Source organism: Streptomyces pimonensis (genome assembly GCF_041380215.1).
GTDB classification, from domain to species: Bacteria; Actinomycetota; Actinomycetes; order Streptomycetales; family Streptomycetaceae; genus Streptomyces; species Streptomyces pimonensis.
The window spans coordinates 173,015-254,776 of sequence record NZ_JAHWZY010000005.1 but is presented as its reverse complement, the minus strand read 5'-3'; the positions used below and the strand labels follow the sequence as shown (position 1 = coordinate 254,776).

Genomic DNA, 81,762 nt, shown 5'->3' with positions numbered 1-81,762 from the left:
CGGGCTGTACACGCCCGAGCGGGGGCGGATCCTGTGGGACGGCGTGGACGCCGCGGCCGCGGACCGGCGTCTGCTGGCCGAGCGCGTCGCGATGGTGGCGCAGGACTTCAAGCGGTGGCCGTTCACGGCCCGCGTGAACGTCCTCCTGGGGCGGCCGTCGGCACCGGTGAGCGACGAGCGGCTGGCCGCGTCGATCGCCGAGGCCGGGGCCGAGACGGTGATCGCGGACCTGCCGCGCGGCCTGGACACCCTGCTGGCCCGGCACTTCAGTGGAGGCCATGAGCTGTCCGGGGGCCAGTGGCAGCGGCTGGGGATCGCGCGGGCCTCGTACCGGCGCGGTCGCATCCTGATCGTGGACGAACCGACGGCCGCCCTGGACGCCCGGGCCGAGCTGGAGGTCTTCGACCGGATCCGGGCCCTGGCGGACAGCGGCCAGACGGTGGTGCTGATCACGCACCGGCTGGCGTCCGTGCGCCATGCGGACCTGGTGCACGTGCTCGACCAGGGCAAGCTGGTGGAGTCCGGATCACCGGACGAGCTGCTGGCCGCGGGCGGCCTCTACGCGGAGCTGTACGCGCTCCAGGCGCAGCAGTTCACCGCGTCGCCCTCACCGCCCCCGGCCGGAAGGACACCCTCCACGAGGACGGGCTGAGCCGCCGGGGCGGCGCCCGCTCACGCCGTGACGTCACCCCCGCCGACGTCCCCCCGGACGATCACCAGGAACATGTCGGTCGCGAGGTCCATGACAACCTCGGCGGACAGGCCCTCCAGGCGACGTGCGTGGGCGAACTCCTCCGCCGGCCAGGAGCCGCGCGGTCCACCTGCGGGAAAGCGTTCGAGCACCGTTCGCCCGTTCACCCTGCCACCTCCATGCTGCGTTGTACTCGTAGGAGTCAAACGCCAACCATGGGGCGAACGCCTCGCTCGGTGACGGTACTGAGACGTAGTCGACACCCGTTCACCGCCAAGTGTGACCGGACTCTCGGCCGATCACACCAACCGGCCACGCTCCGTGCCGTTCTCCGCACCGCTCGTGCCGGGTCTCGTGCCGTCGGCTCCCGTGGTGCGTCGCAATCCGGCCGTGAGCCGGACCGCGACGTCCCCCCGCGCCCGTACGCGGTCCGCGAGCTCGGTCAGCCGCCGGACGTGCCGGGGGTCGAGGCGGCCGGTGTCGTCGAGGTGGACGGCGCAGGCGGTGACGGTGTCGACGAGCAGTTCGAGGGCGGCGGCGGTCTCGTCGGCGCCGTCGGCGTGCCGGGCGAGCGGGGGGAGTTCGGCGGAGGCGAGGGCGATGGCGGCGCGGGCCTCGGCGAGGGTGCGGTAGGCCTCGCGGCGCAGCGCCCAGCGGCCGGCGCGGTCGTCGGACCCGCCGAGCACGTGGTCGAGGTACGTCTGGGCGGCGCCCGCCGCTTCGGCGAGCCGGGCCCTGATGGCGGCGCCGCCGCGCTGTCCCGGCATCGGGAGGTGCCCCACGACGAGGACGACGGCGCAGGCCAGCAGGGTCTCGCCGATGCGGGCGAGGGAGGCCTGGGGTTCGCCGCCGGCCATCACCAGGGCGAGGACGAGCACGGTGACGACGGCGGTCTGCGCGGCGAAGTGACGGGCGGCGACGGGGATCAGCGCCCCGCTGACCGCGACCAGCGCGACGAGTCCCCCCGGGCGGGGCAGTACGGCGGCGAACCCGGCGAACAGCAGCGCCCCGAGGACGGTCCCGGCGGCCCGGGACAGCACGCGGGAGGCGAGCGGTCCGAGGTCGGGTTTGACGAGGAAGACCGCGGTGGCGGGCAGCCAGTACCAGTGGTCGTGCTGCCCGTACCAGCGGGCGTGGTACAGGGCCTGGGCGAGGGCGGCGCTCGCCCCGAAGCAGAGGGCGACCCGCAGCCCGTACTCCCGGCCCCGGGCGCCGAGGACGGTCCGCATCCTCACGGCCCGGGAGCGCCTGCGTCCGTGCAGGTCACCGCCGTCGCCCCGGTCGAAGGCCTCGGCGGCGCGCAGGAGGGCGTCGTCGAGGGCGCGCAGCGCGGGGACGGCCCGGGAGGGGGCGGGCAGCGGGCCGGTGGGGGCGCTGCCGCGCACGGCGGCGGCGAGGCGCCGGGGCCCTTCGGCGGCACGGGCCGGTACGGGCTCCCCGGCCCAGGCGAGCGCGGTGGCGGCTTCGGCGAGCGGGAGGGCGGCGGCGTACTGGGCGTGCAGCCGGCGTTCGGCGGCGGAGGAGGCGTACCGTCGCAGCCGGGGCCCCGCGAGGGCGTCCTGCGCGTGGTCGAGCGCGGCGGTGAGTGCGGCCCGCCGTGCGGTGGCGGTGTCCGACCCGGTGGCGTCGAGCAGGCCGGCGACGGCGTCGTACACCCCGGCCACGGCGTTCCGCTCCCCGTCGAACCGGAAGCCCCCGGCGAGCGAGCCGGACGTGGGCAGCGCGAGCCGCAGCAGGAGCAGCCATCCCGCTCCGGCGAGGAAGGCGAGCGCCCGCTGCCAGCCCGGTTCGGGCAGCGGCATCCCGGCGCCGACGGCGGCGCCGACCAGCAGTTGCGTCCCGACGGAGGACCCGACCGGCCCGAGCGCGCTGACCGCGCCGGCGGCCAGGCCGAGCCCGGTCAGCAGCAGGGTGAGCAGGACGGCGGAGACGTGGTCCCCGGCGTACGTGCCGACGGCCAGCCCGGCCGCCCCGGCGAGCGCGGGCCCGCCGATGCGGCCGACGGAGGCGCGACGGCTGCCCGGCCGGTCGTTGATCCCGGCGAACATCGCGCCGATGGCGGCGACGACCCCGAGCGTGGGCCGTCCGGCGAGGACGGCCGCGAGCAGCAGGGGCCCGCCGCCCAGCGCGCCGCGCGCGACGGCGCTCCACGGAACCGGTCCACGCTGGGCGCGCAGCGCGTGGGCCAGCCACGGGGGTACGGCACGGGTCACGGGGCTCCAGTCGGTCGCATCGGAAACGGAACAAACTCACGGGCGACGGTGACCGGGCAGGCGGAAGCGTTCCCTCCACGGTAGTCGGCGTTCTCGGAGAGAGGCGAACGCTCGTGTTTCCGGAAGGTGACGATGCGGACGGAAGGCGCGTGCCGCATGAACGGCGAGCGCGGCCGCCGGTTCGCCGGACCGGCGGCCGCGCCGGGGCGGTCACGCGGTCATGCGGTCATGCGGTCAGCGCCGCCAGTTCCGCGTCGGCGCGCTCGGTGACCAGGGCGAGGACGCGGCCCGCGGCGGCCAGGTCCTCGGCGGGTATCCCGCCCCAGATGCGGGCGGTGACGGGGGCGCTCTCCGCGCCGACGGCGGCGGTCAGCTCGCGCCCCGCCTCCGTGGGGCGCAGGTGCGCGCCGTCCACGACGAGCAGGCGCCGCTCCAGCAGTGCGCCGAGGGCGGCGCGGACGTCGGCCGGGTCGGCCTTGAGGTCGTCACGGACCCGGGCGACCAGGTCGTCCGGCGTCCACGGGGTGTCGGCGGCGACGGCGGCGCGCAGGGTGATCTGCTGCTGGAACGTGAGGCCGTGCCGGGCGAGGAAGTGCTCCAGGACGCCGCGGGCGGCGTAGTGGGCCAGGCCGAGGGCGCGGGTGTCGGCGACGGGCGCGGTGGCGGTCATGGTGGTGTCCCCTTGGTTCTCTCGTCGTTCGGTACGGAGGAAGCGAGAGGTGCGTCGAGCAGGGTCGTCAGCTCGTCGGTGAACGCGCGGGTCCGCGGGGCGTCGAGGCCGCCGAGCGGCTCCAGCAACTGCTGGAGCAGGTCCTGGACCACCTCGATGGCCTGCCGCGTGACGGCCCGTCCCCGCTCGGTGAGGGCGAGCTGCACGGCGCGCGGGTCGCGGGGGTCGCGGGTGCGCTCGATCAGGCCGGCCGCCTCCAGGGCGCGCGCCAGCTTCGAGACGTACAGCGCCTCCAGACCGGTGTGATCGGCGAGCCGGCGCTGACTGGGCCGCTCGCCGGCGCGCTGCATGCCGTACAGCGACGCGACCAGTGAGTACTGCGCGTGGGTGAGGCCGAGCGGCGCGACCGCGCGGTCGACCGCGACGCGCCACTTGTTGGCGAGCCGCCACACCAGGAAGCCGGGCGTGGGACCCGGTGGACCCTTGCTCATATCGGATAGCGTACATAGCGATTATGTACATGGCTACTATCTTCCGGCATCCCCCCCCCCGGGGCCGGCCTCTTGAGCACGCCGGTGCCCCGTGACCGCATCAGCGGTCACGGGGCACCGGGGCCCTCCTCGTTCTACACGGTGTGCCGGGCGGCGAACCCGACGAAGTCCGCCCACACCCCCGGCGCGAGGCCGACCACAGGGCCGACCTTGTCCTTCGAGTCACGCACATACAAGGTGTCGTTCCCGGCGGCCACCTCCACGCACTGGCCACCGTCGCCAGCGCTGTAGCTGCTCTTGAACCACGCCAACCTGGCCTTGTCCCCGCTCATCTCTCTCCCAGCAGTTTCTCGATCAACGCGAGCGAGTCTGTCGGAGTGAGGGCCTGCGCACGCAGGATCCCGTACGTGCGCTCAAGACCTCGTACCTTCTGACGCTCTGTATGGACACGGCTGTCACCTTGCACTTCCGTGTAGGCGATCCTCCGCTCATCCCGGGTCTCCATCAAGGTGAACGGGCCGGCCAGCCCCGCGTGTTCCTGATGAGCGAGCGGCATCACCTGAATCACGACGTTACGCTTCTCCGCGATCAGCATGAGGTGCTCCAACTGCCCCCGCCAGACCCCCTTGCCGCCAATCGGACGGACCAGGACACTCTCCTCGATCACGAAGCCGAGATGAGGTGCGGGGCGCCTGGTAAAAATTTCCTGCCGTGCCAGTCGCGCGGTAACACGCTCCTCAATGATCGCCTCGTCCAAAAGCGGCTGCCACATGGCGAACACCGCTCGCGCGTACTCCTCCGTCTGCAACAAGCCGTTGACCAGGTGGGTGTCGTACAGGTGGATCTCGACCGCTTCCCCCTCCAACCGCGCCGCATCCCGGAAGAACGCCGGATACTGCGCCCGGGCCACCTCCTCCTTCCCCGCCTTCAACAACCCGCCCGCACCCAGCAGTTCATCCGCGCTGTCGATGAACTTGGGCGGCGGGATCCGCCTCCCCTGCTCGAACGAGGCGATCGTCGACGCGGAGTACCCCACCCTGCTCCCCAACTCCGCCCGGTCCAGCCCCGCCCGCTCCCTGCACAGCTTCAACTGCCGTCCGAAGACGTGCAGGATGCCCGCGCTCGCCTCCTGCTCCTGGCCGTCCACCTGCTGCCGCTGTTCCTCCACGCCCGGCACCTCCCGTACGCACCCACCGCCGAACACCCCGCTCAGCCGTCGCATACGCGGCCAACCCGCCTCGCCGGGGCCCCGTCACGGCTCACCCCGTGTACAAGCCTCGCGCCGTCGGCGTACAGCCACCGCCGGTCAGCGCGTCACGCCTGTTCAACGCTACGCACGGTTCGCGACCGTTGACGCCATGAAGTCACCGACTTCCCCGCAAAGGCGTACGCCCCGACCGGCCCGCACGTTCGCGATGCGGTTCACCTCGCCCCCGCGCGGCGCCCGCCTCGCTCGCCGGCCGGTCTCGCACCGCCTGCACGCGCGGGGCCGCCCGTACGCCTCACCGGCGAACGAGACGGCCACGCTGATCGCCGCCGAGCTCACCGCGAACGCGGTCCGGCACGGACACGTACCGGGCCTCGACTTCCGCCTCCGCCTCACCGAGACCGAGGACGGCACCCTGCGCGTCGAGGTGACGGACACCCGCACGGAGAACCGGCCGGTCGCCGGAGCACCCGCCCCGGACGGCGAGTCGGGCCGGGGCCCGCTCCTGGTGAAGGCCCTCGCCGACGACCGGGGCGTCCTGCCCCGCCCCGCCGGCCCCGGCAGGACCGTATGGGCGGAGCTCCTGCCGGCGCCCCGCCGTTGCAAGCCCGGCAACCTTTCCGGCGGCGGTGACGACCACCAGGTCGGAAACGTGTGTTCTCTCCCGCACCACGTAAGGACTCATCCGTGGCATCCCCCTCCCACCGCCGTCCGCGCGGCAAGCGGCGCGGCCTGTCGGCCCCGGCCGTCGCCGTGGCCGCCGTCGGCCTCCTCGTCTCGCTGGTCGTCGCGCTCACCCGCGACGGCGGATCCGACACAGTGCGGACCACGGCCACGGCCACGACCAAGGTCACGTCCGCCGCCGGTGCCGACGCCGCCCGGCCGAACGCCTCGCCCACCGCGACCGGGGGGACACCGGAGGCGCAGTCGTCCACCGCGTCCCCGGCCGCCCCGAAGCCCTCCACGACGACGCCGGTCCGGCCTCCCAGCAGCGCCACCCCCACGACCGTCCCGCGCCCGGCCTCCGGCGGGGCACCCCTGGCGGGGCGCATCGCACCCGGGATCACCTACAGCGGAGTCGCCACCCACTACGACGCCGGGGACGGCGACGGCGCCTGCCTGTACGGTCCGAGCGCCGACCGCATGACCGCGGCGATGAACACCACCGACTACGAGACGTCCAAGGCCTGCGGGGCGTACGTCCTGGTCCGCGCGGCCGGTGGCGCCTCCGTGACGGTCCGGATCACCAACGAGTGCCCCGCGCCCTGCGCCCCCGGACAGCTCGACCTGAGCAGGGAGGCCTTCGCCGAACTCGCCGGTCTCTCCGCCGGGAGGATCGCGGTCACGTGGAGCCTGCTCAGCCCCGGCACGTCCGAGACCCTCTCGATCCGCTACAAGACCGGCTCCAGCAGCCACTGGTGCGGCATCCAGGCGATGGGCCACCGCAACCCGCTCGCCCGGCTCGAGGTCGCCACCGGCTCCGGGTGGCAGCGGCTGACCCGCACCGAGTACAACTACTTCCTCTCCCCCGACGGCACCGGCTGCGGCGGCGCGTTGAGGCTCACCGACATCTACGGCCAGCAACTGACCGTCGACGGCATCGCCGTACGCCCGGACGCCGTCCAGTCGACCCGGGTCCAGTTCGCCCGGCGCTGACACGGCGCCGCGTCAGCGCACCGACTCCGCGAACAGGGTCTCCGCGTCGGCGACGGCGGCGACGATGTCGTCCACACCCCGGAGTCCCGCGCGGTGGAGCAGCCCCTTCTCGTTGGTGACCCACTCCCCGCGCGCCGCCACCACCGCGTGCGCGGTGTGGATCGCGGCGACGGCGATCGCCCCCGCGACCTGGGTGACGGCCCCCTTCGGCACGTGACCGGCCTTCGCGTGGGCGAGGGTGGCGGTGGCCGTGCCGTACCAGCGGGGCGGGGCGGACTCGCGCAGGGCCCGCGGATAGGCGGCGGGGCGGGGCAGTTCGCCGCGCAGCACCTTGTTGACCGCGAGTTCGGCTGCCAGCAGGTACGTCGGGATGCCGGCCAGGTGGAACATCAGCGGCTCGACGCGGAAGCGGCCTTCCTGCGCCTCCGCCAGTTCGTGCTCGACGACATCGAGGTCACGGTAGTGGACGTCGACCCGGCGCCCCTCGACGGTCAGCCAGGCACCGCCGTCGAAGACGCCGCCGCCCCAGCCGCCGATCTCGGAGACCTCGCCCTCCCAGCCGACCGCGCGCAGGTCCGCCGGGTCGAAGGGACCCCGGTAGTAGACCGCCGTGTCCCAGTCGCTGTCGGGCCGCTGGGTGCCCTGGGCACGCGATCCGCCGAGGGCGACGGCGCGGACGCCGGGGAGTGCGGCGAGCCGGTCGGCGACGCGGTCGAGGAACGCCTGGCCGGAAAGGGCGGACGGCACGGGCGCGGCTCCTGGCGATCAGAGGGGTGCGGAGGCCGTCGGACAGGCTACGGGACCGGCCGAGGGGCGGGCGAACGAAATACGGGTGCGGTGGGTCGCCGCCTCGCGGCAGGATCGGGGAGTCGTTCGCCCCCCCCTCAGATCGGAGTGCACGTGATCCGCCGCGTCACCGTCCCCACGCTCTTCCCGCCGCCCGCCTACTCGCACGCCTCCGTCGTCGAGGCGGGTACCCGCCTGGCCTTCCTCGCCGGGTCGGTCCCGCTGGACGCCGACGGCGGGCTCGTGGGCGAAGGGGATCCGGTGCGTCAGGCCCGGCAGGTGATCGTCAACCTGGAGGAGCAGTTGCGGGCGGTGGGCTCCGGCCCGGGCCACGTCGTCGCGACGGATGTATACGTGGTGAGCGGTGAGCCCGCGGTGCTCTCCGCCGTGTGGGACGTGGTCGAGGCGTCCGGACTGAGCGCGGGCCCGCACTCGTCGACCCTCGTCGGCGTGGCGTGTCTCGGCTACCCCGGGCAGCTCGTGGAGATCACCGCGACGGCGGCCGTGCCGGACGGTGCCGGCTCATGACGGCCGGCGACCGGACGGTGCGCCTGCGCCGGGCGCTGCCCTCCGACGCCGAGGCCGCGGCCGGTGTCTGGCTGCGGTCCTTCGCCGCCGCGCTGCCCGGCGTGGTCCGGCCGCGGTCCGACGACGAGGTGCGGGGCCACTTCCGGCATGTGCTCGTACCGGCGCGGGAGACGTGGGTCGCCCGGGCGGCGGACGGGGACGTGGTCGGCGTGATGGTGCTGGAGGGCGAGGAGCTGGACCAGCTGTACCTCGCCCCCGAGTGGCGCGGGCGCGGGATCGGTGACCGGTTCGTCGCGCTGGCCAAGGAACGCGTCCCCGAAGGGCTCTCCCTGTGGACCTTCCAGGTCAACGCGCCCGCGCACCGCTTCTACGAGCGGCACGGCTTCACGGCCGTGGAGCGGACGGACGGTTCCGGCAACGAGGAGCGGGAGCCGGACGTGCGGTACGTGTGGCGGCCGTAGACGGCCGGGCCACGGGTGCAGTACGACTTGGTGCAGCCCTCGATTCGCTTGTCGGACTTGTCGTAGGCCGACGCCGCCTGTCCAGGGGGAGTTCGTGGGAGACCACGAAGCCGGGCTTCGCCCTGCCCTCGGTGATCATGTCGCGCAGCCGCCGGTTGCAGCGCTTCGCGTTGCACTGCCCCGTCCCCACCCGCAGGCCCTTCTCGAAGAGCTCGCCGATCGCGACGGGGAGCATGCCCTGCTGGGCCTGCTCGTCCGTCGGCGCCTTCGTCAACGGTGACTGGCTCGCGTTGTCGTGGTGGAAGTTCTCCGACGGCCTCCGCGAGGACATCGCCGACCGCTGACGTACGGGCACGGGGCGCGCCTCAGATGATCCTGGCCCAGTCCAGGGTGCGTTCCACGGCGCGCTTCCAGTCCCGGTAGCCGCTTTGGCGCCGTTCCTCGCTCCACTGCGGGTCCCAGCGTTTCGACTCCTGCCAGTGGGAGCGCAGCTCGTCGGTGTCGCGCCAGAAGCCGACGGCGAGCCCGGCGGCGTAGGCGGCGCCCAGCGCGGTGGTCTCGGCGACCACGGGACGGCTCACCGGGACGCCCAGGACGTCGGCCTGGATCTGCATGCACAGGTCGTTCGCGGTGACGCCGCCGTCGACCTTGAGCACGTCCAGGTGGACGCCCGAGTCCTGCTCCATGGCCTCGACCACGTCACGGCTCTGGTAGCAGATGGCCTCCAGCGTGGCCCGCGCGATGTGCGCGCCGGTGTTGTAGCGGGCCAGTCCGACCATGGCTCCCCGGGCGTCGGAGCGCCAGTACGGGGCGAAGAGGCCGGAGAAGGCCGGGACGAAGAACATCCCGCCGTTGTCCTCCACCTGGCGGGCCAGCTGCTCGCTCTCCGGGGCGCTCCTGATGATCTTCAGCTGGTCGCGCAGCCACTGCACGGCGGCGCCGGTGACGGCGATGGAACCCTCCAGCGCGTACACCGCGGGGCTGCCCGCGAACTGGTACGCCACCGTCGTGAGCAGCCCGTGCTCCGAGCGCACCGGTTCGGTGCCGGTGTTGAGGACCAGGAAGTTGCCGGTGCCGTAGGTGTTCTTGGCCTCGCCGGGCGAGAAGCAGACCTGGCCGACGGTCGCCGCGTGCTGGTCGCCGAGTACGCCGGTGATCGGGACGGCGGCGCCCAGCGGCCGGGAGGTGCGGGCCGTGCCGTACGCCTCGCGGTCGGACGAGGGGTGGACGGCCGGCAGCATCGCACGGGGGATGCCGAAGACGTCCAGGAGCTCGTCGTCCCAGTCGAGGGTCTCCAGGTTCATCAGCATGGTGCGGCTGGCGTTGGTCACGTCGGTGGCGTGCACCCCGCCGTTCGGGCCTCCGGTGAGGTTCCACAGCACCCAGGCGTCGGTGTTGCCGAACAGGGCGTGGCCCGCCTCGGCGGCCTCGCGCAGTCCGTCCACGTTCTCCAGCAACCACTTGATCTTGCCGCCGGAGAAGTAGGTGGCCGGCGGCAGACCGGCCCTGCGGCGGATGACGTCGCCGTGGCCGTCGCGTTCCAGGGCGGCGGCCACGCTGTCGGTGCGGGTGTCCTGCCAGACGATGGCGTTGTAGTAGGGGCGGCCGGTGCGCGGGTCCCAGACCACGGTCGTCTCGCGCTGGTTGGTGATGCCGATGGCCGCCAGGTCGCCGGCCGACAGCCCTCCGTCACGGAGGCAGTTCTGGATCACCGTGTTGGTGCGCTCCCAGATCTCGACCGGGTCGTGCTCGACCCATCCCGACCGCGGGAGGATCTGCTGGTGTTCGAGCTGGTGCTTGGCCACCTCGTTGCCGGAGTGGTCGAAGACCATGAAACGGGTGCTGGTGGTCCCCTGGTCCACGGCGCCGACGAATTCGGGCATCGCTGCCACCTCCTGGTCCGCCTAGGGTTCTTCGGTGGCCGGGCCTTCTTCGGCCTTCTCCGTCCTCGCCCTGAGTACCGGGCCGATGAACAGGTCGTACACGAGCATCCCGAGGACGCCGCCGATGAGCGGGCCGACGACGGGAATCCACCAGTAGCCGCTGAACCATTCGAACGACCCGGGCAGCGCGATCGCCCCCCAGCCCTCGAAGAAGGTGAACAGCCGGGGGCCGAAGTCGCGCGCGGGATTGATCGCGTATCCGGCGTTGGTGCCGAAGGCCATACCGATGACGACGACCACCAGACCGATGACGAACGGGTGGAGGTTCGCCGCCGGAGCCGTGTTGCGGGTGTCGATGAGCGCGCAGATCAGCAGCAGCAGGATCCCGGTGCCGACGATCTGGTCGAGCAGGGGGCCCCACCAGGAGTCCCCGAAGTATTCGGCGGGGAACGTGGCGAAGATGGAGTAGGTGCCCAGCGATTCCTCCCGGGCGATCCCCTCCCGGGCGTTGGCCGCGTCGATCGCCCACCGGTAGCAGGCGTAGACGAGCGCGGCGGCGACGAAGGCCCCCAGGACCTGCGCCAACCAGTAGGGCAGGACCTTCCGCCAGGGGAAGTCCCGTCGCACGGCGAAGGCCAGGGTCACCGCGGGATTGAGGTGGGCGCCGCTGACACCGCCGGCCACATAGACGCCGAACGCCACGGCGAACCCCCACGCCCAGGTGATGACGAGCCAGTTGGCGGGTCCGAAATCCACCGCCTGCCGGCCCGAGCCGGGCAGCCCCACGACGGCCACCGCCACGGACCCGACACCCAGCAGGATCAGGACGAAGGTGCCCAGGAATTCGGCGAGCATCTCACCGAGAACGCCTTCTCGATAGCCTCGTCGTTTCGCGATGCGTTCGGCCACCGGACCTCCTCGGCTGGAATTCCGCGGTCCCCTCCCTCCGTCGGAAGCGTATGTCCACCGTGCGGATCATGCCTGTGGAGAGCCGGATTTCCCTCCTCCGGAGCAAGGGTGGCGGCGTTCGCGCGCCGCGGCGCGCGTACCGCCGCTCCGTCGGCCAGCACCACCGCGGGCCTGCCCCGCGGGTCGCCGCCGGTCTCCCGGTGAACGCGGTCGCCGTCACCGACGTCGAGCACGCCGCGGTCGTACGGTTCGATCTCCGGACATCCGGCCGTCGGGACACGGTGGTGCCGTCGGCGGGGCGGCTCGTCTCATTTCCGCACGGGCAGGCCCGCCGCCCCGGCGGCCGTGCGCAGCACGTCGCGGAGCATCTCGGGGGTGAGCCGGCCGGTGAAGGTGTTGCGCTGGCTGACGTGGAAGCAGCCGAGGAGGTGGAGGGCGGGCCCGTCGGGGGCGTCCAGGGTGACGCGGGCACCGTGCGCGAAGGCGGGCCGGGGCCGGGGCACGGTCCAGCCGGCCTCGGCGAACGCGGGCAGCGCGGCCTGCCAGCCGAAGGCCCCGAGGACGAGCGCGGCCCGTACCGTCGGCCGCAGCAGGCGCAGTTCCCGCACCAGCCAGGGCCGGCAGGTGTCCCGCTCCTCGGGGGTGGGCTTGTTGGCGGGCGGGGCGCAGTGCACGGGCGAGGTGACGCGCACGCCGTACAGCGCCAGACCGTCCCCGGCGTGCGTGGAGCCCGGCTGCGAGGCGAGCCCCACGTCGTACAGCGCCCGGTACAGCACGTCCCCGGAACGGTCCCCGGTGAACATGCGGCCGGTGCGGTTGCCGCCGTGGGCGGCGGGCGCCAGGCCGACGACCAGCAGCCGGGCGTCCGCCGGCCCGAATCCGGGCACCGGCCTGCCCCAGTACGTCCAGTCCGCGAACGCGGCCCTTCTGGTACGGGCGACCTCCTCACGCCAGTCGACCAGCCGGGGGCAGGCGCGGCAGCCGGCGATGCGCCGGTCGAGCCGGTCGAGGGCATGGGGGTCCATGGCTCCACGGTAGGTGTTCGGGGCGGGCAAAAACCCCGCACCGCCGGCCGGGCCCGGGCGTTAAGGTCGGAACCATGGCTTCTGAGAGTGCCGAGGACCCCGGGGTCGCCGCCGCCGTGGCCGCCGCCGAGGCGGCCGGTCCGGGCAGCGGCGAGTCCGTACGGATCGACAGCTGGATCTGGTCGGTGCGGCTGGTCAAGACGCGCTCGCTCGGCTCCGCCGCCTGCAAGGGCGGGCACGTCCGGGTGAACGGCGAGCGCGTGAAGCCCTCGCACTCCCTCCGTGTCGGCGACGAGGTGCGGCTGCGGGCGGAGACCCGGGAGCGGGTCGTCGTCGTCAAGCGGCTGATCCGCAAGCGGGTCGGCGCTCCGGTGGCGGTCCAGTGCTACATCGACAACTCCCCGCCTCCCCCGCCCCGTGAGGCGGTCGCCCCGGCCGGCATCCGCGACCGCGGCACGGGCCGCCCGACCAAGCGCGACCGGCGGGAGATGGAACGGCTGCGGGGGCTGGGCGGGCCCGGCCCGTTCGGTGGGCACGCGGGACCGGGCGGGCCCGGCCCGTTCGGTGGGCACGCGGGACCGGGCGGGCCGGGCGGCGGCGACCCGGGCGCGGCGTCCGGTGGAGCCGGCCGGCGCGGCGCGCCCGCCGGACGCGGAACAGCCGGTGGTGGACGCAGGGGCCGGGACAAGGGGGCCGGGGGTGCGGCCCGGCCGTGAGCGCGGGCCGTCACTCGTCGAAGCGGGCCGCCTTCAGGTACTCCGGGTTCGGGTCCAGCGCCGCCGCCAGCCGGAAGTGGCGCTTGGCCGGGTGCGGGCGGCCCTGCCGCTGGTAGGTGCGGGCCAGGGCGAAGTGGGCGAAGGCGTTGTCCGGCTCGCGCTCCAGGACGAGGGAGAACTCCAGCTCGGCGGGGCGCAGCTGGGCCGCCGCGAAGAAGGCGCGGGCGCGCAGCAGCCGCGCGGCGGTGTTCTCCGGGTGGACGTCTATGACACCGTCGAGCAGCTTCACCGCACCCCTCGGGTCCCGGGAGGCGAGCAGGTGCTCGGCGGCACGGAAGTCGATGACATGCGTTTCCGGCGTACGTCCGGTCGAACCGCTGGTCTCGGGCACGGCGGAATCCTTCCCTCGCTGAACGGGTTCAACGCCCCGCCCGGCACCCGCTATTCCGCGCGGGTGGACCGCGCCCGGTGGACGAGCTCGGACCACACGTCCCGGACGCGCTGCTCCAGCTCGTCCAGGGGGACGTCGTTGTCGATGACGATGTCGGCGATCTCCCGGCGCTGCCGGCGGGTCGCCTGGGCGGCCATCCGCGCGCGTGCGTCCTGCTCCGTCATGCCGCGTCGGCCCACGAGCCGGTCGAGCTGGGTCCCGGCACTCGCGTCGACGACGATCACGAGGTCGTAGAGGGGGGCCAGGCCGTTCTCCGTGAGGAGGGGGACGTCGTGGATCACGACGGCGTCCTCGTCGGCGGCCTCCTCCAGCTCACGGGAGCGGGCGCCCACCAAGGGGTGGACGATCGAGTTGAGGACGGCCAGTCTCTCCGGGTCGGCGAAGACGATGGACCCCAGCCTGGGCCGGTCGAGCCTGCCGTCCGCGGTGAGGATCTCCGCGCCGAACGCGTCCACGACCGCCGCCAGGCCGGGCGTTCCCGGTTCCACGACCTCGCGCGCGATGCGGTCCGCGTCGATCAGCACGGCCCCGCACTCGACGAGCAGCCGCGACACCTCGCTCTTGCCGGCGCCGATCCCGCCGGTCAGGCCCACTTTCAGCATGAGGGGCAGCCTAGGGGGTGGCGGGGGGCCGTCAGTTGTCACCCTCCCGCTCCGCCAGGAAGCGTTCGAACTCGAGGCCGATCTCGTCCGCCGACGGGATCTCCACCGGCTCGGCGAGCATGTTGCCCCGGGTCTCCGCGCCCGCGGCGGCGTCGTACTGGTGCTCCAGGCCCTGGACGAGGGCGGTCAGTTCCTCGTCGCCCTCCCGGATCTGGCGGTCGATCTCGGTCTGGGTGCGGTGGGCGTCGGTGCGCAGCGCGTGCGCGACGCCGGGCAGCACCAGTCCCGTGGCGGCCGTGATGGTCTCCAGGGCGGTCAGTGCCGCGTCCGGGTACGGGGAGCGGGCGATGTAGTGCGGCACGTGCGCGGCGACGCCCAGGACGTCGTGCCCGGCCTGCATGAGCCGGTACTCGACGAGCGCCTCGGCGCTGCCGGGCACCTGCGCCTCGTCGAAGACGCTGCCGGCCGCGGGGACGAGGTCGGCGCGGTTGCCGTGCGGGGTGACGCCGACGGGCCGGGTGTGCGGGACGCCCATGGGGATGCCGTGGAAGTTCACCGACAGGCGTACGCCGAGCCGCTCCACGATCTGCTGGACGGCGGCGGCGAAGCGCTCCCACTCCACGTCCGGCTCGGGCCCGGAGAGCAGCAGGAAGGGCGCTCCCGTGGCGTCCTGGACGAGGCGCACCTCCAGGGCGGGCACCTCGTAGTCGCTCCACCGGTCGCGGGTGAAGGTCAGCAGCGGGCGCCTGGCGCGGTAGTCGACGAGCCGGTCGTGGTCGAACCGGGCGACGACCTGGTGGGGCAGCGAGTCGAGCAGCCGGTCGACGATCTGGTCCCCGGTCTCCCCCGCGTCGATGTATCCGTCGAAGTGGTAGAGCATGACAAGTCCGGCCGACTCCTGGGCCAGCGCCATGTCGACGACGCCGAGCCCCTTCGGCTCCCATGCGTACAAACCCTGCGGATCAAGCACAGTGACCGCTCCTCCTCGTGTTCGTACTGCACAACGTGGCACGCGCCACTGACATTCCCCGGTGGGGACGGCTCCGGGGCGCAGGACGGTACCGGCATGCGGCTGCGCCGCGTGGGCGCGAAACCCCCGGCCGCCCGTGCCTCCCTCCGGAACGCAGCACTGAGGGGCCGTACCTCGAAAGGTACGGCCCCTCAGTCAACGGCTAGGCGTCAGCGGAGAGCGTTCAGCTCTGCCCGCCCGCCAGCTTCTCCCGCAGCGCGGCCAGCGCCTCGTCCGAAGCCAGCGCACCGGACTGGTCGCCGCCCTCGGAGGAGTACGAACCGCCGCCGGACGCGGCCGGAGCGACGTCCTCGCCACCCTCGGCAGCGGCCTTCTCGTCCGCCTCGCGGGACTTGATGACCTGCGCCTGGTGCTGCTCGAAGCGCTGCTGCGCCTCGGCGTACTGGGTCTCCCACGCCTCGCGCTGGGCCTCGTAACCCTCGAGCCAGTCGTTGGTCTCGGGGTCGAAGCCCTCCGGGTAGATGTAGTTGCCCTGGTCGTCGTAGGACGCGGCCATGCCGTACAGGGTCGGGTCGAACTCGACCGCCGACGGGTCGGCGCCGAAGGCCTCGTTGGCCTGCTTCAGCGAGAGGCTGATGCGACGGCGCTCGAGGTCGATGTCGATGACCTTGACGAAGATCTCGTCGTTGACCTGGACGACCTGCTCCGGGATCTCCACGTGGCGCTCGGCCAGCTCGGAGATGTGGACCAGACCCTCGATGCCCTCGTCCACGCGGACGAACGCACCGAACGGAACCAGCTTCGTGACCTTGCCGGGCACGACCTGGCCGATCTGGTGGGTGCGGGCGAACTGCTGCCACGGGTCTTCCTGCGTCGCCTTCAGCGACAGGGAGACGCGCTCGCGGTCCATGTCGACGTCGAGGACCTCGACGGTGACCTCCTGGCCGACCTCGACGACCTCGGAGGGGTGGTCGATGTGCTTCCAGGACAGCTCGGAGACGTGGACCAGACCGTCGACGCCACCCAGGTCCACGAAGGCGCCGAAGTTGACGATCGAGGAGACGACGCCGGAACGGACCTGACCCTTCTGGAGGGTGGTGAGGAACGTCTGGCGGACCTCGGACTGGGTCTGCTCCAGCCAGGCACGGCGGGACAGGACCACGTTGTTGCGGTTCTTGTCCAGCTCGATGATCTTGGCCTCGAGCTCCTTGCCCACGTAGGGCTGGAGGTCGCGGACGCGGCGCATCTCGACCAGGGAGGCCGGGAGGAAGCCACGGAGGCCGATGTCGAGGATGAGACCACCCTTGACGACCTCGATGACGGTACCGGTGACGATCCCGTCCTCTTCCTTGATCTTCTCGATGGTGCCCCAGGCACGCTCGTACTGGGCGCGCTTCTTCGAGAGGATCAGGCGGCCTTCCTTGTCCTCCTTCTGGAGAACGAGGGCTTCGATCTCGTCACCGACGGCGACGACCTCGTTGGGGTCGACGTCGTGCTTGATCGAGAGCTCGCGGCTCGGGATGACGCCTTCGGTCTTGTAACCGATGTCGAGCAGGACCTCGTCCCGGTCGACCTTCACGATGACGCCGTCGACGATGTCGCCGTCGTTGAAGTACTTGATCGTCTCGTCGATCGCGGCGAGGAAGGCTTCCTCGTTACCGATGTCGTTGACCGCTACCTGCGGGGTGGTGGCGGTGGTCTCGGTGCTGCTCGTCATGTGGGAAAGGGCTCCGGTACGGACATTGAAGTCGTAGGTACTGCTACGCCGGAGCCCGTTTCGCTCTGCAGAAGCCGGACAGCCAAGGAAGCACCCCACCGTCTGCCGACGGCGGCGCCTCAAGAACCGAGGGGACATACATACAGATGCGAGCGCAGCCTGCTACGTCTGAGGTGCGCAAGCTCGCAGCGCAACTTGTAGCATACGGGGGCAGCCGGGCAGGGTCAATGTGCGAAGCCGCCCACCCGGGGCGGACCGCCGCACGACCGGCACAGTCCCCGACATCCGGGGCCACGCGGGGGCCAGGAACACCCCTCGGCGACACGCCGGGGTCCGGCTGGACGGAAGAGTACGACGAGGGAGCCCATCATCCAAGAGCCCGAAGCGCCCGAACCGGAGGCGACCCGGCGGCAGGCCGGTGTCGCGGAGAGCTCCCGAGCCAACCGGGGATGGTGGGACCGCAACGCGGACGAGTACCAGACCGAGCACGGCACGTTCCTCGGCGACGACCGCTTCGTGTGGGGGCCCGAGGGCCTGGACGAGGTGGAGGCCGAGCTGCTCGGTCCGCCGGAGGAGCTGAAGGGGCGGGACGTCCTGGAGCTGGGCGCCGGTGCGGCGCAGTGCTCGCGCTGGCTGGCCGCGCAGGGGGCCCGGCCGGTGGCGCTGGACATCTCGCACCGGCAGTTGCAGCACGCGCTGCGGATCGGCGGGCCGGTCCCGCTGGTGTGCGCCGACGCGGGCGCGCTGCCGTTCGCGGACGGCTCCTTCGACCTGGCCTGCTCGGCGTACGGGGCGCTGCCCTTCGTCGCCGATCCACGGCTGGTGCTGCGCGAGGTACGGCGGGTGCTGCGGCCGGGCGGCCGACTGGTCTTCTCGGTCACGCACCCGATCCGCTGGGCGTTCCCGGACGAGCCGGGCCCCGAGGGGCTGAGCGTGTCCGCGTCGTACTTCGACCGCACTCCCTACGTCGAGCAGGACGAGGAGGGCCGCGCGGTGTACGTGGAGCACCACAGGACGCTCGGGGACCGCGTCCGTGACGTCGTGGCCTCGGGGTTCCGGCTGGTGGACCTGGTGGAGCCGGAGTGGCCGGCCTGGAACACCTCCGAGTGGGGCGGCTGGTCGCCGCTGCGCGGGAACCTGATCCCGGGGACGGCGATCCTCGTGTGCGTACGGGACTGAGTGCGTGATCCGTGACGACGCCCTGGACGCCCTTCCCGTACGCGAGGCCCTGCCCAGGCTGACCGACGCGCTCGACGCGCACGGCACCGCCGTGCTGGTGGCGCCGCCCGGCACCGGCAAGACGACCCTGGTGCCCCTGGCGCTGGCGGGACTGCTCGGGGACGGGCCCGCACGGCGGGTGGTGGTCGCCGAGCCGCGGCGGATCGCGGCCCGCGCGGCGGCACGGCGGATGGCGTGGCTGCTGGGCGAGAAAGTCGGCGGGGCGGTCGGTTTCACCGTGCGCGGGGAGCGGTCGGTGGGGCGGCGCACGCGCGTGGAGGTCGTCACGACCGGTGTACTCCTCCAGCGCCTCCAGCGCGACCAGGAGCTCCCCGGCGTGGACGTGGTGATGCTCGACGAGTGCCACGAACGGCATCTGGACGCGGACACGGCGGCGGCGTTCCTGTGGGACGTGCGCGAGGCGCTGCGCCCGGAGTTGCGGCTGGTGGCCGCGTCGGCGACGACGGACGCGGAGGGCTGGGCCCGGCTGCTGGGGGACGCGCCGGTGGTGGAGGCGAGCGGCGCCGCGTTCCCGGTGGACGTGGTGTGGGCGCCTCCCCCGCGTGCGGTGCGGCCGCCGCACGGCACGCGGGTCGATCCGGCGCTGCTGACGCACGTGGCGTCGGTGGTGCGGCGGGCGCTGGCGGAGCGGGACGGGGACGTGCTGGCGTTCCTGCCGGGGGTCGGCGAGATCGCCCGCGTGGCCGGACGGCTCGGGGACCTCGACGGTGTCGACGTGCTCCAGGTGCACGGGCGGGCGCCGGCCGCCGTGCAGGACGCGGTGCTGTCCGTCGGGGAGCGGCGCCGGGTGGTGCTGGCGACCTCGGTCGCGGAGTCGTCGTTGACGGTTCCGGGGGTGCGGGTGGTCGTGGACTCCGGACTGGCACGGGAGCCGCGCGTGGACCACGCGCGGGGGCTCAGCGCGCTGACGACGGTGCGGGCCTCCCGCGCGGCGGGGCGGCAGCGGGCGGGGCGGGCCGGGCGTGAGGCGCCGGGGACGGTGTACCGGTGCTGGGCGGAGGCCGAGGACGCGCGGCTGCCGCGGTTCCCCTCCCCCGAGATCAAGGTGGCCGACCTGACGGCGTTCGCGCTCCAGGCGGCCTGCTGGGGCGATCCGGACGCCTCGGGGCTGGCGCTGCTGGATCCCCCGCCGACCGGGGCGATGGCGGCGGCCCGCTCCGTCCTGACGGCGATCGGGGCGGTGGGCCCCGACGGACGGGCCGGCGAGCGTGGGGCGCGGCTGGCCCGCCTGGGTCTGCACCCGCGGCTGGGCCGCGCCCTGCTGGACGCTGCACCGGTGGTGGGCCCGGAGCTCGCGGCCGAGGTGGTCGCCCTGATCGGCGAGGAGCCACCGCGCGAGTACGGCGACGACCTCGCCGCCGCGCTGCGGACCGCCCGGCGCGGCGGTGACGCGTACGCCGCCCGCTGGCGCAAGGAGGTCGGCCGCCTCGGCGGGCTCGCCTCCGAGCTCCCGGGCGGGCCCTCGCACACCTCACCGCCGGTGCCGGACCGGTCCGGCGGCTGCGCCGCGCCCGCCCCGGACACGTCGTCCCGGCCGTCGGCCGGCCGGGGAGGCGCCCCGGCCGCACCCGCGCCGGACTCCCCGGGGACGCCGGACGGTGAGGGCGCCGGGTCGGTGGCGTCCCAGGCGGCCGGGGGCTCCCGGCCCCCGCGGGCGGAGGGGGCCTCAGTCCCTGCGCCCCTGCCGGGCCCCCGGCCCGCGGTCGGGGGCGGGGAGGAGCGGCGGGCCGGGTTCGTCGTCGCGCTGGCCTTTCCCGAGCGGGTGGCCCGCGCGGAGGGCGGTTCGTATCTGATGGCGGGTGGGACGCGGGCCGAGGTGGGGGCGGTGTCCCCTTTGCGGGGGGCCGGGTGGATCGCCGTCGCCGTGGCCGACCGGCCCGTGGGCCGGGGGCACGCGCGCGTGCGGCTCGGGAGCGTGGTCGACGAGGAGGTCGCGCGGATCGCGGCGGGGGCGTTGCTGGAGCACCGGGAGGAAGTGGGCTGGAGCGACGGTGACGTCGTGGCGCGGCGGGTCGAGCGGATCGGGGCGGTGGAGGTGGCCGTACGGCCGTACCCCGGCGCCGCCCCCTCGCTCGTACGGGCCGCGCTGCTGGACGGACTGCGGCGGGAGGGGTTCGGGCTGCTGCGGTGGCCGGCCGGGGCGGCCGTACTGCGGCAGCGGCTGGCCTTCCTGCGCGGCCGGCTCGGTGAGCCGTGGCCCGATGTCTCCGACGGGGCGCTCCACGCACGCGTGGAGGAGTGGCTGGAGCCGGAGCTGAGCCGTGCCCGGCGGCGGGCCGATCTTGCGCGGATCGACGTCGGGCAGGCGCTCGCACGGCTGCTGCCGTGGGCCTCCGGCGAGGCCGTGCGGCTCGACGGGCTCACCCCCGAGCGGATCACCGTACCCAGCGGGTCCGCGATCCGGATCGACTACTCCGACCCGGAGCAGCCGGTGCTCGCCGTGAAGCTGCAGGAGATGTTCGGGCTCCAGGAGTCGCCGCGGGTGGCCGGGGTGCCGCTGCTGGTGCACCTGCTGTCCCCGGCCGGGCGGCCCGTCGCCGTGACCGCCGACCTCGCCTCGTTCTGGCGGGACGGCTACCAGGGCGTGCGGGCCGAACTGCGCGGGCGCTACCCCAAGCACCCGTGGCCGGAGGATCCGGCCACGGCCGCGCCGACCCGGCACACCAACGCCCGGCTCCGGCGGTGACCGGTCCCGCGTGCCGTCAGGCGGTGGGGCCCGTCGACGGGGCGGCGGACGGGGCCGGGGACCCCGCCTCGGCCGACGGGGCGGCGGACGGGGACTCCGCCTCGGCCGACGGGGCGGCGGACGGGGCCGGGGACCCCGCCTCGGCCGCCGCCTCCACGGTCAGTTCGACCGTCACGGTCGCCCCGCCCGTGGTGGTGACGCGGAGCAGGAACGTGCCGGTGGTGTCGTCCGCGTACAGTTGGGGCAGTTTCAGCAGGCCGTCCGCGTCCGTCGTCAGGCCGCTCAGGGTGCGGACGGCCTTGCCGTCGGCGTCCTCGAAGTAGGGGCCCTTGTCGTTCGCGGCCGGGTCGTCGGCCGACCTGATCAGGGTGGCGGTCGCGGCCACCCTGTCGGCGGCGGCGCCCCCGTACGTGGCCTTCAACTCGACCGCGTCCGCGAACTCGCCGCCCGGCGTGCAGGTGAGCGCCTTGCCGCCGGTGCGGACGAGGGTGTCGGCGGCGCGTTCGGTGACCGTCGCCCTGTAGACGACGCCCTTGACCGTACGGCCGGCCACGGTGGCCCGGACGACGACGGGGCCGGTCTTCTCGCCCGCCCGGAGCGCGGGGGCCACGGCGACGCCCGAGCCGTCGGTGACGACGGTGGCCACGCTCTCGCCGCCGGTGAAGGTGGTGTCGGTGTCGCCGAGGACGGTGAACCGGATCCGCACCTTGGCCACGGCCTTGCCGCTCTCCGTCTCCGCGCGGGCGCTCATCCGCTCGGTGAACGTGTCGCCCGCCATCGCGGTGAGCGTCGCGGTGCCCGCGTCCTCCAGGTGGTCCACCGTGTCGGTGGAGGTGGGCGGAAGGGTGGGCGGCGTGGGGCCGGGCGGCGTGCTCGGGCCGCCGGAGTCGACCGGCGGCTTGGAACCGGACGGCTTGGTCGGCTTCGTGCCGGGCTTCGGCGACGGGGACGGCGACGGCGACGTGCTCGGCACCGTCGGGAAGGGCCGCGCCGTGACGCCGCCGCTGTCGCTGCGGTCCGTGGGCAGCGTGCCGGTGCCGTCCGGGATCTCGTGGGTGCCCCTGCGGTAGTACTCCAGCCACGACATGACGGTGTTCAGGTACTCCGTCGAGTTGTTGTAGCTGAGGATCGCCTTGTCGAGGTCGCGCTGGTCGGACAGGTCCCAGTCGAAGCGGCACAGGTAGTGGCCGGCGGCGAGGGCGGCGTCGTAGATGTTGTTGGGGTCCTCACGGCCGTCGCCGTTGCCGTCGCGGCCCGCCCACTCCCAGGTGGAGGGGATGAACTGCATGGGACCGACGGCCTGGTCGTAGGAGCTGTTGCCGTCGTAGGCGCCGTCGTCGGTGTCCCTGATGAGGGCGAAGCCGTTGCCGTCGAGCTGGGGGCCGAGGATGGGCGAGAGGGTGGTGCCGTCGGCGTCGACGCGTCCGCCGCGGGCCTGGCCGGACTCCACCTTGCCGATGGCCGCGAGCAGTTGCCAGGGCAGGTTGCAGCCGGGCTTCTTCTCGCGCAGTGCGGCCTCGGCCTTCTTGTAGGCGTCGAGGACGGTCGCGGGTATGCCGGCCTCGGTCACGCCGGACACGTCCGTTCCGGTGCTCGTGGACGGGGCGGGGTTGGGGCTGTTGAGCGGCGGCAGGTCCGTGTAGTACGGCGAGTTGCCGGTCGCGCCGACGGCGTCGGCGTTCTCCTCGGGCGAGGGCGTGGCGTCCGAGGTGGTCCGTCTGCCCTGGTCGTCGGTGGTCGCACCGGGAGCCTGGGAGGCGGCCAGGGCCGCGACCGCCGCCGCGGCGACGGCGGTGGTCGTCACTCCCTTGCACAGCCTCCTGCCGAATTGCGCCGCCATAGAGTGAGCCCCTCCCGTGAACGCCGTGACGTCCGTCAGCCTCTGTCGTGTTCGCCCCGGTGTGACGATCTGCCCGCCCCACCGGTTGCCCTCCTGTGGGCATCCGGCACGACGGCCCTCGCGACCCTACGACAACTTCCTTTGCCCGGACACCCGTTCCTGCCCGATATTCACCGGTTGGCCATGCTCCCGTGTGGCGGCGGGCCGGTGCGGGGCGTCCCGCACACCGGGGCCTGCCGGTCAGGCGGTCCTGCGGACCGGTCAACCACTGTCACGAGGGGCCGCTTTGCCGTTCACGCCGAGTCATGCGGCGGCGGTTCCGCCCGCCGTGCGCACGGCGGAAGCGGGCGGGGTCCCCGGTCCCCGGTCCCCGCCGTGCCGGTCGCGGGCGGCTTCGCTCCCGGCATGACCTGGTACGCGGCGAGTGTCCCGTCGGGGCGCTGGAGTCCGGCGACGTCACCCGCGCGTCCCGGGGCGTGCTCACGGTCGACGCGCTCATCGTCTGGCGTCGGCGGGGCTGTGGCTGCCGGTGCGCGAACCACGCCGCCGCGGGCCCGGCAGGGGCGGGTGGCGGCGCGGCCGCGTGCGCGGGGCGGCCGTCGCCGGTGGCGCGCTGGTACGTCTCCGCCGGGGCGGGGCCTCGGCGCATGTGGCCCGGGACGCGTCCGCACAACGCGGCCGGGGCCACATGCGCTGTTCCCCGTGCCGGCGAGGAGGGGGCGGGGTCACCGCCGTACTGGTGCCCGCAGTACGGGGGTTCGACGGTGGCCGCGGTCGTCGTCACTCCGTTCGCGCCACGGGCGCCGGGCGACGCCGGGGCCCCGCTGTCCGCCGGGGAGCGGTGGTGGGCCGCCGAGCTGCTCGGCGGGGGTGCGGCGGCCGGGCGGTGCGGCGGGCCTCGCGGTGGTGGGCCCACGGGGGGACGCGACCGCGAGGCCCCGGGAACCGGTCCCGACGCTGCGCTTCGGTGCGGACACGGGACCGGCCCCGCGCCGCCGCTGTACGCGACGGCCGTCAGGGTGCGGCGTCCGGCCACGGAGGCTGCGGCGAGCGGCGGGGCACGGCGGCCGAGCCGTACGGGCGCACGCCGAGGGGGTCACTCGCCGCGACGAACACGGTGACGGTGCGGACCGGGCGGGGGCGGGGCAGCAGGGTGAGCGCGAGGGCGAGGTGGGCGCGGGCCAGCTCGGCCCACAGCCGCCACGGCGGCTGCCCGCCCGCGAGACCCGCGGTGGTGAGGGTCCGGCCGGTTCTCCGGCGGCCGCCGGTACGGCGGCCGAGGTCCGCCATGGCGTTCCGCAGCGCGGTCGCGAGGGTGGCGGGGGTGCGGGCGGTGCTTGCGGCGGCCGCGAAGACCGGAACCGGCGGGAGGACCGTGGGGCCGCCGGAACGCGGGGGTGCCGCTCTGCGGTGAAGCATGCGTATACCCATGCATGGCATGGTGTCCGCCCGCCCCGGCGGCGGCTTTCCCGCGGGGGCCACGCGAGTGAAGGTTCCCTCCGGGGCCGCGGCGGGGTGACGCGACGGGCGTGCGCGGCACCCCGCGGGGTACGGGTACGCCCGGTGCCGTCGGGCGCCGGCGCCCCACCGGGGACCCGGCCGTCGCGGCGCCGCCGGACCCCGCGCCGCCGTGGTGTCCGCCGCCGTGGCGGGAACGACCTGCGGTGCCCGCCGTCGCGGCGGGCAGGGGGCGGGCGGGGCCGGACGCCCCGGCCCCGCTCCTCTCCCCCGGCGGGTCAGTGGGCTGCTGATTCCCAGTCGGGGCCCGCGCCCACCGAGACACCCAGGGGTACTCGGAGCTGGACCGCGGTGGACATCTCCCGGCGGACCAGCTCCTCCACCGCGGCACGCTCGCCGGGGGCCAGTTCCAGGACGATCTCGTCGTGGACCTGGAGGAGCATGCGGGAGCGCAGGTCCGCCTCGCGCAGCGCCCGGTCCACGTTCAGCATGGCGATCTTGACGATGTCCGCCGCCGTGCCCTGGATCGGCGCGTTCAGCGCCATGCGCTCCGCCGCCTCGCGACGCTGACGGTTGTCGCTGTTGAGGTCGGGCAGGTAGCGGCGGCGGCCGAAGAGCGTCGCCGTGTAGCCGGTCGCCCGGGCCTCGTCGACGACCCGGCGCAGATAGTCCCGTACGCCGCCGAAGCGCTCGAAGTACGCGTCCATCAGGGCGCGTGCCTCCGCCGCCTCGATGTTCAGCTGCTGGGAGAGGCCGAAGGCCGACAGTCCGTACGCCAGCCCGTACGACATCGCCTTGATCTTGCGGCGCATCTCCGCGTCCACCGCGGACTGCTCGACCGAGAACACCTGCGCCGCCGCCGTGGTGTGCAGGTCCTCGCCCGAGGTGAACGCCTCGATCAGGCCGGCGTCCTCGGAGAGGTGGGCCATCACGCGCAGTTCGATCTGGCTGTAGTCGGCGGTCAGGAGCGACTCGAAGCCCTCGCCGACCACGAAGCCGCGGCGGATCGCGCGGCCCTCGTCCGTGCGGACCGGGATGTTCTGCAGGTTGGGGTCCGTCGAGGACAGCCGGCCCGTCGCGGCGACGGTCTGGTTGAACGTGGTGTGGATGCGGCCGTCCGCGGCGATCGTCTTGATCAGGCCCTCGACGGTGACGCGCAGCTTCGCCTGCTCACGGTGGCGGAGCATGATCACCGGAAGTTCGTTGTCGGTCTGCGTGGCGAGCCAGGCCAGGGCGTCGGCGTCCGTGGTGTAGCCGGTCTTCGTGCGTTTCGTCTTCGGCAGGGCCAGCTCGCCGAAGAGGACCTCCTGGAGCTGCTTGGGCGAGCCCAGGTTGAACTCGTGCCCCGCCGCCGCGTGCGCCTCCTTCACCGCCTGCTGCACGGCGCCCGCGAACATCTGCTCCATCTCCCGGAGGTGCTCCCGGTCGGCCGCGATGCCGTGCCGCTCCATGCGGGCGAGCAGCGCGGACGTGGGCAGCTCCATGTCACGGAGCAGGTCCGCCGCGCCCACCTCCGCCAGGCGGTCCCCGAAGGCCTCGCCCAGGTCGAGGACGGCGCGGGCCTGCACCATCAGCGCCTCGGCCTGAGCCCCGTCGTCCGCGCCGAAGGCCAGCTGGCCGTCCGGCGCGGCGGCGGGCGTCAGCTCGCGGTGCAGGTACTCCAGGGACAGCGCGTCCAGGTCGAAGGAGCGGCGGCCCGGCTTCACCAGGTACGCGGCGAGCGCGGTGTCCATGGTGACGCCCTCGATGGTCCAGCCGTGCTCGGCGAAGACCCGCATCGCGCCCTTGGCGTTGTGGAACACCTTGGGCCGGTCCGCGTCGGCGAGCCAGGCCGAGAACGCCCGCTCGTCGGCCTCGTCCAGCTCGGACGGGTCGAACCAGGCGGCCGGTCCGGCGGACGTGGCCAGCGCGACCTCGGCGACCGAGCCGGCGCCCAGGGCCCAGGTGCCGACCGTGGCGACGCCGAGCGGGCCGGTGCCGTGCTCGGTGAGCCAGCCGGTCAGCTCGCCGGTGCCCAGCACCGTGCCGTCCAGCTCCACGCCGGCCGCGACGGCCGGAGTGGCCTCGGTCTCCTGCGCGCCCGGGTCGACGGCGAACAGCCGCTCCCGCAGCGACGGGTTCCTGATCTCCAGGGTGTCCAGGATCACCGTCACGGCCTTGCGGTCGTAGGCGGTCCGCTCCAGGTCGAGGACGCCCTTGGGCAGCTCGACCGCGCGCTCCAGCTCGGTGAGGCGGCGGTTGAGCTTGACCGCCTCCAGATGGTCGCGCAGGTTCTGCCCGGCCTTGCCCTTGACCTCGTCGACGCGCTCGACCAGCTCGGCGAAGGAACCGAACTGGTTGATCCACTTCGCGGCCGTCTTCTCGCCGACGCCGGGGATGCCGGGCAGGTTGTCCGACGGGTCGCCGCGCAGCGCCGCGAAGTCGGGGTACTGCGCGGGGGTGAGACCGTACTTCTCGACGACCTTCTCCGGAGTGAACCGGGTCAGCTCGGAGACGCCCTTCGTCGGGTACAGCACCGTGGTGTGCTCGGAGACCAGCTGGAAGGAGTCCCGGTCGCCGGTGACGATCAGCACCTCGAAGCCCTCGGCCTCGGCCTGGGTGGCGAGGGTGGCGATGACGTCGTCCGCCTCGAAGCCCTCCACGGCGAAACGGTCGGCGTGCATCGCGTCGAGCAGCTCGCCGATCAGCTCCACCTGGCCCTTGAACTCGTCCGGGGTCTTGGAGCGGTTCGCCTTGTACTCGGTGAACTCCTCCGAGCGCCACGTCCTGCGGGAGACGTCGAAGGCGACGGCGAAGTGGGTGGGGGCCTCGTCACGGAGGGTGTTGGCCAGCATCGACGCGAAGCCGTAGATCGCGTTCGTCGGCTGGCCCGTCGCGGTGGTGAAGTTCTCCGCGGGCAGCGCGAAGAACGCGCGGTACGCGAGGGAGTGCCCGTCCATGAGCATCAGACGGGGGCGGGGGCCGGTGGGGGGCTGGTCGGTCTTCTTCGATGCTGTGTCTGCCACGTGTCCGATCCTGCCACGTGACACCGACAGTGGGGGCGGGCGTGTGGCCGTCGGGGTCGGTTCGGCTCCACGGCCCCTTCCCGTCCCCGGAGCCGCGCCCCGGACCCCGTCGGCCCTGCGGGCCTCGTCCTCACCCGCCGGACGGGCCGGCAAGGACGTGGGAGGATCGAAGGCACACCTCGTACGTGTGCGTGAACAGGAGTGCGCGATGGCGACGAAGCCGCCCCAGGGGGACCCGGTTCAGGACGCCCCGCAGGTTGCCGAACCGGAGCACGCGGCCGCGGGGCTGCCGGCGATCGGGCACACCCTGCGCATGGCCCGGCGGCAGATGGGCGTGAAGCGGACGGCGCTGACGCTGCTCCGCGTGAACCAGAAGGACGGCTTCGACTGCCCGGGATGCGCCTGGCCGGAGCCGGAGCACCGGCACCGCGCGGAGTTCTGCGAGAACGGGGCGAAGGCCGTGGCCGAGGAGGCCACCCTGCGCCGGGTCACCCCGGAGTTCTTCGCCGCCCACCCGGTCGCCGACCTGTCCGGCCGCAGCGGCTACTGGCTGGGCCAGCAGGGCCGGCTGACGCACCCCATGTACCTGCCCGAGGGCGGCGAGCGCTACGAGCCGGTGGCCTGGGAGCGGGCCTTCGACATCGTCGCCGAGGAGATCGCCGCCCTCGGCTCCCCGGACGAGGCCGTCTTCTACACCTCCGGGCGCACCAGCAACGAGGCCGCCTTCCTCTACCAGCTGTTCGCCCGACGGCTGGGCACCAACAACCTGCCCGACTGCTCCAACATGTGCCACGAGTCGTCCGGCTCGGCCCTGTCGGAGACGATCGGCGTCGGCAAGGGCAGCGTCCTGCTGGAGGACCTCCACAGGGCCGACCTGGTCATCGTCGCCGGCCAGAACCCCGGCACCAACCACCCGCGCATGCTGTCCGCCCTGGAGACTGCCAAGGCGAACGGCGCGCGGATCATCAGCGTCAACCCGCTGCCGGAGGCGGGCCTGGAACGCTTCAAGAACCCGCAGACCGCCAGGGGGCTCACCACCGGCGCCGCCCTGACCGACCTGTTCCTGCAGATCCGCCTCGGCGGCGACCAAGCCCTGTTCCGCCTCCTCAACAAGCTGATCCTCGACACGCCCGGCGCGGTCGACGAGGAGTTCGTGCGTGACCACACCCACGGCTACGAGGAGTTCGCCCGGGCCGCGCGCGCCGCCGACTGGGAGGAGACGCTCACCGCGACCGGCCTCACGCGCGGGGACATCGAGCGGTGTCTGCGCATGGTCCTCGCGTCGAAGCGCACCATCGTGTGCTGGGCGATGGGGCTCACCCAGCACAAGCACTCCGTGCCCACGATCCGCGAGGTCGTCAACTTCCTCCTGCTGCGCGGCAACATCGGCCGCCCCGGTGCGGGCGTGTGCCCGGTGCGCGGTCACTCCAACGTGCAGGGCGACCGCACCATGGGCATCTTCGAGCGGCCCGCGCCCGCGTTCCTGGACGCCCTGGAGAGGGAGTTCGGCTTCGTTCCCCCGCGCGAGCACGGCTTCGACGTCGTACGGGCCATCCGCGCCCTGCGCGACGGGAGGGCGAAGGTCTTCTTCGCCATGGGCGGCAACTTCGTCTCCGCCTCCCCCGACACGGAGGTCACCGAGGCCGCGATGCGCCGGGCCCGGCTGACGGTGCACGTGTCGACCAAGCTGAACCGCTCGCACACCGTCACGGGCGCACGTGCCCTGATCCTGCCGACGCTCGGCCGCACGGAGCGCGATCTGCAGGGCGGCGGCGAGCAGTTCGTGACGGTCGAGGACTCCATGGGCATGGTGCACGCCTCGCGCGGACGCCTCGAACCGGCGAGCGGGCAGCTGCTGTCGGAACCGGCCATCGTGTGCCGGCTGGCCCGCCGCGTCCTCGGCGAGGACGACACGGTGCCGTGGGAGGAGTTCGAGAAGGACTACGCGACGATCCGCGACCGCATCGCGCGGGTGATCCCCGGCTTCGAGGACTTCAACGCACGCGTGGCCCGCCCCGGGGGCTTCGCGCTCCCCCACGCCCCGCGCGACGAGCGCCGCTTCCCCACCGCCACGGGCAAGGCCAACTTCACCGCCGCGCCGGTGGAGTACCCCGAGCTGCCCGAGGGGCGGCTGCTGCTGCAGACGCTGCGCTCGCACGACCAGTACAACACCACGATCTACGGTCTCGACGACCGCTACCGGGGCATCAGGAACGGCCGCCGCGTGGTGCTGGTCAACCCCGAGGACGCACGGGAGCTGCGGCTCGCGGACGGCAGTTACGTCGATCTGGTCGGGGAGTGGAAGGACGGTGCGGAGCGCAGGGCGCCCGGGTTCCGTGTCGTGCACTATCCGACGGCGCGGGGCTGTGCGGCGGCGTACTACCCGGAGACGAACGTCCTGGTGCCGCTGGACGCCACCGCGGACACCAGCAACACCCCGGCCGGCAAGTCCGTCGTGGTGCGTCTGGAACAATCGGCGACCGACTGAGCGTTCGCTCAGCAGACAGCCGTACCGACGCAGGACGAATGGAGCCGGGCCCATGGGAGAGCAGCAGCAGGTGACGTTCCCGCAGGAGGTCATAGACGAGTACGCCGCGCTCGGCGTGGACCTGCCGGCGCTGTTCTCGGCGGGCCACCTGGGCACGCGGATGGGTGTGCAGATCCTGGAGGCGTCGGCGGAGCGGGTCGTCGGGACGATGCCGGTGGAGGGCAACACCCAGCCGTACGGGCTGCTGCACGGCGGCGCCTCCGCCGTGCTGGCCGAGACGCTGGGGTCGGTGGGGTCGATGCTGCACGGCGGCAGTTCCAGGATCGCCGTCGGTGTCGACCTCAACTGCACGCATCACCGCGGTGTCCGCTCCGGCCTGGTCACCGGAGTCGCCACCCCGGTGCACCGGGGACGGTCCACGGCGACGTACGAGATCGTCATCACCGACGAGGCGGACAAGCGGGTGTGCACCGCGCGGCTGACCTGCCTGCTGCGGGACGCCCGGCCCGGCGACGGGGGACGGGCGGCGGGCTGACGGTCGTCGTGGTGCGGGAGCCCGCCCGCCCCGCACCACGGGCCCTCCCGCCCCGCCGCCCCTCCGCACCTCGACCCCGGCCCCGGTGTGCCGCAGCCCGTACGGACCGCGCACCCACCGGTGCCGCGGGTCCCTCCCCCGCATGCCGCGGTCCCGACCGCCGCATGCCGCACCGTCGTTGCCTCCGGCCGGCGGGCGTCCTGGCGTTCGGGACATGCGACGGGGCGGCACCTCTCGGGCGGGGGCGTTCGGCGCGCCCCTCGTGGCCGCGCTTCTGGCGGGCCCGGCGGCGACCGGGTGCGGTACGACGGATTCCGGCCACGCGCGGGAGCCCCCGCCGGGCGGCGCGGCAGGTCGTTCCTCCGCACCGTCACCGCGGGTGACGTCCGACGCGGACCTGTGCACGAAGCTCGTCGGCCACTGGTCGCACGAGGCGCTCGACGGCCGCGGCTACGGCGACCACCAGTCCATGGGGCTGTCCGACGGTCAGTACGGCATCCTGCGCGAGGTGGTCGCATCCGCCCGGGCCGCCGAGCGTCAAGGGGCGGCCGACACCGGCCGGTTGATCGATCGTGAGGCGCGTGAGGGGTGCGTCGCGTGGTACCGCGTCGGCGGGCCGGGCGGGGAGCCCTGGCGGTGAGCGGGACCGGCCCCGTCGAGGCGGGGGAGGACACCCACGCTCCGGACGGCCCCTCGACGCGGACCTCCGACACGGTAGTCCGAGCGGCGCCGCAGGGCCGTGCTCGGCTGGTCCCTCGCCGCCGGCCCCGCTCCACCCGAGCCGGGCGACCGCCTCCGGGGATCCGAAAACGCAGGCCACAGGCGTGAAAAGCGCCCCGTAGAACTTCTCTCCCAAGGTGGGGACAACAACGGAATCCGACCCTCCGGTCGCCGTCACCCGAATATCCCAGCCATACGCGGGGCTGTCCGTGACCTCCGGCCCACACACCTTTCCGGACAAAAACAGGCTCCCCCACGGGATCACCCTCACCATAAGGGTGACGGAATGCGGAAAAGTGCCACGGAATGCCGGACTCCTTTTCCTGGGTGTAACTCCGCGTAATAAGAACGCAATGGAGGAGCGCACCCTCACCCTCGGACCGCGGTACGCACAGGCCCTCTCCAGGGCCCTACAGGTGGCCTGCAGCAACGATTTACGGTAATCACCAAAACCGCCGATACACCTGAACCAACCCTCCCGGTCCTGCGGTTTCTCAGCATCCGGGCAGGGCAAAACGGCGAGAATTCAGCTCTTCCCCCCACTCGGTACCGCTCTGCGATACGCCGTGTCATAACAAGAGCGTCACAGCCTCGACCAGAGTCTCCTCCGCATTCCCCACCCACGCCTAGAGTCACCGCCAGTCACCGCGCCGCCCGATTCTCACTCGGCCCAGCGCTCGACTCGTCCGTTTCCACCGGGAAGCGGCCGTCAGGGGAAAGGACTGGATCGTGCGTCAACGTTCGCTCATCGCCATCACCGCCGCTCTGGCGGCGGGAGCACTCACCCTCACCGCCTGCGGCTCCCGCGACGAGGACGGCGGCGGCAGCTCGGACTCCGGCAACGGTGGCACCACCGTGGTCATCGGCGTCGACGCGCCGCTGACCGGTGACCTGTCCGCGCTCGGCCTCGGCATCAAGAACTCCGTGGACCTCGCGGCGAAGACCGCCAACAAGGAGAAGTACGTCGAGGGCGTCACCTTCGAGATCGAAGCCCTCGACGACCAGGGCCAGGCCTCCGTCGGCCAGCAGAACGCCACCAAGCTCGTCGCCAACAAGGACGTGCTCGGCGTCGTCGGCCCGCTGAACTCCTCCGTCGGCGAGTCGATGCAGAAGGTCTTCGACACGGCCAAGCTGGTGGAGGTCTCCCCGGCCAACACCAACCCCGCCCTGACCCAGGGCGTGAACTGGCAGAAGGAGAAGGCCCGGCCGTACAAGTCGTACTTCCGCACCGCGACCACGGACGCCATCCAGGGCCCGTTCGCCGCACAGTACGTCCACAACGACGCCAAGAAGAAGAAGGTCTTCGTCATCGACGACAAGAAGACCTACGGCGCCGGTCTGGCCGCCACCTTCACCGAGGAGTTCAAGAAGCTCGGCGGCCAGGTCGTCGGCACCGAGCACATCAACCCCGAGAGCAAGGATTTCAGCGCGGTCGCCACCAAGGTCAAGAACTCCGGCGCCGATGTCGTCTACTACGGCGGTGAGTACCCGCAGGCCGGACCGCTGAGCAAGCAGATCAAGGAAGCCGGTGCCAAGATCCCGCTGGTCGGCGGTGACGGCATCTACAGCGCCGACTTCATCAAGCTGGCCGGCGCCGCCGGTACCGGCGACCTCGCCACCTCGGTCGGCGCACCCGTCGAAGAGCTCCCCTCCGCCAAGGAGTTCGTCGCCAACTACAAGGACGCCGGGTACGAGGAGGCCTTCGAGGCGTACGGCGGCTACTCCTACGACTCCGCCTGGGCGATCATCGAGGCCGTCAAGAAGGTCGTCGAGGACAACGACGGAAAGCTCCCCGACGACGCGCGCGCCAAGGTCGTCGACGCCATGCAGAACGTCTCCTTCGACGGGGTGACCGGCAAGGTCTCCTTCGACGAGTTCGGTGACGCCACCAACAAGCAGCTCACCGTGTACTCCGTCAAGGACGGCAACTGGGCCACGGTGAAGTCCGGCACCTTCACCGGCTGACCGCCGCCCGCACCACTCCCACGAGCCGCGCGGGGCGCCGTTCCACTGGCGCCCCGCGCGGACTCGCATCCGGCCCCATCCGTCGAACATTCCGAAAGTCTCGGAGGACATGCGGTGAACGAACTGCCGCAGCAGCTGGTCAACGGCCTGCTACTGGGATCCATGTACGGCCTGGTCGCCATCGGCTACACAATGGTCTACGGCATCGTCCAGCTCATCAACTTCGCCCACGGCGAGATCTTCATGGTCGGCGCCTTCGGCGCCCTCACGGTACACCTGTACCTCTTGCCCGACGGCACCTCCATCTGGGTGGCACTGCCCCTGATGCTGCTCGGCGCCGTGATCGTCTCGGTCCTGGTCGCCATCGGAGCGGAACGGTTCGCCTACCGCCCCCTACGCGGCGCGCCCCGTCTGGCCCCGCTCATCACCGCCATCGGCCTCTCCCTCGCGCTCCAGCAGGCCGTCTGGGCCTTCTACCCCGAGGCGAAGTCCAAGCTGCCCTTCCCCCAGATCGAAGGCGGCCCCTTCACCATCGGCGGCGCCACCATCCAGACCGGCGACATCTTCCTGCTCATCGCCGCCCCCACCAGCATGGCCTTCCTCGCCTACTTCGTGATGCGCACCCGCACCGGGCGCGGCATGCAGGCCACCGCGCAGGACCCGGACACCGCCAAGCTCATGGGCGTCAACACCGACCGCATCATCGTGATCGCCTTCGCCCTCGGCGCCGTCTTCGCCGCCGTCGGAGGCGTCGCCAGCGGCCTCAAGTACGGCCAGATCGACTTCAAGATGGGCTTCATCCTCGGCCTCAAGGCCTTCACCGCGGCAGTCCTCGGCGGCATCGGCAACATCTACGGCGCCATGATCGGCGGTGTGGTCCTCGGCGTCGTCGAGACCCTGGCCACCGCCTACATCGCCGACATTCCCGGCCTGGACAAGTTCGGCAGCCAGTCCTGGGCCGAGGTCTGGGCCTTCATCCTCCTCATCCTCGTGCTCCTGTTCCGGCCACAGGGCCTGCTCGGCGAGCGCGTCGCGGACAGGGCGTGACACCGATGACCACACGGACCACCGCTTCCGACACCGCGACCACCCCCGCCGTGAGCACCCCCACCGGCCTCATCGGCATCCCCCCGCACCTCGGCCGCTCCCTCGCCACCGGCGGCAGCGCCCTCGCCGTCGTCTCCACCTTCCTCGCCTGGACCTGGACCGCCGAGTTCCCCGGCGACCTCACCGTCTACGGCTACCCCGGCGGACTCCAGGTCCTGGTCCTCGTGGGCGGCGCGCTCGCCACCCTCTTCGGACTCGCCTCCCACGGCGTCAGGGGGCTGGGCTGGCTCACCCCGGCCGGCGGCGACGCGGCCCTCAAGTACGCCACGCTCGGCACCTTCGCCACCGCCTGGTACACCGTCCTCGCGATCAGTTTCCAGCTCGGCGGCCTCGTCAACCTCGAACCCGGTGGCTATGTCGCCGCCGCCGCCACGCTCATAGCCCTCCTCGGCGCCCTCGCCCTCCCCTTCGACCGGCCCGAACCCGACCCCATCGACCCCGACGAAACCGGCTGGGAACGGTTCAAGCACGACACCGGCCACCGCTGGGCCACCCTCCGGACCGCCTTCGCCTCCGGCAGCCCCCGCCCGGTGCGCACCCTGCCGTCCTCCGTCGAGATCCTGATCATCGTCGGCGTCCTGGCGTTGGCCCTGGTCGTCTTCACCTACGGCATCGGCACCGAGTACGACGAACTCTTCGTCGGCTTCCTGATCACCGCCGGCTTCGGCTTCAGCGCCCTGAACCGGTCCGGTCTGATCGCCCACGTCTCACAGATCACCGCACGGCACCAGAACATCACCGTCTGCGGCGCCTTCATCGCGGCGGCCTGCTTCCCCTTCACCCAGACCGACGACCAGTACGCCACACTCGGCGTCTACATCCTCATCTTCGCCACGGTCGCCCTCGGTCTGAACATCGTCGTCGGCCTCGCCGGCCTGCTCGACCTCGGGTACGTCGCCTTCCTCGGCGTCGGCGCCTACGCCGCCGCCCTCGTCTCCGGCTCCCCCAGCTCACCCTTCGGCGTCCACTTCCCGTTCTGGGCCGCCGTGCTCGTCGGGGCCGTCGCCTCCCTGGTCTTCGGCGTCCTCATCGGCGCCCCGACCCTGAGACTGCGCGGTGACTACCTCGCCATCGTCACCCTCGGCTTCGGTGAGATCTTCCGCATCGCGGTCAACAACACCGACGGCACCTCGGGTCCGGACATCACCAACGGCTCCAACGGCATCGCCTCCATCCCGGACCTGAAGATCCTCGGCTTCGACCTCGGCGTCCAGCACGACATCGCCGGCTTCACCATCGGCCGTTTCGCGAACTACTTCTTCCTGATGCTGCTCATCACGGCCGTCGTCGTCCTCGTCTTCCGGCGCAGCGGCGACTCCCGCATCGGCCGCGCCTGGGTCGCCATCCGCGAGGACGAGACCGCGGCCCTCGCCATGGGCATCAACGGCTTCCGCGTCAAGCTCATCGCCTTCGCCGTCGGCGCCACCCTCGCCGGCCTCGCCGGGACCGTCCAGGCACACGTCACCTACACCGTGACCCCCGAGCAGTACCTGTTCGCCGGCACCACCCCGCCCAACTCCGCCTTCCTGCTCGCCGCGGTCGTCCTCGGCGGCATGGGCACCATCGCCGGACCCCTCATCGGAGCCGCGCTGCTCTTCCTGATCCCCAACAAACTCCAGTTCCTCGGCGACTTCCAGCTCCTCGCCTTCGGTCTCGCGCTGGTTCTGCTGATGCGCTTCCGGCCCGAGGGCCTCATCCCCAGCCGACGCCGCCAGCTGGAGTTCCACGAAGAGGCCGACGCGCCCACAGTCCTGAGCAAGACAGGGGCCTGACCACCATGACCACCGACACCACCACCAAGGGCACCGCCCCGGGCACACCTGCCCCCGGAGACACCGTCCTCGACGCACGCGGCGTCACCATGCGCTTCGGCGGCCTCACCGCCGTCCGCGACGTCGGCCTCACCGTCCGCAGCGGCGAGATCGTCGGCCTCATCGGCCCGAACGGCGCCGGCAAGACCACCTTCTTCAACTGCCTCACCGGCCTCTACGTCCCCACCGAGGGCGAGGTCCGCTACAAGGGCAAGGTCCTGCCCTCCAAGTCCTTCAAGGTCACCGCCGCCGGCATCGCCCGGACCTTCCAGAACATCCGGCTCTTCGCCAACATGACCGTCCTGGAGAACGTCCTCGTCGGCCGTCACACCCGCACCAAGGAGGGCTTCTGGTCGGCCGTCCTGCGCGGACCCGGCTTCCACAAGGCCGAGGCCGCCTCCCGGACCCGCGCCATGGAACTCCTGGAGTTCGTCGGCCTTGCGGCCAAGGCCGACCACCTCGCACGCAACCTCCCCTACGGCGAGCAGCGCAAGCTCGAGATCGCCCGCGCGCTCGCCAGCGAACCCGGCCTGCTGCTCCTCGACGAGCCCACCGCCGGCATGAACCCCCAGGAGACCCGGGCGGCCGAGGAACTCATCTTCGCCATCCGCGACCAGGGCACCGCCGTCCTCGTGATCGAGCACGACATGCGGTTCATCTTCAACCTCTGCGACCGCGTCGCCGTCCTCGTCCAGGGCCAGAAACTCATCGAGGGCGACCCGGCCACCGTCCAGGGAGACGAACGCGTCATCGCCGCCTACATCGGCGAACCCATGGAGAACGACCCCGGCGCCGCCGAAGCCGCGACCGGGGCGGAAACAGGGGCAGAGGCGGGGACACGGGCCGAGGCCACCACGGACGCCGCGCCCGGCAAGGAGAACGACCGATGACCGCACTCCTCGAGGTCGAGGACCTCAAAGTCGCCTACGGCAGGATCCAGGCCGTCAAGGGCATCTCGTTCAAGGTCGGCGCCGGCGAAGTCGTCACCCTCATCGGCACCAACGGCGCCGGCAAGACCACCACCCTGCGCACGCTCTCCGGGCTCCTCAAGCCCGTCGGCGGCCAGATCAAGTTCAACGGCAAGTCGCTCAAGAAGACCCCCGCCCACAAGATCGTCTCCCTCGGGCTCGCCCACTCCCCCGAGGGGCGGCACATCTTCCCCCGCATGACCATCGAGGACAACCTCCGCCTCGGTGCCTTCCTCCGCAACGACAAGGCGGGCATCGAGAAGGACATCCAGCGCGCCTACGACCTCTTCCCCATCCTCGGGGAACGCCGCAAACAGGCCGCCGGAACCCTCTCCGGCGGAGAACAGCAGATGCTCGCCATGGGCAGGGCCCTCATGTCCCGGCCCCAGCTCCTCATGCTCGACGAACCCTCCATGGGCCTCTCGCCGATCATGATGCAGAAGATCATGGCGACCATCGCCGAACTCAGGTCCCAGGGCACCACCATCCTGCTCGTCGAGCAGAACGCCCAGGCCGCCCTCTCCCTGGCCGACCACGGTCACGTCATGGAAGTCGGCAACATCGTCCTCTCCGGCACCGGGCGGGACCTCCTCCACGACGAGTCCGTCCGCAAGGCCTACCTCGGCGAGGACTGAGACGCACGACGAAGGCCCGCGCTCCTGCCGTACAGGAAGCGCGGGCCTTCGTCGCGCACGGGCGACGTCAGCCCTTCGACGTCTTCTTCTCCTCGGCGTCGTCGACGACCGCCTGTGCCACCTGCTGCATCGACATCCGCCGGTCCATCGACGTCTTCTGGATCCACCGGAACGCCGCCGGCTCGGTCAGCCCGTACTGCGTCTGCAGCACCGACTTCGCGCGGTCCACCAGTTTGCGCGTCTCCAGCCGCTGGCTCAGATCCGCGACCTCGCGCTCCAGCTCCTTCAGCTCCGTGAACCGCGACACCGCCATCTCGATCGCGGGCACCACGTCGCTCTTGCTGAACGGCTTCACCAGGTACGCCATCGCGCCCGCGTCCCGCGCCCGCTCCACCAGGTCACGCTGCGAGAACGCGGTCAGCATCAGCACCGGGGCGATGCTCTCCTCCGCGATCCTCTCCGCCGCCGAGATGCCGTCCAGCTTCGGCATCTTCACGTCGAGGATCACCAGGTCGGGCCGGTGCTCGCGCGCCAGCTCCACGGCCTGCTCGCCGTCACCGGCCTCACCGACGACGGAGTACCCCTCCTCCTCCAGCATCTCCTTGAGATCGAGCCGGATCAGCGCCTCGTCCTCGGCGATCACGACACGGGTCGTCATCGGAGGCACGTGCGACTTGTCGTCATCGGGCGCGTCTGCGGGCTGGGGCGACTCGGGGGCGCTCACGTGGGCTCCTTGGTGCGGGGCAGGCCGGTACTGCTGACAAGAGCGTACCCAGCTGCGATAAGGTGGGGGCACGGCGGGTGACCGTCGACCTTCGTTTTGCAGGGCGCCCCGGTAGCCCAGCGGTAGAGGCAATGGTCTCAAACACCATCCAGCGTCGGTTCGAATCCGACCCGGGGTACTTTTCCTTGATATCCAAGGTCGCCACGTGAAGGCGGATGCCCACCTTCCCGGTGAGCATCCGCTTTTCGCCGCAGGTCCAGCGTGCGCGCCCGGCGCCCGGTCACTTCGGGCCGTCGTCCCCGCCGATGCGGTGGACACGGACCAGGTTCGTCGAGCCGGGGCCCCCCGGCGGGGAGCCCGCCGTGATGACGACCGTGTCGCCCTTCTCGCAGCGGGCGTACTTCAGGAGCAGTTCGTCCACCTGGTCGACCATCGCGTCCGTGGTGTCCACGTGCGGGCCCAGGAAGGTCTCCACGCCCCAGGTGAGGCTGAGCCGGGAGCGGGTGGCCGGGTCGGTGGTGAAGGCGAGAAGCGGGATGGGGCTGCGGTAGCGGGAGAGGCGGCGGGCGGTGTCGCCGGACTGGGTGAAGGCGACCAGGAAACGGGCGCCGAGGAAGTCGCCCATCTCCGCCGCCGCACGGGCGACCGCGCCGCCCTGGGTGCGGGGCTTGTTGCGTTCGGTGAGGGGCGGGAGGCCCTTGGCGAGGATGTCCTCCTCGGCGGCCTCCACGATACGGGCCATGGTGCGCACCGTCTGGACGGCGTGCTTGCCGACGCTGGTCTCGCCGGAGAGCATGACGGCGTCGGTGCCGTCGATGACGGCGTTGGCGACGTCGGAGGCCTCCGCGCGGGTGGGACGGGCGTTGTCGATCATCGAGTCGAGCATCTGGGTGGCGACGATGACCGGTTTGGCGTTGCGCTTGGCGAGTTTGATCGCTCGCTTCTGGACGATCGGCACCTGTTCGAGGGGCATCTCGACGCCGAGGTCGCCGCGGGCGACCATGATGCCGTCGAAGGCGGCGACGATGTCGTCGATGTTCTCGACGGCCTGGGGTTTCTCGACCTTGGCGATGACGGGAAGGCGGCGGCCCTCCTCGTCCATGATGCGGTGGACGTCCTTGATGTCGCGTCCGCTGCGGACGAAGGAGAGGGCGACGACGTCGAAGCCGGTGCGCAGCGCCCAGCGCAGGTCGTCCTCGTCCTTCTTGGAGAGGGCGGGGACGGAGACGGCGACGCCGGGGAGGTTGAGGCCCTTGTGGTCGGAGACCATGCCGCCTTCGAGGACGGTGGTGCGGACGCGGGGGCCGTCGACGGCGGTGACCTCGAGGGTGACCTTGCCGTCGTCGACGAGGATGCGTTCGCCGGTGGTGACGTCGTCGGCGAGGCCGGCGTAGGTGGTGCCGCAGAGGTCGCGGTCGCCTTCGGCGCCCTCTTCGACGGTGATGGTGAAGGTGTCCCCGCGTTCGAGGAGTACGGGGCCTTCGGTGAAGCGGCCGAGGCGGATCTTCGGGCCTTGGAGGTCGGCGAGGAGGCCGACGCTGCGGCCCGTTTCGTCGGCGGCCTTGCGCACCCGCCGGTAGCGCTCCTCGTGCTCGGCGTGTTCGCCGTGGCTGAGGTTGAGTCGGGCGACGTCCATTCCGGCGTCGACCAGGGCCTTGATCCGATCGTACGAGTCGGTGGCGGGGCCCAGTGTGCAGACGATTTTCGCTCGGCGCATAAGTCGAGCCTAGGGCTTACCGGCCGGTAGCGATCCTGTGGCACATGACGACCCAACGGCCTTCGGGTGAAAGGTCGTTGACAAGTGTTGAATGGTGCACCGAGCCGCTCCGACGGGCGTTCGAATGTCGGTTCTGCAGCCGGGGCGGCTGGAGGGTGAAGCGGGCGTCGACCTCGGCGTGGACGTGCTGCCGCCGGGGTTCGAGGTCGAGGGGCGGGGGCGGAGCGTCCTCGGCGGCCGCGGCGAACGCCGTGGAGCGGGCGCGGGAGAAGGGGTCGGGGTGCCCGGCTCCCGCTCCGGTGCCGGTGAGTTCGATGAGAGCGGCGAGGGTGGTGCCGAGCGCCTCGGCGTATTCGCGGGCGCGCCGGACGGCGTCGTGGACCGCCTGTCGTCGTGCCTCGCGGTGGACGGGGGAATCCGGGCGGAGGATTCACCGGGGGCCGTCGACACGGGTGAGGTCGAGATCGGCCAGGCGGGTGACGAGTGCGCCGAGGACGGTGAAGTCGCCCAGGTCGGCGGTGAGGTGGACGGTGCCGTGGTGGGCGCGGATCCGCTCGCCGCGGCCGTGGGAGCCGAGTTCCGGGGTGACGCTGAGAATGCCGGTTTCGAGGTGCTCGACGGCGTCGCCGTAGGACGTGAGCAGGTCGGGGGCTTGCGCGTTGCGGCGGGTGAGGTCGTCGAGGGTGGTGCGCCGGTCGCGGCCGCGGGCGGTGAGGGTGACGGCGATGCGGGCGAGGTCGGGGGCGGTCTCGAGGTGGGCCTCGCCGCGGACGGCGAGGTGGGGCGCGCCGGAGTGCCGTACGGGTGAGGGGTGGCCATACGTCCCACTGTGTCACCGGCCGTGCGAGGGCGAGGCGGTTGCCGGACATCGGATCGCAACCTGCGGGGGCTGTTCCGGACGAGCTCGTTCGGGCCAGAATCATCGGGCGAATCTACGCGCGTTGTTCCGTTGTTGTCCGAGGAGAGCCTGACATGCCGTTGAACCGCCGGAAGTTTCTGAAGAGGTCCGCCGTGACGGGGGCGGGGGTGGCGCTGACGGGTGCGGGGGCGGTGCCCGTGGCCGAGGCGGCCGGGACCGCCGGGGCGGGACGGGGGAGGAAGCCGGTGAAGCGGTACGCGCTGACGGTGATGGGCACGACCGACCTGCACGGCCACGTCTTCAACTGGGACTACTTCAAGGACGCGGAGTACACGGACGCGGCCGGCAACGCGCAGGGGCTGGCACGGGTGTCGACGCTGGTGGACCAGGTGCGCGAGGAGAAGGGCCGGGGCAACACGCTGCTGCTGGACGCGGGCGACACCATCCAGGGCACCCCGCTGACGTACTACTTCGCGAAGGTGGACCCGATCACCGCCGAGGGCGGTCCGGTGCACCCGATGGCGCAGGCGATGAACGCCATCGGGTACGACGCGGTGGCGCTCGGCAACCACGAGTTCAACTACGGCATCGAGACGCTGCGGAGGTTCGAGGAGCAGTGCGACTTCCCGTTGCTGGGCGCGAACGCGCTGGACGCGAAGACGCTGAAGCCGGCCTTCCCGCCGTACTTCGTCAAGACGTTCCGGGTGAAGGGCGCTCCCCCGGTGAAGGTGGCGGTACTGGGGCTGACCAATCCCGGCATCGCGATCTGGGACAAGGCGTACGTGCAGGGGAAGCTGACCTTCCCGGGTCTGGAGGAGCAGGCGGCGAAGTGGGTGCCGAAGCTGCGGTCGATGGGTGCGGACGTGGTGGTGGTGTCGGCGCACTCGGGGTCGTCGGGCACGTCCTCGTACGGTGACCAGCTGCCGTACGTGGAGAACGCGGCGGCGAACGTGGCGCGGCAGGTGCCGGGGATCGACGCGATCCTGGTCGGGCACGCGCACCGGGAGATCGCGGAGCTGCGGGTCGCCAACGAGGAGACCGGCAGGGAGGTCGTGCTGTCGGAGCCGCTGTGCTACGCGGAGCGGCTGACGCTGTTCGACTTCGAGCTGGTCCTCGAGCGGGGCCGGTGGCGGGTGGAGTCGGTGAAGGCGTCGCTGCGGGACGCGGCGACGGTCGAGGACGACCCGAGGATCACCCGGTTGCTGCGCGACGAGCACGCGCAGGTGGTGGAGTACGTCAACCAGGTGGTGGGGACGGCGACCGAGACGCTGACGACGGCGGAGGCGCGCTACCGGGACGCGCCGATCATCGACCTGATCGGCAAGGTGCAGGAGGACGTGGTCAGGGCGGCCCTCGCGGGCACCGAGTACGCCTCGCTGCCGGTGCTGTCGCAGGCGTCGCCGTTCTCGCGGACCTCCCAGATCCCGGCGGGCGAGGTGACGATCCGGGACCTGTCGAGCCTGTACGTGTACGACAACACGCTGGTGGCGAAGCTGATGACGGGCGCGCAGGTCCGGGCGTACCTGGAGTACTCGGCGGAGTACTTCGTGCGGACGGCGGCCGGTGCGGCGGTGGACGTGGACAAGCTGACGAACGCGGGCGGCCGTCCGGACTACAACTACGACTACGTGTCGGGGCTCACCTACGACATCGACATCGCCCGGCCGGCGGGTTCGCGCATCAGGAACCTGGCCCACGGCGGCGCCCCGCTGGACGACGCGGCGCAGTTCGTGTTCGCGGTGAACAACTACCGGGCGAACGGCGGTGGCGCGTTCCCGCACGTGGCGGCGGCGAAGGAGCTGTGGTCGGAGTCGACGGAGATCCGGACGCGGATCGCGGAGTGGGTGACGGCGAAGGGTGTGCTGGACCCGGCGGACTTCGCGTCGGTGGACTGGAGGCTGACACGGGACGGCACACCGGTGTTCTGATCGTCGTCCCTCCGTTCGGGTGATGTTCAGGTCCCGTCCGCCAGTGGGGTGAGCCGTGCGGCTCGCCGGGCGGGCGGGACCTGCGGCGTCAGGGGGCGGAGGCCGAAGGTGGTGAAGGCGGTGCGGGTGGGCTGGGGGTAGGCCGGGCGGCCGGTGAGGTGGTTGAGGATCGTGGCGCTGCGCCAGGCGGCGAGGCCGAGGTCGGGGGCGCCGACGCCGTGGGTGTGGAGCTCGGCGTTCTGGACGTAGACGCTGCCGGTGATCGAGGGGTCCAGGTCGAGGCGGAAGTGCGCGTCGACGCGGGGCCGGCCGGCGCGGTCGCGGCGCAGCCGGGGGGCGAGGGGTGCGAGGAGGTCGTCGAGGGGGCGTCCGCGGTGGCCGGTGGCGAGGACGACGGCGTCGGTGGCGAGGCGGGCGCGGGTGTGCTGCACCGTGTGTTCGAGGTGGAGTTCGACGCGGGCGGGGCCGAGACGGCCGGCGGCGCGGACGTGGACGGCGGGGGTGAGGACGGTGTCGGGCCAGCCGCCGTGGAGGGTGCGCCGGTAGAGCTCGTCGTGGAGGGCGGCGAGGGTGCCGGCGTCGACGGCCTTGTGGAGCTGCCACTGGGCGGGGACGAGCCGGTCGCGGACGGGTTCGGGCAGGGCGTGGAAGTAGCGGGTGTGGTCGGGGGTGAAGTGCTCCAGGCCGAGTTTCGAGTACTCCATGGGGGCGAAGGCCTCGGTGCGGCCGATCCAGTGGAGGCGTTCCCGGCCGACGGGCCGGTGGCGCAGCAGGTCGAGGAAGACCTCCGCGCCGGACTGTCCGGTGCCGACGACGGTGACGTGGCCCGCGGCGAGGAGGGTGTCACGGTGGGTGAGGTAGTCGTCGGAGTGGACGACGGGGACGTCGGGGGCGTCGGCGAGGGGCCGCAGCGGCTCGGGCACCCAGGGCTCGGTGCCGACGCCGAGGACGAGGTGGCGTGCGTGGACGCGGCCCGCGGAGGCGGCCCGCCCGTCCGGATCGAGCCGGGTGAGGCCCACCTCGAACAGGGCACGCCCCGGGTCCCAGCGGACGGTGTCGACGTGGTGGCCGAAGTGGAGTGCGGGAAGGTGCTCGGCGACCCAGCGGCAGTAGGCGTCGTACTCGGTGCGGCGGATGTGGAAGTGCTCGGCGAAATAGAACGGGTAGAGGCGTTCGCGGGCTCTGAGGTGGTTGAGGAAGGTCCAGGGGCTGGTGGGATCGGCAAGGGTGACGAGGTCGGCGAGGAAGGGCACCTGGACGGTGGCGTCGTCGAGGAGCAGGCCGGGGTGCCAGGTGAAGCGGGGGTTCCGGTCGTAGAAGGCGGTGCGGAGTCCGGGGAGGGGGTGGGCGAGGGCGGCGAGGGAGAGGTTGAAGGGGCCGATGCCGACGCCGACGAGGTCGTGGGGCGGGGTGCTCATGGACTGTCCTCCGGGGCACGGTGCACGGGAGGGTCCAGCTTGGACGGGAGTGAGCGGCTACGCCCGAAAAGCCCGGCGAACACCCCTCGAAGGGGGTAGGTCCCCTTCGAGGGGTGTTCGCCGGGCGTCGGATCACACCTGCCGTACGCGCAGGGCACGGGCCAGGTCGTCGAGTTGGTCGACGAGCCGGCGGCGCAGGGCGGGGACCGGGTCGGCCTTGCGCAGGCACTTCCGGCCGAGCTTCAGGGTCTCGGCGTCGACGGCGTGGGCGGGGAAGGCCCAGCGTCCGGCGGCCTCGGCGATGGCGGGGCCGCGGCGGGCGGCGACGGCGACGGCGTCCTTGAAGTAGCGGGACACGTAGGGCCGTACGAGGTCGGCCTGCCCGGGCTGCCAGAAGCCCCGGGCGGTGGCGGCGAAGAGGTAGTTGGACAGGTCGGCCCGGTCGTCGGAGGAACCGAACATGGCCTCCCAGGCGCGGGCCTTGGCCTCCTCGTCGGGCAGGGCGGCGCGGCAGCGGGCGGCGCCCTCCTGGCCGGTGGCGCTGGGGTCGCGCCGCAGCTCCTCGGCGATGGCCGCCTCGTCGGTGGCGCCGAGCACGGCGAGGCGGGCGAGGACGCGCCAGCGCAGTTCGGGGTCGAGTTCGGGGCCGCCCGGGACGGTGCCGTCGGCGAGCCAGGCGGCGATGGTGTCGGGGTGGGCGGCGGTGTCGATGCGGTGTCGTACGGCGATCAGGCGCAGGCCGGGGTGGTCGCCGTCCTCGGTGCGTCGGATGAGGTCGCGGCAGAGTTCGGTGAGGGTCGCGAGTGCGGCGGGCCGCCGGTCGGGAGTGAGGTAGCGGTCGGCGATGTGGACGCAGGCGAAGGCGAGGACGCCCTGGACGAGGGCGAGGTCGGTCTCGTGCGGGAGGTGGGCGCGGGCGATGTCCAGGAAGTCGCCCGCGGGCAGCTCGCCGTCCCGGACGGCGTCCCTGAGCGCGCTCCACACCACCGCGCGGGTGAGGGGTTCGGGCAGGCCGGACAGGTGGGTCCGCAGGGTGTCCAGGGACTCGGCGTCGAAGCGGATCTTGGCGTAGGTGAGGTCGCCGTCGTTGAGGACGACGAGGGCGGGGCGGGCGCCGCCGGTGCTGACGACGATGTTCTCGTGGGCGGGGATGTCCGCCTCGAAGCGGTCGCGCAGGGTGAGCCGGCCGGCGTCGTGGAGGTCGCGGTCGTAGACGCCGACGGCGATGCGGTGCGGGCGCATGCCGCCCTCCGGGAGGGTCCCGCCGACGTGCTCCGGGCCGTGGAGGTCCTCGTCGGGGTCGGCCCCGGGCCGGACCCCGCCGCTGCCCCGGTGCCCGATGCCGAGGCGCCAGTGGACGTTGTCGCCGTTGCTCGGTTCGGGGGCGAGGATGTCGACGCCGGTGGTGCGCAGCCAGGCGTCGGCCCAGGCGTGGACGTCGCGGTCGGTGGCGGCGGCGAGGGAGTCGAGGAAGTCGGCGAGACCGGCGTTGCCGAACCGGTGCCGCTGGAAGTGGGTGTTGATGCCGGCGAGGAAGTCCTTCTCGCCGAGCCAGGCGACGAGCTGGCGCAGGGCGGAGGCGCCCTTGGCGTAGGAGATGCCGTCGAAGTTGAGCAGGGCGGAAGCGGTGTCCACGACGTCGTCGGGGGCGACGGGGTGGGTGGAGGGCCGCTGGTCGGCGTCGTAGCCCCAGGGCTTGCGGGTGACGCCGAAGTCGGTCCAGGTGTCGGTGAAACGGGTCGCCTCGGTGAGGGTCTGGTAGCCCATGTACTCGGCGAAGGACTCGTTCAGCCAGATGTCGTCCCACCACTTCAGGGTGACGAGGTCGCCGAACCACATGTGGGCCATCTCGTGGGCGACGACCATCGCGCGGGTCTGGCGCTCGGTGTCGGTGACGGCGGAGCGGTAGACGAACTCGTCGCGGAAGGTGACCAGTCCGGGGTTCTCCATGGCGCCGGCGTTGAACTCGGGGACGAACGCCTGGTCGTAGGAGTCGAAGGGGTAGGGCTCCTCGAACTTCTCGTGGTAGCGGTCGAAGCAGGCGCGGGTGATGCCGAGGAGCTCCTCGGTGTCCGCCTCCAGGTGGGGGGCGAGGGAGCGGCGGCAGTGGATGCCGAAGGGCAGTCCCCGGTGCTCGGTGCGCACGGAGTGCCAGGGGCCGGCCGCGACGGCGACGAGGTAGGTGGAGATCGGCGGGGTGGGGGCGGCCCGCCACACGCCCTTGCCGGTGTGCTCGGTGATGCCGTTGGAGAGGACGGTCCAGCCCTCGGGGGCGATGACGGTCGTCTCGAAGACGGCCTTGAGGTCGGGCTGGTCGAAGGCGGCGAAGACGCGCTGCACGTCGTCGAGGAACAGCTGGGTGTAGACGTAGGTCTCGCCGTCGGTGGGATCGGTGAAGCGGTGCATGCCCTCGCCGGTGCGGGAGTAGCGCATGCTCGCGTCGACGCGCAGTTCGTGCTCGCCGGCGGTGAGGTTCTTCAGCGGCAGCCGGCCGCCGTCGAGGGAGTCGGTGTCCAGGGGCTGTCCGTCGAGGGTGACGGAGCGCAGCTCGGCGGGCTTGAGCTCGACGAAGGTGTCCGCGTTCGTGCGGGCGCTGAACCTGATCAGGGTGCGGGAGTCGAACGTCTCGTCGCCACCGCTCAGGTCGAGTTCGATCGTGTAGCGGTGGACGTCGAGGAGCTGTGCTCGGTTCTGCGCTTCGTCGCGCGTCAGTACGGACATGCGGGCCATGCTGCCTGATGCGGTCGCCGAACCACAGGGGCGGATCGGGTACGCGCCCTATGTCCGGTCTCGTTCGAGCTCCCCGGGGTGCGCCCCGGCGGGCTGTCCGGGTGGTATGTGCGCGCGAGGGTGGGGCGGGGCGGTATGTCCGGGGGTGCCGGTGCGTTCCCCGAGCCGGGCGCGCAGGGCGCGGATCTCACGTTGCGGGCGAGGTGGCGCTGGTGCGCGTCGTGGAGATGACGGATCCTGGTGCGCAGCGCCCACGGGTCCACCGGTCGGGTGACGAGGTCGGCTACGCCGAGGGCGTACGCGGCGGCGCCGACCTGCGGGTCGCGGGCGTGTCCGGTGAGCAGGACGACGGGGATGAGCCGGGTCCGCTCCAGGCGCCGCATGGAGCGGACGACGTCGAGCCGGCCGGCGTCGGACGGCTCGACGTCGAGGAGCAGCAGGCCGACGTTCCCGCGCAGCAGTCGCTCGGGGGCCTCGTCGCCGCTGGTGGCCCGGCAGCGGGTGACCCGGCGGGGCCAGGGCGCTCTCCAGGGCGTAGAGGGAGCCCTCGTGGTCGTCGACGACGAGGATCCGGGCGTTCGGCGGCATGCGCGCGTCCCTCCTCGCGAGGGACCGGACGGCTGTCCGGGGACCGGCGGGTGGTGCCCGCCGGCCGACAAGGAGCGCACAGCGCAGCATGCCCCGCGCTGGCGGGTCCGTCACTCCCCGGGGGAGGACGTCGTGGTGTGGTTCGCCGAGGGCGCGGCGCCGCCCAGGGTGTCCTCGGCGATGCGCTCGTGGTGGCGGATCACCTCCGCGATGATGAAGTTCAGGAACTTCTCCGCGAAGGCCGGGTCGAGTTTGGCGTTCTCGGCGAGGGCGCGCAGCCGGGCGATCTGGCGGGCCTCCCGGCCCGGGTCGGCGGGCGGCAGCTGGTGCGCGGCCTTGAGCCGGCCGACCTGCTGGGTGCACTTGAAGCGTTCGGCGAGCATGTGGACGACGGCCGCGTCGATGTTGTCGATGCTGTCGCGCAGCCGGGCGAGCTCCTCGCGGACGGCGGGGTCGACCTCACCGGTGGTGGTGTTGCTGGTGGTCATGGTCGGTCACCTTACGGGGCGGGCACGGGTCGGGGCGGGCCCGTACAGTGGAACCGGGTTCAGGGCGTCCGGGGGTGAGGCGTGGCGAACGGCGGACCGGTCGAGCACGGTTACCCGCACCTGGAGACGGTGCGGGCGGCCGTCACCGCGCTGTACCGGAGGCTGTCGTACGACACGGTCCGCACCTTCTCGGTGAGCGTGGCGCCCGCCGACGTGGCGTTCTGCGACACGGACGACCTCCATCTGGGGGCGCAGCGGGTGGCCCGCGAGCTGGTGCGGCACTACCGGCTGCCGGACGCGCGGCTGATCGTCGGGTTCCGGGAGATGACGCACGCGGCGAACGTGGAACTGGCGGCCGGGCCGGAGTACTTCGTCGAGCTGAACGACCGGTTCCGGACGCATCGGCGGGACATCGGGGCGGCCCTGGCGCACGAGGTGGCGCACGTGTACCTGCACCGGCTGGACCTGTCGTTCCCGGGGACGCGGGAGAACGAGATCCTGACGGACACGACGGCGACGTACCTGGGCGCGGGGTGGCTGCTGCTGGACGCGTTCCGGGAGGACGGGGTGTCGTCGCAGAAGCTGGGGTACCTCACGCCGGAGGAGTTCGGGTACGTGCTGGCGAAGCGGTCGCTGGTGTTCGGGGAGGACCCGTCGGTGTGGTTCACCAGCGCGCAGGCGTACACGGCGTACACGAAGGGTCTGGCGGCGGCCCGCCGGGACGCCGAGCAGCCGCCGCTGACAGGAGCCGGCTGGGCCGGACGGCGGCGGTACGCGCGGGAGCGACGCCACGCGCAGGACCATCGCGCGTCCGCGGGGCGGCCGGAGGTTGCCTACAGCTTCGCTCCGGCCGAACACGGCTCCCTGCGGGTGTCGTTCCCCTGTCCTACGTGCCATCAGCGGATCCGTGTGCCGGTACAGGGGCGGGTGCGCGCGCGTTGCGGACTGTGCCGGACGGTGCTGGAGTGCGACACCTGACGGTGCCGCCGCTCGGATTCCGGGCCCGGATGCGGGGAGCGCCCACGCCCACGCGGCGGAGCCGCGGATCGACGCAGCCCCGCGCCCCGTCGGGGCGCTACGGCTCGCGGATGATCCCCTGTGAGCCTGCTGCCACCAGCCATTTCGAGAACTCGCCCACCAGACGGTCGTACAGGTCGGCGTCCGGGACCTCGCGCGGGTCCTCGCCCGCGTGGAAGAAGCCCGCGTTGTCGACCACGCGCTTCGCCGGGACCGCCAGGTCGTCGAGTCTGCGCAGGTAGTCGAACTGTCTGCTGCGGGGGTCGCCGAAGCCGACGAACTGCCAGAACAGCGGGAGGCGTGCGGCCTTGCAGAGGTACTTCTCCGCGGCGAGTCTGTTGACGGGGCCGCCGTCGGTCTGGAAGACCACCAGGGCGGGGGCCGTGGAGCCGCTGTCCAGGTAGTGGTCGATGACCGCGTCCATCGCCAGGTGGTAGCTGGTCCTGCCCATGTGGCCGAGGCCCGACACGATCCGTTCGACACGGCCCCGGTGATCGGCGAGGGCGATGTCGGTGACGGCGTCGACGTCGGTGGAGAAGAGGACGACCGGCACGGTGCCGTCGTCGTCGAGGTGCGCCGCCAGGCCCAGCACCCGGTCGGCGAGCGTCTGCACACTGCCGTCCCTGTAGTACGGCTTCATCGAGCCGGAGTAGTCGACCACCAGGTAGACCGCGGCGCGCAGCCCGTCCAGACCGTGCTCGGCGAGCGAGACCCCGGCGGTCTTGTAGAGGCTGACCAGCGCGGGTGCCGTCTCCTCGATCTTGCGCAGACTGATCGCGGCCATACGACTCCCCCTCGGTCATGGAACTGGCACCGAGCGTACGGCACGTCACCCCGGCCTCCGCTCGCGTCACCGGTGTTCGCTATTTTGTTCGCCGCCGTCCCCACCGGCTCATTCCTGTCCCTTCCCTCCCGAGGAGCCGGCCCGTGGATCCCGAGTCCGTCGTCACCACCTGCTACCGCCACCCCAAGGTGGAGTGCCACGTCCGCTGCACCCGCTGCGAGCGGTACATCTGCCCGGCCTGCATGCACGAGGCGGCCGTGGGCCACCAGTGCCCCGAGTGCGTCAAGGAGGGCGCGCGGTCGGTGCGGCAGGCCCGCACCCTGGTGGGCGGCCGGGTCTCGGCGGTGCCCGTGGTGACGTACGTGCTGATCGTCCTCAATGTGCTGGTGTACCTGGCGGAGCTGGCGCGGCCGGAGATCGTGGACCGGTTCGCGATGGTGGGCGCGGGGCTGCTCGGACCGGACGGCGAGCACTACCTGTGGGTCGACCCGTACCCCGGGGGCTTCACTCCGGAGGGCCTGGCGGGCGGGGAGTGGTACCGGCTGCTGACCGGCGCGTTCCTGCACCTGCCGCCCACCGAGGGCACGTTCGGGATCCTGCACATCGTGATGAACATGGCGGCGCTGTGGAACCTGGGCCGGCTCGTCGAGCCGATGCTGGGCCGGGTGCACTACCTCGCCCTGTATCTGCTGTCGGCGCTGGGCGGTTCGGTGCTGGTGCTGCTGCTCGCGCCCGGGGACGCCGTGGTCGGCGCGTCCGGCGCGATCTTCGGGGTGGGGGCCGCGTACTACGTGATGGCCCGGCGCATCGGGGCCGACATGGACCGGGTCAACCGGTTCGTCGGAGGACTGCTGCTGTGGCTGGTGGTCTCCGCGCTCGTCACGTCCTGGGAGGGGCACCTCGGCGGGCTGCTGGCGGGCGGCGCGGTGGCGCTGGCGTTCGCCCACGCCCCCAGGGACGGACGGCGGGCGGCGGTGCAGGTGGGCGCGTGCGTGGCGCTGGTGGTGGTGCTGGGGACGGCGGCGGTGGTCAAGGTGTCCGAACTGACAGGTGGAGGTATCCCCCAGTGAAACGTGCCGGTGTGCTGCTCCTCGCTGCCGTTCCCGTGATCGCCACGGGGGTGTACTTCATCATGCCGACGGACTCGGCCGACGCCCCGTCGGCGCCGCCCGCGGCCACCGCCCGGTCGGCCCGTGAGGACGCCAAGGACCGGGCCGAGCAGGAACACGAGCGGGAGCGGGAGAAGGACGACGCGGTCGTCGCCGGCATGCCGGCGGGACTGGCCGCCCCCGCGAAGAAGGAGCTGGCCCAGCAGCTGGTGGCGAGCGCCGAGCACTCGACCACCGACTGGCGCACCACCTACGGGGCGGTCGAGGACGAGGGCGACGGCTGCGGGTACACGGCGGGGATCGTCGGCTTCTGCACCGGCACCCACGACCTGCTCATGCTGGTCGAGCGCTACACCGAGGACCACCCGGACAACGGGCTGGCGTCCTATCTGCCCGCCCTGCGCGAGGTCGACGGCTCGGACTCCCACGAGGGCCTGGACCCCGGCTTCCCGGCCGCATGGGAGGCGGAGGCGGAGGTGCCCGCCTTCCGCGAGGCGCAGGAGGCGGCGCGCGACCGCATCTACTTCGAGCCGGCGGTCCGGCTCGCCAAGCTGGACGGCCTTGGCACGCTGGGCCAGTTCGTCTACTTCGACGCGATGGTCTTCCACGGCCCCGACACCGACGCGGACGGCTTCTACGCCCTGCGCGAGCGCGCGCTGAGGCAGGCGAAGACGCCCGCCGCCGGGGGCTCCGAGGAGAGGTACCTGGACGCCTTCCTCGACGTCCGACGCGAGGCCATGCTGACCCGGTACCCGGGGCACGACGCCTCCCGCGTCGACACGGCCCAGCGCCGGTTCCTCGAGGCCGGGAACCTGGGCCTGGACACCCCGCTGGTGTGGGAGATGTACGGGGACCACTACAGGCTTCCCTGAACGCGCGGAGGCGCCTGCCCAGTCGTCCGGTCGGGGACTGGCGGGCAGGCGCCACCACGTGTTCCGTACGCCGTTGTACGGGACGTGTGCGAGGGACCGTCAGGTCACCTGGTGAACCGCTCCGTCAGACCGTCAGCGCGCGGTCCGTCGGGCGGATCGGGGCCGGCAGCTCGCTCACCCCGGTGAGGAAGCGGTCGCAGCCGCGGGCGGCCGAGCGGCCCTCCGCGATCGCCCACACGATGAGCGACTGGCCGCGGCCGGCGTCACCGGCGACGAACACGCCGGGCACGTTGGTCTGGAAGTCGGCGTCGCGGGCGATGTTACCGCGCTCGTCGAGCTCCAGGCCGAACTGCTCGACCAGGCCGTTGTCCCGGTCGGTGCCGGTGAAGCCCATGGCGAGGGTGACCAGCTGGGCCGGGATCTTGCGCTCCGTGCCCGGCTTCGGGGTCGGCCTGCCGGCGACGAACTCCACCTCGGTGAGGTGCAGCCACTGGACGTTGCCGTCCTCGTCGCCCTCGAAGTGGGTGGTGGAGACGGAGTAGATCCGCTCACCGCCCTCCTCGTGGGCGGACGTGACCTTGTAGAGCATCGGGAACGTCGGCCACGGCTGGGAGACCGGGTTCCGCTCCTCGTCCGGACGGGGCATGATCTCCAGCTGGGTGACGGAGGCCGCGCCCTGGCGGTGGGCGGTGCCCACGCAGTCGGCGCCGGTGTCACCGCCGCCGATCACCACGACGTGCTTGCCCTCGGCCGAGATCGGCGGGGAGACGTAGTCGCCCTCCTGCACCTTGTTGGCCAGCGGCAGGTACTCCATGGCCTGGTGGACGCCCTTGAGTTCACGGCCGGGTACCGGCAGGTCGCGCGCGGTCGTGGCGCCGACGGCGAGGACCACGGCGTCGTACCGCTTGCGCAGCGCGGTGGCCGGCATGTCGCGGCCGATCTCGATGCCGGTGCGGAACTTGGTGCCCTCCGCGCGCATCTGCTCGATACGGCGGTTGATGTGCCGCTTCTCCATCTTGAACTCGGGGATGCCGTAGCGCAGCAGGCCGCCGACGCGGTCCGCGCGCTCGTACACCGCGACCGTGTGGCCGGCCCGGGTCAGCTGCTGGGCGGCGGCCAGACCCGCGGGGCCCGAGCCGACGACCGCGACGGTCTTGCCGGACAGGCGCTCGGGGATCCGCGGGGCGACGTCACCGGCCTCCCACGCCTTGTCGATGATCGAGACCTCGACGTTCTTGATGGTGACCGGCGGCTGGTTGATGCCGAGCACGCACGCCGACTCGCACGGAGCGGGGCACAGGCGGCCGGTGAACTCCGGGAAGTTGTTGGTGGCGTGCAGCCGCTCGGAGGCGGCGCCCCAGTCCTCGCGGTAGGCGTAGTCGTTCCACTCGGGGATGAGGTTCCCCAGCGGACAGCCGTTGTGGCAGAACGGGATGCCGCAGTCCATGCAGCGGCTGGCCTGCTTGCTGATGATCGGCAGCAGGGAACCGGGGACGTAGACCTCGTTCCAGTCCTTCTTGCGCTCCTCGACCGGGCGGGACCTGGCGACCTCGCGGCCGTGGTTCAGAAAGCCCTTCGGATCAGCCATTGATCGCCGCCTCCATCATCTTCTCGGTGATCTCGGTCTCGGACAGACCGGCTCGCTCGGCGGCGTCCTTGGCGGCGAGCACTGCCTTGTACGTGCTGGGAATGATCTTGCTGAAGCGCCGCACGGCGGTGTCCCACTCGGCGAGCAGCTTCTCGGCGACGGTGGAGCCCGTCTCCTCCTGGTGGCGGCGGACCACGTCGTGCAGCCACCGCCGGTCGGCGTCGTCCAGCTCCTGGACGGCGTCCAGGTTGCCGGCGTTGACGTTGTCCCGGTCCAGGTCGATGACGTAGGCGATGCCGCCGGACATGCCGGCCGCGAAGTTGCGCCCGGTCTCGCCGAGGACGACCGCGTGACCGCCGGTCATGTACTCGCAGCCGTGGTCGCCCACGCCCTCGGAGACGACCAGCGCGCCGGAGTTGCGGACGCAGAACCGCTCGCCCGTACGACCGCGCAGGAACAGCTCGCCGCCGGTCGCACCGTACGCGATCGTGTTGCCCGCGATGGTCGAGTACTCGGCGAGGTGGCCGGCGCCGCGGTCCGGGCGGACGATGATCCGCCCGCCGGACAGGCCCTTGCCGACGTAGTCGTTGGCGTCGCCCTCCAGGCGCAGCGTGACACCGCGCGGGACGAAGGCACCGAAGGACTGGCCGGCGGAACCGGTGAAGGTGATGTCGATGGTGTCGTCGGGCAGGCCCGCACCGCCGAACTTCTTCGTCACCTCGTGGCCGAGCATGGTGCCGACCGTGCGGTTGATGTTGCGGATGGCGACCCGGGCGCGCACCGGCTGGGCGTCCTCGGCGCCGGACGCGGCGAGCGCGTCGGCGGCGAGCTTGATCAGCTCGTTGTCGAGCGCCTTCTCCAGGCCGTGGTCCTGGGCGACGACCTGGTGGCGGACGGCACCCTCGGGCAGCTCGGGGACGTGGAACAGCGGGGCCAGCTCCAGGCCCTGCGCCTTCCAGTGGTTCACCGCGCGGGTCACGTCGAGCATCTCGGCGTGGCCGACGGCCTCCTCGATGGAGCGGAAGCCCAGCTCGGCGAGGAGCTCGCGGACCTCCTCGGCGATGAACCGGAAGAAGTTCACGACGTACTCGGCCTTGCCGGAGAACCGGTCCCGCAGGACGGGGTTCTGGGTGGCGATGCCGACCGGGCAGGTGTCCAGGTGGCAGACGCGCATCATGACGCAGCCGGAGACGACCAGCGGCGCGGTGGCGAAGCCGAACTCCTCGGCGCCCAGCAGCGCGGCGACGACCACGTCACGGCCGGTCTTGAGCTGGCCGTCGGTCTGCACGACGATCCGGTCGCGCAGGCCGTTGAGCAGCAGGGTCTGCTGGGTCTCGGCGAGGCCGAGCTCCCAGGGGCCGCCGGCGTGCTTGAGCGACGTCAGCGGGGAGGCGCCGGTGCCGCCGTCGTGACCGGAGATCAGCACGACGTCCGCGTGGGCCTTGGAGACGCCCGCGGCGACGGTGCCGACGCCGACCTCGGAGACCAGCTTGACGTGAATGCGCGCCTGGGGGTTGGCGTTCTTCAGGTCGTGGATCAGCTGGGCGAGGTCCTCGATGGAGTAGATGTCGTGGTGCGGCGGCGGGGAGATGAGGCCCACGCCCGGCGTCGAGTGCCGGGTCTTCGCCACCCACGGGTAGACCTTGTGGCCGGGCAGCTGGCCGCCCTCGCCGGGCTTGGCGCCCTGGGCCATCTTGATCTGGATGTCGTCGGAGTTGACCAGGTACTCGGAGGTCACGCCGAAGCGGCCGGAGGCGACCTGCTTGATCGAGGAGCGGCGGGCCGGGTCGTACAGGCGCTCCGGGTCCTCGCCGCCCTCACCGGTGTTGGACTTGCCGCCCAGCTGGTTCATGGCGATGGCGAGCGTCTCGTGCGCCTCACGGGAGATGGATCCGTACGACATGGCGCCGGTGGAGAACCGCTTGACGATCTCGGAGACCGGCTCGACCTCGTCGAGGGGGATCGGCTGCCGGTCGGACTTGAAGCCGAAGAGCCCGCGGAGCGTCATCAGCCGCTCGGACTGCTCGTTCACCCGCTCGGTGTACTTCTTGAAGATGTCGTAGCGGCCGGAGCGCGTGGAGTGCTGGAGGCGGAAGACCGTCTCCGGGTCGAACAGGTGCGGCTCGCCCTCGCGGCGCCACTGGTACTCGCCGCCGATCTCCAGCGTGCGGTGCGCGGGAGCGATGCCCGAGGCGGGGTACGCCTTGGCGTGGCGGGCGGCGACCTCCTCGGCGACGACGTCGATGCCGACGCCGCCGATCTTGGTGGCGGTGCCGTTGAAGTACTTCTCCACGAAGGCGTCCTCGAGGCCGACGGCCTCGAAGACCTGGGCGCCGCGGTAGGAGGCGACGGTGGAGATGCCCATCTTGGACATGACCTTCAGGACGCCCTTGCCGAGGGCGTGGATCAGGTTGCGGATGGCCTTCTCGGGCTCGATGTCCGGCAGGAAGGTGCCCGCGCGGACCAGGTCCTCGACGGACTCCATCGCCAGGTACGGGTTGACGGCGGCGGCGCCGTAGCCGATGAGCAGGGCGACGTGGTGGACCTCGCGGACGTCGCCGGCCTCGACCAGCAGGCCCACCTGGGTGCGCTGCTTGGTACGGATGAGGTGGTGGTGGACGGCCGCGGTGAGCAGCAGCGACGGGATCGGCGCGTGCTCGGCGTCGGAGTGCCGGTCGGACAGGACGATCAGACGGGCGCCGTTCCCGATGGCCGCGTCGGCCTCGGCGCAGATGTCCTCGATGCGGGCGGCGAGCGCGTCGCCGCCGCCGGACACCCGGTACAGGCCGGACAGGGTCGCGGCCTTGAAGCCGGGCATGTCGCCGTCGGCGTTGATGTGGATGAGCTTGGCCAGCTCGTCGTTGTCGATCACCGGGAAGGGCAGGGTGACGCTGCGGCACGCCGCGGCGGTCGGCTCCAGCAGGTTGCCCTGCGGGCCGAGCGAGGAGCGCAGGGAGGTGACCAGTTCCTCGCGGATCGCGTCCAGCGGCGGGTTGGTGACCTGCGCGAACAGCTGGGTGAAGTAGTCGAAGAGCAGACGCGGACGCTCGCTCAGCGCGGCGATCGGCGAGTCGGTGCCCATCGAGCCGATCGGCTCGGCGCCGGCCTTGGCCATCGGCGCGAGGAGGACGCGCAGCTCCTCCTCGGTGTAGCCGAAGGTCTGCTGGCGGCGGGCGACCGAGGCGTGGGTGTGCACGATGTGCTCGCGCTCGGGCAGGTCGGACAGCTCGATCTCGCCGGCCTCGAGCCACTCCGCGTAGGGGTGCTCGGCGGCGAGCCCGTCCTTGATCTCGTCGTCCTCGATGATGCGGTGCTCGGCGGTGTCGACCAGGAACATGCGGCCGGGCTGGAGGCGGCCCTTGCGGACGACCTTCGCCGGGTCGATGTCGAGGACGCCGACCTCGGAGCCGAGGACGACCAGACCGTCGTCGGTGACCCAGTAGCGGCCGGGGCGCAGGCCGTTGCGGTCGAGTACGGCGCCGACCTGGGTGCCGTCGGTGAAGGTGACGCAGGCGGGGCCGTCCCAGGGCTCCATCATCGCGGAGTGGTACTGGTAGAAGGCGCGCCGGGCCGGGGTCATGGAGCTGTGGTTCTCCCACGCCTCCGGGATCATCATCAGCACGGAGTGCGGCAGCGAACGCCCGCCCAGGTGCAGCAGTTCGAGGACCTCGTCGAAGGAGGCGGAGTCCGAGGCGTCGGGCGTGCAGACCGGGAAGATCCGCTCGAGGTTCCTGTCCTCGCTCCCGAACAGGTCCGAGACCAGCTGGGACTCGCGGGCGCGCATCCAGTTGCGGTTGCCCTTGACGGTGTTGATCTCACCGTTGTGCGCGACGAAGCGGTACGGGTGTGCGAGCGGCCACGACGGGAAGGTGTTCGTGGAGAACCGGGAGTGCACCAGCGCGATCGCGGAGCCGAAGCGGCGGTCGGACAGGTCCGGGAAGAAGGGCTCGAGCTGGCCGGTGGTCAGCATGCCCTTGTAGACGATGGTCCGCGCGGACAGCGACGGGAAGTAGACGCCCGCCTCGCGCTCGGCGCGCTTGCGCAGCACGAACGCCTTGCGGTCGAGGTCGATGCCCCGGCTCTCACCGGCGGTGACGAAGACCTGGCGGAAGACCGGCATCGTCGAGCGGGCGGTGGCGCCGAGCAGGTCGGGCGCGACCGGCACCTCGCGCCAGCCGAGGACGGTCAGGTCCTCGGCGGCGGCGATCTCCTCGATGCGGGCGACGGCGGCGTCGGCGCCGGCGCCGTCCTCCGGCAGGAAGGCGGTACCGACGGCGTAGCCGCCGGCCTCGGGCAGTTCGAATCCGGCCACCTCGCGGAAGAAGGCGTCGGGAACCTGGGAGAGGATTCCGGCACCGTCACCGGAGTCCGGCTCGGAGCCGGTGGCACCGCGGTGTTCGAGGTTGCGCAGGACCGTGAGGGCCTGCTCCACCAGGGTGTGGGACGCCTCGCCCGTGAGGGTGGCGACGAAACCGACGCCGCAGGCGTCGTGTTCGTTGCGGGGGTCGTACATACCCTGCGCAGCAGGGCGAGCATCCATGAACGACCAGCTCAGGCGGTCGTTCGTGGAGTGCTGGGACGGCTGGCGCGGCGTACGCATCGGCTCTCCCGTCGTCGTCATGTGGCATGTGGCAGGTGCCGAGGGACGACGTTGGCCCTCTGCGTGAGAAGCAAAAGCTGGTGCAGGTTACATGATGGAGCAGTTCTCGGAAACCGGGATTTCACGTTCCAACATGTAGACACCACATGGGTCGCGGTGGAGTTCCGCGCCTGGCGGTGGAAGCCGTGGGGGACCGGGTGGACAGGTCGATGTCCGTCGGTCCGGTGGCGGGAAAGGGCTCCTTCGCCCGTCCCGCGGGACGCGCCGTCGGCTTCCTTGCCCACGGCGCTTACGGCTCATGCCCAGCGGCCATGCACTCGAAACCAGCCGGTAACGGTTACTTATGCGACCCAACGTATACGCGCGAGCCGCATCATCCTACGGCCGTTCCGAACAGTGCACCCAGGGCGTACGTCACACCGGCCGCGGCGCCACCCAGGAGGAGCTGCCGCAGACCGCTGTACCACCAGCTCCGCGCCGTCACCTTGGCGACCACCGCGCCGCACAGGAAGAGCCCGAACAGCGCCAGCAGCACGGCGGGCCACAGGCTGCTCGCACCGAGCAGATACGGCAGTACGGGCAGCAGGGCGCCCAGCGCGAAGGAGCCGAAGCTGGACACGGCGGCGACGGCGGGCGAGGGCAGGTCGGAGGGGTCGATGCCGAGCTCCTCACGGGCATGGATCTCCAGCGCCCGCTCGGGGTCCCTGGACAGTTGCCGGGCCACCTCGCGGGCCAGCTCGGGCTCGACGCCCCGGGCCTCGTAGAGCGCGGCGAGTTCGGCCTCCTCGTCCTTGGGATGCTTGCGCAGTTCACGCCGCTCGACGTCGAGCTCGGCCTCGACCAGCTCGCGCTGGGAGGCGACGGAGGTGTACTCGCCGGCCGCCATGGAGAAGGCGCCGGCGGCCAGACCGGCGAGGCCCGTGAGCACGACGGTCTGCTGACCGACCGCTCCGCCGGCGACACCGGTCATCAGGGCGAGGTTGGAGACCAGTCCGTCCATCGCGCCGAACACGGCGGGGCGCAGCCAGCCGCCGTTCACGTCCCGGTGCGTGTGGTTGTCGCGGTGCGCCTCGTGCAGCGTCGCCTCGGTCTCGATGATGGCCATACCCCTGCCCCCACAGTCTTCTTTGGACGAATTCCATTTCTGGACAACGGCCAATGTACGTCCCCCCATTCCCTCCCGCCAGCAAGGAAAGGCTGGGCTAACCTGCGGTTTTGCGGATCTCGCTCGTTTGCGTGGATGGTCTCGCAGATGTCGACCGGGTGACGCTGGGACCTGTGAGGCTGCGCCGGGCACCGTGCCGGGGACAGATCCGCAAAGGGCTCCGCGCCTCTCGGGGCGCCCCTGAGAGGAGAGCCGCGATGGCACCGACCGCCCGCATCCCCTCCGTCCCGTCGCCCGGGGACACCCTCGGGCGACGGCAACGGGCGCGCGGCGCGCTGCTCGGCCTGGCCGTCGGTGACGCGCTGGGCGCCCCGGCCGAGAACATGAAGCCCTCCGAGATCCGCGCGCGGTGGGGCCGCATCACGGGATACGTGGCGGAGCACCCGGCGGGCACGGACGACACCGAGTACGCGATCTTCTCGGGCCTGCTGCTGGCCCGGCACGGCTCCGCGCTCACCCCGGCGCACGTCGAGGCGGCCTGGCACGAGTGGATCGCGGACCGCGCGGAGGGGCCTTTCCGGGGCGCCGGCTTCAGCGAGCGCGGCACGCTGGAGAACCTGCGCCGCGGACTGGCGGCGCCGATCTCCGCCCAGCACCGGCACGCCTGGAGCGACGGGCTGGCGATGCGGGCGGCTCCCCACGGGGTGTTCGCGGCCGGCCGCCCCGACGAGGCGGCCCGGCTGGCGGCGGTCGACGGCTCGGTCAGCCACGACGGCGAGGGCATCTACGGCGGCCGGGCGGTCGCGGCGGGCGTGGCGGCGGCGATGGCCGGGGCGCCGGTGGTCGCGGTGGTGGCCTCGGCCCTGGCGGTGGTGCCGGACGACTCCTGGACCGCCCGCTCGCTGCGCCGCGCCGTCACCGCGGCCCGCCTGGGCGAACGCGCGGTCCGCGCGGCGGTGGTGATCGGCGGCTACCCGTGGACCGACCTGGCCCCCGAGGCGGTCGCCCTCGCCTTCGGCGCGTACGCGGCGGCCGACGGCGACTTCGAGCGGGCGGTCCTGACCGCCGTCAACATGGGCCGCGACGCCGACACCACGGCGGCGGTGGCCGGCGCCCTGGCCGGCGCCACCCGGGGCGCCGCGGCGATCCCGTCGGCCTGGTCGTCCGCCATCACCCCGGCCCGCGGCACCTGCCTCCCGACCATGGCGGGCCACCACGTCCTGGACATCGCGGACCTGTTGACGCCGGAGACCCCCACATGACCACTACGACACCCCCCACCGGGAACCCCGCCTCGCCCGCGGCCGCCGACGGCGGGTCCGCCCCGCAGGGGCCAACCGCACCCGGCCTCGAAAGCCGCACAGGTGGTGCGGGCGGGAACATCCGGGCCGAAGGCGAGGCCGAGGCCGAACGTCCCGCCCCTCCGCCGCGGGCGCACGGCGGAGCCGACGCGGTCACCCCCACGCCGCGGACGAGAATCGAGGGCCTCCTCCTCGGCCTCGCCGCGGGCGACGCCGCCGGCTGGCCGGCCGCCCGCCACAGAGCCGCCCGCATGCCCGAGTGGACACGACGTCTCACCCGGGAACTCGACACCTTCGCGGAACAGAACGCCACCACCACCCTCCCCGTCCCGATCGCCCTCAACCAGTCCCCGGAGCCCCTCCGTCTCGGCCCCTCCGACGACGCCGAGTGGGCCGCGTTCGCCGCCGAAGCGGTCCTGCGCGCCGGCGCCGACACCGCCCTCGGCAACCTGAGCCGGGAGCGCCGCACCCGCGCCGCCATCGACCTGACCTGGAACTCCGTCGCCGCCGAGGTCGCCGCCGCCACCGAACGGGCCCCCGAGACCGAGTCCGCCGTCCTCCCCCTGCGTGCCCGCATCTCCGTCCGGGCCGGCCTGGGCAACCTCGCCACCGGTCTGCGCCCGCCCGCCACCGGCCACGACAACCCGCACTACTTCGACGACGCCGCCTGCGTACGCGCCTGCGTCCTGGCCGTGGCCCACCCCGGCGACCCACGGGCCGCCGCCGACCTCGCCGAGTTCGACGCCCGCTACACCCAGGACGGCGACGGCGTGCACGGCGCCCGCGCCATGGCCGCCGCCGTCTGCCTCGCGCTGACCGGCGCGGACCCGCACACCTGCGTGGCGGCGGCCTGCGCCGAACTGCCCGAGGACACGGAGATCGGCCGCAACGCCCGGCACGCCCTGAAGCTCGCGGCGGACGCCGACAGCGCCTTCGCCCTCGTACCGCCGCTGGAGCACCAGATCGTCGACCACGTCTACAGCTACGGCGTCGCCGCCGCCGAGACCGTCCCCGTCGCCCTCGCCCTCACCACCGCCGCCCGCGGCCGGATCGCGGAGGCGGTCCCCGCGGCGGCCTGTCTGTCCCGGGTCGCGGACTCCGCCCCGGCGCTCGTCGGCGCGCTCACCGGCGCGCTGGGCGGCGGGGCCGCGATCCCCGGGACGTGGCGGGAGAGCTGCCGCACCCTCTCCGGCTGCGTACTCCCCCGGCTCACCGGCACGGACCTGGCGGAACTCGCCGGACTCCTGGAAGCCGCACAACCGGCCCCGACAGAGGGATGATTCGGGCATGACACGCAAAGAGGAAGAAGACAGCGGCCGGGACCTGCCCCTGGACGAGCGGATCACCGGCGCCCTCGTCGGAGCGGCCGTCGGCGACGCCCTCGGCGGGCCGGTCGAGGGCCACTCCCCCGAGCAGATCGTCGAGCGCCACGGCGGACGCGTACACGGTGTCGTCGGCCCGTGGAACGGCGCCGCGTGGCGCACCGCCCGTCCCATCGCGCCGTACCACAAGGGCGACGGCCACGTCACCGACGACACCCTGATGACCCACGCGCTGATCCGGGTGTACGCGACGGTCCGGGACCACCTGGACGCCTACGCCGTCGCCGGCCACCTGGTCCCGGACCTGATGACGAACCCGCGCTGGATCCCGGAACTGGAGGCGGAGGCGCTCCCGCTGCAGCGGATCTTCCTCGCCGAGAAGTGGCTCGTGGCCCGCCTGCACTACGGCCACGTCGACCCGCGCGAGGCCGGCGCCGGCAACATCGTCAACTGCGGCGCCGCGATGTACATGGCCCCGGTCGGCCTGGTCAACGCCGCCCACCCGGCCGCCGCGTACGCCGAGGCACTGGACGTCGCGGGCGCGCACCAGTCGTCGTACGGCAGGGAGGCGGCCGGTGTCTTCGCGGCGGCCGTGGCGGCGGCGTGCGCGCCGGGTGCGACGGCGGACTCGGTCGTCGCCGCGTGCCTGTCCTCGGCGAAGGACGGCACGCGGGAGGCGATCGAGAAGGTCTGCGAAGCGGCGTCGCGGCACACGGACTTCGAGTCGGCGCTGGGTCCGCTGCGGGAGGCGGTGACGCCGTACGACACCGTGGGCCCCGACTACCGCTCCCCGTCGCTGGGCGCCCGCCGCCCCTCCCGGCTGCACGCCGTCGAGGAGCTCCCCGTCGCGCTGGGCATGCTGGTGGTGGCGGGAGGCGACTTCCGGCACGCGGTCCTCGGCGCGGTGAACTACGGCCGCGACTGCGACTCCATCGCCACGATGGCCGGCGCGATGGCCGGGGCGCTCGGCTCACCGGTCCCCGAGGACTGGGCCAAGACGGTGGCGGAGGCCAGCCGCCTCGACCTGTGGGGACCGGCGGCCGTCCTCACCGCCGTGACCCGCGAGGTCTTCGCCCGCGACGTGGGCCGCCGCCGCGCCCACGAACGGGCCTTCGCGGAGCTGGGAGGCCCCGGATGCTCCGACTGACCTGGGTCCAGCCGGAGGACCTGATCGGCCACGAACTGCGCCAGGCGGCCCAGGACGGCCGTGAGCCCTCGGCCGTCGCCGCCCGCTGGCGCGCGGCGGGCGGCCCCGAGGCCCCCCTCACCGCAGGCGCCTCCCCCCACCCCGCCTCCGCCTGTCTCCGCCTCCTGGCCACCGATCTCCTCGACGAACTGGCCGACCTCCCCAGCAAGCTGTCGGACGACGAACCGACCGACCTGACCCGGATCACTTCCCTGTGTCCCGACTGGCCGCGCTCCGCGGACGACCGCCCCGCCGGCCGCGGGCAGTCGTGCCGCCGGGACGACGGGAATCCCCCCGCCCGAGCGGAGCCGGAAGCGGGGGCGGGCGGGCGCGGGGGGCGCCTCTCGGACCGTTCCGGCGCTGGGGGAGGCGCCCCGCGGACGCCGGGCTGCGCCACCGTCCCCCGAGCGGCGCACCCCGCCGCCCTGGAGGCCGCCTGGCTCGGCAGAGCAGTCGGCTGCCTCCTCGGCAAGCCGGTGGAGAAGCTCCCCCTGACCGGCATCCGCCACCTCGCCCGGGCCACCGGCAACTGGCCCCTGAACACGTACTTCACCGCACGCGGCGTCCCCGAGGACCTCTTGGCCAGGTACCCCTGGAACCGCCGCTCCGCGGCGACCTCCCTCGCCGAGAACATCGACGGCATGCCCGAGGACGACGACCTCGACCACCCCCTCCTCGCCCTCCTCGTCCTCCAGCGCCACGGCCGCGCCTTCACCCCCGCCGACGTGGCCCGTGTCTGGCTCGACGAGCTCCCCGCCGGACGCACCTTCACCGCCGAACGCGTCGCCTACCGCAACCTCCTCAGCGGCCTCGAACCCCCGCTGACCGCCCGCCACCACAACCCCTTCCGCGAGTGGATCGGCGCCCTGATCCGCGCGGACGTGCACGGCTGGACCAACCCCGGCGACCCGGCCGCCGCCGCCGAGCAGGCCCACCGCGACGCCACCCTCACCCACACCGCCAACGGCGTCTACGCGGCGATGTTCACGGCGGCCGTCATCGCCACCGCCGCCACCGGCGACCACGACGTCCACACCTGTCTGCGCACCGGCCTCACCGTCGTGCCGCCCCGCTCCCGGCTGGCCCTGGCCGTCCGCCGGGCCATTCGACTGGCGCACGAGCACACCGACTTCGACACCGTCGTCGACGTCCTGCACGACACCTACGCCGCCACCCACCACTGGGTGCACGCCGTCCCCAACACCGCCCTGATCGCCGCCGCCCTCACCCACGCCGAAGGCGACTTCACCGGCTCCATCTGCCGTGCGGTGTCCGGCGGCTGGGACACCGACTCCAACGGCGCGACGGCCGGCAGCGTCGCCGCTCTTCTCGCCGGTTCGCCCCGCGCGCTCCCCGAACGCTGGACGGCCCCGCTGAAGAACCGCCTGGCCGCCTCCGTCGGCGGCTTCCACGGCACCGGCTTCGACACCCTGGCCCGACTGACCCATCTGGAGGCCACCCGCCCATGACCAGGCCCACCCCCTCCGGTCCCCCGCTGACCGGCCTGCGCGTCCTGGACCTCGCCACCCTCTTCGCCGGTCCCCTCGCCGCGACCCTGCTCGGCGACTTCGGCGCGGAGGTCGTCAAGGTCGAGCATCCGAGGAAACCGGACCCCTCCCGCGGCCACGGCCCGTCGAAGGACGGAATCGGCCTGTGGTGGAAGATGCTCGGCCGCAACAAGCGCACCCTCACCCTCGACCTGTCCAAGCCCGGCGGCCGGGCCGTCCTCCTGCGCCTCGCCGGGACCGCCGACGTCGTCATCGAGAACTTCCGCCCCGGCACCCTGGAGAAGTGGGACCTGGGCTGGCCCGAACTGTCCGCCGTCAACCCCCGGCTGATCCTGGTCCGGGTCACCGGCTTCGGCCAGTTCGGCCCGTACGCGCACCGTCCGGGCTTCGGCACCCTCGCCGAGGCGATGAGCGGCTTCGCCGCGATCACCGGGGAGCCGGACGCCCCGCCGACCCTGCCGCCGTTCGGCCTGGCGGACTCCATCGCGGGCCTGACCACGGCGTACGCCGTCATGACCGCGCTGGCCGGACGGGACCGCACGGGAGAGGGCCAGGTCGTCGACATGGCGCTGATCGAGCCGATCCTCACCGCGCTCGGGCCCCAGCCGATCTGGTACGACCAACTGGGTCACGTCCAGCCCCGTACCGGCAACCGCTCCCAGAACAACGCGCCGCGCGGTACCTACCTCACCGCCGACGGCACCTGGGTCGCCGTCTCCACCTCGGCCCAGTCCGTCGCCGAGCGCGTGATGGTGCTGGTGGGCCGGCCGGACCTGATCGACGAGCCCTGGTTCGCCACCGGCGAGGACCGGGCCCGGCACGCGGACGTCCTGGACGAGGCGGTCGGCGGCTGGATCTCCCGGCACACCCGCACCGACGTCCTGGCGGCCTTCGAGAAGGCGGAGGCGGCCGCCGCCCCCGTCCAGGACGTACGGGACGTCATGGCGGACCCGCAGTACCAGGCGCTGAACACGATCACCACGGTCGACGACCCGGAGCTGGGCCCGCTGCGCATGCAGAACGTCCTCTTCCGGCTCTCCGGCACCCCGGGCGCGATCCGCTGGGCGGGCCGCCCGCACGGTGCGGACACCGAGGAGGTCCTCACCGAGCTGGGCCTCACGCCCGACGACCTCACGGAGCTCCGCGCGGAGGGAGCCCTGTGACGGGTTTCCCGCTGACCTGGCTGTACGCCCCCGGCGACCGTCCTCCCGTGGTGGCGAAGGCGCTCGCCGCCGGCGCCGACGTGGTGGTGATCGACCTGGAGGACGCGGTCGCCCCCGACCGCAAGGCCTACGCCCGCTCCGCCACCGCCGAGCTGCTGCGCGACCCGCAGCCGGTTCCGGTCCACGTCCGCGTCAACGCCCTGTCCGGCCCCTGGGCCCGCGCCGACCTCGCGGCCATCGCGCCCGCCCCCGGTCTGTCCGGCCTGCGCCTCCCCAAGGTGTCGTCCCCGTCCGACGTCGTACGCGTCGCCCGACGCGCCGTGTCCGCCCGCGGCGGCCCACTGCCCCTGTACGCCCTCCTGGAGACGGCCCTCGGCATCGAACACGCCCATGCCGTGGCCGCCGCGCACCCGTCCCTGCGCGGCATCGCCCTCGGGGAGGCGGACCTACGGGCCGACCTGGGCGTGCGCGACGACGCGGGACTCGACTGGTCCCGCTCCCGGGTGGTCGTCGCCGCGCGGGCGGCAGGCCTCGCCCCGCCCGCCCAGTCCGTCCATCCCGACATCCGCGACCTGGACGAACTGCGCGCCTCCTGCGCCCACGGCCGCGCCCTGGGCTTCCTGGGCCGCGCCGCGATCCATCCCCGCCAGCTGCCGGTCATCGAGCGCGCCTACCTCCCCACGGAGGAGGAGATCGAACGGGCGGAGACCATCGTCAAGGCGGCGGCCACGGCCCAGGGCGCCCAGGCCCTTCCCGACGGCACCTTCATCGACACGGCAGCAGTACTGGCAGCCCGAAGGACCCTGTCCCTGACCACCAGAGCCTGACCCGCCCGTGAACCGCGGGCAAACCGTGCCTCCCCAGTGGCTCAAGGGCCCGGGCGGCGCCCCCAAAGCGGCGCGGGTGGGCGACGGGGGTGCCTCCCGCTCGAACGGAGACGGGGTGGAGGAGGCGTCCCGCAAGCGCCGGGCCGCGCACCCCACCCCCGCTCCGCACAGACCGGGGGCGCCCGGAGAACCCCGGGCGCCCTCGGCGCAGCGCGACAGGCGGCGGTCAGCCCTTCTTCGCCGACCCGGCCCCGTCCTTGTCCCCGTCCCTGGAGTCCTCCGAGCCCTCGGAGTCCTTCTTCGGGGAAGGAGCATCCTCCTCGTCCTTCTCCGCGGCCCCGTCGGATCCGGCCCCGGAGTCGGACCCGCCCTCGTCGCCGGAGGCCCCCGGCTCCACCACGTCCTCCCGCCCCGGCCGCTTCCGCGCCGACAGCACGATGTACAGCACCGCGAGCAGGAACACCAGGAGAGCCGTCCAGTTGTTCAGCCGCAGCCCGAAGATGTGGTGCGCCTCGTCGACGCGCATGTACTCGATCCAGAACCGCCCCGCGCAGTACCCGGCGACGTACAGCGCGAACGCCCGCCCGTGCCCGAGCTCGAACCGCCGGCCGGCCCAGATCACCAGCAGCGCCACACCGACGCACCACAGCGACTCGTACAGGAACGTCGGGTGGTACGTGCCCGGTACCCGCCCGTCGGTGGAGGAGGTGATCTCCAGCGCCCAGGGCAGATCGGTGGACCGCCCGTACAGTTCCTGGTTGAACCAGTTGCCCCAGCGGCCGATCGCCTGGGCGAGGGCGATGCCCGGCGCGACGGCGTCGGCGTAGGCGGGCAGCGGGATGCCCCGGCGGCGGCAGCCGATCCAGGCGCCCAGGGCGCCGAACGCGATCGCGCCCCAGATGCCGAGACCGCCCTCCCAGATCTTGAAGGCGTCCACCCAGTCACGGCCCTCGCTGAAGTACAGCTGGTAGTCCGTGATCACGTGGTAGAGCCGGCCGCCGATCAGGCCGAAGGGCACGGCCCAGACCGCGATGTCGGCCACCGTACCGGCCCGCCCGCCCCGGGCGATCCAGCGCTTGTTGCCGAGCCAGACGGCAACGAAGACGCCGATGATGATGCAGAACGCGTAGCCGCGCAGCGGAACGGGGCCGATGTACAGCACCCCGCTCGACGGGCTGGGAATGTAGGCAAGTTCCATGGCAGGGTCGACGCTACCGTGCCGGACCGGCCGCACGGCGGGCAGCCCGGCTACGGCTCCATAACAGGACCGTCGGACGGTCGGTCCGGGGCGTCACTGTCCCTTGTTGGCCTCCTCGACCATCTGCTTGAACTTCTCGGGGGTCATCGAGCGGTCCTGGTTGATGTTCCTGCCGTCGAACATCACCGTCGGCGTGCCGCTGTGACCGCTCCTCTGGAACGCCTCGTGGGACTTGGCGACCCAGCTGTTGTGCGTGCCGTCCTCGACGCAGGCACGGAAGGCGGGGGTGTCGAGTCCGTCGACCTTGCCGGCCAGCTCGATCAGCCTGTCGTCGTCGGCGAAGGCGTCGTCGCTCTCCATCGGCTGGTTCTCGAACAGCACGTCGTGGTACGCGGCGAACTTCCCGGCGTCCTGGGCGCAGGCGGCGGCGTTGGCCGCGTTGCGGGAGCCGGTGCCGCCCATGCCGTTGTCGATCAGCGTGACCAGGCGGTACTCCACCTTCAGCCGGCCGGAGTCGGTCAGCTCGTGGATGGTGGGGCTGTAGTTCTGCTCGAAGACCTTGCAGGCCGGACAGCGGAAGTCCTCCCACACGACGAGGGTGGCCTCGGCGTTCTCCTTGCCGACCGGGATGGCGAGGCCGTCCTTGCCCAGGGCCCCGGAGGGCGCCACCACGGGACCGGCCGCCTCGCTCTCCTCGTCCCCGCCGGAGTTGGCCGCGATGACACCGATCACCGCGGCGAGCCCCAGGACACAGAGCACGCTCGCGCCCACGATCAGGGCACGGCGCCGCTTCTCCGCCGTCTTCCGCTTCTCACGCTCGACCGCCAGTCGCTCCCGGGCGGTGCGCTTTCCCTCAGGGTTCTTCTCGCTCACACCCCGCAGAACGAACCGGGGAGGCGCACAGCGCCTCCCCGGTCCCAGGACCACCCTTACGAGGTATCCGTATGACTGCCTGCGAACACCCCGGCCGGTCACACCTGCCGGCGTACGCCCTTGGCCAGGTCGCCGGCGAGCGCGCGGACGGCCTCGACGCCGGCCGCGTCGTCGGGGGCGTCCAGCATCCGCTTGACGAAGGCGGAACCGACGATCACGCCGTCGGCGAAGCCGGCGACCTCGGCCGCCTGGGCTGCGTCGGAGACGCCGAGGCCGACGCAGACCGGGATGTCGGTGGTGGCGCGGGTGCGCCGCACCAGGTCCTCGGCCTGGGCGCCGACCGACTCACGGGTGCCGGTGACACCCATCAGGGAGGCGGCGTAGACGAAGCCGCTGCCCGCCGCGGTGATCTCGGCGAGCCGCTCGTCCCTGCTGCTGGGCGCGACCACGAAGACCGTGGCGAGCCCGTGCTTCCGCGCGTGCTCCCGCCAGAGCGCCGACTCCTGGACGGGCAGGTCGGGCAGAATGCACCCGGCGCCGCCCGCCTCGGCCAGCTCGGCGGTGAACCGCTCGACGCCGTAGCGGTCGACGGGGTTCCAGTAGGTCATGACGAGGATCGGCTTGCCGGTGGCCGCGTGGGCCTCACGGACCGTGCGCATCACGTCGGCGATCTTCACTCCGCCGCGCAGGGCGATGTCGTCGGCGGTCTGGATGACCGGGCCGTCGAGGACGGGGTCGCTGTGCGGCAGGCCCACCTCCACGACGTCGGCGCCGCCGTCCAGGGCGGCCCTGACCGCCTCGATGCCGCCCTGCACGGTCGGGAACCCGGCCGGGAGGTAGGCGATGAGAGCGGAGCGGCCCTCGGCCTTCGCCGCGGCGAGGGTGTCGTCCAGCAGCCGCACGTTCCCGCTCACTTGGCGTCCCCCTCGATCTCGGCGGCGCCGGCCTCGTCGGCGGCGACCTCGGCGTCGGTGTCGTACAGCCCGAAGTAGCGGGCGGCGGTGTCCATGTCCTTGTCGCCGCGCCCGGACAGGTTGACGACGATCAGCCCGTCCCCGCCCAGTTCCTCGCCGACCTCCAGGGCGCCGGCGAGGGCGTGGGCGCTCTCGATGGCCGGGATGATGCCCTCGGTGCGCGACAGCAGGCGCAGGGCCTGCATGGCGGCGTCGTCGGTGACCGCGCGGTACTCGCCGCGGCCGCTGTCCTTGAGGTAGGAGTGCTCGGGTCCGATGCCCGGGTAGTCCAGACCGGCGGAGATCGAGTACGGCTCGGTGATCTGGCCCTCGTCGTCCTGGAGGACGTACGACCGGGAGCCGTGCAGGATGCCGGGCTCGCCCGCGGTGAGGGTGGCCGCGTGCTCGCCGCTCTCGATGCCGTGCCCGGCGGGCTCGCAGCCGATGAGGCGTACGCCGGCGTCCGGGATGAAGGCGTGGAAGAGGCCGATGGCGTTGGAACCGCCGCCGACACAGGCGATCGCGGCGTCGGGCAGGCGTCCGGCGCGCTCCAGGAGCTGGCGGCGGGCCTCGACGCCGATGACGCGGTGGAAGTCGCGGACCATGGCCGGGAAGGGATGCGGTCCCGCGACGGTGCCGAAGAGGTAGTGCGTGCGGTCGACGTTGGCGACCCAGTCGCGGAACGCCTCGTTGATGGCGTCCTTCAGGGTGCGGCTGCCGGACTTCACGGCGATGACCTCGGCGCCGAGCATCCGCATCCGGGCCACGTTGAGGGCCTGGCGCTGCGTGTCGATCTCGCCCATGTAGATCGTGCAGTCGAGCCCGAAGAGGGCGCAGGCGGTGGCGGTGGCCACGCCGTGCTGGCCGGCGCCGGTCTCGGCGATGACGCGGGTCTTGCCCATCCGTCTGGTGAGCAGGGCCTGGCCGAGCACGTTGTTGATCTTGTGCGAGCCGGTGTGGTTCAGGTCCTCGCGCTTGAGGAAGATCCGGGCCCCGCCGGCGTGTTCGGCGAACCGGGGGACCTCGGTGAGCGCGCTCGGGCGGCCGGTGTAGTTGGCCAGGAGGTCGTCAAGCTCCCGGGCGAACTCGGGGTCGTGCTTGGCCTTGTCGTACTCCACGGCCACCTCGTCGACCGCGGCGACGAGGGCCTCGGGGATGAACTTGCCGCCGAAGGCGCCGAAGTAGCCCTCGGGGCCGGGGACCCGGCCCTCCGGGTCGGGGAGGAAGAAGTCGCTGGGCATGCGTGTACCTCACGGTGAGTGTGTGTCGGACACTTTTCGCCGTGGGGGCGGGATGGCCGGCCGGTCACCTGCCGGTCGCGCTCACGCGACGGAGTCGCCTGCCGGTACGGCCCCGCGCCCCTGGGAGGGGCGCTGCCATCGCCGCCCGTTCACCTGGCCCGGCTCGTCGCCGATGACGTACCGCACCCGACGGCCGTGCACCCTGCGGGCGGGCGCACGGCAGCCCCGGGGCCGGCAGCCGCGCGCCAGGCGGGCATACGGGTCCCTGGACGCCAGGGTGATCGGGACGGTCATCGCGGCCAAGCCTACCGGTGGATCAGCCGCGGCCGTGGCGCAGTGCCGGGTGTTCGCCCGCCGCCACCAGGTCGGAGACGGCCGTCCTGGGGTCCTTGCCGGTGACCAGGGACTCGCCCACCAGGACGGCGTCGGCGCCGGCGTTGGCGTAGGCGATGAGGTCGTGCGGTCCGCGGACGCCGGACTCGGCGACCTTGACCAGGGTGTCGGGGATCTCGGGGGCGACCCGCTCGAAGGTGCCCCGGTCGACCTTGAGGGTCTTGAGGTCGCGGGCGTTGACGCCGATGACCTTGGCGCCCGCGTCGACCGCGCGCTCGACCTCGTCCTCGTCGTGCACCTCGACGAGCGGGGTGAGGCCGATGGACACCGCGCGCTCGATCAGCGACTCCAGGGCCGGCTGGTCGAGGGCCGCGACGATCAGCAGGGCGAGGTCGGCGCCGTACGCGCGGGCCTCCCAGAGCTGGTACGACGTGACGATGAAGTCCTTGCGCAGCACGGGGATGTCCACCCGCGCGCGGACGGCCTCCAGGTCCGCCAGCGAGCCGCCGAAGCGGCGCTGTTCGGTGAGGACGGAGATGACGGCGGCGCCGCCCGCCTCGTAGTCGGCGGCGAGTCCCGCCGGGTCGGCGATCGCGGCGAGCGCGCCCTTGGACGGGCTGGAGCGCTTGACCTCGCAGATCACCTTGACGCCGTCGCCGCGCAGGGCGGCCGCGCCGTCCTTGGCCGCGGGAGCCTTCGCCGCTCGCTCCTTGAGCTCGTCGAGGCTGACGCGCGCCTGCCGCTCCGCGAGGTCGGCACGGACTCCGTCGATGATCTCGTCGAGCACACTCACGCGAGCGGCCCCCTTCCTGACGGGCGGTCTTCACTGGTCACTGCGATGGTATCCGCAGCGGGGCGCATGCCTCGCATCCAGGTTGACACCGCCCCCTCCACCTGGGCTTCCGCCGGTCGGTCAGGGATGCAGCCAGCCGCCGAACGGCAGGTTCCGGACAATCGTGAAAGCCAGCAGCAGCGCTCCGAGGGACCACAGAAGCACCGGCGGCGGATCGATCCGCAGCGGCGGCCCACCGCGCGCCGCGCGGACCACCCAGACGGTCCACAGCACGGCGCAGACGGCGTAGCCGAGGACGGCGGGCGCGTTGGCCTGGAGGGCCGCAGGGAGGTCGCCGTGGACGACGGCGTGCGCACTGCGCAGTCCGCCGCAGCCCGGGCAGTACAGGCCGGTGAGGCGCAGCAGCGGACAGGCGGGATAGTGGCCCGGCTCGTTGGGGTCCACGGTCCCGACGTAGGCGAAGGCCCCGGCGACGGCGGCGAGCAGCCCTGCGGGGACGGCCAGTCGGGCCGCTCTGCCGGGGGGCGCGGCGGGGGCGGGAGCGTTCACGTTGTGCATTGTGCCCCGGACGCGGCGCAGGGGCGGTTCCGGCACCGTGCCGGCCCGCCCCTGTGCGGGGTGCTCCGCCGTGCTCAGCCCTGGGCGCGGGCCGGCTCGCGGTCGCCGGTGACCTGGTGCACGGGGTGGTTGCTCTTCGGCTGGCCCATGCCCATCGCGCGCATGACGGCGCCGACGACACCGCCGAGGAGTACGACGCCCATGCTCGCCCAGAAACCCACGGGCTGGCTCATCACCATGAACGCGCCACCGGCGCAGAAGCCGATGAAGGCGATGATGACACCGGTCCAGGCGGCCGGGGTGTGACCGTGGCTGCTGCCCGCCATTGCTTGCTCCTCGTTGCTGTGTACGTGTCTGAGCAGACGCTCGATCCCATTGTCCCGCACGCGCCCGCCGGGGGTGAGCGGGGGTACACGCGGGGCCGCGGTCACGGGCCGCGCCGTGTCTTCCCCGCTCACCTCGGGCAGCAGGGCGGCACGGGCGGGCGGTGGGGTGCACCTCCCGCCGGTCGAAGCCGGGGGTGGGGAGGCGGCCCGTCGGCGCCGGGCAACGCGACCGCCCCCGGCCCCGGCCGGCCCGGCGTGCCGGATGGGTGAACGCCCGCATGGGTGGGGCGGGGGTGTCGCGCAGCCCGGCGCCTGCGGGTGCCGCTGCACCCACCCGTGCCACCCCGGCGGCACGGCTCCCCGCAGCGGGCGGAGTGAGTGCCGACCCGGCGGGACGACCACCCTCAGCAGGCAAAGCGGGCGCCGCCCCGGCTGTGCGGCTGTCCCGCGGTGCGGCGCTACGCGCCCGTCGGGTCCTCGCCCCGGTCCAGGGCCTTCCAGAGGTCCTCGGGACGGTCGGGGTCGACGGACGCGGGCTTGCGGCGTGCGCGCGGGGTTCCGTCGCGTTCGTAGCGGCCCGACATGGCCGGCCAGAGACGGCCGTAGCGCAGGGCGAGCAGGCCGGCCAGCAGCAGCAGGACACCGCCCGCGGCGGCCACGTACGGCCATACGGTGTGGCTGAGGGCGTCCACGGTCGCGGAGGTGTCCCCCGACGCCTGGGCCGCCTTCTCGTCGAGCGCCCCGCTGTCCGACGCCCCGAGCAGCGCCGCCGTCACCGTGCCCGCCCCCGACAGCGCCAGCAGCGCCGCGACGGCCAGGCGACCGGTCCGGCGTACGGCGAACACCGCGACCAGCGCCGCCAGCCCCACGACGGCCAGGGCGGCGGGCACGCCCGTCACGTCACTGCCCCTCGCGGTCAGGGGGAACGCGCCACCGGCCACCGTGGCGGTGCCCTCCGACCACTGCTGCCGGGTGGCGAGCAGGGCCACGGCCGCGCCCAGGGCGCCGCACAGCAGGGCGGCGACGAGACTGAGGCGGCCGCTGCGGGCGGAGCCGGCGGCCTCGGAACGGGGGGTGGGTACAGCAGTCACGGCATCCACTATCGCCTGACCCCCGGGTGAACCGACACCCGGGGTTCGTCTCAGGCGGTTCCCAGCCGGTTCGCGGTGTGCACCGCGCGCAGCACCGCCGCCGCCTTGTTGCGGCACTCGGTGTCCTCCGCGACCGGGTCGGAGTCGGCCACGATCCCCGCCCCGGCCTGCACGTACGCGATGCCGTCCCGCAGCAGCGCGGTACGGATCGCGATCGCGGTGTCGGAGTCGCCCGCGAAGTCGAGGTAGCCGACGCAGCCGCCGTACAGCCCGCGCCGGGACGGTTCGAGCTCGTCGATGATCCGCAGCGCGCGGGGCTTGGGCGCTCCGGAGAGCGTGCCGGCCGGGAAACAGGCGGTGAGCACGTCGAACGCGGTGCGGCCGGCGCCGACCCGTCCGGTGACCGTCGAGACGATGTGCATGACGTGCGAGTACCGCTCGACGGACATGAAGTCGACGACCTCGACGGAACCGGGTTCGCAGACCCGGCCGAGGTCGTTGCGTCCCAGGTCGACGAGCATCAGGTGCTCCGCGCGCTCCTTGGGGTCGGCGAGCAGTTCCTCGCCGAGGGCCTGGTCCTCCCGCGGGGTGGCGCCGCGGTGCCGGGTGCCGGCGATGGGATGGACCATGGCCCGCCCGTCCTCGACCTTCACCAGTGCCTCGGGGGACGAGCCGACGACGTCGAAACCGTCGAAGCGGAACAGGTACATGTACGGGGACGGGTTGGTGGTCCGCAGCACCCGGTAGACGTCGAGGGCGCTCGCCGTGCACGGCGTCTCGAACCGCTGGGAGGGGACGACCTGGAAGGCCTCCCCCGCGCGGATGCGTTCCTTGACGTCCTCCACGGCCCGCTGGAAGTCGGGGCCGCCCCACAGCTCGGTGTACTCGGGCAGCTCGGAGGGCGGCAGCGCGGCGGGTGGCTGGGCCACCGCGCGGGCGAGGTCGGCCTCCATGGCGTCGAGCCGTGCCACGGCGTCGGCGTACGCCTCGTCGACGCCGGTCTCCAGGTCGTTGTGGTTGATCGCGTTGGCGATCAGCCAGACCGCGCCCTCCCAGTGGTCCATGACGGCGAGGTCGCTGGTGAGCAGCATGGTCAGCTCGGGCAGCTTCAGATCGTCCCGCTCGCCGGGGCCGACCTTCTCCAGGCGGCGCACGATGTCGTAGCCGAGGTAGCCGACCATGCCGCCGGTGAAGGGCGGCAGGCCCAGGTCGTGGGCGAGGTCGCGCGGGGTGTGCAGGGCCTGGAGGGTCGTGCGCAGCGCGGCGAGCGGGTCGCCGTCCACGGGTACGCCGACGGGCGGGGTCCCCTCCCAGCGCGCCTGTCCGGCGTGTTCGGTGAGCGTGGCGGCGCTGCGGACGCCGACGAAGGAGTAGCGGGACCAGGAGCGGCCGTTCTCCGCCGACTCCAGCAGGAAGGTGCCGGGGCGCTCGGCGGCGAGCTTGCGGTAGAGCGCGACCGGGGTGTCGCCGTCGGCGAGGAGCTTGCGGGTGACCGGGATGACCCGGCGGTCGGTGGCGAGCCTGCGGAACGTCTCGAGGTCCATGGCGGCAGACCTTACTGATCCGCGGCTGGGGCGTCCGCCACCAGGACGTCGGCGTCGAAGCAGGTGCGGGCTCCGGTGTGGCAGGCGGCACCCACCTGGTCGACCTTGACCAGCACGGTGTCGGCGTCGCAGTCGAGGGCGACCGACTTGACCCACTGGAAGTGGCCGGAGGTGTCGCCCTTGACCCAGTACTCCCGGCGGCTGCGCGACCAGTAGGTGCAGCGGCCGGTGGTCAGCGTGCGGTGCAGCGCCTCGTCGTCCATCCAGCCCAGCATCAGCACCTCTCCGGTGTCGTACTGCTGGGCGATGGCGGGCAGGAGGCCGTCGGGGCTGCGCTTGAGCCGCGCGGCGATCTCCGGGTCGAGGCGGCTGGGCCGGGACGTGCTGGTCATGCCGACCATTGTGCCGTGCTCCGGCCACCGGACCCGGACGATGTCCACTGTGCGGACTTCGCGTCCGGCCGTAGGCTGGCTCGTATGTCGACCCATGCCAAGCGCGAACGACTTCTCCTGGCCGATCTGCTGGAGACCGCGGGCCCTGAGGCCCCCACCCTGTGCGAGGGCTGGACGACCCGGGACCTCGCCGCCCACGTGGTGGTGCGCGAGCGCCGCCCCGACGCGGCCGGCGGCATGCTGGTCAAGCAGCTCGCGGGGCGTCTGGAGCGGGTGATGGCGGAGTTCACCGCCAAGCCGTACGAGGAGCTGATCCAGCTCATCCGGAGCGGCCCGCCGCGCTTCTCGCCCTTCTCGCTCAAGCAGGTCGACGAGCTGTCGAACATCGTCGAGTTCTACGTCCACACGGAGGACGTGCGCCGCGCCCGGCCCGACTGGACACCGCGCGAACTCGACCCGGTGTTCCAGGACGTCCTGTGGTCGCGGCTGGAGCGCTCGGCGCGGCTGATGGGCCGCGGGGCGCCGACGGGCCTGGTGCTGCGCCGTCCGGACGGCCAGACGGTGGTGGCGCACCGCGGTACCCCGGTGGTCACGGTGACCGGGGAACCGTCCGAGCTGGTGCTGTTCGCCTACGGCCGGCAGAGCGCCGCCACGGTCGGGCTGGACGGCGACGAGGACGCGATCGCGAAGCTGCGCGAGACCGGACGGCTCGGCATCTGATCCGGCCCGGCCGGGGCTCAGCGCACCGGGTGGCCGGCTCCCCGCAGCGTCTCCTTGACCTGGCCGATGCGCAGGTCGCCGAAGTGGAAGACGGAGGCGGCCAGGACGGCGTCCGCGCCGGCGGCGACGGCGGGCGGGAAGTCGGCCAGCTTTCCGGCGCCTCCGGAGGCGATCACCGGGACGGTGACGTGCTTGCGGACGGCGGCGGTCATCTCCAGGTCGTAGCCGTCCTTGGTGCCGTCGGCGTCCATGGAGTTGAGCAGGATCTCGCCCGCGCCCAGCTCGGCGGCGCGGTGTGCCCACTCCACGGCGTCGATGCCGGTGCCGCGCCGGCCGCCGTGCGTGGTGACCTCGAAGGATCCGGATGCGGTGCGGCGGGCGTCCACCGACAGCACCAGGACCTGCCGCCCGAAGCGTTCCGCGATCTCGCGGATGAGCTCGGGCCGGGCGATGGCCGCCGTGTTGACGCCCACCTTGTCGGCGCCCGCGCGGAGCAGTTTGTCCACGTCCTCGGTGGTGCGGACGCCGCCGCCCACCGTCAGCGGGATGAACACCTGCTCGGCGGTGCGGCGCACCACGTCGTACGTCGTCTCGCGGTTGCCGGACGAGGCGGTGATGTCCAGGAACGTCAGCTCGTCGGCGCCCTCGGCGTCGTACACCTTGGCCATCTCGACGGGATCGCCCGCGTCGCGCAGGTTCTGGAAGTTGACACCCTTGACGACCCGGCCGTTGTCCACGTCCAGGCAGGGGATGACTCGGACCGCCAGGGTCATGAAGTCACGGCTCCTCTGAATGCTTCGAGTTCCACTGAGACCAGTACGCGCGAGTCGATGAAGCCCTCGACCACCAGCAGGGTGGTGACCGGGCGCACCGAGTCGAACAGCTCCTTGTGGGCGCGTCCGGCCTCGTCGACGTCCCGCGCGTGGGCGAGGTGGAGGCGCGTGCGGATCACGGATTCGATGCCGAGCCCGAACTCGGCGATCGCCTCCAGCGCGCCGGCGAAGGCCACCTTGGCCTGCTCGTACGGGTCGCCCTCGCCGTACAGCACCTCGCCCCGGAAGGCGGTCGTGCCCGCCACCAGGACGCGGTCGCCCGCCGCCACGGCACGTGCGAAGCCGAAGGACTCCTCCCAGGGGTTTCCGCTCTGCACACGCCGTACGGCATCGATCGTCATGGGGACACAGCCTCCAGGGCCTCTTCCAGGGTGAACGCCTTGGCGTACAGGGCCTTCCCGACGATGGCGCCCTCGACACCGAGCGGGACGAGCTCGGCGATGGCGCGCAGGTCGTCGAGGGAGGAGACGCCGCCCGAGGCGACCACCGGGCGGTCGGTGGCGGCGCAGACGTTCCTCAGCAGCTCCAGGTTGGGGCCCTGGAGGGTGCCGTCCTTGGCGATGTCGGTGACGACGTAACGGGCGCAGCCCTCCTTGTCGAGGCGCTCCAGCGTCTCGTAGAGGTCGCCGCCGTCACGGGTCCAGCCGCGGCCGCGCAGCGTGGTGCCGCGCACGTCGAGGCCCACGGCGATCTTGTCGCCGTGCTCGGCGATGACCCGGGCTACCCACTCGGGGGTCTCCAGGGCCGCGGTGCCGAGGTTGACGCGGGTGCAGCCGGTGGCGAGGGCGGCGGCGAGGGTGTCGTCGTCGCGGATGCCGCCGGACAGCTCCACCTTGATGTCCATCGCCCCGGCGACCTCGGCGATCAGCACGCGGTTGTCGCCGGTGCCGAACGCGGCGTCCAGGTCGACCAGGTGCAGCCACTCGGCGCCCGAACGCTGCCAGGCGAGGGCGGCATCCAGGGGGGAGCCGTACGACGTTTCCGTCCCGGACTCGCCGTGCACCAGGCGGACCGCCTGGCCGTCGCGGACGTCGACGGCGGGGAGGAGTTCGAGCTTGGCCATGTCTCTACAGGGTTCCGATCCAGTTGGTGAGGAGCTGGGCACCGGCGTCGCCGGACTTCTCGGGGTGGAACTGGGTCGCCCACAGGGCGCCGTTCTCCACGGCCGCCACGAAGGGCTTGCCGTGGGTGGACCAGGTGACCAGCGGGGCGCGCATCGCCGGGTTGGTCGTCTCCAGCGTCCAGTCGTGGACGGCGTAGGAGTGCACGAAGTAGAAGCGGGCGTCCGCGTCGAGGCCGGCGAACAGCTCGGAACCGGCCGGGGCGTCCACGGTGTTCCAGCCCATGTGGGGCACGATCTCGGCCTGGAGCGGCTCGACCGAGCCGGGCCACTCGTCGAGGCCCCCGCTCTCCACGCCGTGCTCGATGCCCCGCGCGAACAGGATCTGCATGCCGACGCAGATGCCCATCACCGGGCGCCCGCCGGAGAGCCGGCGGTCGACGATCCAGTCGCCGCGCGCCTCCTTGAGGCCCTTCATGCAGGCGGCGAAGGCGCCGACGCCGGGCACCAGCAGCCCGTCGGCGTTCATGGCCGCGTCGAAGTCACGGGTGATCTCGACGTCGGCTCCCGCGCGGGCGAGGGCGCGCTCTGCGGAACGGACGTTGCCGAAGCCGTAGTCGAAGACCACGACCTTCTTGGTGGCGCTCAAAGGTTCACACCTCCAGCCTCAGGAGCCCCGTGACGAGACACATCGCGGCGCCGATGGAGAGCAGCACGACGAGGCTCGTGGGCATCTTCTGCTTGACGAAGGAGATGATCCCGCCGACGAGGAACAGGCCGACGACGATCAGGACGGTGGACAGGCCGTTCATGGCTTACAGCGCGCCCTTCGTCGAGGGCAGGATGCCGGCCGCGCGGGGGTCGCGCTCGGAGGCGTAGCGCAGGGCGCGGGCGAGGGCCTTGAACTGGCACTCCACGATGTGGTGCGCGTTGCGCCCGTAGGGCACGTGCACGTGCAGCGCGACCTGGGCCTGGGCGACGAAGGACTCCAGGATGTGCCGGGTCATCGTCACGTCGTACTCGCCGATCATCGGCGCCATGTTCTCGGGCTCGGTGTGCACGAGGTAGGGGCGGCCGGACAGGTCGACGGTGACCTGGGCGAGGGACTCGTCCAGCGGGACCGTGCAGTTGCCGAAGCGGTAGATGCCCACCTTGTCGCCGAGCGCCTGCTTGAAGGCGGCGCCGAGCGCGAGGGCGGTGTCCTCGATGGTGTGGTGGGAGTCGATGTGCAGGTCGCCCTCGGTCTTCACGGTCAGGTCGAACAGACCGTGCCGGCCGAGCTGGTCGAGCATGTGGTCGTAGAAGCCGACCCCGGTGGAGATCTCGGTCCTCCCGGTGCCGTCGAGGTCGATCTCGACGAGGACGGAGGTCTCCTTGGTGGTGCGTTCCACGCGTCCTACGCGGCTCATGCGCTCTGCTCCTTCTCGATCTCACGTACCGCGTCGAGGAACGCGTCGTTCTCTTCGGGGGCCCCGGCGGTCACCCGCAGCCATCCGGGCACGCCGTTGTCCCGGACCAGGACCCCCCGGTCGAGGATCTTCCGCCAGGTGGCGTGGGAGTCCTCGAACCGTCCGAACTGGACGAAGTTCGCGTCGGACTCGGTCACCTCGTAGCCGAGGGCGCGCAGCTCGGCGACCAGCCGGTCGCGCTCGGCCTTGAGCTGCTCGACGTAGCCGAGCAGCGTGTCGGTGTGCTCCAGGGCGGCCAGGGCGGTCGCCTGGGTGATCGCCGAGAGGTGGTACGGCAGCCGGACCAGCTGGACGGCGTCGACGACCGCCGGGTGCGCGGCGAGGTAGCCGAGGCGCAGGCCCGCCGCGCCGAACGCCTTCGACATGGTGCGGGAGACCACCAGGTTCGGGCGTCCGTCGAGGAGCGGGAGCAGCGAGTCGCCGTGGCTGAACTCGACGTACGCCTCGTCGACGACCACCATCGACGGCCTGGCCTTCTGGGCGGCCTCGTACAGCGCGAGGACCGTCTCCGGCGGGACCGCGTTGCCGGTGGGGTTGTTGGGCGTGGTGACGAAGACAACATCGGGCCGGTGCACGGCGATCGCCTTCTCGGCGGCGGCGAGGTCGACGGTGAAGTCCTCGTGGCGCGGCCCGGAGATCCAGCCGGTGCCGGTGCCGCGCGCGATGAGGCCGTGCATCGAGTACGACGGTTCGAAGCCGATCGCGGTGCGGCCCGGTCCGCCGAAGGTCTGCAGCAGCTGCTGGATGACCTCGTTGGAACCGTTGGCGGCCCACACGTTCTCGGTGGCGACCGGGTGTCCGGCCGTCTTCGTCAGGTATGCGGCCAGCCTGGTGCGCAGTTCGACCGCGTCCCGGTCGGGGTAGCGGTTGAGGTGCCGGGCGGCCTCGCGGACCCGCTCGGTGATCCGCTCGACCAGCGGCTCGGGCAGCGGGTAGGGGTTCTCGTTGGTGTTCAGCCGTACGGGGACGTCCAACTGGGGCGCGCCGTAGGGGGACTTGCCGCGCAGCTCGTCCCGTACGGGGAGGTCGTCGATTCCGAAACTCACTTGTCCTCAGGCACCTTCCAGCCGAACCTCGCCTTGATCGCCGCGCCGTGCGCGGGCAGGTCCTCCGCCTCCGCCAGCGTGACCACGTGGTGCGCGACCTCGGCCAGCGCGTCCTCCGTGTAGTCGACGATGTGGATGCCGCGCAGGAAGGACTGGACCGACAGGCCCGAGGAGTGGCAGGCACAGCCGCCGGTGGGCAGCACGTGGTTGGAGCCGGCCGCGTAGTCGCCGAGCGAGACCGGGGACCAGGGACCGACGAAGACCGCGCCCGCGTTGCGCACCCGGTCGGCGAGCGCGGCGGCGTCGGCGGTCTGGATCTCCAGGTGCTCGGCGCCGTAGGCGTCGACGACCCGCAGCCCCTCCTCCACACCGTCGACCAGGACGATCGCGGACTGGCGGCCGGACAGGGCCGGGACGATCCGGTCGTCGATGTGCCTGCTGGCCCTGACCTGCGGCTCCAGCTCCTTCTCCACCGCGTCCGCGAGCTCCGCGGAGTCGGTGACGAGGACGGCGGCGGCCAGCGGGTCGTGCTCGGCCTGGCTGATCAGGTCGGAGGCCACGTGCACCGGGTCGGCCGTGGAGTCCGCGAGAATCGCGATCTCGGTCGGGCCGGCCTCGGCGTCGATGCCGATCCTCCCGGTGAAGTAGCGCTTGGCGGCGGCGACCCAGATGTTGCCGGGGCCGGTGACCATGGGGGCGGGCGGACAGGACTCGGTGCCGTACGCGAACATCGCGACGGCGGTGGCGCCGCCGGCCGCGTAGACCTCGTCGACGCCGAGCAGGGCGCAGGCGGCGAGGATGGTGGGGTGCGGCAGCCCGCCGAAGTCGGCCTGGGCCGGGGAGGCGAGCGCGAGGGACGGGACGCCGGCCTCCTGGGCGGGCACGACGTTCATGATCACGGAGGACGGGTAGACGGCCCTGCCGCCCGGCGCGTACAGCCCCACACGGTCGACCGGCACCCACTTCTCGGTGACCGTGCCGCCGGGCACGACCTGGGTGGTGTGGGTGGTGCGGCGCTGCTCGCGGTGGACGAGCCGGGCACGCCGGACGGACTCCTCCAGGGCC

Annotated in this window: 71 protein-coding genes, 1 tRNA gene and 5 pseudogenes (1 of these 77 running past the window's edge); 28 read left to right on the top strand and 49 right to left on the bottom strand. The window is 72.7% G+C overall.

Going from position 1 to position 81,762, the window contains the following annotated elements; translation table 11 throughout:
* Positions 1–652: ATP-binding cassette domain-containing protein (locus tag KYY02_RS07885; RefSeq protein ID WP_371236829.1), on the top strand; the 652-nt coding region annotated here is incomplete at its 5' end.
* 20 nt (positions 653–672) lie between these two features.
* Here KYY02_RS07885 and KYY02_RS07880 read toward each other — a convergent pair.
* From KYY02_RS07880 to KYY02_RS07855, 6 genes are all read right to left on the bottom strand, one after another.
* The gene (locus tag KYY02_RS07880) at positions 673–858 is read right to left on the bottom strand and encodes a DUF8839 family protein (protein ID WP_371236828.1); all 186 of its coding nucleotides are present in this window, start codon (positions 856–858) and stop codon (positions 673–675) included.
* A gap of 132 nt (positions 859–990) precedes the next feature.
* On the bottom strand, positions 991–2,904 hold the full coding sequence (locus KYY02_RS07875; protein WP_371236827.1) for an FUSC family protein: 1,914 nt from the start codon (positions 2,902–2,904) through the stop codon (positions 991–993).
* Between the two features lie 226 nt (positions 2,905–3,130).
* Complete coding sequence (locus KYY02_RS07870; protein ID WP_371236825.1) at positions 3,131–3,574, bottom strand: winged helix DNA-binding protein; 444 nt, start codon at positions 3,572–3,574, stop codon at positions 3,131–3,133.
* The gene (locus KYY02_RS07865) at positions 3,571–4,065 is read right to left on the bottom strand and encodes a MarR family winged helix-turn-helix transcriptional regulator (RefSeq protein ID WP_371236824.1); all 495 of its coding nucleotides are present in this window, start codon (positions 4,063–4,065) and stop codon (positions 3,571–3,573) included. Before KYY02_RS07865 ends, KYY02_RS07870 begins: the two co-directional genes overlap by 4 nt.
* Before the next feature lie 134 nt (positions 4,066–4,199).
* The gene (locus tag KYY02_RS07860) at positions 4,200–4,397 is read right to left on the bottom strand and encodes a DUF397 domain-containing protein (protein WP_371236822.1); all 198 of its coding nucleotides are present in this window, start codon (positions 4,395–4,397) and stop codon (positions 4,200–4,202) included.
* Complete coding sequence (locus tag KYY02_RS07855) at positions 4,394–5,233, bottom strand: helix-turn-helix domain-containing protein (protein ID WP_371236821.1); 840 nt, start codon at positions 5,231–5,233, stop codon at positions 4,394–4,396. Before KYY02_RS07855 ends, KYY02_RS07860 begins: the two co-directional genes overlap by 4 nt.
* Here KYY02_RS07855 and KYY02_RS07850 point away from each other — a divergent pair.
* Together KYY02_RS07850 and KYY02_RS07845 are read left to right on the top strand one after the other, a co-directional pair.
* Positions 5,178–5,792 (top strand): annotated as a pseudogene (locus KYY02_RS07850) (ATP-binding protein); the annotation flags it as partial. The gene KYY02_RS07855 and the pseudogene KYY02_RS07850 overlap by 56 nt on opposite strands.
* Before the next feature lie 167 nt (positions 5,793–5,959).
* Entirely contained in the window at positions 5,960–6,928 is a 969-nt protein-coding gene (locus KYY02_RS07845; RefSeq protein WP_371236820.1) for an expansin EXLX1 family cellulose-binding protein, read from the top strand.
* A 12-nt stretch (positions 6,929–6,940) separates the two neighbouring features.
* Here KYY02_RS07845 and KYY02_RS07840 read toward each other — a convergent pair whose 3' ends face one another.
* Entirely contained in the window at positions 6,941–7,675 is a 735-nt protein-coding gene (locus tag KYY02_RS07840) for a nucleotidyltransferase family protein (protein WP_371236818.1), read from the bottom strand.
* A gap of 153 nt (positions 7,676–7,828) precedes the next feature.
* On the opposite strand from KYY02_RS07840, the gene KYY02_RS07835 reads away from it, so the two are divergent.
* Positions 7,829–8,242, top strand: a complete 414-nt coding sequence (locus tag KYY02_RS07835; protein ID WP_371236816.1) for a RidA family protein — start codon at positions 7,829–7,831, stop codon at positions 8,240–8,242.
* On the top strand, positions 8,239–8,703 hold the full coding sequence (locus KYY02_RS07830; RefSeq protein ID WP_371236815.1) for a GNAT family N-acetyltransferase: 465 nt from the start codon (positions 8,239–8,241) through the stop codon (positions 8,701–8,703). Before KYY02_RS07835 ends, KYY02_RS07830 begins: the two co-directional genes overlap by 4 nt.
* Positions 8,704–8,715: 12 nt before the next feature.
* Here KYY02_RS07830 and KYY02_RS07825 read toward each other — a convergent pair.
* From KYY02_RS07825 to KYY02_RS07805, 5 genes and pseudogenes are all read right to left on the bottom strand, one after another.
* Positions 8,716–8,962 (bottom strand): annotated as a pseudogene (locus tag KYY02_RS07825) (aldehyde dehydrogenase); the annotation flags it as partial.
* A gap of 106 nt (positions 8,963–9,068) precedes the next feature.
* Positions 9,069–10,586, bottom strand: a complete 1,518-nt coding sequence (gene glpK, locus KYY02_RS07820; protein ID WP_371236813.1) for a glycerol kinase GlpK — start codon at positions 10,584–10,586, stop codon at positions 9,069–9,071.
* 21 nt (positions 10,587–10,607) lie between these two features.
* Positions 10,608–11,441: an MIP/aquaporin family protein gene (locus KYY02_RS07815; RefSeq protein WP_371236841.1), complete on the bottom strand. Its 834-nt coding sequence runs from the start codon at positions 11,439–11,441 to the stop codon at positions 10,608–10,610.
* A 200-nt stretch (positions 11,442–11,641) separates the two neighbouring features.
* A pseudogene (locus KYY02_RS07810) lies at positions 11,642–11,749 on the bottom strand (prolyl aminopeptidase); the annotation flags it as partial.
* A gap of 54 nt (positions 11,750–11,803) precedes the next feature.
* Entirely contained in the window at positions 11,804–12,520 is a 717-nt protein-coding gene (locus tag KYY02_RS07805; protein ID WP_371236812.1) for a uracil-DNA glycosylase, read from the bottom strand.
* Positions 12,521–12,594: 74 nt separating this feature from the next.
* On the opposite strand from KYY02_RS07805, the gene KYY02_RS07800 reads away from it, so the two are divergent.
* Complete coding sequence (locus tag KYY02_RS07800; RefSeq protein WP_371236810.1) at positions 12,595–13,236, top strand: RNA-binding S4 domain-containing protein; 642 nt, start codon at positions 12,595–12,597, stop codon at positions 13,234–13,236.
* 10 nt (positions 13,237–13,246) lie between these two features.
* Here the strand turns inward: KYY02_RS07800 and KYY02_RS07795 are convergent, their stop codons facing one another.
* The 4 genes from KYY02_RS07795 to rpsA form a co-directional block, all read right to left on the bottom strand.
* On the bottom strand, positions 13,247–13,627 hold the full coding sequence (locus tag KYY02_RS07795) for a tetratricopeptide repeat protein (RefSeq protein WP_030858785.1): 381 nt from the start codon (positions 13,625–13,627) through the stop codon (positions 13,247–13,249).
* A gap of 50 nt (positions 13,628–13,677) precedes the next feature.
* The gene (coaE, locus tag KYY02_RS07790) at positions 13,678–14,289 is read right to left on the bottom strand and encodes a dephospho-CoA kinase (RefSeq protein WP_371236809.1); all 612 of its coding nucleotides are present in this window, start codon (positions 14,287–14,289) and stop codon (positions 13,678–13,680) included.
* Positions 14,290–14,320: 31 nt separating this feature from the next.
* On the bottom strand, positions 14,321–15,259 hold the full coding sequence (locus KYY02_RS07785) for a PAC2 family protein (protein WP_371236807.1): 939 nt from the start codon (positions 15,257–15,259) through the stop codon (positions 14,321–14,323).
* A gap of 223 nt (positions 15,260–15,482) precedes the next feature.
* Positions 15,483–16,976, bottom strand: coding sequence for a 30S ribosomal protein S1 (gene rpsA / locus KYY02_RS07780; RefSeq protein ID WP_030820778.1), 1,494 nt, complete (start codon positions 16,974–16,976; stop codon positions 15,483–15,485).
* A 366-nt stretch (positions 16,977–17,342) separates the two neighbouring features.
* On the opposite strand from rpsA, the gene KYY02_RS07775 reads away from it, so the two are divergent.
* On the top strand, positions 17,343–18,155 hold the full coding sequence (locus KYY02_RS07775; protein ID WP_371236840.1) for a class I SAM-dependent methyltransferase: 813 nt from the start codon (positions 17,343–17,345) through the stop codon (positions 18,153–18,155).
* 4 nt (positions 18,156–18,159) lie between these two features.
* Positions 18,160–20,901, top strand: coding sequence for an ATP-dependent RNA helicase (locus tag KYY02_RS07770; protein WP_371236806.1), 2,742 nt, complete (start codon positions 18,160–18,162; stop codon positions 20,899–20,901).
* Between the two features lie 16 nt (positions 20,902–20,917).
* Here the strand turns inward: KYY02_RS07770 and KYY02_RS07765 are convergent, their stop codons facing one another.
* The 3 genes from KYY02_RS07765 to polA all read right to left on the bottom strand — a co-directional run bounded on the left by KYY02_RS07765 (position 20,918) and on the right by polA (position 27,204).
* Positions 20,918–22,741 carry a lytic transglycosylase domain-containing protein gene (locus KYY02_RS07765; protein ID WP_371236805.1) on the bottom strand — a complete coding sequence of 608 codons (1,824 nt, stop codon included), beginning with the start codon at positions 22,739–22,741 and terminating at the stop codon, positions 20,918–20,920.
* A 1,014-nt stretch (positions 22,742–23,755) separates the two neighbouring features.
* Positions 23,756–24,172: a hypothetical protein gene (locus tag KYY02_RS07760; RefSeq protein ID WP_371236804.1), complete on the bottom strand. Its 417-nt coding sequence runs from the start codon at positions 24,170–24,172 to the stop codon at positions 23,756–23,758.
* A 305-nt stretch (positions 24,173–24,477) separates the two neighbouring features.
* Entirely contained in the window at positions 24,478–27,204 is a 2,727-nt protein-coding gene (gene polA / locus KYY02_RS07755; protein WP_371236803.1) for a DNA polymerase I, read from the bottom strand.
* 208 nt (positions 27,205–27,412) lie between these two features.
* Between polA and KYY02_RS07750 the strand changes: the two genes are divergently transcribed.
* From KYY02_RS07750 to KYY02_RS07715, 8 genes are all read left to right on the top strand, one after another.
* Entirely contained in the window at positions 27,413–29,692 is a 2,280-nt protein-coding gene (locus KYY02_RS07750; protein ID WP_371236802.1) for an FdhF/YdeP family oxidoreductase, read from the top strand.
* Between the two features lie 52 nt (positions 29,693–29,744).
* A complete protein-coding gene (locus KYY02_RS07745) occupies positions 29,745–30,227 on the top strand; it encodes a PaaI family thioesterase (protein ID WP_371236801.1) in 483 nt (160 codons plus the stop codon).
* A 379-nt stretch (positions 30,228–30,606) separates the two neighbouring features.
* On the top strand, positions 30,607–30,867 hold the full coding sequence (locus KYY02_RS07740; protein ID WP_371236799.1) for a hypothetical protein: 261 nt from the start codon (positions 30,607–30,609) through the stop codon (positions 30,865–30,867).
* Positions 30,868–31,676: 809 nt separating this feature from the next.
* Positions 31,677–32,912: a branched-chain amino acid ABC transporter substrate-binding protein gene (locus tag KYY02_RS07735; protein ID WP_371236797.1), complete on the top strand. Its 1,236-nt coding sequence runs from the start codon at positions 31,677–31,679 to the stop codon at positions 32,910–32,912.
* 114 nt (positions 32,913–33,026) lie between these two features.
* Complete coding sequence (locus KYY02_RS07730) at positions 33,027–33,959, top strand: branched-chain amino acid ABC transporter permease (protein ID WP_371236795.1); 933 nt, start codon at positions 33,027–33,029, stop codon at positions 33,957–33,959.
* Positions 33,960–33,964: 5 nt separating this feature from the next.
* Entirely contained in the window at positions 33,965–35,791 is a 1,827-nt protein-coding gene (locus tag KYY02_RS07725) for a branched-chain amino acid ABC transporter permease (RefSeq protein WP_371236794.1), read from the top strand.
* A gap of 5 nt (positions 35,792–35,796) precedes the next feature.
* Positions 35,797–36,720 (top strand): ABC transporter ATP-binding protein, encoded by a 924-nt coding sequence (locus tag KYY02_RS07720; RefSeq protein WP_371236792.1) that lies wholly within the window; start codon positions 35,797–35,799, stop codon positions 36,718–36,720.
* Positions 36,717–37,433 (top strand): ABC transporter ATP-binding protein, encoded by a 717-nt coding sequence (locus KYY02_RS07715; RefSeq protein ID WP_371236791.1) that lies wholly within the window; start codon positions 36,717–36,719, stop codon positions 37,431–37,433. The genes KYY02_RS07720 and KYY02_RS07715 overlap by 4 nt, the downstream gene beginning before the upstream one ends.
* A 67-nt stretch (positions 37,434–37,500) precedes the next feature.
* Here the strand turns inward: KYY02_RS07715 and KYY02_RS07710 are convergent, their stop codons facing one another.
* Positions 37,501–38,157, bottom strand: coding sequence for an ANTAR domain-containing response regulator (locus KYY02_RS07710; RefSeq protein ID WP_371236790.1), 657 nt, complete (start codon positions 38,155–38,157; stop codon positions 37,501–37,503).
* A 105-nt stretch (positions 38,158–38,262) separates the two neighbouring features.
* Between KYY02_RS07710 and KYY02_RS07705 the strand changes: the two genes are divergently transcribed.
* A tRNA-Leu gene (locus KYY02_RS07705) sits at positions 38,263–38,335 on the top strand.
* Positions 38,336–38,437: 102 nt separating this feature from the next.
* On the opposite strand, the gene pyk is transcribed toward KYY02_RS07705, so the two are convergent.
* Positions 38,438–39,874: a pyruvate kinase gene (pyk, locus tag KYY02_RS07700; protein ID WP_371236789.1), complete on the bottom strand. Its 1,437-nt coding sequence runs from the start codon at positions 39,872–39,874 to the stop codon at positions 38,438–38,440.
* Between the two features lie 136 nt (positions 39,875–40,010).
* Positions 40,011–40,693: pseudogene (locus tag KYY02_RS07695) on the bottom strand (SIMPL domain-containing protein); the annotation flags it as partial.
* 153 nt (positions 40,694–40,846) lie between these two features.
* Between KYY02_RS07695 and KYY02_RS07690 the strand changes: the two are divergent.
* Positions 40,847–42,661 carry a bifunctional metallophosphatase/5'-nucleotidase gene (locus KYY02_RS07690; RefSeq protein WP_371236788.1) on the top strand — a complete coding sequence of 605 codons (1,815 nt, stop codon included), beginning with the start codon at positions 40,847–40,849 and terminating at the stop codon, positions 42,659–42,661.
* A 26-nt stretch (positions 42,662–42,687) separates the two neighbouring features.
* Here KYY02_RS07690 and KYY02_RS07685 read toward each other — a convergent pair whose 3' ends face one another.
* From KYY02_RS07685 to KYY02_RS07670, 4 genes and pseudogenes are all read right to left on the bottom strand, one after another.
* On the bottom strand, positions 42,688–44,079 hold the full coding sequence (locus KYY02_RS07685) for a lysine N(6)-hydroxylase/L-ornithine N(5)-oxygenase family protein (RefSeq protein ID WP_371236787.1): 1,392 nt from the start codon (positions 44,077–44,079) through the stop codon (positions 42,688–42,690).
* 132 nt (positions 44,080–44,211) lie between these two features.
* Complete coding sequence (gene pepN, locus KYY02_RS07680; RefSeq protein WP_371236785.1) at positions 44,212–46,809, bottom strand: aminopeptidase N; 2,598 nt, start codon at positions 46,807–46,809, stop codon at positions 44,212–44,214.
* A gap of 48 nt (positions 46,810–46,857) precedes the next feature.
* Positions 46,858–47,397: pseudogene (locus tag KYY02_RS07675) on the bottom strand (response regulator).
* A 110-nt stretch (positions 47,398–47,507) separates the two neighbouring features.
* Positions 47,508–47,885 carry a chorismate mutase gene (locus KYY02_RS07670; RefSeq protein ID WP_371236784.1) on the bottom strand — a complete coding sequence of 126 codons (378 nt, stop codon included), beginning with the start codon at positions 47,883–47,885 and terminating at the stop codon, positions 47,508–47,510.
* A gap of 81 nt (positions 47,886–47,966) precedes the next feature.
* On the opposite strand from KYY02_RS07670, the gene KYY02_RS07665 reads away from it, so the two are divergent.
* Positions 47,967–48,863, top strand: a complete 897-nt coding sequence (locus KYY02_RS07665) for a hypothetical protein (RefSeq protein ID WP_371236783.1) — start codon at positions 47,967–47,969, stop codon at positions 48,861–48,863.
* Positions 48,864–48,960: 97 nt separating this feature from the next.
* Here KYY02_RS07665 and KYY02_RS07660 read toward each other — a convergent pair whose 3' ends face one another.
* Positions 48,961–49,686: a VWA domain-containing protein gene (locus tag KYY02_RS07660; protein ID WP_371236782.1), complete on the bottom strand. Its 726-nt coding sequence runs from the start codon at positions 49,684–49,686 to the stop codon at positions 48,961–48,963.
* 143 nt (positions 49,687–49,829) lie between these two features.
* On the opposite strand from KYY02_RS07660, the gene KYY02_RS07655 reads away from it, so the two are divergent.
* Both KYY02_RS07655 and KYY02_RS07650 read left to right on the top strand, forming a co-directional pair.
* Positions 49,830–50,756, top strand: coding sequence for a rhomboid family intramembrane serine protease (locus tag KYY02_RS07655; RefSeq protein ID WP_371236781.1), 927 nt, complete (start codon positions 49,830–49,832; stop codon positions 50,754–50,756).
* A complete protein-coding gene (locus tag KYY02_RS07650) occupies positions 50,753–51,667 on the top strand; it encodes a chitosanase (protein ID WP_371236780.1) in 915 nt (304 codons plus the stop codon). The genes KYY02_RS07655 and KYY02_RS07650 overlap by 4 nt, the downstream gene beginning before the upstream one ends.
* A 124-nt stretch (positions 51,668–51,791) precedes the next feature.
* On the opposite strand, the gene KYY02_RS07645 is transcribed toward KYY02_RS07650, so the two are convergent.
* From KYY02_RS07645 to KYY02_RS07635, 3 genes are all read right to left on the bottom strand, one after another.
* The gene (locus KYY02_RS07645; protein ID WP_371236779.1) at positions 51,792–53,255 is read right to left on the bottom strand and encodes a glutamate synthase subunit beta; all 1,464 of its coding nucleotides are present in this window, start codon (positions 53,253–53,255) and stop codon (positions 51,792–51,794) included.
* Positions 53,248–57,855: a glutamate synthase large subunit gene (gene gltB, locus KYY02_RS07640; protein ID WP_371236777.1), complete on the bottom strand. Its 4,608-nt coding sequence runs from the start codon at positions 57,853–57,855 to the stop codon at positions 53,248–53,250. The genes KYY02_RS07645 and gltB overlap by 8 nt, the downstream gene beginning before the upstream one ends.
* A 373-nt stretch (positions 57,856–58,228) precedes the next feature.
* Positions 58,229–58,960, bottom strand: coding sequence for a VIT1/CCC1 transporter family protein (locus KYY02_RS07635; protein ID WP_371236775.1), 732 nt, complete (start codon positions 58,958–58,960; stop codon positions 58,229–58,231).
* A 257-nt stretch (positions 58,961–59,217) separates the two neighbouring features.
* Here KYY02_RS07635 and KYY02_RS07630 point away from each other — a divergent pair, with 257 nt between their 5' ends.
* Genes KYY02_RS07630 through KYY02_RS07605 form a run of 6 tightly spaced genes read left to right on the top strand, consistent with a single transcriptional unit; the run spans position 59,218 to position 66,267 of the window.
* The gene (locus KYY02_RS07630; protein WP_371236773.1) at positions 59,218–60,222 is read left to right on the top strand and encodes an ADP-ribosylglycohydrolase family protein; all 1,005 of its coding nucleotides are present in this window, start codon (positions 59,218–59,220) and stop codon (positions 60,220–60,222) included.
* The gene (locus KYY02_RS07625; RefSeq protein ID WP_371236772.1) at positions 60,219–61,541 is read left to right on the top strand and encodes an ADP-ribosylglycohydrolase family protein; all 1,323 of its coding nucleotides are present in this window, start codon (positions 60,219–60,221) and stop codon (positions 61,539–61,541) included. Before KYY02_RS07630 ends, KYY02_RS07625 begins: the two co-directional genes overlap by 4 nt.
* 7 nt (positions 61,542–61,548) lie before the next feature.
* The gene (locus KYY02_RS07620) at positions 61,549–62,730 is read left to right on the top strand and encodes an ADP-ribosylglycohydrolase family protein (protein WP_371236770.1); all 1,182 of its coding nucleotides are present in this window, start codon (positions 61,549–61,551) and stop codon (positions 62,728–62,730) included.
* On the top strand, positions 62,718–64,238 hold the full coding sequence (locus KYY02_RS07615) for an ADP-ribosylglycohydrolase family protein (RefSeq protein WP_371236769.1): 1,521 nt from the start codon (positions 62,718–62,720) through the stop codon (positions 64,236–64,238). The genes KYY02_RS07620 and KYY02_RS07615 overlap by 13 nt, the downstream gene beginning before the upstream one ends.
* The gene (locus KYY02_RS07610; RefSeq protein WP_371236767.1) at positions 64,235–65,440 is read left to right on the top strand and encodes a CaiB/BaiF CoA transferase family protein; all 1,206 of its coding nucleotides are present in this window, start codon (positions 64,235–64,237) and stop codon (positions 65,438–65,440) included. Before KYY02_RS07615 ends, KYY02_RS07610 begins: the two co-directional genes overlap by 4 nt.
* Positions 65,437–66,267, top strand: coding sequence for an HpcH/HpaI aldolase/citrate lyase family protein (locus tag KYY02_RS07605; protein WP_371236766.1), 831 nt, complete (start codon positions 65,437–65,439; stop codon positions 66,265–66,267). The genes KYY02_RS07610 and KYY02_RS07605 overlap by 4 nt, the downstream gene beginning before the upstream one ends.
* A gap of 226 nt (positions 66,268–66,493) precedes the next feature.
* Here KYY02_RS07605 and lgt read toward each other — a convergent pair whose 3' ends face one another.
* From lgt to hisI, 11 genes are all read right to left on the bottom strand, one after another.
* Positions 66,494–67,465, bottom strand: a complete 972-nt coding sequence (gene lgt, locus KYY02_RS07600) for a prolipoprotein diacylglyceryl transferase (protein WP_371236764.1) — start codon at positions 67,463–67,465, stop codon at positions 66,494–66,496.
* 93 nt (positions 67,466–67,558) lie between these two features.
* Positions 67,559–68,338, bottom strand: a complete 780-nt coding sequence (locus KYY02_RS07595) for a DsbA family protein (RefSeq protein ID WP_371236763.1) — start codon at positions 68,336–68,338, stop codon at positions 67,559–67,561.
* Positions 68,339–68,436: 98 nt separating this feature from the next.
* Positions 68,437–69,252: a tryptophan synthase subunit alpha gene (trpA, locus tag KYY02_RS07590; protein WP_371236761.1), complete on the bottom strand. Its 816-nt coding sequence runs from the start codon at positions 69,250–69,252 to the stop codon at positions 68,437–68,439.
* The gene (gene trpB, locus KYY02_RS07585) at positions 69,249–70,532 is read right to left on the bottom strand and encodes a tryptophan synthase subunit beta (protein ID WP_371236759.1); all 1,284 of its coding nucleotides are present in this window, start codon (positions 70,530–70,532) and stop codon (positions 69,249–69,251) included. The genes trpA and trpB overlap by 4 nt, the downstream gene beginning before the upstream one ends.
* An 81-nt stretch (positions 70,533–70,613) precedes the next feature.
* Positions 70,614–70,826, bottom strand: coding sequence for a tryptophan biosynthesis modulator TrpM (trpM, locus tag KYY02_RS07580; protein WP_371236757.1), 213 nt, complete (start codon positions 70,824–70,826; stop codon positions 70,614–70,616).
* A gap of 22 nt (positions 70,827–70,848) precedes the next feature.
* Positions 70,849–71,658: an indole-3-glycerol phosphate synthase TrpC gene (gene trpC, locus KYY02_RS07575; protein ID WP_371236756.1), complete on the bottom strand. Its 810-nt coding sequence runs from the start codon at positions 71,656–71,658 to the stop codon at positions 70,849–70,851.
* Between the two features lie 120 nt (positions 71,659–71,778).
* Complete coding sequence (locus KYY02_RS07570; protein WP_371236755.1) at positions 71,779–72,216, bottom strand: DUF2752 domain-containing protein; 438 nt, start codon at positions 72,214–72,216, stop codon at positions 71,779–71,781.
* A 74-nt stretch (positions 72,217–72,290) separates the two neighbouring features.
* Positions 72,291–72,542 carry an HGxxPAAW family protein gene (locus tag KYY02_RS07565; RefSeq protein ID WP_371236754.1) on the bottom strand — a complete coding sequence of 84 codons (252 nt, stop codon included), beginning with the start codon at positions 72,540–72,542 and terminating at the stop codon, positions 72,291–72,293.
* Positions 72,543–73,000: 458 nt separating this feature from the next.
* On the bottom strand, positions 73,001–73,642 hold the full coding sequence (locus KYY02_RS07560) for a TIGR02234 family membrane protein (protein WP_371236752.1): 642 nt from the start codon (positions 73,640–73,642) through the stop codon (positions 73,001–73,003).
* Positions 73,643–73,683: 41 nt separating this feature from the next.
* Entirely contained in the window at positions 73,684–75,177 is a 1,494-nt protein-coding gene (locus KYY02_RS07555; RefSeq protein ID WP_371236751.1) for an anthranilate synthase component I, read from the bottom strand.
* A gap of 11 nt (positions 75,178–75,188) precedes the next feature.
* The gene (hisI, locus tag KYY02_RS07550; RefSeq protein ID WP_371236749.1) at positions 75,189–75,578 is read right to left on the bottom strand and encodes a phosphoribosyl-AMP cyclohydrolase; all 390 of its coding nucleotides are present in this window, start codon (positions 75,576–75,578) and stop codon (positions 75,189–75,191) included.
* 75 nt (positions 75,579–75,653) lie between these two features.
* Here hisI and KYY02_RS07545 point away from each other — a divergent pair, with 75 nt between their 5' ends.
* Positions 75,654–76,289 (top strand): TIGR03085 family metal-binding protein, encoded by a 636-nt coding sequence (locus KYY02_RS07545; protein WP_371236748.1) that lies wholly within the window; start codon positions 75,654–75,656, stop codon positions 76,287–76,289.
* A 17-nt stretch (positions 76,290–76,306) separates the two neighbouring features.
* Here KYY02_RS07545 and hisF read toward each other — a convergent pair whose 3' ends face one another.
* The 8 genes in view from hisF to hisD are tightly spaced (at most 4 nt apart) and all read right to left on the bottom strand, a layout consistent with a single transcriptional unit that may run on beyond the window.
* Positions 76,307–77,062 carry an imidazole glycerol phosphate synthase subunit HisF gene (hisF, locus tag KYY02_RS07540; protein WP_371236746.1) on the bottom strand — a complete coding sequence of 252 codons (756 nt, stop codon included), beginning with the start codon at positions 77,060–77,062 and terminating at the stop codon, positions 76,307–76,309.
* On the bottom strand, positions 77,059–77,463 hold the full coding sequence (locus KYY02_RS07535; protein ID WP_371236745.1) for a Rid family hydrolase: 405 nt from the start codon (positions 77,461–77,463) through the stop codon (positions 77,059–77,061). Before KYY02_RS07535 ends, hisF begins: the two co-directional genes overlap by 4 nt.
* Entirely contained in the window at positions 77,460–78,185 is a 726-nt protein-coding gene (gene priA / locus KYY02_RS07530; RefSeq protein WP_371236744.1) for a bifunctional 1-(5-phosphoribosyl)-5-((5-phosphoribosylamino)methylideneamino)imidazole-4-carboxamide isomerase/phosphoribosylanthranilate isomerase PriA, read from the bottom strand. The genes KYY02_RS07535 and priA overlap by 4 nt, the downstream gene beginning before the upstream one ends.
* A 4-nt stretch (positions 78,186–78,189) precedes the next feature.
* Positions 78,190–78,831: an imidazole glycerol phosphate synthase subunit HisH gene (hisH, locus tag KYY02_RS07525; protein ID WP_371236742.1), complete on the bottom strand. Its 642-nt coding sequence runs from the start codon at positions 78,829–78,831 to the stop codon at positions 78,190–78,192.
* Positions 78,832–78,835: 4 nt separating this feature from the next.
* Positions 78,836–78,994 (bottom strand): CG2302 family histidine operon protein, encoded by a 159-nt coding sequence (locus tag KYY02_RS07520; RefSeq protein WP_371236741.1) that lies wholly within the window; start codon positions 78,992–78,994, stop codon positions 78,836–78,838.
* 3 nt (positions 78,995–78,997) lie between these two features.
* On the bottom strand, positions 78,998–79,591 hold the full coding sequence (gene hisB, locus KYY02_RS07515) for an imidazoleglycerol-phosphate dehydratase HisB (protein WP_371236739.1): 594 nt from the start codon (positions 79,589–79,591) through the stop codon (positions 78,998–79,000).
* On the bottom strand, positions 79,588–80,697 hold the full coding sequence (locus KYY02_RS07510; RefSeq protein ID WP_371236738.1) for a histidinol-phosphate transaminase: 1,110 nt from the start codon (positions 80,695–80,697) through the stop codon (positions 79,588–79,590). The genes hisB and KYY02_RS07510 overlap by 4 nt, the downstream gene beginning before the upstream one ends.
* Positions 80,694–81,762 carry the 3' portion of a histidinol dehydrogenase gene (gene hisD, locus KYY02_RS07505; RefSeq protein ID WP_371236737.1) on the bottom strand. The gene runs 257 nt beyond the window's last position, so the window shows 1,069 of its 1,326 coding nt (coding positions 258–1,326); its start codon lies beyond the right edge, outside the window — the gene reads right to left on this strand; it ends in the stop codon at positions 80,694–80,696. The genes KYY02_RS07510 and hisD overlap by 4 nt, the downstream gene beginning before the upstream one ends.

Bases quoted from the DNA above. Each gene is read 5' to 3' on its own strand.
- KYY02_RS07745 (WP_371236801.1), top strand. From the start codon at position 29,745: ATGGGAGAGCAGCAGCAGGTGACGTTCCCGCAGGAGGTCATAGACGAG.
- KYY02_RS07800 (WP_371236810.1), top strand. From the start codon at position 12,595: ATGGCTTCTGAGAGTGCCGAGGACCCCGGGGTCGCCGCCGCCGTGGCC.
- trpB (WP_371236759.1), bottom strand. From the start codon at position 70,532: ATGCCCAGCGACTTCTTCCTCCCCGACCCGGAGGGCCGGGTCCCCGGC.
- KYY02_RS07720 (WP_371236792.1), top strand. From the start codon at position 35,797: ATGACCACCGACACCACCACCAAGGGCACCGCCCCGGGCACACCTGCC.
- KYY02_RS07750 (WP_371236802.1), top strand. From the start codon at position 27,413: ATGGCGACGAAGCCGCCCCAGGGGGACCCGGTTCAGGACGCCCCGCAG.
- priA (WP_371236744.1), bottom strand. From the start codon at position 78,185: ATGGCCAAGCTCGAACTCCTCCCCGCCGTCGACGTCCGCGACGGCCAG.
- KYY02_RS07715 (WP_371236791.1), top strand. From the start codon at position 36,717: ATGACCGCACTCCTCGAGGTCGAGGACCTCAAAGTCGCCTACGGCAGG.
- glpK (WP_371236813.1), bottom strand. From the start codon at position 10,586: ATGCCCGAATTCGTCGGCGCCGTGGACCAGGGGACCACCAGCACCCGT.
- hisB (WP_371236739.1), bottom strand. From the start codon at position 79,591: ATGAGCCGCGTAGGACGCGTGGAACGCACCACCAAGGAGACCTCCGTC.
- KYY02_RS07690 (WP_371236788.1), top strand. From the start codon at position 40,847: ATGCCGTTGAACCGCCGGAAGTTTCTGAAGAGGTCCGCCGTGACGGGG.
- KYY02_RS07860 (WP_371236822.1), bottom strand. From the start codon at position 4,397: ATGAGCGGGGACAAGGCCAGGTTGGCGTGGTTCAAGAGCAGCTACAGC.
- KYY02_RS07870 (WP_371236825.1), bottom strand. From the start codon at position 3,574: ATGACCGCCACCGCGCCCGTCGCCGACACCCGCGCCCTCGGCCTGGCC.
- KYY02_RS07620 (WP_371236770.1), top strand. From the start codon at position 61,549: ATGACACGCAAAGAGGAAGAAGACAGCGGCCGGGACCTGCCCCTGGAC.
- KYY02_RS07610 (WP_371236767.1), top strand. From the start codon at position 64,235: ATGACCAGGCCCACCCCCTCCGGTCCCCCGCTGACCGGCCTGCGCGTC.
- KYY02_RS07555 (WP_371236751.1), bottom strand. From the start codon at position 75,177: ATGGACCTCGAGACGTTCCGCAGGCTCGCCACCGACCGCCGGGTCATC.
- rpsA (WP_030820778.1), bottom strand. From the start codon at position 16,976: ATGACGAGCAGCACCGAGACCACCGCCACCACCCCGCAGGTAGCGGTC.
- KYY02_RS07545 (WP_371236748.1), top strand. From the start codon at position 75,654: ATGTCGACCCATGCCAAGCGCGAACGACTTCTCCTGGCCGATCTGCTG.
- pepN (WP_371236785.1), bottom strand. From the start codon at position 46,809: ATGGCCCGCATGTCCGTACTGACGCGCGACGAAGCGCAGAACCGAGCA.
- lgt (WP_371236764.1), bottom strand. From the start codon at position 67,465: ATGGAACTTGCCTACATTCCCAGCCCGTCGAGCGGGGTGCTGTACATC.
- KYY02_RS07725 (WP_371236794.1), top strand. From the start codon at position 33,965: ATGACCACACGGACCACCGCTTCCGACACCGCGACCACCCCCGCCGTG.
- trpM (WP_371236757.1), bottom strand. From the start codon at position 70,826: ATGACCGTCCCGATCACCCTGGCGTCCAGGGACCCGTATGCCCGCCTG.
- hisF (WP_371236746.1), bottom strand. From the start codon at position 77,062: ATGACCCTGGCGGTCCGAGTCATCCCCTGCCTGGACGTGGACAACGGC.
- KYY02_RS07630 (WP_371236773.1), top strand. From the start codon at position 59,218: ATGGCACCGACCGCCCGCATCCCCTCCGTCCCGTCGCCCGGGGACACC.
- gltB (WP_371236777.1), bottom strand. From the start codon at position 57,855: ATGCGTACGCCGCGCCAGCCGTCCCAGCACTCCACGAACGACCGCCTG.
- KYY02_RS07520 (WP_371236741.1), bottom strand. From the start codon at position 78,994: ATGAACGGCCTGTCCACCGTCCTGATCGTCGTCGGCCTGTTCCTCGTC.
- KYY02_RS07615 (WP_371236769.1), top strand. From the start codon at position 62,718: ATGCTCCGACTGACCTGGGTCCAGCCGGAGGACCTGATCGGCCACGAA.
- KYY02_RS07830 (WP_371236815.1), top strand. From the start codon at position 8,239: ATGACGGCCGGCGACCGGACGGTGCGCCTGCGCCGGGCGCTGCCCTCC.
- KYY02_RS07685 (WP_371236787.1), bottom strand. From the start codon at position 44,079: ATGAGCACCCCGCCCCACGACCTCGTCGGCGTCGGCATCGGCCCCTTC.
- KYY02_RS07815 (WP_371236841.1), bottom strand. From the start codon at position 11,441: ATGCTCGCCGAATTCCTGGGCACCTTCGTCCTGATCCTGCTGGGTGTC.
- KYY02_RS07645 (WP_371236779.1), bottom strand. From the start codon at position 53,255: ATGGCTGATCCGAAGGGCTTTCTGAACCACGGCCGCGAGGTCGCCAGG.
- KYY02_RS07635 (WP_371236775.1), bottom strand. From the start codon at position 58,960: ATGGCCATCATCGAGACCGAGGCGACGCTGCACGAGGCGCACCGCGAC.
- KYY02_RS07660 (WP_371236782.1), bottom strand. From the start codon at position 49,686: ATGGCCGCGATCAGTCTGCGCAAGATCGAGGAGACGGCACCCGCGCTG.
- KYY02_RS07865 (WP_371236824.1), bottom strand. From the start codon at position 4,065: ATGAGCAAGGGTCCACCGGGTCCCACGCCCGGCTTCCTGGTGTGGCGG.
- KYY02_RS07760 (WP_371236804.1), bottom strand. From the start codon at position 24,172: ATGGGTATACGCATGCTTCACCGCAGAGCGGCACCCCCGCGTTCCGGC.
- KYY02_RS07670 (WP_371236784.1), bottom strand. From the start codon at position 47,885: ATGACCACCAGCAACACCACCACCGGTGAGGTCGACCCCGCCGTCCGC.
- coaE (WP_371236809.1), bottom strand. From the start codon at position 14,289: ATGCTGAAAGTGGGCCTGACCGGCGGGATCGGCGCCGGCAAGAGCGAG.
- KYY02_RS07565 (WP_371236754.1), bottom strand. From the start codon at position 72,542: ATGGCGGGCAGCAGCCACGGTCACACCCCGGCCGCCTGGACCGGTGTC.
- pyk (WP_371236789.1), bottom strand. From the start codon at position 39,874: ATGCGCCGAGCGAAAATCGTCTGCACACTGGGCCCCGCCACCGACTCG.
- KYY02_RS07625 (WP_371236772.1), top strand. From the start codon at position 60,219: ATGACCACTACGACACCCCCCACCGGGAACCCCGCCTCGCCCGCGGCC.
- KYY02_RS07535 (WP_371236745.1), bottom strand. From the start codon at position 77,463: ATGACGATCGATGCCGTACGGCGTGTGCAGAGCGGAAACCCCTGGGAG.
- KYY02_RS07765 (WP_371236805.1), bottom strand. From the start codon at position 22,741: ATGGCGGCGCAATTCGGCAGGAGGCTGTGCAAGGGAGTGACGACCACC.
- KYY02_RS07805 (WP_371236812.1), bottom strand. From the start codon at position 12,520: ATGGACCCCCATGCCCTCGACCGGCTCGACCGGCGCATCGCCGGCTGC.
- KYY02_RS07570 (WP_371236755.1), bottom strand. From the start codon at position 72,216: ATGCACAACGTGAACGCTCCCGCCCCCGCCGCGCCCCCCGGCAGAGCG.
- hisI (WP_371236749.1), bottom strand. From the start codon at position 75,578: ATGGTCGGCATGACCAGCACGTCCCGGCCCAGCCGCCTCGACCCGGAG.